We start from the raw sequence: 115,343 nt of genomic DNA on the forward strand, positions 1-115,343 counted from the left end.
ATGGAATCCTGGTTCCAGGTGGTTTCGGCGACCGTGGAGTTGAAGGGAAAATCGCGGCTACTCAATTCGCACGCGAAAACAATGTACCGTTCTTCGGTATTTGCCTCGGCATGCAGTTGGCATCTGTCGAATTCGGCCGTAACACCATGAATCTGGAAGGTGCACATTCTTCTGAATTGAACGCTAAAACACCATACCCAGTCATTGATCTATTGCCTGAGCAAAAAGACATCGAAGACTTAGGTGGAACACTTCGCCTTGGCTTGTATCCTGCGAAACTTGAAAAAGGTTCAAAAGCGCATGAGGCTTATGGAGAAGAATTGGTTTACGAAAGACATCGCCACCGTTACGAGTTCAACAATGAATACCGTGAAGCTTTCGAGAATGCCGGATTCAAATTTACAGGCACCAGCCCGGATGGCCGCCTGGTGGAAATTATTGAAGTTGCTGACCACCCGTGGTTCGTGGCATGCCAATTCCACCCAGAGTTCATTTCAAGACCGAACCGTCCGCAGCCATTGTTCCGTGAATTTGTAAAAGCATCCATTGCCAATAAATAAATGGCAAAAGCCTTCCCTGAAAATGGGAAGGCTTTTTGCATAAATTTATTCATTCAAAAGTTGGTCAATCTGCTGCTTGACGGCATAATAAATATAGAGCGCGGCCATGGCGTGCGGAACTAACCCGGGCAAGCCGTCGTCCTGTAACAGGGTGCCTTCATGGCTGCTTAGGGGAAGGAAGGCGTCAGCCAATTCACTTTCGTCTGAATGGGACGCGACAAATGCGAATGGAATGCCGGCGTCCGCTAACCTACCGGCGAGTTCATCCCCTTCATTATTCGGTGCCAGAACCCAGACGCGGTCGGTACTGGTGACGATGCTTGCCGGCGCCCACTCGGCTGCAGCGATCAACGGCGCTTCGCTATGCAGTGCTGCGGCAGCCACAGCTTTCATTTCACCAAAGGCTGCGATGAAGATGGTCCCTTCCGCAACGGCGGCCTGTGCCAAAACACCGGCAATGCTGTCAATGGCAGGCTGCTGCTTGGACAGGCGCTCAAACAATCGGGTCAATTGTGCAGTTAATGGATCCATAAAACTCACCTCGTGAAAAAAGTATAGCAGATAAAGGAGTGGTTCTTCTTGAAAACCATTTTAATTGTCGATGACCAGCCAGGAATCCGGCTGTTGCTGAAAGAAGTATTCAGCAAAGAAGGATACCACACGATTACAGCGGGCAGCGGAAAAGAAGCGCTTGAAAAAGTGCAGGAAGTTTGCCCGGATCTGGTGCTCTTGGATATGAAAATCCCCGGTATGGATGGCATTGAGATCCTTAAGCGCTTGAAGAAAAACAAGTCGGCTGTCCATGTTATCATGATGACGGCTTACGGTGAACTTGATCTCATTAAGGAATCCATGCACTGGGGAGCGGAACGTTATTTCACTAAGCCTTTTGATGTCTTCGAAGTGCGTGACGCCGTTAAGCAGTTATTGGAAGAGTAAACAACGAAGAAGTAGCGTAAGTACTGGGTTTTTGATATAGTATAAAGGATATTCGCTTTAAACATTGCTGAGGAGGAATTCTAAATGCCATTGGTTTCAATGAAAGAAATGATGATAAAAGGAAAACAAGAAGGATATGCAATCGGTCAATTCAATTTAAACAACTTGGAGTTCACACAAGCTATTCTTCAAGCCGCACAAGAAGAGAATTCTCCAGTCATTTGCGGAGTTTCTGAAGGTGCAGCCCGTTACATGGGTGGATTTACGACAGTTGTTAATATTGTCAAAGGATTGATGCATGATTATAAAATTACGGTTCCCGTGGCGATTCATTTGGATCACGGTTCAAGCTTTGAAAAATGCAAGGAAGCGATTGATGCTGGATTCACTTCAGTTATGATTGACGCCTCCCATCATCCTTTTGAAGAAAACATTGAAATCACGAAACAAGTCGTAGAATATGCACGTAAGCATAATGTTTCCGTTGAAGCGGAATTAGGAACTGTCGGTGGACAGGAAGATGACATCATTGCAGATGGCGTGATTTATGCAGATCCTCAGGAATGCAAACAGATGGTTGAACAAACCGGAATCGATTGCCTGGCACCTGCTCTAGGTTCGGTCCACGGTCCTTATAAAGGAGAACCGAATTTAGGCTTCGAAGAAATGGAAGAAATTTCTCAGCAGTGTGACGTGCCGCTTGTATTGCACGGCGGAACAGGAATTCCTCTAAAGGATATTCAACGTTCTGTTTCACTTGGTACATCGAAAATCAATGTCAACACAGAAAGCCAGATTACATCGGCTCAAGCAGTCCGCGACAAATTGAACAGCGATCCGGATGTCTATGATCCCCGCAAATACCTGGGACCAGCCCGCGACGCAATCAAAAAAACGGTAATCGGCAAAATGCGTGAATTTGGAAGTTCAGGAAAAGCATAATAAGAGACAAAAAAAGATGGGAGAGAAGTGTCCAAAAGGCGCCTTCTCTTTTTCCCGTCATACTGGAGGAAAAAAACTATGAAATTTTTCATCGACACAGCAAACTTTGACGAAATTAAAGAAGCACATGCCTGGGGTATCCTATCGGGTGTTACAACCAATCCATCACTGGTTGCAAAAGAAAAGAATGTTTCATTCCATGACCGCCTGAAAGAAATTGCTGCACTTGTTGACGGTTCAATCAGCGGCGAAGTCATCTCACTTGATGCAGAAGGCATGATTAAAGAAGGCCGTGAACTTGCAGACCTTGCTCCGAATATCACGGTTAAATTGCCGATGACTCCAGACGGTTTGAAAGCTTGCTCGGTTCTTGCTTCAGAAGGCAAAAAAGTCAATGTCACATTGATTTTCAGTGCCAACCAAGCATTGCTTGCAGCACGTGCAGGCGCGTCTTACGTGTCACCATTCCTTGGACGCCTTGACGATATCGGACATAACGGAATGGACTTGATCGCAACAATCGCAGAGATTTTCGCCATCCATGACATTTCTTCAGAAATCATCGCTGCTTCAATCCGTCACCCGCAGCACGTTACAGAAGCTGCTTTGAATGGTGCACATATTGCCACTATGCCGATTAAAGTTATGCACCAGATGTTCAAACACCCGCTGACAGATCAAGGAATCGAAGCATTCCTGGCTGACTGGGAAAAACGTTCAGTGGAAGACGGCGTAAAGTAAAGAGAGCAGTGGATTTCCCCGTTTGAAAAGCGGGATAGACTAAAATTGTGATCGGCATCTAGTCCAAAGGCCGAAGCAATGGAACTTTTCGGACGAAACGAACTGTCCGAAAAGGAGAAAAAGGAGAAATTTAATGGATGTTTATAAAATAAAGGGCGGCAAACGCCTTTCCGGAACAATTAAAGTCAATGGCGCTAAAAATAGTGCAGTAGCTTTGATTCCTGCATCGATCTTGGCGAATTCGCCAGTAACGATTGAGGGATTGCCGGGAATTTCCGACGCTTGGACACTGAAGAGCATTTTGGAAGAGATCGGCGGAGAAGTAACATTCGAAGACGGAACGATGAGTATCGATCCGACGAAAATGATCGATATGCCTTTGCCGAACGGCAATGTGAAAAAACTTCGTGCCTCCTATTACATGATGGGCGCGATGCTGGGCCGCTTCAAGCATGCAGCAATCGGCTTGCCTGGCGGCTGTTTCTTAGGCCCCCGTCCAATCGATCAGCACATCAAAGGCTTTGAAGCGTTAGGCGCAAAAGTGACGAACGAACATGGCGCCATTTATTTGCGTGCAGATGAACTTCGTGGAGCTAAAATTTACCTGGACGTTGTCAGTGTCGGCGCAACAATAAACATCATGCTGGCAGCTGTAATGGCTAAAGGGCAGACGACGATTGAAAATGCGGCAAAAGAACCGGAGATTATTGATGTAGCGACTTTATTGACCAATATGGGCGCGAAAATCAAAGGAGCCGGAACAAATGTCATCCGTATCGATGGCGTGGAAGAATTGCACGGCACCAATCATACGATCATTCCTGACCGCATCGAAGCCGGAACTTTCATGATTATGGCTGCTGCTATAGGGGATGGTGTCACGATCGATAACGTGATTCCTTTCCATATGGAAGCATTGACTGCCAAATTGCGTGAAATGGGCGTTGATGTTCAGGAAGGCGAAGAATCGATTTATATTCCGAAATCCGATGATTTGCATGCAATCGATGTAAAAACCCTGGTCTATCCAGGATTTGCGACAGATCTTCAACAGCCGTTTTCTGTGCTGATGACACAGGCCCAAGGATCTTCTATGATTACAGATACCATCTACTCGGCACGCTTCAAGCATATCGACGAACTTCGCCGGATGAATGCAAGCGGGCGTGTGGAAGGAAGAGCGGCGATTATCACCGGTCCGACTCCGCTGACATCGGCAACTGTCGTTGCATCCGACTTGCGTGCAGGAGCGGCATTGGTCATTGCAGGATTATTGGCGGAAGGCGAAACGGAAATCCGTGAAATTTATCATATTGAACGGGGCTATTCGTCCATCATCGAAAAATTGCAGGGCCTTGGCGCTGATATCCGGAGAGAGACCATCGATCCGGTGACAAGCATGAAGTCCGACCTTAGCCAAGACGCGAATTGACTCTCTTTTAGCGTAAAAATATGTGCTACAATAATGAAGACATAGCGTTATAGCTGAACGGGAGGAACTGATAGTATGGAACGAAGTCTATCGATGGAATTAGTGCGTATCACTGAAGCGGCAGCAATTGCTGCTTCAAAATGGATGGGCCGCGGCATGAAGATTGAAGCGGATGATGCAGCGACCACTGCAATGAGAACGGTATTTGATACCATTCCGATGCGTGGTGTCGTCGTCATCGGTGAAGGTGAGATGGATGAAGCTCCTATGCTGTATATCGGTGAAGAACTGGGGACTGGCAATGGTCCGGAAGTGGACGTTGCAGTAGATCCTTTAGAAGGAACAAATATTGTCGCTGCTGGCGGCTGGAATGCTTTGGCAGTTCTGGCAATTGCAGATCGCGGCAACCTTCTGAATGCTCCTGATATGTATATGGAGAAAATAGCGGTTGGGCCGGAATCAGTGGGCAAAATCGACATCAACGCACCAGTCATCGACAACCTTCGTGCAGTGGCGAAAGCCAAGAACAAGAACATCGAAGACGTCGTGGCTACCATTATGAACCGTCCTCGCCACCAGGAGATCATTGATCAGATCCGTGCAGCGGGAGCCCGCATCAAATTGATTGATGACGGCGATGTTGCCGGTGCAATCAATACTGCATTCGATCAAACTGGCGTCGACATCCTATTCGGAACTGGCGGAGCACCCGAGGGTGTAATCGCTGCAGTCGGCTTAAAATGCCTGGGCGGCGAGATCCAGGGGAAATTGGTTCCACAGAACGAAGAAGAAGCGCAGCGCTGCATCGATATGGGCCTTGACGTAAGTAAAGTCCTGATGATGGATGACCTCGTCAAAGGCGATGATGCCATTTTTGCGGCAACCGGCGTCACAGACGGCGAACTATTAAAAGGCGTCCAGCTGAAAGGCGGTTTCGCCGAAAGCCATACATTGGTCATGCGTGCGAAATCCGGAACCATCCGCTTTATCGAAGGGCGTCACAGCCTGCAGAAAAAACCGAATCTTGTAATGAACGATTAACGATCCTACTTCATAAAATGAGTCCGGCAATTTGCCGGACTTCTTCTTTAAGATCTTCTCAATCATTCACTGCTGATCCTCAAATCATATAAGTTGAATCAAACAAATATTTTTGCACATCGCTTAGCCCGTGGACGCAAAAGTTATTGCATTCATTCAACTTATCTACAAACTAAAAATAATACGAATAAGAGTGGTGTCCGATACATGGCAACGATAACAATCTCCGCATTGGAGAATATGACATTAAAAGAACTTTATAATTTAGCAAAAGAATACAAGCTGAGCAACTACAGCAAGCTGACCAAAAAGGAACTGATTTTCGCGATTTTGAAAACACGTGCGGAACAGGAAGGTTTCTTCTTTATGGAAGGTGTTTTAGAGATCATCCAATCGGAAGGTTTTGGTTTCCTGCGTCCGATCAACTATTCACCGAGTTCACAGGACATCTATATCTCAGCTTCCCAAATCCGTCGTTTTGACTTGAGAAATGGCGATAAAGTTTCGGGGAAAGTGCGTCCACCGAAAGAAAACGAACGTTATTTCGGCTTGCTTCAAGTGGAAGCGGTAAACGGTGAAGATCCGGAAGTGGCAAAAGAACGCGTCCATTTCCCAGGGTTGACGCCGCTTTACCCGGACCGCCATATCCGCCTGGAAACGACACCGGCACATTTGTCCACCCGCATTATGGATTTGGTTGCACCTGTCGGGTTTGGCCAGCGCGGTTTGATCGTGGCACCTCCGAAAGCAGGGAAAACGATGCTGCTGAAGGAAATCGCCAATTCGATTACGACCAATCATCCGGAAGCGGAATTGATTGTTCTGCTGATCGATGAGCGTCCTGAAGAAGTGACGGATATCGAGCGTTCAGTGGATGCCGATGTCGTATCGTCAACTTTCGATGAAGTGCCTGAAAATCATGTCAAAGTCGCTGAACTGGTTCTGGAACGCGCAATGCGCCTTGTTGAACATAAACGTGATGTCGTCATTTTGATGGATTCCATCACGCGTCTGGCACGAGCATATAATTTGGTGATTCCACCAAGTGGCCGTACACTATCTGGGGGGATAGACCCAGCAGCCTTCCACCGGCCGAAACGTTTTTTCGGAGCCGCCCGCAATATCGAAGAAGGCGGCAGTTTGACTATTTTAGCGACAGCTTTAGTAGAGACCGGCTCACGTATGGATGAAGTCATTTACGAGGAATTTAAAGGAACTGGCAATATGGAATTGCATCTTGACCGTTCTTTGGCCGAGCGCCGCATTTTCCCAGCACTTGATATTCGCCGTTCCGGTACACGCAAAGAGGAATTGCTGATCGAGCCGAAACAGCTTGAAAAGCTTTGGTCCATCCGGAAAACCTTCTCGGATTCACATGATTTCGGTGAACGTTTCCTGAAAAAAATGAGCCAAACGGATACCAATGAAGAATTCTTTGAGCAATTGGCTACAGAAATGAAGACCCACCGAAGCAATAAGAAGATGATTTAAGTGCTTGCAAATGGTACGGGGATTTGTTATGATTATGAGAGTGAATCAAAACAAAGCTATTGCATATACGGTCTGAAGAACCGTGTAAGGCAATAGTAAAATAGATTAAACTCTGTTCCAGATGGTTCAGGGCGAGAGGAGAAAATTACAATGAAAACAGGTATTCATCCAGATTACAAACAAGCTACAGTAACTTGCTCATGTGGGAACTCTTTCACAACTGGTTCTGTAAAAGAAAACATCAGCGTTGAGCTTTGCTCTGAATGTCATCCATTCTACACTGGACGTCAGAAATTCGCATCAGCAGATGGCCGCGTAGATCGTTTCAACAAGAAATACGGCCTAAAAGAAGAAATCAACGAGTAAATAAAAATATACCTGCCTAGCGCGAAAACGCCTGGCGGGTATTTTTTTTTCGCCTTCTATCTGAAAAAACACCTTACATATTTCAAAAAACAGCAAGCAATCGCATGATTTTTGGTATGATAAAGAAAAACTTCACCTATATAAGTTGAACTAAAGAATCATCAAAAATAAGTCACTTCGGCGCTTTGGACAAAGTTTCCGCAATAAGCCGAGAAGACCACTCGTCTCATTGCTCCGCTCGGTATTCGCCTGCTCCTGTGCCGCGCCGGCGTTAAAGAAATCTCTAGAGATATGGAGCAAAACAGCTATGCTATATCCCTATCGATAGCGTAGCTTTAAAAACCGTGCTCCTTCGTGCTGCGCACTACGTCGCAAAGACATTGTCCTCGCAAGCTACGGCTAATGTCTTCGGAGCTGTTTTGCGGAATATCGGCTACTATAGTTAGTTGAGTTCAATTTATATAATTAGGAAGGGCTTCATATTTCTATAAACATTAGTGCACGAAAAAAACAACCAAGAGTTCGAAAGGGGTCTCACCTATGTATGTCATGAAACAAACAGGATGGGTTGAATTGATCTGCGGCAGCATGTTTTCCGGGAAATCGGAAGAATTGATCCGCCGTGTCCGCCGTTCCCAATTCGCCAAACAAAAAATCGCTGTCTTTAAACCGAAAATCGATGACCGTTACAGCAAAGAAGCGGTCGTTTCGCATAATGGTGCAACTGTGATTGCCCTGCCGATTTCCCGTTCAAACGAAATGTGGGAGTACATTACCGATGAATTTGATGTCATTGCCATAGATGAAGCCCAATTTTTTGATGAAGACATCATTGAAAATGTCCAGAAGCTTGCAAACCACGGTTTCCGTGTAATCGTGGCAGGGCTCGACCAGGATTTCAGAGGCCGCCCGTTCGGCCCGATGCCGGCATTATTGGCAATCGCCGAACAAGTGACGAAACTTCAAGCTGTCTGCACCGTTTGCGGTTCTCCTGCAAGCCGCACGCAGCGCTTGATCGACGGAAGGCCTGCAGGATCGGATGACCCGACAATTCTGGTAGGTGCATCAGAAGCCTACGAACCACGCTGCCGCCATCACCATGAAGTACCGGCTGGCGTGACTGTTAAGTGAATAGATAAGTTGAACTAATGATCTTCGCCTGACGATATTCCGCAAATCAGCTCTGCTTTCGGGCCCGCAGGATACGGGCCATGCAGCTGCCAAGGGCTTGCGGAATATTAAATCAACAAAAACTATAATAAAAAAATAGAACTCGAGGTGACACCCATGTTTGATCGTTTACAATCAGTGGAAGATAGATATGACCGTTTAAATGAATTATTGAGCGATCCGGATATCATCAGTGACAACAATAAACTTCGCGAATACTCCAAAGAACAATCCGACCTTCAGGAAACAGTCGAAACTTACCGCAAATACAAAGATTTGACTTCGCAACTGACAGAAGCGAAAGCCATGTTCGATGATAAGATGGATGCGGATATGCGCGAAATGGTCAAAGAAGAAGTCAATGAATTGGAAGGGCAGATTAGTGTAGTCGAAGAGCGCCTTCACAAACTGTTGATTCCAAAAGATCCAAATGATGACAAGAACGTAATCATGGAAATTCGTGGAGCAGCAGGTGGAGATGAAGCGGCTTTATTTGCCGGTGACCTATACCGCATGTATACGCGTTTTGCCGAATCTAATGGCTGGAAAGTCCAAGTCATGGATTCAAACCCGACTGGCCTTGGCGGATTCAAGGAAATCGTCTTTATGGTTACTGGGAAAGGCGCTTACTCAAAATTGAAATATGAAAATGGCGCACATCGCGTACAACGGGTTCCGGAAACGGAATCGGGCGGCCGGATTCACACCTCTACAGCTACAGTGGCTTGTTTGCCGGAAGTTGAAGAAGTGGAAGTTGATATACATGAAAATGATATCCGTACAGATACCTATGCATCTTCCGGAGCTGGTGGACAATCTGTTAACACGACGATGTCCGCTGTCCGCTTGACGCATCTTCCCACGAATACAGTGGTAACCTGTCAGGATGAAAAATCACAGATTAAAAACAAAGCGAGTGCTATGAAAGTTTTGCGTGCACGCGTCTATGAAAAATTCCAGCAGGAAGCACAAGCTGAATACGACGCAGTCCGCAAATCCGCAGTAGGAACTGGCGACCGTTCTGAACGGATCCGGACGTATAACTTCCCTCAAAACCGTGTTACAGATCACCGCATCGGATTAACGATCCAGAAATTGGACCAGATTTTGCAGGGGAAAATGGATGAAATCATCGATGCCCTGATTGTGGAAGAGCAATCTGCACGCATGGAAAGCCTGAACAATGACCAAGCTTAAGTATGTTTATGAGGCCCTCAACAGGGCTTCTTCTTATTTACAGGATAAGGGCCGGGAAGAAGGGGCCGCACGCATTCTCCTTCAGCATGAAATGGGCCTGTCGTATTCGGGTTTGATTTCTTCGATGCGTGATGAAATCAGTGAACAGCAATTTGAAAGGTTTTGGACGAATATCGAATCGCACGCCAAAGGAATTCCAGTCCAGCATTTGACGGGAAGCGAAGAGTTCTACGGAAGAAACTTTATGGTGAATTCGGATGTATTGATTCCGCGTCCGGAAACAGAAGAGTTAATAGAAGAAACACTGCAGCTGATTGAACGCCATCTATCGAAAAAAGAATTGGCAATCGCCGATATCGGAACGGGCAGTGGGATTATCGCCATCACCCTGAAATGTGAATTGCCCGAAGCACAGGTTGTAGCGACGGATATTTCACAAAAGGCACTGGATATGGCAGCAAAAAATGCGGAACGTTTAAATGCCGACATCGATTTTCGGCTGGGGGATCTGGCCGAACCGATTGAAGGCGAAAAATGGGATGTTATTTTGTCCAATCCGCCGTACATCGCTTATGCTGAAGCCCCTGGATTGTCGGACAGTGTCCGCGATTTTGAACCGCATCATGCGTTGTTTGCAGACAATGAAGGCTTGGCTCTTTATGAAAAGATGGCGAAGCAATTTCCGAAGATGCTCAATAAACCTGGCATCATCGGTTTCGAAATAGGTTATCAACAGGGACAAGCTGTCGAAAAAATGCTGAAAGACGCTTTTCCGGATGCTTTAGTCTATAGTAAAAAAGATATCAACAAAAACGATCGAATGGTTTTTGCGTTAATAGACTAACTTATGCACAAAGTACCCACAGTTCGGCGGAGTTTATCCACTGATTGTGGATAGAAAGGTGAAAAACCTTTAAAAATAGGAGTTGTTCATGTGAAAACGGAAATTATTTTTGTGGATAATGATGTGGACGAAGAAGAAAGTTATGCACAGGCTGTGGAAATCCTGCTTTCCGGTGAAGTTGTCGCTTTTCCGACTGAAACGGTTTATGGATTGGGCGCAGATGCCACCAATGCGGAAGCTGTCGGCAGAATTTTTGAAGCAAAAGGACGGCCAGCGGATAATCCATTGATTGTCCATGTTGACTCGAAAGAGACGGCACTGGAGTATGTGCAGGAAGTTTCTGCGAAAGCGCTGCAATGTATGGATGCTTTCTGGCCAGGTGCATTAACCCTGATCATGCAGGAGAGACCGGGAGCATTCGCAAAAAATGTTACTGCCGGCCTTGAGACGGTCGGCATCCGCGTGCCGAATCATCCGGTTGCCTTAAGTTTGTTGCGCAAGCTTCAATTGCCTTTGGCTGCCCCGAGTGCCAACACCAGCGGCAAGCCCAGCCCGACTTTGGCTGAGCATGTCTATCATGATATGGAAGGCAGAATTCCGCTGATCCTGGACGGCGGCGCTACGGAAATCGGCATTGAGTCGACAGTGTTGGATACGACCTGCGAACCACCGGTCATTTTGCGTCCTGGGAAAGTCTCGAAAGAGCAGATAGAAGGAGTGATTGGAACAGTTCGAACCTCGTCCGGAAACAAAAACAATGTTCCAAAATCACCGGGAATGAAATACATGCATTATGCACCAACTGCCCCTTTATATTTAATCGAAAACGAAGAGGGATTGATTGAAAAAGCAATTGACTACATTCAGGAAAAGGGAAAAACGGTAGCTGTTCTCAGCAAAACCGAGTATCCTGCAGCTGATTTCAATTTTCCGCTGTCGATGGAAAGCCTGTATGCCAGTTTGCGGAAATGTGATTCAACGGATGCTGATTTGATTTTGGCATCGGTTGAACCCGGATTGCAGGAGAATGATGCCTTGATGAACAGACTCGAAAAAGCGGCGGACCACAAGTGGTTCAGCTGAATCGCTGAAAGGAGATGCTGTATGAGAATTCTTTTTGTCTGTACAGGCAATACATGCCGAAGTCCGATGGCTGAAGCCATCTTGTCGGCCCGGAATCTGCCGGAAATCGAAGCCCGTTCTGCCGGTATTTATGCCGGAGTCGCGCCTCTCTCTAAAAACGCCCAAGCTGTGCTGGAGCAGCAGCAAATTTCTTTTGCGCATACCTCAAAGCCGCTTGAAGTGGAAGATATGCAATGGGCCGAACTGATTTTAACTATGACTTCCTCCCATAAAGTGACGCTTATACAGGCATATCCTGAAGTGGCGACAAAGCTCTATACGCTGAAGGAATTTACGGAAGGCTCGACAGAAGATATCAGTGATCCCTATGGCGGGCCACTGGCACTTTACGAGCAGACTTTCCAGGAACTCAAGCATTTGATTGATAAATTAATCGATAAAATCAACTGAATGAAAAAGACAGGCAGGCCTCTCAAGGCTTTGCCTGTCTTTTTTGCGTAAAAATGTTAGAATTGATTAAAAGCGTAATCGAAATTCGCATAATTCGACATTGGCGCTTTTGCTGAACGATAAATTTGATTTCAAGAAAAGAGGGTATATCATGAGAGTGGCAATTTCATCAGATCACGGCGGCAATAACCTGCGTAAAGAAATCGTTAACCTAATGAACGAAATTGGTATCGAATATCAGGATTTTGGACCACATACAGACGATTCGGTCGACTATCCGGATTATGCAAAGCCGGTGGCTGATCGTGTAGCGAGTGGAGAATTTGATCGCGGTATTCTGATTTGCGGCACCGGCATCGGCATGTCCATTTCTGCGAATAAAGTCAAAGGAATCCGTTGTGCACTTGTTCATGATGTGTTCAGTGCAAAAGCGACCAGAGGGCATAACGATTCAAATATTTTAGCGATGGGTGAGCGCGTCATTGGCCCAGGGCTTGCGCGTGAAATCGCCCAAACTTGGCTGACAGAGGAATTTGAAGGCGGCAGACACGGCAAGCGGATCCAAAAAATTACGGACCTCGAAAAATAAGGAGGAGTCGGCATGCAAACTTTATGGCAATTGCAACTTGAAGAGGTTTTAAGTGAATTGGAGCAGCAGATCGAGTTCAGGAAAGGCCAAGTGTTTGTAGTCGGCTGTTCGACATCGGAGGTAGCAGGAAAAAGGATCGGAACAGGCGGCGGATTAGATATTGCCGAAAGTCTGTTTGAACCTTTGGAGAAATTTGCGTCACGCCATCACTTGTTTTTGGCATTTCAGGGTTGCGAGCATATCAACCGTGCATTGACGGTGGAGCGGCAGGCAGCCATCAAATATGGCTGGGAACCTGTTTCGGTTATTCCGGTTGCAAAAGCGGGCGGTTCGATGAGTGCCTATGCATTCAGCAATATGGCCGATCCGGTTGTAGTGGAAGAGATTCAGGCTCATGCAGGAATCGACATCGGGCAAACGATGATCGGTATGCATTTGAAAAGAGTTGCCGTTCCTCTGCGAACTTCTGTTAAACTAGTAGGTGAAGCGATTGTAGCAGCTGCAACTACACGGCCGAAATTGATCGGCGGTGAACGTGCGAGCTATGATCGTGAGCTTGTTCAATCACGGGAGGGATATACAGATGGAATTGATTAAGTCGCAAGACCCAGCAGTATATGAAGCGATGAACGCAGAAAAAGGAAGACAGGAAGCGAATATCGAATTGATCGCTTCTGAAAACTTTGTCTCACAAGCCGTTATGGATGCACAAGGATCAGTATTGACCAACAAATACGCAGAAGGCTATCCGGGGAAACGCTATTACGGAGGCTGCGAATTTGTGGACGTTGTCGAAAACATTGCCCGCGACCGCCTGAAGGAAATTTTCGGCGGCGATCATGCGAACGTTCAACCGCATTCCGGATCACAGGCCAATATGGCAGTCTATACAGCAGTTTTGGAAAAAGGCGATACGATACTTGGGATGAACCTCAATCATGGCGGCCACTTAACACATGGCAGCAAAGTGAATTTCAGTGGCATGCAGTACAATTTTGTTGAGTACGGCGTTACAGAAGAAGAACAATTGGTCGATTATGAAGCAGTTCGCCAGGCAGCATTGGAACACAAGCCGAAAATGATCGTTGCTGGAGCAAGTGCTTATTCGCGCAAATTGGATTTCGCTAAATTCCGTGAAATCGCTGATGAAGTCGGAGCATATCTGATGGTCGACATGGCACACATTGCCGGTCTGGTCGCTACTGGAGCTCACCCTAATCCTGTCCCTCATGCCCATTTTGTTACATCGACTACGCATAAAACACTTCGCGGACCACGCGGCGGGTTGATCCTCTGCAATGAGGAATTTGCGAAAAAAATCGATAAAACCATTTTCCCAGGAATTCAAGGCGGACCGCTTATGCACGTAATCGCAGCCAAAGCTGTTGCATTCGGTGAAGCGTTGCAGCCGGAATTCAAAACCTATATTGAACAAGTCGTGAAAAACGCCCATGCACTTGCTGAAGGCTTAATCGCTGAAGGTGTGGATATCGTTTCAGGCGGAACAGACAATCACTTGCTGTTGCTGGATCTTCGCTCGTTGAATCTGACAGGCAAAGTCGCAGAACATGTACTGGATGAAGTCGGTATTACGACAAACAAAAATACCATTCCTTTCGACCCGGAAAGCCCGTTCGTCACTTCCGGCGTCCGTCTTGGAACAGCTGCCGTCACATCTCGTGGCTTTAAAGAAGCGGACATGAAAGAAATTGCTTCAATCATGGCAATGCTTCTGAAAAACCCGGAAGACGAATCAGTGAAAAAAGATGCTGCAGAACGTACAGCCAAATTGACTGCTGCGCATCCTTTATATAAATAAGTTAATACAGCTGCCGGGTTAATGCTTGGCAGCTTTATTTTTTCCATAAATAAATGGGGAAGTTTGTTTGCGTATTGCCTAAATCAGGAATAATACCTATTACATACAATTATTTCAGTTAATAAGATTTTGAAAGTTCCTATCGTCCGAATTACTGGGGAAAAACGGAATTACCACTTTTAATCTATACATAGAGCTGTTTACAGGGGGGACGCGTCGTATGCACACGCATGAATTGAAGAGAGATAAAAAGGTGATCATGGAGTGGCTGCGCCGTCTGGGTGTTGAATTCCATACTTCATTTTTGATTGTGAATTCGGAAATGGAAGATCATCCTGTCGTCTATGCTAATGACGCCTTCTACAAAATGATCGGTTATAACGAAAAAGAAACTCTGGGACGCAATGGGCGTTTCCTGCATGGTGAAAAAACGTCTGAAGAAGCAAGTGAAAAAATACGTATCTGCGTGGAAACAGGCGAAAGCGGTATTGTCGAAATCGTAAACTACCGGAAAAACGGCACGCCTTTTTGGAATGAGATCACTGTTCAGCCCTTATCATTTCCGGAGAAGAATTTCAAATTCACATTGATGCTGCAACATGACATCACCGACCGCAAACGCGCAGAAGCTTTGATTAAGCTTCAAAAAGAGACCTATAATGGAATCGAAAAGGGCTATATGCTCAGCATGCTGCTGCAGAATGTCTGTACTACTGCCGAATCATTCTTTATTGATGGGGCAAAATGTACGGTGTTATTGATTGACGACACAGAACTCTATAAAATCGGTGCGGCCAGTTCCATGCCAAAGGGTTTCCAGAAAGCAATCAACGGACTGCTGGTTGAAGAAGATATCGGAACATGCGGAGCGGCTTTCCATCGGCAGGAGCCGGTGATTGTCGAGGACATGACTACGGACTATCTATGGCGAAATCATCAGCAATTGGTGGAAAACTATAACTTGGTGTCAAGCTGGTCAATTCCGATCTACAGCGTAGAAGGAATGCCGATCGGCACATTCGGCATTTACTTTCCTGTAGCACTGTCACCGCATGAAAAAGATTTGGCTTTCATGGAGGAAGTTGCTTCGATCGCTTCACTCGCGATCAAATACTCCCGCCAACATGAAGAAGTTCTTCGACTGGCCTATACCGATGAAAATACGGACTTGCCCAACCGCAATTATTTCAGAAATGAAATGATGGAAATGCTGAAGGAAGGCAAGGAAGGGTTTGTGGCATTCGTGTCCACAGACGAATATGTCAAAGTGGTCGATCAATATGGCCACAGTGCCGGAGATACCATTATGCGTGAAATTGGCAAGCGGTTGATGCTGGCGCAGAATTCCTCGAATAATTTGATTGCCCGGTTCTCAGACTCTACATTGGCGATGTACAGCATGACACCTTTCACCAAAATCCCGGATTACCTGGAACATCTTCTGCAAGGGTTGATCGAACCTGTTGCAGTCGGTGATATGGAATTGTTCCTGACCTTGAAAATGGGCGTTGCCATCGTAACGCCTCATCAGGTCGATTCGGAAGAAATAATTCGCTGCGCCGACAGTGCATTATCCCAGGCAAAGCTCCGTACTGGTGAGTCCATCTGCTATTTTGAAAGTGAATATGACGAATTCATGATGAAGGATCTGCGCGTCGCAAATGAATTAACAGCAGCGATCAGACGCAATGAGGTGGGGGTTCACCTGCAGCCGAAAGTTGATTTGAAAACCGGTGAGATTCTGAGCTTTGAAGCGCTGGCTCGGTGGACGTCGCCGGATCTCGGTACCATCCCGCCGGATGTCTTTATCCCTGCTGCTGAAAAAAATGGCAAAATCCGTTTGTTGGAACAAAGCGTTTTGAAGCAGGTGCTGCAATGGATGAAAAAAAGAGTTGAGCATGGGCTGCAGATTCGCCAAGTGGCCATCAATATATCTGCAGACCATTTCTTCCATCATTCTTTTGTTCCACATTTGATGGACATGACTGCTGAATATGGCATTGATCCACAATGGATTCAATTGGAGATTACGGAGCGCATCGGCTTTGTGGATATTGAAACGGCCAATAAAGTATTCAAGCACCTTAAACATTGCGGCTTCACGACTTCGATTGATGATTTCGGGACTGGTTACTCGTCGCTCAGCTATCTGCAGAAGCTGCCTGTCGAGGAACTGAAAATTGACCGGTCCTTCATTTCCAATATGGGGGAGCCGGGAACATTGGCCATCATCCGTACCATCATCCAGCTGGCGGAAAACTTGGATATGCGTGCAGTTGCTGAAGGTGTAGAAACGGAAAAAGATCGCCAAACCTTGTTGAGGCTCGGCTGTAAAGTGGGGCAGGGATATCTGTTCTACAAGCCTATGCCCCTCAACGAAGCTTTCTTGTTATAGAGCATCAAGTGGTTTTATGAAGTGCCGGCAACCGGCACATTGCTTGAATTGGAGCAGCTAGAAAAGAATTATAGAGATTTTACGGAAAACCGGGGCAATATTTCCCGGTTTTTTCTTATGGGTAAATAAACCATGGGTGAAAATAACTGAATAATAGCAAAGCGGGATCTGGCAACTTGAGCCAATGATTTTCTGTTATACTATTTAAGATAATGTGTGAAAAGGAGAGATAGGCCGTGGGAAAAGTATATGTTTTTGATCATCCGCTAATTCAGCATAAACTGACGTACATCCGTGATAAATCGACAGGCACGAAAGAGTTCCGTGAATTGGTCGACGAAATCGCTACATTGATGGCGTTCGAAATTACACGCGACTTGCCGTTGGAGGAAATCGAAGTGGAGACGCCGGTCCAGCTGGCGAAATCAAAAGTCCTTGCAGGAAAGAAATTAGGCGTCGTGCCGATTTTACGTGCAGGCATCGGCATGGTGGATGGAATTTTAAAATTGATTCCAGCTGCTAAAGTCGGACACATCGGTTTATATCGTGACCCGGTCACATTGCAGCCGGTTGAATACTATTTGAAATTGCCTTCCGATGTTCAGGAGCGGGATTTCATCGTTGTGGATCCAATGCTGGCGACAGGCGGATCAGCTATCGAAGCAGTCAACTCCATGAAGAAACGTGGAGCTACGAAAATTCGTTTCATGTGCATCATTGCAGCTCCAGAAGGTGTAGAAGCTCTTCAAGAAGCGCATCCTGATGTGGATATCTACATTGCGGCACTCGATGAAAAATTAAATGAAAAAGGATATATCGTCCCAGGTCTTGGAGATGCTGGTGACCGGTTATTCGGAACAAAATAAGAGAGCGGGGTATATCAGCTTGACGAAAAAATGGAAAGTAATGACGATATTTGGTACGCGGCCAGAAGCCATCAAAATGGCGCCGCTTGTTCTGGAACTTCAAAAACATCCTGACACCATCGAACCATTGGTGACAGTGACAGCGCAGCACAGGGAAATGCTGGACCAGGTGCTGGAGACATTCCAAATCACGCCTGACTTTGATTTGAACATCATGAAGGAACGCCAGACATTGACCGACGTAACGATGCGCGCCATGCAGGGTCTTGATGCAGTCATGAAAGAAGCGAAACCGGATATTGTACTGGTACATGGCGATACGACGACAACTTTCGCTGCCAGCCTTGCTGCCTTCTATAATCAGGTTGCCGTTGGACATGTTGAGGCGGGCTTGCGTACGCACAATAAATATTCGCCGTATCCGGAAGAAATGAACCGTCAGCTGACGGGTGTCATGGCCGATATTCATTTTTCACCAACTGAAAAATCAGCTCAGAACCTTCTCGATGAAAACAAGAAGGAAGAAACGATCTACATCACCGGCAATACAGCCATCGACGCACTTCAAACAACAGTGCGCGAAACTTATACGCATCCGATTCTTGAGAAAATCGGTACGGACCGCATGATCCTATTGACGGCACACCGCCGTGAGAATCTTGGCCAGCCGATGCGCAATATGTTCCGTGCCATCAAACGCCTGATTGAAGAGCATGATGATATCCAGGTGGTTTATCCGGTACATATGAACCCAGCTGTGCGTGAAGTGGCGGATGAGGTATTGGGCCGTGATCCGCGCATCCATTTGATTGAACCGCTGGAAGTTCTGGACTTCCATAACTTTGCAGCTCGCTCATTCTTTATTCTGACCGATTCGGGCGGGATTCAAGAAGAAGCGCCTTCACTCGGCAAGCCGGTACTGGTTTTGCGTGATACGACTGAACGCCCTGAAGGGATCAGTGCAGGAACCTTGAAGCTAGCTGGAACAGACGAAGAGACGATTTATGGAATGGCTAAAGAATTGCTGACGGATGAAGATGCTTATAAAGCGATGTCCCAAGCATCCAATCCATACGGAGACGGCAAAGCTTCGGCGCGGATCGTCGAAGCACTGCATGTGTATTTTTCGAAACTGTGATTGGATGAACGGTCGATTCCGCTTTTCATGTGTCCAGCTTCATCGGCCAACTCCTCGGGTCGTAAGCCGGCCTTCCTGTGCGGCAAAAAGCGCCACTTCGGAATTCCGTCTTACGCCTGTCGGAGCTGAACGGCCGATTCCGCTTTTCTGGTGTCCAGTTGCAAGCGCCTAGCTCTTCGGGTCATAAGTCAATCCGGCTGTGTGGCAAAGAGCGCCACTTCGCCGAATTGCCTTATGCCTGTCAGAGCTGAACAGGCACTTTCACTTTTCTTTACAAAGTTTGTCGACAATATGTCAGAGGAAAATCGCTTGTGAAGTTTTTCACTTCTACTAATTGACATGATTTTACCCCTATTGTATGCTTACAAAGGGTATGCATGAGAAGGTTTTCTTACATATATTATGTGGTTTTGGAAGCCTGATGCGACGGTCCTTTTTAAGGGTTTAATGTCAAATCAACGAGGTTCGAGGGGGTTATCATGCGCCCAACAAAAAGTCCCTTACAAGCGATGGCGCTTTACAGTGCCATCCTCTCACAACTTGTCGGGTCCGCGCTTTTCGGTGTGTTCACAGGTATGTGGCTCGATGAAAAGCTCGGAACCGCCCCGTTTTTCATGATCATCTGCCTAGTCATAGGCATCACTGCCGGTGTTTGGGCAATGCTTCAGACCGTCCGCAAATTCGAATCAGGAGACAAGTAAAAATGGATGGACTTAGGGAGATATATACAAGACTGAAAAAGATGATTTTTTTCATCTTGGCGTTCTACGTTATTGGTTGGGGGTTTACCTCTTATCAAGAAGTGTTCGCGGGTCTCATAATCGGAACTTTGTTCGGCATTTACAACATGTGGATTCTGGTTCGCCGGATGGAGAAATTCGACCGCGCGGTGGCTGAAGGCTCGAAAGTTCGTTCGCTTGGAACGGCATTACGGTTTGCATCAGGTGTTGCAGCTGTGGCGATCGCCATTTTATTCGCAGAGCACATTCACTTGGTCAGTACGGTAATTGGGTTGATGGTCCCTTATGCTCTGTTGTTAACAGAGCGGATTGTTTATCACGTGAAACACCATTAAGAATGTGGAAAGAGAGGTGAAACTATCGTGGAACATGGCGCTCCTATGCTCGAGGTGTTCGGGATCTGGTTCAACCTATCGAACGTTATGATGCTGCTTATAGCCGCTCTTATCGTCTTCCTTATTGCTTTTATCTCCACACGGAACCTGCAGCTTAAACCGACGGGCATGCAGAACTTCATGGAATGGATCATGGATTTCGTAAAAGGGATAATCAAAAGCAATATGGATTGGAAAGATGGTGGCCGATTCCATGTTCTTGGAATCACCCTGATTATGTTCATTTTTGTTTCGAACATGTTAGGCCTTCCATTTGCAATAGTTGTCAACGGAGATCTTTGGTGGAAATCACCAACAGCTGATCCGACGGTAACGATGACATTGGCCGCAATGGTGCTAATCTTGAGCCATTACTATGGTATCAAGTTGAAAGGGCTTAAAGGATATGCCGGAGGCTACATCAAGCCGATGAAATTCTTGTTCCCATTGAACATCATTGAGGAATTCGCAAATACGCTGACACTCGGTCTGCGTCTTTACGGTAACATCTATGCGGGGGAAATTCTGTTGACTTTGTTAGCAGGCCTCGCATCAGCAGGTGCATTTGGGTTTGCATCAGCCATCGTACCAATGATGGCATGGCAAGGCTTCTCGATCTTTATCGGGGCAATCCAAGCGTTTATTTTCGTTATGTTGACGATGGTCTACATGTCGCATAAAGTTGCCGACGATCATTGAGTATAAACTGCTCGTAGAGCAAAAAAACAACTATCCTGAGGAGGACACATTAAATGACAGGTTCATTAGGTTTATTAGCAGCAGCAATCGCAGTAGGTTTAGCAGCACTAGGTGCAGGTATCGGTAACGGTCTTATCGTTTCAAAAACAGTTGAAGGTATCGCTCGCCAGCCAGAAGCACGCGGCGTCCTACAAACAACAATGTTCATCGGTGTTGCATTGGTAGAGGCATTGCCGATCATCGCTGTAGTTATCGCGTTCATCGTTATGAACCAATAGTATTTCTATACAAAAAGTTAAATGGTGGGGATGCTTCGATATGGTTTTCGCCATTTAAACTTGTATGAAGAAATTTGCTTTTGAAAATCCATCTTACGACAGATAAAGATCTTACTATAGAAGAAATTGTATTTTAGGCTCTTGAAGGGAGTGAAACAATCGTGTTTTTTGATCACCTCGTACTCGGTGCAACCGGGGAGTTTTTGAATATTGGAGACATCCTTGCTACACTTGTTATCTTCATTTTGCTAATGTTGCTTTTGAAGAAATTCGCATGGGGTCCTTTGATGGGCGTAATGCAGCAGCGTGAAGATTTAATCAAGAGTGAAATCGAAACTGCTGAAAACAGCCGTCTGGAATCTCATAAATTGCTTGAAGAGCAGCGCAGCCTTCTTAAAGATGCGCGTACGCAAGCACAGGAAATCGTTGAAAACGCTAAAAAGCAAGGCGACGTTTCGCGTGAGGAAATCATTACGACAGCGCGTGCTGAGTCTGGCCGTATGAAAGAAGCTGCGGTTCAAGAAATTGCCAACGAAAGAGATAAAGCTATTTCAGCTGTTCGTGAAGAAGTTGTGGCATTGTCATTGCTTGCTGCTACGAAAGTGCTTGAAAAAGAAATCTCTGAGGAAGACAACCGTCAGTTGATTAACGAAACGATTGCGAAGGCAGGCGAAGTTCAGTGAGTCAAGTTGCAGAACGCTACGCTCTAGCATTGTTCGAAGTCGCTCAAAAGCATGAATCGTCATTGGATGTAGAGCAGGATTTGCGTGAAGTGAAAAAGGTCTTCGAAATGACCCCGGAACTTTACAATCTGATCGTTTCTCCAAAACTTTCTGCTGACAAAAGAACAAACCTAATCAATGAGGTATTCAAAGAAGCGAATCCGCTTGTTGTAAATACGCTTCAATTGATGGCAGAACGCAAACGTCTGGACGAAGTCGGCTCTATGGCTGACGCGTTCGTCGCTTTATCCAACAATGCACAGGGAATTGAAGATGCGAAAGTTTATTCTACACGTCCTTTGACTGAAGAAGAACGCGCATCCATCTCTTCTGTTTTCGCTAAAAAAATCGGCAAACAATCTTTACGAATTGAAAACATCATCGATCCATCGTTAATCGGCGGATTGCGTCTTCAAATCGGAAACCGCATTTACGACAGCAGTGTGAGCACGAAATTGTCACGTCTGCAGCGTCAATTGAACGGTTAATTATGAAATTATGAGAGGGTGACATACATGAGCATCAAAGCTGAAGAAATCAGCGGTCTGATCAAACAACAGATTGAAAATTATCAATCAGAGATGAAAGTTGACGACGTTGGTACAGTAATCACCATTGGTGATGGTATCGCGCGCGCTCATGGCCTCGACAACATCATGGCTGGAGAACTTGTAGAATTCTCAACTGGTGTCCTTGGTATGGCGCAAAACTTGGAAGCCAACAATGTTGGTATTATTATCCTTGGCCCTTACACAGACATCAAAGAAGGCGATGAAGTACGTCGGACTGGCCGCATCATGGAAGTACCGGTAGGACCTGAACTTATCGGACGCGTAGTAAATCCACTTGGACAGCCTGTTGACGGTCTTGGACCGATCAACACGACTAAAACCCGTCCAATTGAAAGCCCTGCACAAGGGGTTATGGCCCGTAAATCGGTTCATGAGCCACTTCAAACAGGCATCAAAGCGATCGACGCACTTGTGCCGATCGGCCGTGGGCAGCGTGAATTGATCATCGGTGACCGCCAGACAGGTAAAACTTCTGTAGCGATCGATACGATCTTAAACCAATCTGACCAAGACATGATCTGTATCTATGTTGCAATCGGACAAAAAGAATCTACTGTACGTAACGTAGTAGAAACTTTCCGTAAAAACGGAGCTCTTGATTACACGATCGTTGTAACAGCTTCTGCTTCACAGCCAGCTCCATTATTATTCCTTGCTCCTTATGCAGGTATCACAATGGCTGAGGAATTCATGTTTGAAGGCAAGCACGTGTTGATCGTCTATGATGATTTAACAAAACAAGCATCTGCTTACCGCGAACTTTCACTATTGCTTCGTCGTCCACCAGGCCGTGAAGCTTATCCAGGTGATGTCTTCTACTTGCACTCACGTTTACTTGAGCGTGCAGCGAAGTTGAACGAAACTCTTGGAGCAGGATCAATCACAGCATTGCCGTTCGTTGAAACGCAAGCTGGCGATATCTCTGCATATATTCCAACAAACGTTATCTCGATTACGGATGGCCAGATCTTCCTTCAATCGGATCTTTTCTTCTCAGGTGTACGCCCAGCGATCAACGCGGGTCTGTCTGTATCACGTGTTGGTGGTTCAGCTCAGATCAAAGCAATGAAAAAAGTTGCGGGTACATTGCGTCTTGACTTGGCTTCTTTCCGTGAACTTGAATCATTCTCTCAGTTCGGTTCAGATCTTGATGCTGCAACTGCTGCGAAAATCGAGCGCGGGAAACGTACTGTTGAAGTCTTGAAGCAAGATTTGAACAACCCGATCAAAGTTGAAAAACAAGTTGTTATCTTCTATGCGTTGACTCGTGGATTCCTTGACGACATCGCTCTCAACGACATTTCTCGCTTTGAAGCTGAATTGACAAGCTGGTTGGATACAAACCACACAGAAATTTTGGATACTATTCGTACAACTCAAGGTTTACCTGCTGATGACGCATTTGGTGCAGCGATCAACGAATTCAAACGCACATTCGCAAAATCAGAGTAAAGAGAAACTGTATTCAGTAGAGGCTTTTACCTCACTGAATGCTGGTTGATCCATTCGGACTTTTGCGGTCAGTCCATTTCCTGCGTGTCAATGCGGGAGACATACTGCCCGTTAAAGCGGAGGGATACTCGAGTCGAATATGAAGAAAAAATAATAGGGTGGTGAAATACCAGTGGCATCTTTACGCGATATAAAAACACGCATTACGTCAACCAAGAAAACGAGTCAGATCACAAGAGCCATGCAAATGGTTTCTGCATCTAAACTAAGCCGTGCGGAAGTGAACGCGAAAGCGTTCGTTCCCTACATGGACAAAATCCAGGACGTAGTGGCATCCATTGCAGCCGGGTCTACGGACACCAGCAATGCAATGATGATCGCCCGTCCTGTAAAGAAAACTGCTTATTTAGTGATCACATCGGATCGTGGCCTTGTAGGCGGATATAACAGTAATATTCTTCGTGTTGTTATGAACAAAATCCGTGAACGGCATACATCCAATGACGAGTTTGTGATCCTGAGCGTCGGCCGGAAAGGGAAAGAATTCTTTGCGAAGCAAGGAATGACCATTCTTGAAAGTGCAATTGCGCTTCCGGACCATCCGACGTTTGCGGATATTAAAGAAATAACGCGCAAAGCTGTTGGTATGTTCTCAGATGGTACATATGACGAAGTTTATATGTATTACAATCACTTTGTTTCAGCAATTCAACAAGAAGTCACAGAGAAAAAAGTCTTGCCGCTGACGGATATTCAACCGACAGGATCAACTGCCTCTTACGAGTTCGATCCTTCAGCAGAAGCGATTTTGGAAGTTCTTCTTCCGCAATACGCGGAAAGCTTGATCTTTGGGGCCCTTCTTGACGGCAAAGCGAGTGAACATGCTGCATCTATGACAGCAATGAAGAGCGCAACCGACAATGCGTCTGATTTAATCGGCGGATTGACACTTCAATACAACCGTGCCCGCCAGGCGGCAATCACTCAGGAAATCTCTGAAATCGTCGGCGGAGCAGCTGCGTTAGAATAATAACGAAAAGCGACAGCGCCCGTTAAGCTCTGAAAGGCATAAGGCGGACCGGCAGGGTGGCGTTCTTTGCCGCACAGCTGGATCGACTTATGACCCGAAGAGCTGGCCGCTGGAGTCTGGACACTAACGAAAAGCGACAGCGCCCGTTAAGCTCTGAAAGGCATAAGGTGGACCGGCAGGGTGGCGTTCTTTGCCGCACAGCTGGATCGACTTATGACCCGAAGAGCTGGGCCGCTGGAGTCTGGACACTAACGAAAAAAACATTAAAGCGAAGACGGCCGATTAGGCCGTTGAGACTTGCAATAAAGTTTTAATAAAAGTAAGACAGGAGGGAACAGCATGAACACAGGACACGTTCTTCAAGTTATGGGACCGGTTGTAGATGTCAAGTTCGCTAACGGCCAACTTCCAGCTATCTACAATGCCCTAACTGTAAATATTGATCGTCCCGGACAAGCTCAAGTCGTTTTGACGCTTGAAGTGGCTCTTCACCTTGGTGACGATTCAGTCCGTACAATTGCGATGGAATCCACTGATGGATTGCAACGCGGATCGGTTGTAACCGATTTGGGCAGCGCTATTACTGTTCCAGTTGGGGAAGCAACATTGGGCCGCGTATTCAACGTACTTGGTGAAATTATCGATTTAGGGGAAGAAATTCCTGCTACAGAGCGCCGTGATCCGATTCACCGCTTAGCGCCTACATTCGAACACCTTTCCACAGAAGTTGAAATTCTTGAAACAGGTATCAAAGTTGTCGACTTGCTTGCCCCTTACATCAAAGGTGGTAAAATCGGTCTCTTCGGTGGTGCCGGTGTAGGTAAAACAGTTCTTATCCAGGAATTGATCAACAACATCGCTCAAGAGCACGGCGGTCTTTCTGTATTCGCCGGTGTTGGTGAGCGTACACGTGAAGGAAACGACTTATTCCACGAAATGAGCGATTCCGGCGTTATCAAGAAAACTGCAATGGTCTTCGGCCAAATGAACGAGCCGCCGGGCGCACGTATGCGTGTTGCTTTGTCTGCTTTGACAATGGCTGAATATTTCCGTGACGAACAAGGCGCGGATGTACTACTATTCATCGATAATATCTATCGTTATACGCAAGCAGGTTCTGAGGTATCGGCGCTTCTTGGCCGCATGCCATCTGCCGTTGGTTACCAGCCGACACTTGCGACTGAAATGGGTCAATTACAGGAACGTATCACGACAACAAGCACAGGTTCAGTAACGTCTATCCAAGCGATCTACGTACCAGCCGATGACTATACGGATCCGGCTCCGGCTACAACTTTCGCTCACTTGGATGCGACAACTAACCTTGAGCGTAAACTTTCTGAGATGGGTATCTACCCAGCAGTAGATCCTTTGGCTTCGACTTCACGTGCCTTGTCACCTGAAATCGTTGGCGCAGAGCATTACAACATCTCACGTGAAGTTCAAGAAACGCTTCAGCGCTACAAAGAATTACAAGATATCATTGCAATCCTTGGTATGGATGAGTTAAGCGACGAAGACAAGCTGACGGTTAACCGTGCACGCCGTGTCCAAAACTTCCTTTCTCAGAACTTCCACGTTGCTGAACAGTTCACTGGCCAAAAAGGTTCTTATGTTCCTGTTCAAGAAACGATCAAAGGATTCAGAGAAATTCTTGATGGAAAATATGACCACTTGCCTGAAGATGCTTTCCGTTTGGTCGGACGCATTGAAGATGTTATTGCAAAAGCAAAAGGCATGGGCGTAGAAGTCTAAAACCAGGGACCAGGAGGGAAAAAAATGAAGACCATTACAGTCAATATTGTCACTCCCGACGGCCCGGTATACGATTCAGAAGTATCTATGGTTATTGCAGTTACAGCAACAGGTGAAATGGGCGTCTTGCCCGGCCACATTCCGACAGTCGCTCCTCTTGGAATCGGTGCAGTCCGATTGAAGAAAGAGAACTCGACAGAATTGGTTGCTGTAAACGGTGGATTTCTTGAAATCCGCCCTGAAAAAGTGACAATTCTTGCACAATCGGCTGAACTCGCTACAGAAATTGATCTGGCGCGTGCTCAGGAATCCGCTAAACGTGCAGAAGCACTTTTGCAGGCAAATAAAGATGAAATCGACTTTAAACGTGCAGAATTGGCGTTAAAGCGTGCGATGAATCGTATCAACGTTTATGAGGGTAACATTTAAAGAAAAGCGTAAGCGCCCGTGTAGATTTGACAGGCATAAGAAAAACCAGCAGTGTGGCGTACTTTGCCACGCAGCTGGGTTGGCTTATGACCCAAGAATCTGGGCGCTGAAGCTGGACAATAAGAAAAGCGTAAGCGGCCGTTCAGCTCCGACGGGCTTAAGGCAAAATGGCAAAGCGGCATTTTTTCAGCCGCAAAGCCAGGGTGACTTAAGACCCCGAGGAGTTGGCCGCTGAAGCTGGACACTAACAAAAGAAAAAGCGGGCAGAAGGGCAAGTGACTTTTGCCCGCTTTTACTATTCTTGAAAGGATGGATCAGATGGAAACGATGATTGGCCAAACCGCTTTGATTTCAATCTTCAGCCATATTTTCTTTTCGGGCGTTGCTTTTTACGCAATGCGCGCTGTAATGTTTGAAAAGTGGATTCATAAGCATCATGTGCTGCAAGCGCAAATTCTCTATATTTTTATCAGCATAGCACTCGGGACCATGGTATCTACTTTTTTCCTAAATATTTCATCTTGGTCAAGGCAATTGCCTTACCTGTTTTAAAATTGCCGTTTTGCCATGTCTCTGAAACTCATGGCTATGGCAAAACGGCAAAAATATTATTACCCGGGAAATAATATTGCGTATAAGGTTTAAGCACAAGACAGAGGGGAAAAGGTCTATTAAGACTGGTAATAAAACGTGACTTTTCTCCCTAACGGACATAAAATGGAAGTATCTTTCGAATAACTTAACGTAACGAATAATTTTGATTAAAATAACTGCGCAAAATGAGAGTAAAGTTGCTTGTTTTTTACTAAAGAAGCAGGTAATATGAGTAAGGTTTTGTTTCTAAATAATGACATTGGACTTTAAACGTATATGGGATACATATAGATGACTATTAAACACATGGAGGGCATATTAGTGGATCAAATTATTGTAAAAGGCGGCCAAAAATTAAAAGGGAAAGTACGTGTGGAGGGTGCTAAAAATGCAGTTCTTCCGGTATTAGCCGGAGCGTTATTGGCTTCAAAAGGTAAGAGCATCATCAAAGAAGTGCCAAATTTGGCGGATGTCTACACCATTCAGGAAGTCTTAAAAAGCTTGAATGTATCTGTTGAGTACTTCCCAGAAAAAAATGAAATGCTGATTGATTCTTCAGCAACATTATCAAGCGAAGCGCAATTTGAATATGTGCGTAAAATGCGCGCCTCGATTCTGGTAATGGGACCAGTTCTTGCACGTAATGGATTCGCTCGTGTAGCTTTGCCGGGTGGATGCGCTATAGGCTCACGTCCAATCGATCAACACCTTAAAGGGTTTGAAGCGATGGGCGCGAAAATCACTTTTGGCAACGGTTTTGTTGAAGCAAAAACAACAGGACGTTTACGCGGGGCTAAGATCTATTTGGATTTCCCAAGTGTCGGCGCAACTGAAAACATTATGATGGCTGCCGCTTTGGCAGAAGGTACAACATTGATCGAAAACGCTGCAAAAGAGCCTGAAATCGTCGATGTTGCAAATTACATCAATGAAATGGGTGGCCGCGTAATCGGTGCCGGTACAGATACTATGCGTATCGAAGGTGTTGAAGAACTGCATGGTGCTGAGCATTACATCATTCCGGATCGTGTCGAAGCCGGAACGTTCATGGTCGCTGCTGCAATAACTGAAGGCGACGTCATCATCGAGAACGCTGTTCCTGAACATATGGCAGCTTTGATCTCGAAGATGGGTGAAATGGGTGTTGATATTCAGGAAACGGAAGAAGGGCTGCGCATCCGTGCAAGCCGACCACTTCGTTCAATCGATATCAAAACCATGCCTCATCCGGGATTCCCGACGGATATGCAATCTCAGATGATGTCCTTGATGCTGACTGCTACAGGAAACGGCATTTTAACGGAAACTGTCTTTGAAAATCGCTTCATGCATGTAGAAGAGTTCCGCCGTATGAATGCTTCGGTCAAAATCGAAGGCCGCTCTGTAATCATGGAAGGTCCTTCAGCTCTACAAGGAGCGGAAGTGGCAGCTACAGATTTAAGAGCTGCGGCTGCATTGATTTTGGCTGGGCTGGCTGCAGACGGAATCACACGTGTTAACGAACTTTATCATTTAGATCGCGGATATGTAGATTTTCATTTGAAACTGGCAGCTCTAGGCGCTGATATCGAGCGTGTAAGTGTTGAACAGGCTGAAACGAAAGTTGAGCAATTGGTCTAATTCTTTCATAATGGGCTTGCAGCGCTAAATCTTAGCGTTGCAGGCTCTTTTTATGAACTCATGTGGATCAATGAATTTTTGTCATTGCGTTCCTTACTATGATAAAATATTCAATTAAGAGAGTCTTTTTTTAGGGATACATAGGAGTGGTGAACAACTTCAAACAGGAGGGCTACTATTCCTTCGGTTGCAGAAACGGGATAAATGGATTAGAAGGAGTGCGGGCTTGATGTTTTCAAAGGATATCGGAATCGATCTTGGAACAGCGAATGTATTGATCTACGTTAAAGGCAAGGGAATCATCCTGAACGAGCCTTCCGTAGTGGCCATGGACCAAAAAACCAATGAAGTGCTGGCGGTCGGAAAAGAAGCGCATAAAATGATGGGCAGAACGCCGAAGCATATTGTAGCGGTCCGTCCGTTGAAAGACGGCGTAATCCACGATTTTGATGTTACGGAAGCCATGCTCAAGCATTTCATTCACATCCTGAAATTGAAAGGTTTCATGATCAAGCCACGCATCCTGATTTGCTGTCCCACGAATGTCACGAGCATTGAACAGAATGCAATCCGTGAAGTGGCGGAAAAAGCAGGCGGCAAGAAAGTCTATGTGGAAGTGGAACCGAAAGTGGCGGCAATCGGTGCTGGCCTGGATATCTATCAACCGAATGCGAGCATGGTTATCGATATCGGAGGCGGAACAACAGATGTCGCGGTTTTGTCTATGGGTGATATCGTTACAAGTGAAACAATTAAAATAGCGGGAGATCGGTTTGACCAGCAGATATTGAAGTATGTCAAACAGCACCGAAAGCTGCTGATCGGTGAAAAGACCGCTGAAAAAATCAAGCAGGAAATCGGTACGGCAGTAAAGCACGCTGAAGAGAAAGAAATGGAAATCAGGGGCCGTGATATTATGACCGGCTACCCGAAAACATTGATCATCACTTCAAAAGAGATTGAGTCTGCGCTTAAGGAATCGGTGGAATCCATTGTTGAGGCTACCCGTATGGTGCTGGAGAAAACACCGCCGGAACTGGCTTCGGATATCATTGAAAGCGGAGCAATCCTGACAGGTGGAGGCGCATTGCTGGAAGGCCTCGATCAGCTGCTGGCAGAGAAATTGGGAATTCCGGTCTCCATCGCAGAAAATCCAATGGAATGCGTAGCTCTAGGCACGGGATTGATGCTAGAAGCAAAAGAAAATATCTTCCGCCAAAGAAAACAGAGCCAAATAGCAGGTGGCAAAAACAGAGTATTCTAGTATAATGACTAGAGTTTAGATAAAAGGGAAACTTCCCTCGGCAGAAGAACGTCTTCACTGAGGGAAAGCAGTACGAATGGATTTGCCCGAAATTCGGGAATTCAGTAGATGGAAAGGTTGACGGAGTGAATGGCTGAGCTGAAAAAGAACTTTTCTCTTCGGAAAAAAGCTGAAAAAGATGAGGTAAAAACTGAAGAGCCGAAAAAGACATGGTGGGTCCAAATCCGCCTGTTTCCGATTTGGCTCCGCATCATCATTGTAATTGCCCTGGTCGTTCTGGCTGCTGTTCTAGGCGCAATGGTGGGCTTTGGCGTTATTGGAGACGGCGAACCGGCCGATGCGCTGAAATGGGAAACCTGGCAGCACATATTTGATATTATGAGTGGAAAATAGGCTTTACAGATTGCTGAAGAAAAATAGAAGGAGTTGAATCGATTGTTGACAACTGAACAAATTCAAGCGATTTTACCGCATCGATATCCATTTTTGATGGTGGATCGGATAATAGAGATTGAAGCCGGAAAGAAAGCAGTCGGCTTAAAGAATGTATCTGCGAATGAAGAATTTTTTAATGGACATTTTCCAGGATACCCGGTAATGCCAGGTGTCTTGATTGTTGAAGCGCTGGCACAGATTGGCGCGGCAGCTGTACTTCAGTTGGAAGCCAATAAAGGCCGTCTGGCGTTCTTCACAGGCATCGATAACTGCCGCTTTAAACGGCAGGTTATACCAGGTGATCAATTGCGATTGGAAGTTGAGTTGACGAAACTGCGCGGTTCTATGGGCAAAGGCCATGCAATTGCTACCGTGGATGGAGAAATAGCATGCGAATGCGATATCCTCTTTGCGTTGGGACCTGTTTCTGAAGCTAAGTGAATAAGCTTTCTTGAGACAGCAAACCTTACCAGAAAAGGCTTCTCGTTTTAGAAATGGAGGTTACTTAGATGTATAAATCATTATCACCAAGTGTGAAAAGCAGTATAACAAAATCAATCTCAAAGAATTTCGAAAAATACATGGCGCAGATCGAGTGGAAAGAGGAGCGTTTTCAGTTAACGGATTTTATGGATACATGGAAAGCCTATATTGAAAATGAATCAAAGTGGTACAAGCAAGTACCACAAGAAGTAAAGGCTGCCCCTGAGTTCCACGAAAGCATTGCTGAAAAGATCAACCAGACGATCGATCGCGTTTTAAAGGAACCTCCTTCAGAAGAGCAGGTAGCCCGTATAGAAATCAGACAAGAAACTTTACATACCTCCTTTGATTACGCTTGCAGAGCAGAAGCGGACTTTGTAGAACGCAAACTCAATTCGATAAAATCAAACTAATAAGCTTTCACTAAACCATCGCTGCATGCGATGGTTTTTTCTAATTGCATAAAAATCCGAGCAGATTTACTTCATAGAAAGTAAATTTGCTCGGATTTCTTATTTGTCAGCCTGTAATTCAAGGCTGGACCGTTATGATTTTGCCTCATCTTTTCGCAGGCCTGGACGTGTGCGCATATCCGTTTCGAAGCGCTCGAGCAATTCCTGCCCTTCAAGTCCATCTTCAAGTAATTCCGACAGCAGCGTTTCTGCATACTTTCGGCGAGCCCGCTTCAAGGTGCCTTTCATAAGGACGGAAATATGATCCCCCATGACCTTTACTGCACACACCACTACTTCAAATGGGGCCGGTTCGTTTCCAGGATAGGAAATGACGACTTGGACCGCTATTGTTTCTTCAATGTTCTTTAAGTGTTCAAACGTTTTCTGGTGGGTCAAGTCGATCAGCATTTCAAGGATCCACGAGCGTTCCGTGTTCTCCTGGTTGATGATGATGCCATCATGTACCGGATAATCGGTCACTTGATCCTCTACTTCAATACCCAGTGACAGCATTTTGAATGTTTTCATGCAACAGCCTCCAATACACTAACTTTGTTTCAGTATAGCATATTGAAGATTTGGGTGGCGAACGGAAGAGGGCATGTAAAAAAGATGTGAGCTATCCCAAAAGCCATTTTTGATTTGGCAGATCCTTTAGCTGGAACTCAAGCATTTCAACTAAACAATACGTAAAGAAATTTAGAAGATCTTCCAAAAATGAGATATGGAGACGCAAAAACCCGCAAAAAATAATTTTTTCGTTTTTGCAAAGAATTCAATCTTCTTAGTATGCTTCAAGTAAGCGAAAGGAGGTGAGAAAATGAATCAAGTCGGAATTGTAGGACGTTTAACAAAAGATCCAGCCATGCGGGTCATGAATGAAGGGCGGATACATACTTCCTTCATCGTAGCGGTCTCCCGAAACTATAAAAATCAGAAAGGGGAAACGGAAACAGATTATGTCCTTTGTTCCACTTGGGGCAAGCCTGCCCACAATGTCTCGAAATACTGCGTCAAAGGATCACTGGTCGCTGTTACCGGCCGCCTGCAGTCACGCTCTTACGATAAAGAAGACGGGACGCGCATCTATGTGACGGAAGTGCTTGGCGATCAGATCCGATTCCTCGACAGAAGAAAACCACAAGAAGAAACCGCCCCTCAGCCGGAAGCATCGCAGTCAGATGAAGACTTCGATTTTCAACCACCAGGGACGGAGCAGGTAAATGCATAAGCAATTTTAAAAAAGGAGGCACTTAGCGATGCCGAAAGATGTACAGCTGCAACTGGAAGTGCATATGGAGCAATTGATCAAACTAACGGCTTTGCTCCATCAGCGATTGGCAGAGGCGGAGCGGGAACTAAGTGAACTGAAATCGATCTTCCGTTCCGTTCAAAAAGGGTGAATATTCACGTCTAAAAGGGGAATCCGGCCAGGTGGGGACCTGGCCGGATTATTTGAAATCAAATTAAGTTATGTCAGTTGAACTAAAGAATTTACCTTTTCAATTCGTCTTCGAATAACTGATCAACAGGATATGGAGAAAACCAGCTCCGCTGGTTTGCGGAATGTCCATAATTAAATCATTTCTGTTATGGAATATTTGTTCAACTTATATAGTTAAAGTGAATACGTGAACAATTCCTTCAAGTCATTATCCGATAGGTCGGTCATCCACTGACTGGATTGGATGAATTCTTCGGACATCGATTGCTTTTGCACCAGCAGGGCATCGATTTTCTCCTCGATCGTCCCGATCGTTACAAATTTATGGACATGGACAAATTGCGTCTGTCCGATGCGGTAGGCACGGTCAGTCGCCTGGTTTTCGACAGCCGGATTCCACCATCTGTCCGCATGAAGAACATGAGTTGCAGCGGTCAAATTAAGGCCGGTGCCACCTGCTTTCAAGGATAGGATGAAAATCGGGAATTTACCAGCCTGGAAAGAAGCCACAAGTGAATCACGCTGCTGCTTCGGCATGCTGCCGGTCAGGAATGGCACTTCATGGCCATACAGCTCATTTATAGCCTGTTGCAGCAAATGCCCCATTCCGATGTATTGCGTAAAGATCAAACATTGTTCCCCGCGTTCTGCAATTTCCCCGGCCAAGGTCACAATGCGCTCCAGTTTTTGAGAACGGGGCATGATTTCAGCAGCGCTCGTATACGGCTCTTTTAAGTACAGAGACGGATGATTACATAGCTGCTTCAATTTGCTCAGCATTTTCAATACCAGCCCTTTTTTCTCGAAACCTGTGAGCGTCTCCATTTTCTGCACCGTATCCTGTACCAACCCTTCGTAAAGAGCGGCCTGTTCGGGCGTCAGAGGACAATACTCCAACTGCTCCAGCTTTTCGGGCAGATTCAATTGCAGATCTGGATCTTTCTTCGTCCGACGCAAAAGGAAAGGCTGAATCCGTTGACGCAATTTTTCCTTATGTTCTTCAGAATTGTCGCGTTCGATCGGAATCATGAAGTTTTCCTGGAACTGCTTGATGCGGTACAGGTAGCCTTTATTGATAAAGTCGAAGATCGACCACAACTCAGACAGGCGGTTTTCAATCGGTGTTCCCGTCAAGGCGATATGGTGATCGCCTTTGAACTTGCGGATCGTCCGCGATTGTTTGGTGTACATATTCTTGATGTTCTGTGCTTCATCCAGCGTAATGCTCGACCAATGCAGGCTCTGCATTTCTTCGCCGTCAGAAGACGCAATGCCGTAAGTCGACAATACGACATCCGGTTTTTCTTCCGCTAAAAAGGCATTGAATTCTTCGCCTTTAGGACGGATGCTGCCGTAATGGGTGACAACCTTCAAAGCAGGCGCAAAACGTTCCAATTCCTTCTGCCAGTTGCCGAGCACAGAAGTCGGGCAGACAATCAGTGAGGGCTGATCCGGATTCTTACCGTGCACATGCAGGAGATACGTAATCAGCTGAACGGTCTTTCCAAGCCCCATATCATCAGCTAAGCAAAGACCGAAGCCTTCTTCGCGCATAAACACCAAGTAATCGAAACCGATTTTCTGGTAAGGGCGCAGTTCTGTCAACAGATTATTCGGCAACGTAGTTTCCGGCAGATCGCGTTTATCCAGCAGCTTATCCAGCAAAGTTTTCAGAGAGCGGTTCAAGTGGAATTCCACCAGTGGATCTTCTTCGTCCGCTGTTTCCTCCAACATGATTTCAGGCACGTTCTGGAACAGCATATCTTTGATCGTCCAGTCTGCATCTTCCGCTTCTTCAATCATTTTCCGCAATTGCATCAAAAGGTTTGAGTCGACACGCACCCATTCATTGCCGATGCGGATAAATTCCTTGTTTTCGGAAACGAGGCGTTGGAAATCCTGCATGCTCAATTCATGGCCATTCAGCGAAAACTGCCAGTCAAAATTGACAATCTGGTCAAGCCCAACGACCGACGCTTTCTTGATCGGTGAGTTGACGTTGGCTTTGACACGGATCTTCGACTCCTGGACAGCCTTCAACCATGAAGGAATCGACACTTCAACACCGAAGGCCTGGAGGATTTCTGCATCGTTGCGGAGAAACTCGAGAATTTCTCCATCTGTCCACTCAGCGTGGTAAAAACGGTCTTCATCAAACCGCTCAACAGAAGGACATAAACTCAACAGCAGCGCTTGGCGTTCTTTGATATCTTCAGTAAACGCGCGCCATTTCTCAGGCAAGGCTTTATCGATCGGTTCATCGGCACGGCGTTTGGAAGGGGACCAATAGACACTGCCCCGTTTCGAGCGCATCACGACTTTAAAAGACCAAAACTCATCCGCATCCGGTTCGCTCAGTTGTACGGCAACGACGTAGTCATCCGCATCCGCCATTCCCTGCCAGCCTGCTTTTTGGACAAAACCTTGAATATAAGGCAGTTGAGCAACTGATAAGCCTTTCTGGCGCAATTGATGATGGATCGTATCACTGAGGAATGTCCGGATTTCTTGATCTCCGTACTTATCACTGATGACAATGTCTCCGTCTTCAACCGAAACATGGTCCCATAAAATTGGGTCGCTTAAAGAGTCGGCGACTTTTCCAGCAAGTTTCAACCAGCCTTCATCTTCTGCACGTTGTCCGGCGAATGTCACGTAATGGTGAGGTTCGCTTTGGAATAGACGCACAAAATCAGCGGGTGTCAACACCAGGTCCAAACCATCTGTCTGAGCTGTCAAACCGAAAAAGCTGTCCTTGTCCAGAAAATACAAATACGGTTTCCAGATTTCCGGAGGAATCCGGTTGCCGGCTTCATTGGTAGCCTGAATACGGAAAAGCTCTCCACGATTAATGGTTAGATAGTAGAGGCGGCTTCCTTCAGTTTGGAATTGATTCATATAAGATTTCCTTTCTCGATCTCTTCCTGGAGTGCACGCAGACGTTTATTCTGCGTACGGATTTCATTGATGTATGCAGTCCAGAACTCCATTTGACCGCTTTTCTTGCAGGCGGCTTTCATCTTTTTCCAGATGCGGACCGCTTGTTTATAGCTCGGGCGATTGCGTTCTTCAAGGTGAGCCAGCGCATACCGGTGGAACAGCGGGAGCACATAATCCGGTGCTGCCGTCTGGACTTCCTTGAGTCCGCATTCCTCTGCAAAATACAAAGGCGAATTATGGAGGTGATGCAATTCTGCCCATTGTTTGTATAATTGTTTTTCGACTAAGTAAGCAGAGTAGGCGGGCAGCCCGTAATGGCCGAATTGCTTGAACAGATCCTCCCAGTCGTACTCGCTCAATTCGATTTGTGAAAATAAGCGGCTGAGCGTACGCACGTATTGATGGCGATATTGTGTATAAAGCCCTTCAAAAAGGAAAGTCTTCACATGCGGTTTGATCGCCAGCAAAATAGTCGTCAATGCCTGTGGATGATTTTCCCCTTCGGCAAGAACCGCCAGTTCTACCCAATCATGCGTTTCGTTCGGTGATATTTTTTTGATATCCAAATCTTTCTTTAAAATAACAGCGAAAAACGCCTTCAATCGTTCATCCGGATTTTTCAATGCGGCCAGTTCTTCTTCACGAAGTCTGCTGGTGGTGAACAGATTGGTCCAAAACAGCTGGTAAAGTGAGAAACGCTGTGAAAACGAACTGTCTTTCACTTCCATAAATTCACGAATCAAGGTTTTCAAGTATTCAAAAAAAGCATCCGCTTCAAATGTTCGGTGTTGAACACGCAATTGAGCGAGCAAATCACGTAATTCATGCAGTTCATCGTCAAACCATGTTTTGAAGAATGAGTGATGGACTTCCTGAGTGCCGGCGATGAAGGTAGCCCACACTTCCGTCAAGGAAATAAAATGCGCATAGGCGCGGTACAGCACTTTCCACTCCCGCTCCAAAGGCACATAGGATAAGGCGTTTTTCAGACGTCCATCGTACATCTGTTCAAAATAGAAGTAATTCCGGGTGGTGTAATCTGGAATCGCATCACGCCAGATGCTGCGGATCAGCTTTGTCCATTGTTCAGGAGAGCGTTTTTCAGACAACAAAGCCAATTGTTTGCTTTCAGGCTCGCGCCACGACGCTACCCATTCGGAAAGAGAACCGATTTTTTGATATAGCGCAAAAATGACCGCCAATCGGTGACGGCACATCGTCTCCTGCGGACAAGCGCATATTGCCGTGAGCTTATCGAAATTGAGAATGACTTTAACTGCATGTGCATCTTTGACAATTGCCTCGAGTAAAAGCCGTTCCTCATTGAACGACTGAATCTGTACGCCGTCATGGCGCACTAAAAAGACTGCTTTTCGAACCATTTCTTCATCCGAAGCACGCGTCGGTAGAAGTGATTTGTCGATAGCAGCCATATAATTGTGAATCGTATCTTCGAATCTTTTCGCCAGGGATTGAACCGTAGCCATATGCATCGCCCCAAAATAAAACTTTCCTTCTATTATACGTCTTTCTGACTGCTCCGTAAACGATGAAGAATACTTTGCTCTTCCCTCTCCCGGAAAGCCACTGGTTTATTTTTCGGTAGTCCTTGTTTTATGTAAAGTAAATGGTACTATAGTAGTAATAAAGTTCTAAATAATTTAATGGAGATAGGAGAATGATAGTTGCTCAATTCGTTTGTTTTGGAAATCCCCGACTTGCGTTCTGTGTTGCATCCAAAGGACGTTGTGGCTTGGGAAGTAATCTATGCGAAAGCTGAATTGGTATTTGGTAAGATCAGCTGGCAAATTTCGTCAGATGGTGATTGTTACAGTATCCAAAACCCGCGGCTGTTTCCGGATTACCTGGAACAGATACAGGTCGATTTCAAAATGAACCGAATCATTTTTTACAAACGGCAAATGTCAGATGAAGAGTTCCATAGCCTGGTGACTTATATTATGGATAAAGTTTCGATTTACATCAATCCGGATGAAATGCATTTCATGGTCAGTCCTCCGCGGCATCGCCACCAGCGGACCCGCAGCAAGAAATAAGGAAGCTCTATATGAAAAGCCTGTACGCTAATCCGAGTTTTGGGATGGTGGACAGGCTTTTTCTGTTGGGGTAGTTTTAGAACGGTTTTATAAATCGCTTCGTCCTTTAGAGAGGATTAGGTTTGAGTAATTCTGTAAGTGGTTGGAGTGGCATTCTTTGCGGGTTCTGTAAATCGCTTCGGCGCTTTGGAGAGGACTCCCGCCATAAGCCAGGCACCGCTCCGCTTGCCAGTCTTATGGCTCCGTCCCCTCCGGTGGCGCGCCTCAGCTGAGTGTGGAGTTTATAAGCAATCATCATCCTTTTTTTGTGGGGGTAAGGAGAGTGAGGTTCTGAAAACACTCGGCAGCGGTGGTGCACGCGCCTTCGCTTGGAGTGGCAGTATTCTTTGCGGGTTCTGTAAATCGCTTCGGCGCTTTGGAGAGGACTCCCGCCATAAGCCGGGCAGCGCTCCACTTGCCAGTCTTATGGCTCCGTCCCCTCCGGTGGCGCGCCTTCGCTTGGTGTATTTTAATACGCAGCCAGCGTTTTTTGGGTGGGGGTAAGGAGAGTGAGGTTTTGAAAACACTCGGCAGCGGTGGTGCACGCGCCTTCGCTTGGAGTGGCAGTATTCTTTACGGGTTCTGTAAATCGCTTCGGCGCTTTGGAGAGGACTCCCGCCATAAGCCAGGCACCGCTTTGCTTGCCAGTCTTATGGCTCCGTCCCCTCCGGTGGCGCGCCTTCGCTTGGGAATGGTGGCATTTTTTTCTGGTTCTTCTAAAAAGGTTTGAAGAAGACGCAATAATTTTGTCTCGTATTTATTAAAAATTGCTAATATTATGTCAAATTTGTAACGAAATCGTAGTCTGATACGTCTATTGTATAAGACTGTTCTTATGCAATTCTATGTTCGAAAAGGGGTTTTTATGGTATGATATATGTAATCAGAATATTACAAAAAAGATGGGGGTGAGTCAGATGTTGCATGTGAAGCTCATGAAGCCGTTCTATACTAAGAAAGAAGGGCATTTGGTGAAGTTCGTGTTTGCTTATCAGTACTTCTCTATCATGAAAGACGACGAGCTGTTCCATTTCATTCCTGTGGAAGGCAAAGAGATCATCGTCAACCTCAATACATTCCAGGTTGAAAATCTCTCGGAAGTCTTCGTCTTCCAGAAAGGCAATCGCTTTATTCGCTTACCTCTATACCAATTGTTGCTCGTGTCGGATATTCACAGACATCTTCAAGCGATCCTGCAGGAAGAGCGAGCCGAATTGATCGAGGTCAACGAACAGTCGAGAAAAGAAGCGGCGGACGCCATTTATTTTCTGGAGCAGGAAAATTACAGCCGTATGATTGATGAAGCATTGAGTGCAGGAGACCGGGCGATGTTCGATGAATTATTGGCCCAACAGCGTGAATCACAACAACTACATGGAGGTTTGTAAAGTGAAATCAGCAGCCTATGGATAAAGAACGCCTTTCCGGATCATCAGGGGGAGGCGTTTTTGAATGCGGTAAAGAGAAGCTTCAATCAAGGGGTTCTTCATCCCCCACGTTGATCCAATCGGACTTTTACGGTCAGTGGATTTCCCGTTTTAACGGGAGTCCTACTGCCCATTAAAGCGGGATAAAATGGAACAGCAAAAGCCCTTTTCCGCTTGAATGGGAAAAGAGCTTCTAGGTTTCTGCGTTATTCATAGGTCACCCCTTACATCAAAGTATAAAAATTGATAAATAACATGACGGCTGTCGAGCCAGCCACTCCGATTGCAAGATCTCCCCAGCCGAGCTCAAGTACTTTGTCGAAATTCATCGCGATCCGCTCCTTTTCGATTGGGTTTTGTTGATGGAAGATCTTACAGGTAAGTTACCGTATTCGCTAACTTGTTTTTTAGTATAAATAAATGATTCATAATAAACATCATACAAATTAACTAAAAATTCTAAAAAATAAAACAGAATTTTTTATATTGTCCCGATTTTGAAGTGGTAAGCGGCACGAGCTGGATTGAACTATGGAGCAGGTATTGGTACATTGAATCATATGGACCGTGACGACGATACAGAAGGGGGACTATTCCTAGTGAAATTCTATTTATCGATGGATATGGAAGGTGTTACAGCTTTGCCGGATTATACATATGTGGATTCAAAAGAAAATAATTACGAGCGGGGACGCCGCCTGATGACGGAAGATGCCAATGCCATCATCCGCGGCTCATTCGATGCAGGAGCCGAAGAGTTTCTGGTCAACGACAGCCATTCGAAAATGAATAACCTGATTGCGGAAGAGCTGCATGAAGACGTGGACTTGATTTCCGGAGGGGTAAAGGTGTTTTCGATGGTCGAGGGCTTGGACAGCAGTTACACGGGTGCTTTTTTTGCCGGCTACCATGCACGGGCAGGCCAAAAGGGGGTTATGGCCCATTCCATGATTTTTGCGGTCCGGACCATGTGGATCAATGACGTGGAAGTAGGGGAACTTGGCTTTAATGCATATGTTGCCGGCTATCACGGGGTACCGGTTCTAATGGTGGCTGGAGACGATTGTGCATGCCGGGAAGCGGAAGCCTTGATCCCGAATATCACGACAGCAGCAGTTAAACAATCGCTGACGCGTTCAGCCGTTAGAACCCTGCATCCGAAAAAAGCGCAGAAGCTTTTGCGTGAACAAACCATCCGCGCCATTGAAAACCGGGCAAATGTCCATCCGCTCGTGCCACCCGAGAAACCGCTGTTGAAAATCGAGTTCACGAATTACGGAGAAGCAGAACTTGCCGCCATGATGCCGGGTTGTGAGTTGGAGGAAGGCACGACCATCGTGCATTTTCAGGCGAAAGATATTCTGGAAGCTTACCGGGCCATGCTGGTGATGAGTGAACTTGCCATGCAGGCAAAGTTCTGCTGAATCGCGGGTTGATTAACTAAAGCGAATTCCAGGTTATAATGAAAAAAGCCTGAAATACAGAAAAAGAGGAGTAGATCATTTTGCGGAAATTGCCGAAACGACTGAAAAAAGGGGACACCGTCGGCATCATTGCGCCTTCGAGTCCGCCCAATCAAGAAAACCTGCAGAAAGCATTGCCGTTTCTGGAAGAACTGGGTTTAAAAATCAAGCTTGGCAAATCGGTTGATGCTGCCCATGGCTATTTAGCGGGAACAGATGAAGAACGTCTGGCCGATCTTCATGCCATGTTCGAAGACCCAGAAGTGTCCGGCATCATTTGCGCGGGCGGTGGATATGGTGCTGCGCGTTATGCAGACAAGATCGATTACGCCATGATCATGGAAAACCCGAAAGTATTCTGGGGCTATTCAGACATCACCTTTTTACATACAGCGATCGGCGAATACGCCGAGATGGTGACATTCCACGGACCGATGCTGGCATCTGATGTCGGCAAGCCGGAATTCCATGAACGCAGCGGCCGCATGTTCGGCCAATTGTTCGAACCATTTGAGCTGCATTATACAGAAGAAGTCGCACCGCTCGATACACTGGTCGGTGGAGTCGCGCAAGGTGAACTGGTCGGCGGAAACCTGTCGCTGATCCGCAGCGCAATCGGCACCAAGTTCGACCTGGATGTCAAAGGCAAGATTTTATTGATTGAAGACATAGATGAAGAGCCTTACGAAGTGGACGAGATGCTCAACCAATTACGGATGGCGCGCAAATTCGATGAAGCGGCAGGCATTGTCATCGGTGACTTCAAAAATGCCAGCCCGAAAAAACGCAAGCCTTCACTGACGTTGGACCATGTATTCAACGATTACTTCAGCGACTTGAAGATTCCAGTCGTCAACGGCTTTAAAATCGGCCATTGCGAACCGCATTTCTCGGTACCGCTCGGGGCGCTTGCACGGCTGGATGGAGACGCGAAAACTTTGACCATCCTTCCGGGAGTCGAATAAAGAGAAACTTCAATCCGTGGGAGGTTCTAAATCCCCAGCCCATTAAAGCGAGATAATCCGAAAAAGAAATGGAGTGGAGAATTTGCTGCAGACAGAATCTACGGCGTGGGTATGTAGTGTGCCGGTCGCAACCGTTTGGACAGCGCCGGAAAAAGCGCGTCCAGTCGATGCAGAAGGCATTTCAGAAAATCCGAACATCAATAAATGGCTGCAGGAAATGAGCCGTACGGACAATAAAGACCTGACGGACAGTGGCCGCATCCAGACGCAGCTCCTCTACGGAGAGCCTGTATTGATCGAGGAAGTGGTGGATGGCTGGGCGAAAATCATTGCGCTTTGGCAGCCATGCCACAAAGACGAGCGGGGCTACCCGGGATGGGTGCCGAAGGATCAATTGAAGGAAGTCGAAGCCCTGACTGAGCTCGGCTACGCTCGTGTAACGGTCAACAAAGCCCAACTCTGGACAGAAGAATTCAAGCCTTTAAAAGCTGTATCCTTCAATACTTTATTGCCGGTCAAGGAACTTGGCGATTTCGTCCGCCTGCAGACACCGGATGGCGATGCGTTGGCCATGGCGGATACTGTGGAAATAGTTGCCGCTTATAACCAAAGTCCGCGGGGGAGCGGCCTGGACATCGCCAAACTGGGAGCCGGGTTCTTGGATCTGCCTTATCTATGGGGCGGCATGTCGAGCTATGGCTATGATTGTTCCGGATTCACTTATAATTTAATGAAAGCAAACGGCATCATCATTTCACGCGATGCTGTTGATCAAGCGATGGAAGGCAGCGAAATCGATCAGCATGACCAGGATTCCTGGCATATCGGTGATTTGCTGTTCTTTGCCTATGAAGAAGGAAAAGGCAATCTTCATCATGTAGGGGTCTATTATGGCAACGGCTTGATGCTGCATTCCCCGACTCCTGGAAAGTCAGTGGAAATCATTGAACTGGCCGGCACTAAACACGAAACGGAGTTATGCGCCGTTCGCCGTTTTGTGGAAACCGAAGAACAGGACTAAAGGGGATACTTCCTCTCTGTATTTTCCAAACAGCCCGCTATCACCAGCTTTGTGAATAAAATCATTTAGCTGGAGCGTTTGCTTAGAGATGAAATGGGCAACGAAATGTGTTATAATAAACAGATAGTGTTTAAAAAGAGAGGCGTGGTAATGATGGCATTCCAACCCCATGAAAAAGAAGTATCAGAATTCGTAGCAGCGCGCTACATCGGTGAATGGATTTCCTTCACTCGCAACGGCGTCGATGTGAACGGCACCATCTTTAAAATTATGGACAACTCGGTAATTGTTGAGATTTCACCAGAAGACGCAAAAGAAATCGGTGCGCCATCCAACATGACCGTAATTTCACATAAGAAATATCGCATCGTCGAAGCATAATCCCATTAGAAAGAAGGCTGTCTGCCAAGGACAGCCTTCTTTTTTTGTGCTGTTTTATTAAGAAGCTTCTTGGTTTGTGGTAATAGTTTGAGCTGGGTTCTACAAGTCGCTTCGGCGCTTTGGAGAGGACTCCCGCCATAAGCCAGGCAGCGCTCCGCTTGCCAGTCTTATGGCTCCGTCCCCTCCTGTGCCGCGCCTTAGCTTGGTGTGGGGTATATACGCAGCCATCCTTCTTTTTTTGTGGATGGTAGGTGATGTAGGGTTCTGAAAATGCTCGGCAGCGGTGGTGCACGCGCCTTCGCTTGGATAGGGTTGAGAAGCTTTTAGCTAGCAGTAATAGTTTGAGCTGGGTTCTGCAAGCCGCTTCGGCGCTTTGGAGAGGACTCCCGCCATAAGCCAGGCAGCGCTCCGCTTGCCAGTCTTATGTCTCCGTCCCCTCTGGCGGCGCGTCTAAGCTTGGTGTGGAATTTGTAGGGAGAAGTTCTGTTTGCGTGCAGTAGTAGGTGGAAAGTGGATCTGGAAATGCTCGGCAGCGGTGGTGCACGCGCCTTCGCTTGGATAGGGTTGAGAAGCTTTAGCTAGTAGTAATAGTTTGAGCTGGGTTCTACAAGTCGCTTCGGCGCTTTGGAGAGGACTCCCGCCATAAGCCAGGCAGCGCTCCGCTTGCCAGTCTTATGGCTCCGTCCCCTCCGGTGCCGCGCCTTAGCTTGGTGTGGGGTAAATACGCAGCCATCCTTCTTTTTTGTGGGTGGTAGGTGATGTGGAAGTTTGGAAACGCTCGGCAGCGGTGATGCACGCGTCTTCGCTTGTAGTGTTGAACGGATGACATGTTCTACATGAAGTTTTCGAGTGGCTAGCTGAGAGTTTCCTGGTTGTACTGGAACAAACGGCATCTCTACATGAAACTTCGGGATTCCTACATGAATCCCGTGAAAATGTGCTGACAAATCATATGTTGAGTGGGGTAATCCATCACTGAGTGTGAGCTAAGTCAGGGTAGAGTGTGTCGCTTCCTATGATGGGCAGTTCGCCGTGCGAACAGCTTCCATTTAGGGGTTTGAACTTGTTGGAATAGGTGGAATTCAGGTAAGGATGGGAAATGTGCAGATAAAGGAGTAACAGGTTCATGTATAGAGGTGAAGCGGTCATGTAGCCGTTCAAAAAAGTCATGTAGAACCACAAAAAGTTCATGTAGAAGCATTCAACTACTTGCTCACTACCACCCGCAAACCTAAAATCAAAAGCGATCCGCTTCGCTCCTCCAGCATGCCCGCTTTTCGCAAGCGAAAAGCATAAGAACAAATCACTTCTTTTCTCTCTTCAAATGAAGGCAACAGAGATGCTTACAATTTCACTCTATATTAATTAGAAGAAACCTAGAAGAAAGAGCGGAAGGAGGCGAAGGGCAAAGATGTGCTCCTGCATCGCTACGCTAGCTTCGTCGCAAAGGCATTGCCCGAATTACCTTCGGCCAATACCTTTCCTGGGGAGCAGCGAAGCGACGAAGTGCCGAAATCCACTCGGGCCATAGCCCGAGTTAGTTCGGCGCAAGCCCCTTGGCAGCTGGCCCCGCGACGTCCTGTCGCGCCAGCTGCATGACCCGCATACTGCGGGCCCGAAAGCGTCCTCCTGGAGCGATTTCTCCAGCCTTCTCAATCTCTCCTCAACCATTCTTCTAAGCCTTTTGGCTCAAACCTTTTAAATATTGGAAAATGTGGCAGCTAATGCGTTCCAAAGGGGGAGCTTTTTTGGTAAAGTAAAGTGAAGCAGAACGTCAATTGCCTTGAAAGGACATACGCGCATGATATCAGACTTCAGATTCTGGCACTTCTTCCCAAGACAAGGGCAACTTATACATAATATCCAAAATACCGAAATGCGCAACGTCAATAAACGCATTGCCTGCATCATCGCCATCGGCTTGCTGGTCTTTGCCATCAGTGAAATCTGGGGCATGAACACCGATTCCCTGACGCCGCTATTAGCAGCGGGCATGTGGGACGCTTATACATTGGCGCGTTGGACGTCGCTTGCCGGAACACTTCTATGGGCAGGCTTCTATTTGGCTTTCCATCTTTATGGCGCCGCTTTTCTATTCAGCAAAATTCTCAGAATGCCATGGCGGGCAGCGATTATTATGCAGACCTACGTCACTGCATTGCTGGTCATTGAAAAGGGCTTGGTTTTTGTATTGTTTTCTGTGACTGGCTTTACGATGCCCGTATCAATCTTTTCGTTTGGACCGATTGCTGCGACATTCCTGGATAACCATTTCCTGATTTATTTCTTTAATCAACTGACTTTATTCACTTCGTTGATCATTGCGGTGCAGTACCGATTTATCCGCAGCTTTACAAAAATCAACCCGAAGCTGATTTTACTCGGCTTGATCATGCTTCATATTTTCGCCGCCCTGATCGTGGCGTCATTCGGTCTGATTCCAGTGGATGATATGCTGAGCGGTTTCATGGAAGGGGGCAATCCGTTTGAATAGATTCTTTTTTGTGGGCTTATCTGTTGCAGTTATCGCCTTTTTGACGGCCAACACCCTTTTGATGTTTGGCGAGAAAAGCATCCTGTCGAAAAGTGTCTATGTCAGCGACTATGAGCAGGCCTATACGCGTACATACGAGACCCATATGTTCAAGGAAGCATTGACGGCACCGCAGGGGACTGTGGAAATCTATGTGCAGGACCACGAAGCGCTTCAGCAATGGATGGTGGGTGAAGGCGACAGTGTCACAGCCGGATCCGAACTTGCCACCTTGAACGAAGCTGAAACCGAAGAACAGCGTGCGGTTTGGGAAACGCAGAAAACTGCTTTGGAAGGGCAGCGGACAGAAGTGAGAAGTTCGCTTGCCACGCTTCAGCAGGCGAGAGCTGCTCAAGGCGGACCGGTATCGCAGGATGCGACCGATAATTCCGAAATCACCAATGACGAGGATGAGACCATTCAGTTTGATGTCAATGTTTCGGTCGGGGTAGCAGTTCCGCAGGATGGTTCCTACGCCGCAGGCATTGCGCAGGCCGAACAGCAGCTGGCTTCGATTGAATCGCAATTGGCAGTGCTCGAAGCGCAATTATCGCAAAGCCTGTCGAATCCATCGGTCATCAGCCCAGTGGACGGAACAGTCGCTAAGATCAACCGGGACACAGAACCGTTGAGCATCGAACTATATTCAAATGAAAAAGTTTTCCTCAGCTATGTGCTGGAGGATGAATGGCCGCTGGTTGAAGTGGCGGATCTGGTTAAAATTGAAGGTGAAGGCATAGACGGCATTGCGACTGGAACAGTCCAAAGTGTTTCCGAGATGCCGGCTGAAGAATCCAAATGGCTGGAAGCCTATCATCAGTTAGATCCAAAAGAACAGAACAACCCGCTCGCCTATTACGAAGTGCGGATTGTTGCGGATACGCCGATTGAAAACACCATGCCTTATGGCAGCAACGTCAATACATCGATTACCTTGGAAACCGCAGAAGACGCGGTAGCTCTTCCGACCGCCTGGCTTTTCAACTATGACGGTACGGAAGGCAAAACCCATACCTTGAACATCAATGGCCGGCCGAAGACTCTGGCAGTGGCAACCAATTTTGAAGACGGTGCGAGAGCCGTGTTGTCTGAGGGCCCTGAAGCTGGAACGGTTATCATCCATGAGGAAAAACTGGAGAACTTCGTTTCGCCTCCAAAGGTCTTCATGCCGTTCCCAAGCTACCAGCCTGATTTCGAATACGCCAAAAATACGTATTGGCGTGCCTATGTCGAATACCTGCTGGCCCGTTAACCATTCACAGACCGACCCGTAAGCAACAGCTTTCGGGTTTTTGATTGTTCAAAAGAGCGTGGGGGTTAATCTGCAGGGTGCAATAGTGTACGATGGATTGAGATAAAACTGCTCAGTGGAGATCTTGAACCACTGCTGACATGAAATGAAAATAGCGATTGAACGGAGTGAATAGAAATGGAAGAAACAGATTGGCGGTTTAAGATAGCACACCGGGAAGCACGGATTGGCGTGGGCTTGGCGCTGTTCAACTTTGTCTGGTGGTTTGGATTTGCATATGGCATGGGTTCACGGCCGGTAGAGGAATACAGCTATGTCTTCGGTTTGCCGGACTGGTTTTTCTATAGCTGCGTCGTCGGCTTTTTGGTGATTGCGGTGTTGGTGATCGTCATCGTGAAATTCTTCTTTGTAGAAGTCCCATTTGAGGAAGAGGAGGATTCACAATGAATTACGCTGTATTAGTACCGATGATCGTCTTTTTGTTGATCATCTTCTTTATCGGCTATTGGGCAAGCCGTAAATTATCGGCGTCCTCCAATTTCATCAGCGATTATTTTCTAGGCGGCCGTGAACTCGGCGGATTTGTATTGGCTATGACCATGGTGGCAACCTACGGCAGTGCGTCGAGTTTCTTGGGCGGACCCGGAACTGCCTATACGATGGGCTTCGGTTGGGTATTGCTTGCGATGTCGCAAGTGGTCACCGGCTATTTCGTCCTGATGATCCTCGGCAAGAAATACGCCATCATGGCACGCCGCTACAAAGCGGTCACCATGATCGATTTCCTGAAATCGCGCTATGACAGTACAGCCGTTGTGCTGTTGTCGGCACTCAGTATCATCATCTTCCTTTTCTCTGCCATGGCGGCGCAGTGGATCGGCGGCGCTCGCCTCGTGGAATCACTGACGGGCTTGTCGTATAATTCGGCTTTATTTCTATTTGCTGCCAGTGTCCTCGTTTACGTCACCATCGGCGGGTTCCGTGCGGTTGCACTGACCGATGCCGTACAGGGTGCAGTTATGTTGGTCGGAACATTGGTCCTGCTGATCGCGGTCATCATCGCGGGAGGAGGCATTCCGAACATCGTCAATGATCTCGTCAATGAAAACCCGAATCTGGTCACGCCATACGGAGCAAGCGGTGATTTAAGTGCCGCTTACGTGTCGTCATTCTGGATCCTGGTCGGTGTCGGCGTCGTCGGCCTGCCGCAGATTGCCGTGCGGGCGATGTCCTACAAGAATTCACGTTCAATGCACAGAGCTTTGATCATCGGGACGATCGTCACCGGCTTCATCATGCTCAATATGCATTTGATCGGCGTTTTCGCACGTCCTGTACTTCCGGGAATTGAAATCGGCGACAAAGTCATCCCGCTCATTGCGTTGGAAACCTTGCCGCCGTGGGTAGCGGGCATCGTGCTTGCCGCTCCGATGGCTGCCATCATGTCGACTGTCGATTCCTTATTGCTGTTGGTCAGCTCGTCGATCGTCAAAGATGTCTACTTGAATTACATAAAACCGGACGCCACTATCAAAACCATCAAGCGCGTATCGTTCGGTGTCACCGGAATCTTGGGAATCATCGTCTTTTTGCTCGCCTTGGATCCGCCCGACTTGCTGATTTTCCTCAACCTGTTTGCCTTCGGTGGCTTGGAAGCAGCTTTCATCTGGCCGATTGTTTTGGGGCTGTATTGGAAATGGGGCAATAAATACGGCGCAATCGCTTCGATGGCGACCGGGATCCTCAGCTATATCGGACTGCATTTCTACAACCTGGAAAACGGCAACCTGTTCGGTGTCCATACCGTGACGCTGCCGGTGCTTTTGTCGCTCGTCGCTTTCATCGCTTTTAGTCTGTTGATCGGCAGGAAGGCTTATAATTATAATGTGCGTTGATGGGATAGGGGTTTTATGAAATCTCGTCCTGTGTTGCACCGGTGCTGGAGAGCTCTCAAAGATATGGAGCAAAACAGCGCGAGCCCTTGGCAGTTGGCACCGCGACGTCCTGTCGCGCCAACTGCATGACCCGCATCCTGCGGGCCCGAAAGCGAAGCTGTTTTGCGGAATATCGGTTATTAAAAATTATTAGTTCAACTTATCTAGTTCCATTTAGTTAATTACAAACTCAACCCACAAGTGATTTTTAGACGTTTACAGATGCCAAAAACAGGCGTAAAATGAATGCTTATATTCGGAAAGTGAAAGAAGGTCTTTGCAATTGACTCAGTGGAAAATTTACGGCATCCTGACAGCAGTGATGATTGTCTGGGGCTTTAACTTAGCCTCTGTTAAATACATGGTGGCATTTGTGGACCCGGTGACATTGACAGCATTCCGAATTTTATTGGCGGGATTGTCGGTGATCGGAATTCTGGCTGCCTTCAGAATGCTGCGTTGGCCGGCTAAAAGCGACTGGAAGTTCATCTTTCTCGGTTCGCTGCTCAATGTCGTCGCGCACCATTATTTCCTGTCGAATGGCCTGTCCTTGACCACCGGCTCGAATGCCGGATTGATCCTTGGTACAGGACCGATGTTGACGGCGGTATTGGTATCGCTCATTATGCGCAATTTCCCGTCCAAACTGCAATGGCTCGGGGTAGTGGTCGGCTTTGCAGGCGTCGCTGCTACAGTATTGGTGGGTAACGGCGCGGCCACAGGATTGAACGTCGGCGACATTTTCGTCTTCATCTCGATTCTTGCGCAGGTGTTGAGCTATATCGTCATCGCCAATGCCGCGCGCTCACTGGATCCGCGTCTATTGACGGGCTATATGTTCGTGGTGGGCGCAACTGTTCTATTCATCATTTCACTCATACAGGAGCCGGGAGAAATCCGGGCTTTCGCCACGGTGCCTACATCGTTCTGGATCGCTTTCCTGTTCTCGGCGATGCTGGGGACAGCGGTCGGCCATATGCTCTATAATTATTCGATCGGGCAGGCAGGACCGACAAAAGCCGCCATCTTCATGAACCTGAACACCTTATTTTCCCTTGTGGGTGCAAGCGTCATTTTGAATGAAAAGATCACACCCGGCCATATCTACGGCTTGGTGCTCATTGTCATCGGCGTGCTGTTCGGTTCCGGAGCAGCCGAAGATCTCTTGAAGAAACGAAAAAAGCGGCTCTCGCATTGAGCTGTTTTTTATTGCTTGAAAAGCCGATATAGTAATACAGAGCGGCTTCTATGCTTTTTTTTGCGGCCTCTTTTTATTTGCAGGGAAGTTCACTATAATAGAAGAAAGTTAGACAGCCAAGAACAATCAGAGGAGTGAAAAGCCATGGCCACATTATGGGGAACGCCAGAGAAATTAGAACAATTATTGTGTGAACTGGTCGGTTGGAAGAGCCTGACATTGACCGATGGAGAAGTGGAGTTTGCCTTTAAGTTGAAAGACAAACTGATGGAGCTTCCCTATTTTCAGGAACATCCGGAATATATCGGATTGGGTGAAGTGAACTGGGAGCGGCAAAATGTGACGGCTCTTTATAAACACCCGGAAGCGGTCGACACTGTTGTCCTGCTCAGCCACTTCGACACGGTTCACACAGGAGAATATGGAGATCTGGAACCTTTGGCATGCAGTCCCTATAAATTGGCGGAGGCCTTCAAGCTGATCCGTGATGAATTCGACGCGGACACGTTAAGCGACCTCGACTCAGGCGAATACCTCTTTGGACGCGGGACGATGGATATGAAAGCTGGCCTTGCCCTGCATATGGCATTGATTGAAAAAGCCTCCATCGAAGAATGGCCGATCAATCTGCTGCTGATGACGGTGCCGGACGAAGAAGTCAACTCAGCAGGGATGCGCTATGGCGTAGCCAAGCTGCTCGATCTCGAGCGCGAACATGGGCTTGAATTCATTCTGTTCCTTAACGGAGAACCCGTTTTTGCAATGAAACCTGGCGATACGGCTCATTATCTGTATACTGGCTCAATCGGGAAAATCATGCCATCGGCGTTGTTCTACGGCAAAGAGACCCATGTCGGCGAACCGCTGTCAGGCATCACATCAAGCTATATTTCGACCTATTTGACCCATCGGATGGAATGGAATCCAAGCTTCAAGGAAGTCGTCTACGGGGAGACGACGCCGCTGCCGGTCACTCTGATGCAGCGGGATATGAAGTTGTCCTATTCGGCACAGACTCCGTACCGCACGTCCGCCATGTACAATGTCTTCATGATGGAACGCAACGCGGAGGAAGTCTTCCAGATTTTTGAAAACGTCGCGAAAGAAGCGGCTGCCCATTGCGAACGCGATTACCGTGCCATGTGCGAACGCGAAAACATCGAACCGTTCGGCAGCATCAATGTCATGCGCTATGAAAAACTGATGGAATACGCGCTCAATAAATTCGGCCATGACTATATCACTGATCTGTTGCGCGACACGCTGATGCATCCGGAATGGGACGTCCGCGAAAAGTCCATGCATGTCACAGACATCCTGCTCATCAATTGCCAGGAGCTGACTCCTGCCATGGTCCTGATGTACGCACCGCCTTATTATCCGCCCGTCAATTCATCAGAAAACGAGCTGATCAAATTATGCGTCGAACAAGTCACAACCAATGCCAAAGAAAAGTTCAACCTGGACATCGAACAAGTCCATTATTTCAACGGCATCTCTGACCTGAGCTACGTCAATTACACGGACCAAAACGGCGGCTGGATCACCTATGAAAACAACACCCCCGTCTACGGCGATCCCTACAGCATCCCGTTCGAAGCCATGAAACAATTGACCGCTCCTGTTTTGAACGTTGGACCCTACGGCAAAGACGCCCACAAACGCACCGAGCGTCTGCACATCAAAAACACATTCGAAGAAATGCCCATCCTATTAGAAGAAATGATCCTATCCATACCCGTGAAAAGCCGCCATTGAGGTGGCTTTTTTTGGTTTGTGTTGTGTATAGGCTGAGGTAGCGAACAGGATACTTAGTTGGTTCAGTTCAAGGTCGGTTTTGTGGCTTTTCGCTTGCGAAAAGCGTGTCTGGGGTTGGGCATCTGAGTGTTTTGGGGGAGAGATAGTTTGGGATCCGGTGGATTTAGGTAGAGGTGGTGAATATTCAGGTAGGAGTGAAGTCGGTTGATGTATGGAGAGGGAGAGTTCATGTAGAGGGCGGGAAATGTGAGATAGACGGCATTGATTCATATAGAAGCTTGAAAACTTGAGGTAGGAGCGTAGTTTAGTGATATATGGAGATGAAAGATTCTTGTAAAAGTCCGAATACGTAAGATAGAAAGAAACACTGTATACAGAGAAGAAGAATTGTCAGGTAGAAAACTGAGACTTTCACGTAAAACTCGCAAATTATCACATAAACTTATACTCAAAAATCATTTTTGAAAGCTATAGTAGGTTCAAAAATTAGATTTGGATATAAATGGTAAATCCCTATTTTATCTGTTAAACTAATGAGAAAAAGGAGAGATTTTATGATCATTAAACATCGCGAAAAGCCGAAAAAAATTGCGGGGTATGAAGCTTTATTAAAAAGGCTGCCGCCGACTCATCCAAAACGGATGGCTGTGAAAAATAGTTTAAATAATGCCAACGCGGGCTACGGAGGGGAAGAACGCTTGGATGAAGCGCTGGAATTTTTTGACCCGCCTTATCCTCACCTGATTATCCAGGATTTTTCATTGGGAGAGTCGTTTAAAGTTCAAGTGGATACGGTGGTGCTCACCCAGAGCTGTGTGTTTTTACTGGAAATAAAAAATATCGCGGGAAAGCTTCAATTCAAGCAAAATCCGAGTGCGCTGCATTCGATATTGACAAATGGAGAGATTAAAAGCTATAAGAGTCCCATCACGCAAATGAATGAAACTGCTATACGCATGAACAAATTTTTGAAAACCCTCGGTTGTCCACTGTCGGTGGCGACTATTATTGTCATCGCGCATCCTTCGCAAATTGTTGAAGACGCGCCGCCTAATGCTCTTATTTTAGCTTCGGGCGAGCTCAATTTTCACTTATCGAAAATGAAATTGCTGAAACCGATTATTTCTATAGAAGAACTTCATCAGCTTGGGCAAAGTTTAGTGGATATTCATCGGGATTATCACCCTTTCCCTCTGGCTCCTAAATTTCAAATCGAACAGTCTGAAATCGAAGCTGGAGTCTTTTGTCCACGCTGCGTATTTGGAAAGATGGCAAGAACAAAGCGTATCTGGGAATGTGAAACGTGCCGACTGACCAGCCAAGATGCCCCTGTTGATGCGTTGCTGGACTGGTTCATGCTAATAAAACCTACAATCAATACAGCTGAATGCCTCGATTTTATCGGTCTAGAAAAACTCGATACAGCCAAGCGATTTCTGGTCCGAAACGGTTGCCAACCAATCGGCGGCCGGCGATACCGCGAATATACCCGTCCGTTGAAGGGAAAATAAACAAACTTTCACCGGAAATATAATAGAACTCTTGTAAAGTCATGTAGAGAACCGGATGCTTCATGTAGAGAACGCAATTGATCATGTAGAAAACAAAAATTTTCACGTAGGAATCAAGAAGTCATGTAAAGAGTTAGATACTTCATGTAGAGAACTCAACTATTCATGTAGCCGACAAAAAGCTTCACGTAGGAATCAGGAATTCATGTAGAGAGTTAGATACTTCATGTAGAGACCGCAATTGATCATGTAGAAAACAAAAATTTTCATGTAAGAATCAGAAAGTCATGTAAAGAGTCGAAAACTTCATGTAGAGACCTCAATTGTTCATGTAGAAAACAAAAAGCTTCACGTAGGAATCAGGAATTCATGTAGAGAGTTAGATACTTCATGTAGAGACCGCAATTGATCATGTAGAAAACAAAAATTTTCATGTAAGAATCAGAAAGTCATGTAAAGAGTCGAAAACTTCATGTAGAGAACTCAACTATTCATGTAGAAAACAAAAAGCTTCACGTAGGAATCAAGAAGTCATGTAAAGAGTTGGATACTTCATGTAGAGACCTCAATTGTTCATGTAGAAAACAAAAATTTTCACGTAGGAATCAAGAAGTCATGTAAAGAGTTAGATACTTCATGTAGAGATCGCAATTGATCATGTAGAAAACAAAAAGCTTCACGTAGGAATCAAGAAGTCATGTAAAGAGTTAGATACTTCATGTAGAGATCGCAATTGATCATGTAGAAAACAAAAATTTTCACGTAAGAATCAGAAAGCCATGTAGAGAGTTAGATACTTCATGTAGAGAACTCAACTATTCATGTAGAAAACAAAAAGCTTCACGTAGGAATCAAGAAGTCATGTAAAGAGTTAGATACTTCATGTAGAGATCGCAATTGATCATGTAGAAAACAAAAAGCTTCATCTTAAAACCCCACACCCAAACTATTTCTTCACAAATCCTCCCGTTCCTCGTGTACAATCAAACTATTAAAGTGAATTTCTCATACAAAGGAGACAACTGCATGGATATCGAACAGCAAATACGTGAATACTTCAATCATTTCCATACGCATCCTGAAGTCAGCTGGAAAGAGGTGGAGACCACCAAGAAACTGGCAGCGATCATGACTGAGCTGGGAGTTGAATATCATACGTTTCCGGATGTCACCGGGTTGATTGCTGAAATCGGCAACGGGCCGGAAGTGGTGGCGATTCGAGCGGATATTGACGCGCTTTGGCAGGAAGTGGACGGCAAACTCCAGGCCAATCATTCCTGCGGACACGATGCCAATATGGCGATGGTGCTTGGGGCACTTCTGCACTTGAAAGATGAAACCTTGACGAAGCGGGTCCGTTTTATTTTTCAGCCAGCGGAAGAACTCGGAAATGGTTCGCTGTCGATGATCGAGCGGGGAGCAATCGACGGGGTCTCACATTTATACGGCGTACATTTGCGGCCGATCGAGGAATTGCCGTTTGGCCAAGTGGCGCCTGCGCTTCATCATGGATCCGGCATCTTCTTGAGAGGGAAAATCACGGGCGTGGATGCACACGGCGCTCGTCCACATCAAGGCAAGAATGCCATCGATGTCCTTGCAGCGATTCATCAATTTGTGAAATCGATTTATTTTTCACCGTTTGAATCGTACTCGGCGAAACTCACGCATATCCAGACGGGCGGCGACAGTTTGAACATCATTCCGGGAAGCGCTCATTTTGCCATGGATGTCCGCTCCCAATCGAATGGGCTCATGAAAGAACTTCAGCAAAAAATCGCTGACGGTTTGGAGGCGATCGCTAAGCTGCACGATGTCGGGATTTCCTATGAGTGGACAGATTACACGCCAGCTGCGGAAGTTTCCGGAACAGCGATGCAGATTGCAGACGCTGCCATTCGGCAGACTTTGGGGGACGAAGCGACAGCACCACCGGTCCATACGACAGGTGCTGACGATTTTCATTTCTACACCATCAAAAAGCCGGAACTGCATGCAGCCATGATCGGCATCGGAGCGGATCTCACACCTGGGCTCCATCATCCGGATATGCGCTTTAACCATGAAGCCCTGGCGATTGGCGCACGAGTTCTGGCAAATATAGTAAGGCAATAAACGAACGTAAAACAAAAGTAGGAGTTTTTTTAAAAAAAGGATAGAAAAGGGGTGAAAAAGGGTATAGGTAAAAATATAGCGAAAAAACGTATTTGAGGGGTCTCAAATAGGAAGGAGGGCATATGAAAAAGCCGATTATTTCTGCACTTATGGTTTTATTATTTTTATTTTCGACATCACCGGTTCAAGCCCATCATTTCCCGGACTTATCTAAATACCATTTTGCCTATTACTCGATCCATAACTTATCCAAGGCTGGAATTTTAAACGGTTACAGCAATGGCAAATTTGGTCCTAATGATAATGTAACAAGAGCGCAGGCAGCCTTGATCCTCGCGAAAACGCTGAAACTGGATTTGGATACCGCATTCAAGCCGAAGTTCACGGATGTTCCAACCAACCACTATGCTTATAAGGAAATTGCGGCCTTAACTGAGAAAGGTGTATTCGCGGACGTCAAAAAGTTCAATCCGGCGAGTCCTTTGCCAAGATCGCAGATGGCAAAAATCATCATCGAAGGTTTCGATATTGTCGTAGACAATAACCATGAAATCAATTTCAAGGATGTCCCTTCAACTTATTGGGCACATTCCTATATCGTGACGATGGCCGAAGTCAATATTACAAGAGGCGTGACGACCTCTACTTTTCAGCCGGAGACATTGGTGACGCGTGCTCAGCTGGCAGCATTTATCGAACGTTCCATGCAATTTGCAGAACGGGTAAAAACAAAAACTGTCACATATGACAGTGGCAGTAAAATCTATTCGGGAGTAACTTCAGTAGCCTATGACACCATCGCCTTAGTCAACGAAAAAAGACAGGCGGCAGGTGTAGGAAAAGTTCTGGAAGATCCTGAACTGTCGAAAATTGCACAGTTGAAGGCGGAAGATATGGCTCGAAATAATTATTTTGACCATACCTCACCTACGTATGGGCTTCCATGGGAAATGGCTGTCGATTTAGGTTATCCGACAAACCAGGTAGGGGAAAACCTAGCGAGCGGGTATATAACCGCGGACGAAACAGTTATGGCCTGGATGGAATCCCCAGGACATAAAGACAACCTATTGTTGAAATCGTATACGGTGATCGGCGTTGGTTATATGGAAGATTCAGATGGATTTCCTTATTGGGTGCATATGTACGCCATTCGATAACCAAAGAAATGCATGTTTCCAAAGAATTTCCCGGGAAATAACTTAAAATACTAACAATTCTACTATAGGCCAAACACATGCTATCATTAAGTTGAGCCGATATCCGAGACCCTCTTTTACTAGAGGGTCTCATTTTTATATGGCTTGAACGGCCAATAGAGGTTGCGCTTACCTAAGCGGAAAATCGACCGCCTGCAACTGCACGTTTAGACTGGGCAGGCAGGATACCGGATACATAGGCGCTTTTTACCTATGTTCTGCCTTTTCTCAGTGGAATATCCCGCTGAGCGAAGCTTTTCTTTATATCCATTGAAAAGAACGTTTCTTTCCAATGGATACAGGGTATTGTAGATAAGTTTACTAAAAAGGGGAGAAATTGAATGGATGCTTTTTTAGATGGGGTTACGTGGTTCGTCGATAACGTCAACACGTTGCTCTGGACATACATATTAATTGCACTTTTGATGGGCCTTGGCCTGTACTTTACTATTCGCACCAAATTCGTCCAAGTTCGCTTGTTCGGCGAAATGTTCCGCGTCATCACGGAGAAGAAGGACGGCGATAGCGGCGTGTCCGCTTTCCAGGCCTTCACGATTTCAACCGCATCACGTGTCGGAACCGGCAATATCACAGGTGTCGCATTAGCAATTGCCATCGGTGGTCCGGGAGCGGTTTTCTGGATGTGGATGGTGGCTATCATCGGGATGGCTACCGCTTTCATTGAAAGTACATTGGCGCAGGTCTATAAAGTCCGTGACGGCGAGCAATTCCGAGGCGGCCCGGCATACTACATGGAAAAAGCGCTCGGCAACCGTAAACTTGGTATTGTCTTCGCGATTCTATTGACACTGGCGTTCGGGTTTATCTTCAACTCTGTCCAATCAAATACCATTGCGCAGTCATTTGAAGATGTTTTCAATATTCCTGATTGGTCAGTTGGTTTGGGACTTGTGCTCTTGACGGCTGTGATCATATTCGGCGGCGTTAAGCGGATTGCACGCGTTACACAAGTGGTTGTGCCGATCATGGCAACAATTTACATATTCGTCGCATTGTATATCGTAATCATGAACTTCACTGAAATTCCTGCAGTATTCACTTTGATCATCCAAAGTGCATTTGGCTTGGAGGAAGCGGTAGGCGGCGGTATCGGTGCTGCCATTATGCAGGGCGTACGCCGTGGCTTATTCTCCAACGAAGCCGGTATGGGTTCTGTACCGAACGCAGCAGCTTCCGCCAACGTTTCGCATCCAGCGAAGCAGGGGCTTGTGCAAAGTTTGGGCGTTTTCTTTGACACCATTGTCATCTGTTCGGCAACTGCTTTCATCATTATCCTGGCAGACCTGTATTCAAACGGCGAACAGGAAGGGATCCTGCTGACGCAGGCATCATTGAATGTCCATCTGGGCAGCTGGGCGCCTTACTTCCTGGCGATTGCCATCCTGTTCTTTGCGTTCAGTTCGATCATCGGTAACTATTACTACGGTGAAACGAACATCGAATTCATCAATGCCCACAGCGGTTGGCTGACTGCTTACCGTTTCGGCGTATTGGCGATGGTGATGTTCGGTGCATTGGCACAAGTTCAATTGGTCTGGAACATGGCCGATCTGTTCATGGGCTTCATGGCTGTACTCAACCTCGTAGTCATCGCCTTGCTCGGCAAAATCGCCTTCAAGGTGCTGGATGATTACACAGGCCAGCGCAAAGCCGGAAAGAATCCGGAGTTCTTTGCAAAAAATATCCCTGGCCTGAAGAACACTGAATGCTGGGGCGACGAAGAAAGCCGCCACGAATAAGGTATCCACCCCCTTTTGCTTATCGGCAAAAGGGGTTTTTTTATGTAAATTTCTTGAGTCGCATCAATTTCCAAAAAAATGAAGGCTCTATTCTCCAAGAGTATTACTTCATAAGTTAGAGAAGATGAGAATGATTAAGCTTGAGAGTTATTTCTTTCATTCAATAGGAAAAAAATAGATGAACTATTCAGCACAGAAATACATTGTAAGAATAATGCGTTTTTTGTGTAAATTGTATGGAAGGACCAGGTTTAATTTGGTAAAGTAAAGGAGCAATGAGAAACATAATCCTTAAGGAGGAAAGAGCACATGACAAATGTCCTGCAAAACAAGAAATTCATCGCTTCGGCAATCGCTGTAACTATGGTGGCTTCCGCGGTTTCAACCGTATCTGCTGATGCGGCGAAATTTGAAGATGTTTCCGACCGTTACGTGAAAGCGGTTAATTTTTTGGTTGAAAACGGCATTACGAATGGTATTTCTGAAACACATTACGGTACGGCTGACAACATTAAAAGACAGGATGCAGCTGTGATGATTGCCCGCGCAATAGGATTCAATTCAAGCCAGGATTTTAAAGATTCAGGATTCACTGATGTTCCGGCTTCCGCTAAATGGGCTGTAGATGCTTTGGTACAGGCTGGAATTGTCCACGGCAAGACGGAGAAACGTTTCGGTGCAACTGATTTACTGACACGGAACGAACTTTCCAAGCTTTTGGCAAGTGCGGCCAAATATGATATAGACGACAAAGTGACAAAAACACAGTTTACAGATGTGAATGCGAAATTCGCAAAATATGTAGACGCGTTGCTTAAAAATGGCATTACAGTCGGGAAGACGGAAACACAATTTGGTGCCGAACAAAACCTGACACGTGGAGAAATGGCCTTATTCATTTTCCGTGCTAAAGACGATTTGAAGAATGAGTTGTTCTCGATGTCATTGATGCATACAAATGATACGCATGCGCGCCTGGATTCAGCTCCTAAAAGAGTGACGGCAGTAAAAGAGTTCCGTGAAAAAAATCCGGATGCTTTATTGCTGGATGCAGGTGATGTATTCTCGGGAACATTGTATTTCAACGAATTTACTGGAGAACCAGACGTGAAAATGATGAATTTGATGAAGTACGATGCGATGACCTTCGGAAATCACGAATTTGATCTGGGTTCTTCTGAAGAAGGGCATCAGGCGCTGAAAGAATTTGTCGAAGCGGCAGAATTCCCGTTTGTAGCTGCAAACGTTGATTTCTCAAACGATCCGCTATTTGACGGGTTGTTCCAGGCGAAGATTCCGGCAGAGGCTGCCTCAGGCAATATCTACTCAGGAATCGTGAAGGAAATCGACGGCGAGAAAGTCGGGATTTTCGGACTTACGACGAAGGATACTGCAGACATTTCCAGTCCTGGAGAAATCACGTTCTCTGATTATATTGCAGAAGCGAAGCAAATGGTCGCTGAATTTGAAGGAATGGGAATCGATAAAGTCATAGCTCTTACCCATATCGGCTTTGATGATAATGCTGCAATCGATAATGACCAGGAATTGGCGAAAGCGGTTGAAGGCATCGACGTTATCGTGGGTGGCCACACGCATACAGAACTTTCTGATCCAGTTTTGGTAAATGAATTTGACGCACCGACCATCATTGTCCAAACAGGACAGTATGGCGATAACCTGGGAACATTGAATGTGGAATTCGATGACCAAGGGGAAGTCTATGCATACGCGGGTGAGCTGGTCGAAATTGATGCGCAAGCCGAAGATGCAGAAGCTGTAGAAATTCTTGAGCCTTATGCAACAAGAGTGAAGGAAATTGAAGAAGAAGAGACGACAGCTGTTGCTGTGGAGCCGCTTTTAAATCCGCGTACAGGTGATACAGGCAATACAACTGGAGTGAGTGTTCGTAAAAATGAAACGCCATTAGGCAATATCATCACAGATGGCATGCTTGCAAAAGCAAGAGACTATAGCCCGGAAACAGTGATGGCTTTCCAAAATGGCGGCGGAATCCGTTCAGCTATTGATGCGGGACCAATCACAGTGGGAGAAATCATTGCTGTCTTGCCATTCGGCAACACATTGGCGACTATGGACTTGACTGGTACTGAAATCAAACAGGCATTTGAAATCAGTGTCGGCCAATATCCAAACGAAAATGGTGGTTTCCTGCACGTCGCTGGAGCTGAAATTCAATTTGACGCCACAAAACCTGCAGGCTCGCGAATTGTCTCCATTACATTTGTAGATGAAGCTGGAACTGAAACACCTCTAGTAGAATCAGAGACATATAAAGTGGCAACAAATGCCTTTACCGCTAAAGGCGGAGACGGTTATGATGTTCTGGCTCAGGCATACGCTGAAGGCCGTGCCATTGATTTGGGAATTTCGGATTGGATCAATTTCCAGGAAGAACTGGAGCGGATCGGCCAAGTGACACCAGAAGTTGAAGGGCGCATCGTTGAAGTGAACACCCCTCAATAACTTCACAGCTCCATAAAATTAAAAAAGCTCCGCCCTCAAAAGAGGGCGGAGCTTTTTTGCGTGGGTCTTTGTGTGGAGAAAGAAAACGTGGATTCTTATAGAACAAGCTCTTATTGCTGTAGAGATGGGGTGTTTAGCAGGGTGCGTTTTTCCTTAAAATATAAGCGAAATACCTAGTTTTTACATTAATTTGTAAAGAAAAAATCTATGAAAAAATATTAACAAAATCTAAAACACTAACGTATAGTGAAGAAAAAACGAAAGACTTTATACTCACTTATGAAGAGAAATCTGATTCTAAATAATCACAAATAGGTTAAAAGTTACATAGAATTTCCTGAAGGTATGGTTTAAAGTATGGATTAACAATAATATTTAGGAGGCAAATAAGTTTGAAAAAGTGGATAATTTTACTATGTATAGCATTGATTTCTTCGGTGATAGTTCCTATGAGCCATGTGAGTGCAAATACCAATTTTAAGGATGTCGGTGCCAGTCACCGAGCCGCAGCGGAAATTTCTTATCTAGTAAACAAGAATATCATCAATGGGGTTACGCCCACCGAGTTTGTTCCTGATAGAGAAGTGACAAGAGGAGAAGCTGCTGCAATGCTGGGCAGATCATTGGGGTTGAATGGTCAAAAACGCGCAACCAGCTTCAAAGATGTTGCAGCTGGAAATATGGCTTCAGGCTATATAGTAGAACTTGTCAATAAGAAAGTCATCAGCGGATACGGAGACGGTACGTTCCGCCCTAACGCAAAACTAGATCGTGGCGAAATGGCCATTTTGATCAACCGTGCTTATACCTTAGGGGGGACGAATTCTTCAGACTCTGCTAAAATCCTGATGGATAAAGGTATTGCACAAGGGATGGCAGATGGAAGCTTCGGAGGAAATGTAACGATTATCCGTTCTGATTTCGCCGTATTCCTGGCAAGAACCATCAATGCTGATTTCCGTGTCAAAACCGGCGATACGTCCATTTTTAAAACAACACAATATGTAAGCGTAGGTTCAAGTACATTGAACATCCGCTCAAAACCGCAAGTCGTCAATTCGCCTTCTAACGTCATCGGCAAGCTTAGCCACGGCCAAATGGTCAGTGTTGCAAGCTACACGGGCAACTGGGCATACATTAAAGCCGGAAACTTGATCGGCTATGTCGATAAATCCTATTTGAAATCTGCAAAACCGGCGGCAGTACTGCCAGCTCCACCTCCAGCTGCCGGAAAAGATCTTACAATCATCATTGATCCAGGGCATGGCGGAACGGATCCCGGAGCCAGTGGTTTTGGGTTCCTTGAAAAAAATGTCGCCTTGAATGTCAGTAACCACATGAAATCTTATTTTGATAAAACGCCGATTCAAGTCGTAATGACGCGTACTGGAGACACATATCCCAGCTTGACGCAACGTGCGGAATTTGCGAAAAAATATGGCGGTGACATGTTTGTCAGCATCCATACAAATGCTTTCAATAATTCAGTGAATGGACAAGAGTCATTCTATTATGGTTCAACTTCTGCAACAAACCCTTATGTAACTCAATCAAAAGTGTTATCCATCTATATGCAAGCACGCATGCAGGAAGCTTGGCCACTTGTTAATCGTGGAGTGAAACAAGGAAACCTGGCAGTTCTTCGCCAAAACACTGTACCTGCAACGCTTATTGAAATGGGCTTTATCGACAGTGATGTCGATATTAAGTACATCCGTTCTGATGCGCATCGCAAGAATATGGGAAGAGCCCTTTACCTGGCAAGTCTTGACTTCTACTATCATTACCACGGCCGCACTGATTTGGGCCAGTATTACAGCATAGCCGGTTCTTCGCCAAGTAAACGACTGCATTAATCGTCCAGATCCATCCGTGCAGCTCGATCTTTCTTTGCCAAAAACTCCACTGCCCAATGCGGCGCGGTGGAGTTTTTGTTTTCAAAGTAAAACAAAACCTGAACAGAAAAAAGGTATTTCAAAAAATTTACTGCAAAATAATTAGTAAGATGGAGTTCTAAAGGAACTTATATATCCTCTTTTTGGTATAAATAAACAAAAAAATGAAACTTGTTACACAAATGTAATGCAAATGTAACAATAACTGTTAGAATTGTCTGCTAGAATCAAAAATAGATTAAGAAGACAAAAAAATTGATTCAGTGCCTGATCAGCATTTTGGGTCCAAAAAACAATAAGAGGTGACAAATTGAAGAATCGCATATTGCTCATAATGATGATGGTACTATTATTCTCAGTAATCAGTCCTTTTACAGCCACTGAAACTAAGGCCGCAGCACCAGATGACATTGCCAGTTATGCTCTTAAATTTAAAGGCACACCTTACAAATTTGGTGGAACCACTACAGCAGGATTTGATTGTTCAGGCTATATCCTACACGTATTTAAGAACTTCGATATTTCATTGCCAAGAACGTCAGCCGAACAATTCAATGTCGGGACCAGCGTTTCGAAAAGCAATCTTCAAAAAGGTGATTTAGTATTCTTTGCCAATACATATAAGCCAGGAATTTCCCATACAGGAATTTACTTGGGGGACGGCGATGTGATTTCAGCGGAAAGTAAAGGTGTGGCAATTTCAAACATCAACACCAATCCTTACTGGGGCCCGAAATACGCAGGAGCTAAACGGTTAAGCGGAGTGAAAAGTGTTACTGCACCAATTCAAGCTTCATTGCCTCCAGTCACAAACGGCAACTTTGTAGATGTGGCTTCATCACATCCAGCATATGAAGCGATTAAATCTTTGAATGTTTCAGGAATCATCAATGGTTTCGAAAAACAGGATTTCCGTCCAAACGAATCCATCACTCGCGGACAAGCGGCTGCAATGGTCAACCGCGTACTGGAGCTGCAACCATCAGGTGCTGTCAACTTCAGTGATGTATCCACATCACACCGATTCGCTAAAGACATAGCGGCGATGAATGAATCCGGTATTATTCTCGGATACACAAACGGTGCATACGGAGTAGACGATACATTAACAAAAACACAATTAGCTGTCATTCTCGAGCGGGCATTTAAAATGTCTGAGTCGACTCAAGCGCAAGCTAAAACTTCATCTGTTAAATACCTGGATATTCCATCAACATTCTGGGCGCACAAGCACATCGTTACGTTAAAGGCGATTGATCAGACAACAGTCTTCCAAACATCAAGATATTACGAAACGAAAAATGCAAATCGTTCAGAATTTGCAGCAGCTTTATACAGCTCCATGATGGTTAAATAAACATCAAGAAGAACGGGGCCTTCCAATAGCATATGGAAGGTTCTTTTTTGTATGTATTTATAGGTATAAAGTCGTGGTTTAAAAGTCTAATTTTAAATCAAGTGAAATGGAATTAGGCACAAGGAGCTTATTTTAAAGTATTCCCATATTTACCTTCTTTAAAACATATTTTTACTATAAACTATATATAAAAGAGTATTTTATTGGTAACTAATGAACTTTTAGGCTGATAGAGAGAAGAAAGAATACCTATATTGCACAAGCCAATCATTCAGAACTTACAGGGGGCCCACATGAAGACAATCAATCGGTTAGCAGTTATCATTTTATTAATTTCCGGAGTTTTTGGTTTTGCAACAACCAGCCAGGCGACCGACATCGTACCCGGCAGCGCGTTGGAAAAAGAAATGAAAGAAATGGTGGAAAGAGGGATTTTATCGGGTTACAAGGATGGCTCGTATAAACCCACAGCCAGTGTGACACGCGAGCAATTCGCTGCATTCATCAACCGTGCATTGAATCTGCCAGCGGGTATCCATCCGTTTAAGGATGTACCAAAAAACTCCAGCCTTTCAAATGAAATCGGTGCTGCATACAGTGCCGGACTAATGGTCGGAGTTACAGAAAGCACATTCCGTCCGACTGCCAATATCACACGTGAGCAAATGGCCCAAACGTTGAAAAATGTGTTGGCGTACCAAGAGATGGAATTAGTGGAAGAGCGCATCGAGTTTTCGGATGCTGATGACTTTGTTTCTTCTGGTGGAATTCGTGCCGTATTCAATATTGTCCATTACGGCATTACGGAAGGGATTCCGGATGGCAAGGGTGGATTGAAATACGGACCGAAAGACATCGCCAGCCGTGAACAGGCAGCGGCTTTCATCTATCGCTTCCTTCTGGCTCATGAAGAAGCCAGTGCACCACCGATCCTCCCGGATGTACCGAATGACGGATCGGCGTATTACCTTGGCTATGTCGACAATGGCGTATTGGTGAAACAGCAATACGGCCACAAGGAGTATCAGTTGGCTGCAGAATCATTCAAGAATGTACCGACTGCCCAAGCGATCTTTAAAGGGGATGAAATTATCCGGATCAAGAGCGGACTCGCTTATGGAAATCGTGTCTCAGGAAGTGGCGTTAAAGAAGTAACGACCATCTATTATGATTCCCAGTTCACCAAACAAGCCACATACATCGAGCATGGCAGAGAGCTCCGCTATATCGATGCCAATGCGGAATTCGTCAAAGTACAAGTGGGCGGAACAATCGGCTTTGCGAAACACAGCGAAGTGGATTTTGTCCCTGCTGAATTGATCACTAGCCGTGATTATTACTTGAAAAATCAGTGGGGCACTTTAGAGCATCATCAATACAATTACGTCACAAAATCCCGTGCCAGCCACTCGATCGGGCCTGCACCGTCAGAAATGGTGGCGGGAGTGAAATACTATAGTAAAGATGGCGTCCATTTCGCAAACGAAGCGGGAGTCACCCAGTTTGTCCATTACCCTTATTTCCAGTATCAATCGGTCCGCACCAAAACGAATTACACGGCTGCACAACTGGATCAATTCGTCATGAACAGATTAAAAGGGGTGACCACCTCATCCGGGACATACAAAGATGCTGTAACGAGATCAAAACTGATCGGCAAAGGCAAATACTTCATCGAAATGCAGAACAAGTATAATATCAATGCCCTGTTCATGTTAGCGGCGGCAATGCACGAAAGTGCTTATGGCATGAGCGCCAATGCACAAACCAAAAATAACCTTTTTGGAATCCGTGTCTTTGATGGATCGCCTCACGAAGGCACCGTCTATTCGCAGCCTGAAGGCAGCATTGATGCTTTCGCCCGTGAATACATGAACCGCAATTATGCGAATCCACTTGGCGGATACGCAAATGGCGCTAGTCCAGGCAACAAGACCACTGGATTCAACGTCAGCTATGCATCAGATCCGACATGGGGCGCTAAAGTAGCCGGGCACATGTTCCGCGCTGACTTGGAGTTAGGCAAAAAAGACATCGGCCAGCATAAATTGGGAATCACCAATACCGCTTCCACCAATGTCAGAAACGCACCAAACGGCCCAACCGTGCTGTATCAATTCAAACGCTCGGAACTTGGCGTCAACAACGCCTTCGGTTACCCGATCGTCATCCTAGGCTCTCAACAAGCAAGCGACGGCTACATCTGGTACCAGGTCATCTCCGACTTGAACCCGGACACCGACACCAATAACGGCGTAGGCTGGATCCGTTCAGATCTGGTTGATGAAATCAATTAATAACCAATAGCAAGAAAACAAAAGACGTTTCGGGGCTTATCCGAAGCGTCTTTTTTTAGTTTGTTTAGATATAGAAGGGGTGAAGAAATCGCTTCAGACGGGGGCTTTCCTGCGGGCTAAGTTAGTAACTTGTGTTTCTATCTTCAAATTTCGAGTTCTTAACTTAACAAGTGATGCGGCTACCTGAACTTTTCAAATCCCTACCTGAAATTTCTCGATTTCTACCTGCATCCACAGTTTTCTCAAAGTTCAACTACCCGATTGGAAGCGGTTCGCAGGCGAACCGCCACAGATCAAACACGGCACGTTTTTCCTGAATATTGCTCTCAGAAATGAGGTGAACTCTATTTGAGTGAAGCATCCATACACGTGATATAAATCCGAAGAGAATTTACACAAAGAAAAAGAAGGGCTCACGTAGAAACGTGAACCCTTCTGCTTAAAACTTTAATTACTTTATATAGAAGCATTTCATGATTATCAAGCGAAGGCGCGTGCCCCACCGCTGCCGAGCGTTTCCAGAACCCCACTCCACCTACGACTAAACAAAAAAGTAGATTGCTGCATATGAAGAAGCACCCAGCGCCGGCGCGTCACAGGAGGGGACGGAGCGATAAGACTGGCAAGCAGAGCGCTGCCTGGCTTATTGCGGGAGTCCTCTCCCGAGCGTCCGAAGCGGCTGATAGAACCCACAAAAAAACCCGCCACTCACAGAATCATTCAGATCTATTCCATTCACCAAGCGAAGGCGCGTGCCCCACCGCTGCCGAGCGTTTCCAGAACCCACTCAACCTAGCACCTACAAAAAAGGAAGCTGGCTGAGTATCCCGCAAAACCAAGCGCCGGCGCGTCACAGGAGGGGACGGAGCGATAAGACTGGCAAGCGAAGCGCTAGCCCGGCTTATCGCGGGAGTCCCCTCCCGAGCGTCCGAAGCGGCTGATAGAACCCACAAAAAATACCACCACTCACAGAATCATTCAGATCTATTCCATTCACCAAGCGAAGGCGCGTGCACCACCGCTGCCGAGCGTCTCCAGAACTCCACTCCACCTACCACCAAACAAAAAGTAAGTTGCTACGTATGAAAAAACACCAAGCGCCGGCGCGTCACAGGAGGGGACGGAGCGATAAGACTGGCAAGCGGAGCGATGCCCGGCTTATGGCGGGAGTCCCCTCCCGAGCGTCCGAAGCGGCTGATAGAACCCACAAAAATACCACCACTCACAGATTCACTCAGATCTATTCCACTCACCAAGCGAAGGCGCGTGCCCCACCGCTGCCGAGCGTTTCCAGAACCACTCACTCAAATCCCACCTACAAGTAGTAGGTTCGCTGCGTATTAAGAAACACCCAGCACCGGCGCGTCACAGGAGGGGACGGAGCGATAAGACTGGCAAGCACAGCGCTGCCCGGCTTATCGCGGGAGTCCCCTCCCGAGCGTCCGAAGCGACTGATAGAACCCGCAAAAAATACCACCACTCACTAAAACAACCATAAAACCTACTCCATCAAACTAGTAACCTTCTCGATCAGCTCAATATCTTCATTCTCCAAATACCCAAGCTTCGACTCGATCATTTCATCAAAATAAACATTCCGTTCCATGCCAAGCTCCTCCAGCAGCAACTGCGTCTCCAGCAGATCCAACAACGTCAGCTGAGGATAATCGTCACCGCTGAATGTCCCATCAGGGCGCGCCTGGTACCACAAGTCTCCAGTTTCCCGGATCCAGCCGCCTTCTTCCTGATTAAACTCTTCAATGCCCACAGTCACTTGCTCAGCTGCCTCCAGATACTCACTATCCCCAGTATCGCCGTAAGCCTGAAGCAAAATCTTCAGCCCGCCAAGCTCATGGTTCAAAGAAGCGTGGGTCAGCGGCGTATCGTCATCTTCATCGAAATAATCAACGATCAAATAACCGTTAGCTGTTGGAAGGATTTGATCCGCTTCTACCTGGCTCAATAAATAATCAGCATAAGTTTCCACAGCCAGCCCGTCCTGTTCGATTTCGTCATCATAAAGCCGGGCAGTTTCATCCAGGTAAAAAGCGACATATTCGTTATAACGTGTATCGACATAAGGTGCAGTCACTTCATAAGCGTTTTTCAGCCAGGTGCTGGTGTATTCGGTAGGCCAACGGGAACCGTCAAACTCAGCCAGGTAATACAGCAGGTTGACGCGTGAATTCAAAATCATCGTTTCGTGAAAAGTGGAAGGATCTTTCTCGTTCCAGCGCATAGCCTCGTCATCTTCAAAGCGGCCGATGGCACGGCCATACCCCATTTTCGTGCTGGGTTCGATCGAGAAAGGCAGCTTCGTATATGGGCCGTCCGTCGTCAACCAATTCAATTGGACGGTTTGATTGTGCAGGGAATGATCGATCCATTCTTCTTCCGATTCCGTTGAAGAAAACAGCGGGCTTTCCGAAATCATCGCCCATGATTCGGCAAGGTGGACCGGGCGCAGCCAAAACTCCTTTACAATAGAGTTTTCTGTAACCTCCAGGTCGGTCACTTCCTTGGAAAGTTCCCGGAGGTGGCTGCTTGTGCCATCCTCATAGTTAGCTTGCATTTTCTTTGAAAGGTAGACATTGCTTTGAAGAAGCTCAACATCTGCGCCTTTCAAGGTGCCGAATGGATTGACCGTGGCGTCGACGCCGAATACGTCGTGGTACTCGTGCTCCACCACAGTCGGATTCCAGCTGGTGAATTCGTGGTCTTCTAGCCCGGCCATGGTCACAGTAGCAGGGAAGAACAGCCAGCTGCTATTTTCCAATCGTTCGAAAAGGAATTTAGAGCCATTGCCCAAAGTCCGTTCGGTTATTTCAATAAAGCCGATTTCCAAACCGAATAATTCGATGTCAGCACGCTGGCTGACGTCCTGGGTGTTTTCCAGGGTCCGTTCGGTTTGCTCAGGAGCAGTGACGGTGAATAATGCCGGCAATTCGACGAACACATCAAATTCGTCGCCCTGGTAGATCATATAGTCTTCTTTAATAAAAATAAAAGCGGTAAACAGCAGCAGAGCGGCCAGCAAGAAAATGCCGACTCCCCAAATGACTTTCTTTAACACATCATCACCCTTTCTTTTTGCGTTTGATCAATCCGATAAAGCGCCGGAATCCGGCTGGGTGCATAAATCGCAGCAATACACCGTAAACAATAATTCCAACTGGGACAAGTACGGCAAGTTGGACAAGTGCGGGCCATTCCGTAGCTGAAAAGGCCGTTTTCACTCCCCAAACCGCAAATCCCATCGCGGCAGCAGGAATGATGACGCGAACTGCCATCGATAAAAAGCGTTTGAATTCCTGCATGCCCAAATCCTTGTAAACCACAATCATCGATAAGGTGAAATAGTAGACGGAAACGACAGATGCAGCAAAGGCTAAAGCCAAGTAGCCGTAATCATCCACCAGGAACCAGTTCAACAGGAAGTTCAGCGCGATGGTCGTGACAGAGATGCGGAAAACGATAGCTGTTTTTCCGCGGGCGTACATCGATTTCGACAGCATCAGCTGCATACCTTGGAAAATGACGATCGGCAAGTAGAACAGCAAGGCCATATAAGTATAATCTGCATCCTGGGCGGTAAAAGCGCCGCCTTCATAGATGAAGGAAATGATGGCATCTCCAACGACCAGCAAGCCGACGGAAATCGGAACGAGCGTCACGAACGAAATCTCCATGCCCAAAAACAAGGTATCCTTGAATTTCGCTTGATCCGTTGCCTGTTCCGACATCAATGTGAAGATAATCGCAGCTAAAGTAGCGGCATAGATGGCGTTGGGAATGCTGATGATCAGTGAAGCATTATTCAAATAAGTGACAGCGGCTTCGATGGTTCCCGTTGCAAAAGCCTTGTTGACGAATAAATTCACTTGCCCCACCACAGAGTTCAGGAGGGAAGGGATGATCAGGATGACAAAGGCTTTCCGGAAATCAGATTCCATCTTCAATGTCGGTTCCCATTTGTAGTTTGATTTCACTAGATAATACAGTTGGATAATTGCACCGATAATGGTCCCCACGACAAACCCGTAGGCAAGTGCATAGATGCCCCAAATATCGCTGAACAGCAGAGCGAACACAGCGGACATGAACGTCGCGAGCAATTTGGAAACAAGTGTAGGCACGAAAACGCGGCGTGATTGCAGATAGGATTCCAGCAGCCCCGCAAGTGCGATAAAGGTCATGAAGATGAAGAAAACCTCTGTCATCTCGATGGCGATCACTTCAGTTGCCGGCAGCATATCGCCGTAGATGAACGGCACATACCAGCTTGCGGTGGACCATCCTACGACCGAAACACCGATGAACAGCAGCATCGTCCAATTTAAAAGGGCATTGGCGTTGCGGTCGGTGAGGTCCATCTTGTTCTGGCGTCTCTTGATATAGAGTGGCAGGAAGACATTATTGAAGCCGGTGGCGATCATAGCCACCACTAGGGTGATAAAAGAAAAAGCCAGGAAATAACCGTCTGTTTCAGCGGAAGCCCCAAATTCACGGGCGACAATCGATTCGCGCAGCAAACCCGATAACTTTAGTAAGAGGGCCAGACCCGTGGTCCAGATGGCTGCTTTTTTAAGACTGGACATGAATTCACTTCTTTCTCAACAAAAAGCGGCTGGCTCAAAATAGAGAGCCGGCCACTTTTTCTTTGGATACTCAGTTTTTTGTCAGCGCTTCTTGGTAAATCTTTTCGTATTTTTCGGCAGCTGCAAAATGTGAATACTGCTCGATGATTTTTGTGCGTGCCGCTTTGGCCAGCTTTGCACCTTCTTCAGGGTTTGCCAATAAACGGATCATGGCATCTGACAGCTGTTCGACATTTTTTTCTTCAACCAGCAGGCCGTCTATGTTGTGGTCGACGATTTCCTTCAGTCCGCCTACTGCACAAGCAATCAGCGGAATGCCTGATCCCATAGCTTCCAGAGCGGAAATGGATGTCGCTTCTTCAACGCCGGCAGAATAGATGGAAGGAACAAGTGCAATGTCGCTTAATGCGTAATACTGGATCATGTCCTTGTGATCCACGGCTCCAAGCATAGTGACATTCTTGTCGATGCCCAGCTCTTTTGCTTTTGCCTTCATCTGATCCATCATTTCACCGGTTCCCGCAAAGACCAGTCGGGCATTCGGGTATTTCTCCAGTACAGGAGGGAAAGACAGAATCGGATAGATGACGCCGTTTTTCTTCGTCAATCGACGGGGGATGAAGAAGATCAATTCGTCTTGTGCGATGCCGTATTTATTGCGGAATTCTTCGCGGCGCTCGAGTTCCGGTTTGAAATCTTCCACATCGATGAAGTTTTTGATCATCGACGCTTCGACGCCGGCTTCGCGCTTGATGTATTCTTTGATACGCGTATCGACTGTAATGACGGCGCGCGTTTTTTTGTACATGCTGTTTTCCACATCCAGCAGTTTCTGTGCATGCTTGCTGCCTTCAGCTACGGAGCCTTTTGAAATGCCTTCGTAAGTCAAATAGCCGTGGGTCGTCGTGACTGTCGGCAAACCGACATTAAGAGAAGCGCGTGTCGCGAATACATCCTGGCCATTGATGATGTCGAAGGATTTATATTTGTCGTCCTTCAAAATCTGTTCCAGGAATTCCTGTCGGCGATTCAAGGTCCAGACATAGCCGGCTCCAAGCGAAGCTTTATTTAATAGGAAAGAAGGGCCGCGGGCTATAAAGTCACGGCGCCATTTCGGCACGTCGGAAAAAGAAAGGGTTTCGACCGTGTGCCCTAGGTTTTCAAGGCCCGTCTTCAACGTTGTCATATGTGTAGAAAGTCCACCGAGATGGGGATAATCGTAAGTTGTCGCCAATAGAATTTTCATTTTACAGTTCCTTCCTGAAAAGCTTATTTCACAAAATTTTCCTGCAGCAATTCGATGTTGCGCATCGCTTCAGCGTGAAGCTTGGCTACGTTCGGTTCCATGACCTGCTGCGCTTGTGCTTTGTTGTCCAATAGGTATAACGCATTGTCCAATAGTTTAGTTTCATCGATCTCCCCTAATCGGAAAGAATAATCCCACATGCCCGAACGTTTCAGGAAGCTTTCCACTTTCTTGTCATAGCTGAACCCGAGATGCGGCACATTCGACAAGGCCGAGAAAATCAGCGCGTGAAGACGCAAGCCAACTGTCAATTCTGCATGGCGAATGAAATTCAAGAACTCGTTCGGCGTGAAATCAGAACCCAGCAAATGGGTTTTGTCTGCATGCTTCATCTTGGACATGACGTCTTTTGAAGCAGGAACGTCATATTTTCCTTCCATTGGAACGAAGACAGGGGTAACGCCGCGCTGTTCGATCAATTGATCCAGCAGATGAGCGGTCTTTTCAATATAATCCGGATGGCTGAACCATGGACGGACCGTAACGGCGACAATCTTCTCGTCCCCAGTCAACGGCAGGGATTCATAAGCGCGATCTTCTTCGTCCGCTTTAAAAGCGAAAACGATGTCCGCGGTCACGACTGTTTCTGGACGGGTTACGCCGAGTTTCTTCAAGTAATCTTTCGAGTACTGATCGCGTACGGTGATGAAATCTGCGCGGTTCGCAAACAGCTTCATGAGGATCTTGCCCCATGTCGATGTTACAGGGCCGATTCCCTGGGAAAAGAACATCACTTTTGTGCCGCACATTTTAGCCAGCATGACAATCAGTAAATAATAAGGAAGGGGACCGAATAAGAATTTTGTTGGGTATGTATCCTGCAGCAAGCCGCCGCCTCCGGAAATCATCAAATCCGCATCCCGCAAAGCTTTCACTTTTTCTTTGTTTTCACGTCTCCATGCCCGGTACACCGATTTGACACCATATTCTTTCGCTGTCTGGTCGGGCGATAAAGAAAATACAGTAATATCTGGGTCGGTCAATTCTGCTCTCAAATTATCAATAATCGCTTTCAGGATGGCTTCATCGCCTGTATTGCCCAATCCATAAAAGCCGGATAGTACTATTTTCACACTGTTTCCTCCTCAAACTAAAGCTCGCAAGCCTTGTCCTTGCTAAATTCTATCACTTGTTAAACAGCCTATGCAACTACTGTTGGAATCTGCTATACTAATAAAATTGAAAGCTAGTGAATAGAGGGTTCGAATGATGAAAGAAAGCTATTTAGGGGTGAATGTTTCACCTCTCTCATATGAAGGTATAATAGAAGATTTAAGAAAAAGAATTTCGAATGGCGACCAGTCCACCATCATAGCGGTGAATCCGGAAAAAGTCATCGCCGCTGAACGTGATCCGAAAGTCAAAGAGCTGATCAACTCATCGACGTACCAGATCGCTGACGGCATCGGAATCCTGCTCGCTGCAAAAATAAAAGGCGGTCAGATCACTTCACGCGTTACAGGTGTGGACATGATGGCGAAGCTTTTGGAATTTGCCACAGAGGAAGGACACCCTGTGTATTTTTACGGTGCAAAAGAAGAAGTCGTCACAAAAGCAATCAGCAGCATCCAGCAGACCCATCCGAAAATTATCATTGCGGGCTATACCAACGGCTATGAAAAAGATGAAGATGCTTTGGTTGAACGCATCAACGACAGTGGAGCAAAAGTTATTTTTGTGGCACTCGGCAGCCCCAAGCAGGAATTGTGGATTCAACGCAACATGGGACGCCTCAAAAACGTCCAAGTATTCCAGGGAGTCGGCGGAAGCTTTGATGTCTTCTCAGGAACCGTCAAGCGGGCGCCTGCACTTTTCCGCAAACTCGGAATCGAGTGGCTGTACCGGCTGATTTCCAGCCCATCCCGCATCAAACGGCAGATGAACTTGCCGATCTTTTTAATGAAAGTATTGCGATCACGCTAAAGGAGCTAATGTAAAAATGAAGAAGTCTATCTGTGTTGTCGGTCTGGGCTATATCGGTTTGCCGACAGCGGTTATGTTTGCCAATCATGGACATCAGGTCCATGGTGTGGATATCAATGAAAAAGCAGTCCGAATGATTGGAAATAAAGAACTTCATATAGAAGAGAACGGATTATTGGAACGGCTGGAAACAGCAATCGACAAAGGCGCAATGACAGTCAGCACCAAGCCGGTGGCGGCGGATGTCTTCATCATTGCCGTCCCATCTCCGATCAATCCGGATAAAACAGCGGAGCTTGAATATGTCCGCCAAGCGACAGCTTCAGTTGTTCCGTTTTTGAAAAAAGGCGATCTGGTTGTACTCGAATCGACAGTACCGCCAAAAACGGTTGAAAATGTCATGCTTCCAGAATTGATCCAATCCGGACTGGAAATTGGAACGGAACTATTCGTTTCCCATTCACCAGAACGCGTCATTCCAGGCAAAGTCTTCACGGAACTGGTATCCAATGACCGCATCATCGGCGGCATCAACGAAGAATCAGCCCGTGTCACATCGGATCTGTACCGCTCGTTCGTAGAAGGCGCTATGCATGAAACCGACACGACCACTGCGGAACTTGTAAAAGTGATGGAGAACACATACAGAGATGTCAACATCGCTTTCGCCAACGAATTGGCGATGATTGCACAGAACATCGGCGTGAACATTTGGGAAGCCATCAAATTGGCCAACTTCCACCCGCGCGTCAATATCCATACGCCAGGCCCGGGAGTCGGCGGACATTGCATCGCCGTCGATCCATGGTTCCTTGTTGAACTGGATCCCGAGAAATCAAAAATCATCCACCTGGCCCGCAAGACAAATGATGGCATGCCATCGTATACGGCTCAGTTGACTGCTAGTATCCTTGAAGCCAAAGGCATTACTAATTCGAAAATCGCCATTTTTGGCCTTGCCTTCAAAGGCAATATCGATGACATGCGCGAAAGCCCGTCACTGGAAGTGGTCGAGCAGTTCACTCACCGGAACTTTAATGTAACGGCGTACGACCCGCATATCAAAGTCAATAACATCGCCGAACAGACGCAAAATGCTGAAGAAGCTTTAAAAGACGCATCCGCGTTGGTCATTTTGACAGAACACCAAGTGTTCAAGGATCTAGACCCAACGACGTTGACATCGATGAAAAACAAAATCGTTGTCGATACCAAAAACTGTGTAGACCGCGCGAAGTGGGAAGCAGCCGGTTTTGACGTATACGTACTTGGAGATTCGAAGAACTGAGATAGAGGATGGAAGAAATCGCTCTAGGCGGACAAGACATTGGCCGAAGGGAGTTCGGACAGTGTCTTTGCGATGAAGCAGCGAAGCGATGCAGGAGCAGAGCTACTGCAAGATGCCCCTTTCGCAGGAGCCGCCGATTTTCCGCCGCCTTCCGCTCTTTCTTCTTAGAGTCATACCAAATAAATAAAAAAGTTTTAATATTTAACTGCCATTAAGATATGGATCAAAACAATGGAGACTCCAGCGGGAGCAGCGCAGCGACATCGGAGAAATCCACTCGGGCATCTGGCCCGAGTTAGTTCGGCGCAAGCCCGCAGGAAAGCGGAATTGTTTTGCGGAATATCGACTATAAAACTAAAAACTTCAACTAAACTAGGAGGCAAGCCTATGAAAAAGGTAAGGAAAGCGATTATTCCCGCTGCTGGATTAGGTACACGGTTTCTCCCTGCAACGAAAGCGATGCCAAAAGAAATGCTGCCGATCCTCGACAAGCCGACCATTCAATACATCGTGGAAGAAGCGGTCGCTTCCGGAATCGAAGACATCATCATCGTCACCGGGAAAGACAAGCGAGCGATTGAAGACCATTTTGATTCTGCCCATTTGCTTGAATCCCGTCTTGCAGAATCCGAAAAGTTTGAGTTGTTGAATGCAGTTCAGTTATCGAGTAAAGTGGATATTCATTATATTCGCCAAAAATCTCCACTCGGTCTGGGCCATGCGGTATGGACGGCGCGGAAATTCATCGGTGATGAGCCGTTTGCTGTTTTGCTGGGCGACGATATCATTCAATCGGAAGTGCCAGGCCTCGAGCAGTTGATGGACCAATACGATAAAACACAATCATCCATCATCGGTGTCATGGAAGTGCCGGAAGAAGAAGCCTATAGATATGGCATCATGGACCCATCTACAAAAGATGGCCGGCTTTATAAAGCCAATAAATTCGTTGAAAAGCCAAGAGCGGGAACAGCTCCCTCAAATTTGGCGATTATCGGCCGTTACATCTTCACGCCGGAAATCTTCGGGTTTTTGGATAATATGAAAGTCGGTGCAAATGGAGAAATCCAATTGACCGATGCCATTGAAGAGTTGAATGCTGTGCAAAGCGTTTACGGGTATGCTTTCGAAGGAAAACGTTATGATGTAGGCGAAAAGCGTGGATTTGTGGAGACAACTTTGGATTTTGCCTTGGCGCGTCCGGAGCTCCGTGAAGACTTGTTGGATTTTATGAGGTTAAAATTAGAAGAATACAAGTAAAGTTCGAAAGGAAGGCATGTCTTTGAAAATTTTGCTCGTATCGAATATGTACCCTTCAGAGCAATTTCCAAGCTTCGGTGTTTTTGTGAAAAACACCGAAGCCATTTTAACAGCTGAAGGTTTCACTGTAGATAAAGCTGTCGTTCAGAAAACAGTCAGCAAGTCAAAAAAATTATCTGCTTATATGGGCCATTATGCCAATGTGGTCCGGAAAGGCATGACGGGCAAGTATGATGCCATCTATGTGCACTATGCTGCCCATAATGCGTTTCCACTCCTGCTCCTGAAAAAGCTGAAGCCTTCTGTCCGGATTGTCACCAATGTCCATGGCAGTGACGTGGTTCCCGAAGTGGCATCCCAGGAGAAGTTCCAGCCCTATGTCAAAAAGCTATTGCAGCAATCCACTTTGATCATCACTCCTTCAAATTATTATAAACAGCTTGTCCATGAAAAATACGGAGTCACGACACCGATTGAAATCTTTCCTTCAGGTGGGGTGAACTCGTCTGTATTTTATCCGAATCCCGAGGAGCGGGAACTTCAGCTGGAACAACTCGGCTTGAATTCCGATATGCGCTATTTTGGGTATGTTGGACGGATGGATGTCGGAAAAGGGTGGGATCATCTATTAAAAGGTTTTTCCGCTTTTCTTGAACGAAATCCCGCTGAAAAAGACAAAACGCATTTAATCATGGTCGGCTCTGGAAAAGACGATGCCGCATTTTTTAAAATGAAGTCCGATCTTGGACTCGATGACGTTGTCCATCACTTTCCATTAATGAAACATCAAGACTTAGCGGCCATCTACAACATCATTGAACTTTTCATATTCCCGACCACCCGAAAAGGCGAAAGCCTTGGATTGGTGGGCCTTGAAGCAATGGCTTGCGGAACTCCGATTTTGGCGAGCCGCATCGGCGGCATCTTGGATTATGTCCAAGACGGCACCAATAGTTGGTTGTTTGAGGCTGGTGAATGGGAAGATTTGGTTAAGCAGTTGGAACTGTATAACCGATTAACAATGGAAGAAAAGCAACAAATCGCTGAAGCTGCTTATGAAACTGCACAAAATTATGATCAGGGAAAGATTCAATCGAAACTTTCTGCTATATTTCATGAACTTGAGCTAATTAAATGAAAGAGGATTTTACTATGGACTCTAAAAAAATTCTAATACTTTTCATCGCGTTTATTGCCATTCAGCCGATTATTGACGTCCTGACGACGGCTTCCATCTTCATGGTGGAAACCAGTTTGACGGTGGGTGTCCTTTTACGGACAGCTTATATGGCATTGGCACTGGTATTTTTGCTATGGATGGCGAGGACCAGCAAAAACAGTCGGATTTTCACTGTTTACTTGATCGGTCTGGCATTGCTGATCGGCATCAATATTGTCAGCAATCTGCAGATCAAAGATCCGTATTACCTGTTCCAAGAGCTTAAGTTCTTCAATAAAGCGATCTATTTCCATATTGTGTTGTTCGGTTTCCTGGTGGTTTATCGCCAGCTGAAAGACAAGAACTACAATATTGCCAGCCAAACGACAAAATACTTATGGATTTCAGGTTTATTCATCGGAATTATTTTTATCATTGCCCAGTTGACGGGAACGAGCCTTTCCAATTACTCGCATACGAAAGTCGGTTTTACAGGCTGGTTTTATGCTGGTAACGAAGTCGGGGCGATTATGGCGATCGTTTTGCCGATTATGGCTCTCTATGCCATTGAAAAAACCGATTCCTGGAAAAAATCCTGGTCATGGATTCCGTTCATCCTGCTGTCGATCGGCATGCTCGCACTGGGCACGAAAGTCGGCTATGGCGGAATCATCATCGTTCTATTATCGGTATTATTCGGCAGTTTAATCATGCTGCTAATGAAAAAACGGTCAGCGACGATCAAAATCAATTTGCTGATTTCCACATTTTTGACAGTTGTACTGATTGCGATCACACCTGTAACGCCAGTATTCGGCAATATGTTTGCGCACATCGATTCGCTTGGCATCAACTTTGGGGATGCCGTCGAACGTCCTGGAGATGAAGTGTTAGTCGAAGGGGACGAAGGCTTCGAGGAGCAGCAGCAAGAAGAAGAGGATTCCGGAATCACGAGTGCACAAGTGCAGAACCTGGTGTTCAGCTCACGCGAAACCTACGCGCAGTTCATGAAAGAGGACTTTCAGAACTCGCCGATCCTTCAGCAATTATTCGGAATGGGATTTGCGGGGAATTATGAAATTCCCGAACCTGGCAAGTCACCAACGATGATCGAAATGGACTTTCACGATTGGTTCTATTCGTTCGGATGGATTACATTCCTTTATATGATGTTTCCATTTATTTGGTTCACCGGTAAATTCCTGATTCACTTTGTCGTCAATATCAAGACTCATTTTACGTACTTCTATATTTTATATGGCGTTGCTTTCCTTTTAGGGATCGGAATTGCCTATACAGCAGGCCACGTCTTGACCGCTCCAGCCGTTTCCATCTATGTGGCAGCTATCCTCGCGATGCTGACGGTGAACGAAGATCTGCTCAAATCAAAATAAAATAGAATCCAGTAAATCTAACCCTGAAAGACAGCGTTGCAATTCTGCTGCCTTTCGGGGTTTTTTTCTGTTTGGGAAGATTGAGGTCCCGTGCATTCTAAAAATGGGTGAAAATAATCAGTTGACTCGGCTATTGCTGGAGAAGAAAAAGTAGATTATAGGAAGCGAATTAAGAGTTCAGAGATAGGGGACTAAAGACTAACGGTTTATCAAAAACTATTTATTTAAACAAATAAAGAAAAAGTAGTATAAGTAAATTGACATGATTTTGCTGACTTGAAAGCTCAATATTTTTGGTTAAAAATATTAATAAAATAAAAAAATGATATTCTTGCTAATGGTTGAAGAAAATAAATTACTATAAAATGTAAAAAAACTTCATTTCCCGTGAAAGAGGGGAAAAAAGGAAATAAAATATAGGGATAATATACCATAAGATGTTCGAAAAAATCAGAAATCGGTATTAAATGTAATGCTTCTGCATTATTTTTGTAAGTATTAGTAAATTTTTTGATATATTATTACATTAGTGGTTGATTTAACGTAATTCTTTGGTAAACTAAGTAAGAGTTTAGTTATCTGATAAAATCTTTCGTTCGACCTATAACAAGTGGGACTCTAGTATCGTTCATAAGACGTACTTAATCTACATAAGGTGGAAACGATTAGGGAGAAGCGGGTAACTGAATTGAGTTATATGACTCAATATATTTATAGCACCACCAAACCAAGGAGGAATTATATTAATGGCTTACCAACCAAAAAATTACAAAAAATTCGTAGCAACTGCAGCAACGGCTACTTTAGTAGCATCAGCAATCGCTCCAGCGGCATTCGCAGACCAAGCTTCAACTTCAGCATTCACTGATGTGGGTGATCGTTATACAGACGCAGTTGATTACGTAGTAACTAACGGAATTGCAATCGGTATCAACGAAACACAATTCGGTGTAGGCGCTTCAATCACTCGTGGTGACGCAGCGATCATGATCGCTACTGCTGCTGGTTTAATGGACGAAACAGCTCCAGCTTCAGGTTTCTCTGACGTTCCTAAACGTGGTGCTGTTGCAGTCAACTCTCTTAAAGAAGCAGGAATCATTAACGGCGTTTCAGATACTAAGTTCGGCTGGGATCAGTCAATCACTCGTGGCCAGGCAGCATTCATGCTTGCACAGGCTTATGAGTTGGAAGACGGCGACGTTTCTAAACTTAAATTCACTGATGTCGGTTCTAAACACCGTTTCGCAACAGAAGTTGCATCATTAGTTGAAAACAAAATCACTGATGGAGAAACGCCAACTAAATTTGGAATCGAATCTTCTATCAAACGTGGAGATTTCGCAATCTTCCTTCATAGATTATATGAATTGACTCAAGTTAAAGATGAAGCAACTGTTTCATCTGTTACTGGCCTTAACGCTAACCAGGTTCAAGTCAACTTCAACACAACTTTGAATGCTGATACAGATGTACTTAAAGATGCAACAGAAGTTGCTAACTACAAATTAGGCACAGCAACTCCAGCTAAAGCTGAATTGTCAGCTGACAAGCGCTCAGTCGTCTTGACTTTTGCTACATCAGTTGAAGGAAAAGATCAAGTTCTTGTAGTTGAACCGATTGCTACTAATGCAAAAGATAAAGATGGCAACTGGGTAAACACTGAGAAGGCTTCTAAAGTATTTACTTATGCTGATACTGTTAAACCAGTAATCACTAACACTTCATACGACAACGGCAAAATCACACTTACTTTCTCTGAAGATTTAGGGACAGCTCCTACTGTAATCCGTGTAAACGGTGAGCCAGTTACTGCTTTCACACAAACAGGCAACAAAGTAGTAATCGACAAATCATTGAACGCTAGCCAAACTGCTTCGCTTTACATTGCAGGAGCTACAGACAAGTCTGCAGCTAAAAACGAAATGGTCATCTACAATGGTTCTGTAACTGCTCCATCAGCAGATATGGAAAAACCGCGTGTGACTAGTGTACAAGTAGTCAACCAAAGCACTGCTAAAGTTACATTGAGCGAAGATATTGTTGAAGACAGCGTATCTGTTAAATTGCAACAGGGTGGAACGCAAACTACTGCTAATCTAGTTCGCGATACTACTGACACAACTGGCAAAACTTACTTGTTGAATGTAGGAGAATTATTCCCAGCAGGTTCTACAGCAACTTCACAAACTTTCACTTTGTACGCTGAAGCTAAAGTTATGACAGATCTTGCTGGAAACAAAAACGAATTCTACAGCACTTCAGTAACTTTCGTTAAAGACGTAACTGCACCAACACTTTCTTCTACACGTGTTTCTGCTGGAAACGAGAAATTGGAATTCACTTTCAATGAAAAACTTGTAGTTGCAGGATCTGATAGCGAAATCACTATCCGTAACTCACAAGGCGTTAATTTCTCAGCAGTTGATGCAGAATCTATGTTGAAAACTGATGACGCTTCTACTTACTTAGTAGATTTCAAAACAACTACAGCAGCATTGGATGCTGGAACGTACACAGTTACTTTCCCAGCTGGATTCTTCACTGATGCATACGGCAACAAATCTGCTGCAGTATCATCAACAATCACTGTTCCTGGAACTCCAGCAGCAGTTGATAACGTGAAACCAACAGCTTCAGTAGTTACTACTAACACAAACGAATTCACTGTTTCATACAGCGAAGAAGTTGCTGCTAACGGAATCAGCCTTTCAAGCTACCGTCTAGACGGACAAGCTTTACCTGCTGGAACTGACATCTACTTCACAGATGCTGACAAAGATACAGTAGTTATCAAATTGCCTGCAGGATCAGTTAACATCGGTAACCAAACAACTGGTACTCCAGCTGTATTGACAGTATTGAACACTACTGACAAAGCAGGAAACGTAATTGCTACTGCTAACTCAGAAGTAACTATCAAAGACAACACATCTGCAAAAATCACTTCAGTGCAAGTTGCTGGTGACGTTGTAGTTGTAACATTCGACGAAGTTATCTCAATTCCTAACGTTGATGCTAACAATGTATTCGATGTTAAAGTTGGCGGAACTACAGCAAATGCTGGTAACTTGGTAGTTGTTGACGGTAACGAAACTCAAGTACGCTTCACACTTGATACAGCTCCAACTGGTTCAGTGACTACTACAGTTAAAGCTGGCCAAAATGAATTAGTCGACAGAAACGGCTACCTTGTAAAATAATTGAACGTTTCTTGAGTACCTTGTACTCATAAATTTAAAAGCGATGCCGGGATTGTTCCCGGTATCGCTTTTTTGATATTTGGTGCCTGGCACCCACACAATTCATTTTGTTCAGAAGGAGTGGCAGCATGCATAAAAAGAAACGTGGCACAGCTACAATCATCATCGGATTCCTTACGATTATCCTGTTCTTTTCGATTATACAGCCCAGTCTGGCCGCGGATTTGACTGATGTTGATGAGAACCACTGGGCTTATGGGGATATCGAGTCGTTGATGAAGAAAAACATCTTAAATGGCTATTCGAACGGAATGTTTAAGCCGGATGAATACGTGACCCGTGCCCAGGCAGCGAAAATTATTTCGCTGGCTGCGGATATTAAGCCGGTGAAACCGGAGGCGGCGAGTTATCCTGATGTTGCGCCGGATTATTGGGCGTTCGGGTATATTGAAACTTTGAAAAAAGCTGGCGTTATTCATGGAAAAGGGAATGGCATGTATGGTCCCGAAGAGGTGTTGACGCGCGGGCAGATGGCGAAGATCCTGGCGGAAAGTTTTGACCTTATTGGGCGTTCGACTAATTATTTCGCGGATGTAAAACCGGAAGATTGGATGTTCACCTATGTTTTAGCGCTGCGTGATAGTGGCATCACAGTGGGATATTCACAGGATAATACTTACCGGCCGGATGGGATTGTCACCAGAGCTCAAATGGCTGCATTTGCCAACCGGGCAATGGAGTGGAAAGGTGGACAGGTGCCTTCGGGTGAAATCATTGCGTTTGGTGATAGCAACACTTCGGGTTCTTATTTGCCGAAAGAGTTTCCAGCGTACCCGGACCATAACTGGCCGAAACTAGCAGGAATCACGAATGCGGGCGTTAGCGGCAATACCACAGCGAGCGCCTTGAAACGCTTTGAACGCGATGTGTTGGACCGAAACCCCTCTGCTGTCGTGATGATGTTCGGGGTGAACGATGCTTTGATCCGTCCGGATACGAAAGAACCACAAGTCAGCAAAGCCCAGTTTGAAAAGAATATTTCATATATGTCCGCGCAGTTGAAGGCAAAGGATATCGAAGTCGTATTGATGACCAATCTGCCGGTCATCGAAAGCATTTATTACCAATCACAAGCGGCGCAAAATCCGGATATTCAAAAGCTGTATGCGGATAAAGGTGGTCTTCGGGCATGGGAAGACAGCTATAACGAGATAATCCGCAAAGTCGCGAAGCAACAAAATGTCGGGCTGATCGATAATTATGCGAATGCTGTACAAAAAGCAGGAAGCGCGACAGACGCAGACCTTAAGAAGAGCGGTTTGGTCGATTCGCTTCTCGGCTTCCATTGGACTCCTAGAGGCCATATGATGGTGGAGTATTCGGTAAGCCGGTATTTGGAATAGTGTGGGTGCCAGGCACCTGCTCAATTTCCGCACAATTCAAAACCCTCATGAACCAATAAGAATCGCGTCCATGTGTAAAATACAATTGAATTTATTCAAATAAATGAATGCTAAAAAGACCGCTTTTGAAATCAAGGGATTTCAAAAGCGGTCTTTTTGTTTTCATGATCACGACTTAAAATCTTTACGATAACTTGTCTGACGATGGGGAAAATTGGAATATAAATTTTTTAGGAATTTATTTGTAATGATGGTATTATTAGATTTAGTGGATTTTTTTGTTCGCTAGATTTAACAAATAATAACTAAGGGGAATACTTAAAATGTCTATTCAATCGCATCTTTATCACAAACTGCTTGCTCCAACGGTATTGGCGGCACTTATTTCGTCAACTATAGTACCAGGAGTTTCAGCAAATGATGAGACTTCTACTTTCACAGATGTTTCAAAAAGATACTCGGAATCAGTGGATTATCTTGTATCTAACAAGCTTTCACTTGGGCTTACTGAAACGAAATTTGGAATTGATAACCAGATTAAACGTGGGGATGCTGCCGTCATTTTGGCAAATGCATTAGGATTGGCAAATGCAGATGCACCTGATTCAGGCTTCACGGATGTTCCACTACGTGCAGATTCTGCTATTAAAGCACTAAAAAATGCAGGTATCATTTCGGGGAAAAGTGCAACGAAATTCGGATTCAATGATCTGCTTAAACGTGGAGAAATTGCTTTGATGCTAACGAAAGCTTCCGCATATGACCTTAAGGGAAACACGGGAAATGTTAAATTTACCGATGTTAATTTACGTTACCGGGAAGCAATAGCTGGTTTGGTTGATAACGAAGTTACACAGGGGAAGACTACAACAAGTTTTGGAACCGACGATAATATAAAACGCGGAGATTATGCCATCTTCATACATAGAGCTGAATTGATTAAGAATGAAAGATTGTCTGATAAGAAAGCACCTGAACTTAATATGAATGGAGAAACGGAAGTCACTGTTAATTTTGATGGAGAGTTCGTACTTCCGGATGTAACTGCAACTGATGATAAAGATGAATTTGTAGCGGTTACGCATGTCATTACGCTTGAAAACAAGGAACAAACTGAAGTGGATACTTCTGTACCGGGAGTTTATACAATTACTTTCAGTGCAAAAGACAAAGCTGGCAATAAGGCTGAAGATCTTACTATTAAAGTGACTGTTGAAAAAGAGGACATATTGACACCTGCTATTAAAGCAGCGGAACTAGCAATATCTGAACTTCCTTCTATTGAAGCTATAAAAATATCGGATTCAAGTGATATTCAAGAAGCACGACAATTAGTAACCAAAGCCCTTGAGATCGATAATGAAGCTGAAGTTAAAGGGTTAGAAGCACTTATTGCTGCTGAAGAACAGGTTGAGGTATTGATTGCACAAGAAGAGTTGGCAAATGCCATCGAAACTGCAGAAAATGCAATAAAAGCAATACCTGAGCTAGATCAGCTAACGCTTGAAAATGATATAGACGTCACGAAGGCGAGAGAATTTGTGAGCTCAGTTCTTACATTGGATAACCAAGCTATTATCAGCGGCATTGAAAAGTTGAATGAGGCTGAAGCGGTAATAGAGGAGCTTAAAATAGAGAAAGAAATTGAAGCGGCGATCATAAAAGCCGAAGCCTCTATAAAAGCATTACCGGCTATTGAAAACTTAACAAACGAAGAAGCTCAAACAGTGAAGACTGCCAGAAATTACGTAAATGCTGCCTATGCTCTTAATCCCGAAGCAGTAATCAGTGGAATAGAGAAGTTGGAAGCCGCAGAAGCTAAAATGATAGAAATATACAAACCTGAAATATATTTAAATACATATGCATCGGTTACAATTAATAATCGAATTGATGCATTAAGCACTTCTTTTCAAAATCTTAGTTCGGATACATTAACTGTGAAAAACGTAGAGATAATTAGTGGGACAAGCTCTAGAGGTTCTTATAGTGAGGAACAGTTGGCTTCTAGTGGAATCAATACAACTATACAATCTTACGGAAGATTTCAAATATCTATTACTTTTGGAATCGGCATATGGAAAACAGATAATAACTATGTGAAGTACACATTAAATGATGGCAAGAAAGATTATGAGTATATATCACAAGTGAATTAATGTACTAGTAAAGTGTGGGTGCCAGGCACCCACACAACTTAACAAACCAAGCTGCCAAAAGATCAAATGACGCTCGAGAAATTACAGACGCTTGCAGCAGAGCTAAACTAATCAAAGTGTGATACCAGAATCGTTCCTGGTATCACATTTTTATTATTTGGTGCCTGGCACCCACACAATGATGGAGTATTCGGTAGGCCGGTATTTACACTAGTGTGGGCACCAGCCTCTGAAAGACACCGCAATGTTTGTAACCTTTCCCACTTCATCCAGTCTAATCCACTAACAGGAGGCGGATGAGGATGAGAAAAAGAAAAGTTCTAATTTTATCGGCCGGGCTTATGTTAACTGCTGCAGCTTGTGGTACTGGTGAAACCAATCAGGGACTTGAAATTTCAGGTGATGTTGAATTCGGTGAAAGCGACTATGAAAAAATCGTCTCTGCCAACAATCAGCTGGGAATGGAGTTAATGGGTCAAATCGAGCCTGATGGTGAAGGCAACACCTTCATCTCTCCGCTGAGTTTGTTCATGGCGTTATCGATGGCCTATAACGGTGCGGATGGTGAGACGAAAGAAGAAATTGCGCGTGTCTTGCAAAAAGAAGGCGTTGAAGTTGAAGAGCTGAATAAAGCGAATGCGTCGATGATGACGAAGCTTCACAATGAAGCGGAAGAAATTCAGCTGAGCGTTGGAAATTCGATTTGGCTAAATGAAGACTTTACTTTCCAGGAGGAATTTGCCCAACATACCGAAGATTATTTTAATGCGGAAATTCAGGAAATCGATGTGGAGGATGATGGTTCAGTTGACATGATCAATAATTGGGTATCGGATGCGACAAATGAGAAAATAGAGGAAATCGTCGAGGCTCCTCTGCATCCATTGACGGTGGCAATCTTGATCAACGCCCTCTATTTCAAAGGGGATTGGCAATATCCATTCAAAGAAGACAATACAGAGAGCGGATTGTTCCAATTGCAGGACGGCACGGAAGAAGAAGTGCAATTGATGGCTATGACCGAGAACTTTCCTTATATGGAAAACAGCAGCTTCCAAGCCGTTTCATTGCCTTACGGTGAAGGGGAAATGAGTATGAACGTCTTTTTACCATCCGAAAGCTCCTCTCTCGAAGAATTCTCTTCATCGCTGACTGCGGAGAAATTGGAAGAGTGGATAGCAGAACTCAGTGAACAGCAAATTTCGCTCAAGCTACCCACTTTCCAATTAGAGTATGAAAGCGAGTTGAAGGAGTCGTTGGAGTTACTTGGCATGGAATCCGCATTTTATGACGGGGCAAATTTTTCCAAGCTGATTCAAGAAGATAATCCCGTGAAAATTAGTTCAGTTCTGCAGAAAACCTTCATTGATGTAAACGAGGAAGGAACAGAGGCAGCTGCGGCAACGTCTGTGACATTTGTGGAAACATCCGGTCCCGCTGAACCGATCCTCATGGAAGTCGACCGGCCGTTTTTCTTTACGATTACCGAAGAAGAGTCGGGAACAGTTCTCTTTATGGGATCAATCGCGCATCCGCAGGAAGGAGACTGACTAGTAGAATTGTGCGGGTGCCAGGCACCCGCACAATTCCCGCACAATTCAAAACCCCCATGAACCGGAGACCCGGTTCATGGGGGTTTGTGTTTTTGTTTACTTTTGCTTCCCGAACAACTTCTCCAGCGAATACTGTTCTCCGAAGAGCAGATCGTATTGGATCAGTTCGTATTCGCGCTTGGTTGGTTCGACTTCGTCCGGCGTGACTTTATAGAGTTCACCGTCTGCATCGATTTTCACGTCGTTCGTGTAGCCAGGCATTTCGGCTTGGAATTTTTCCAGCACGGAATGGTACAAAGGCTGCTCGATTCCTGCCAGGTCAAAGACGGTCGGTGCAAGGAACGAAGGGCTGATGGTTCCGAGATCCGGAACTTCAGTGCCGTAGTTATTCCAGATGGCCAGTGGCGTAGCGTGCATTTTCAACTGATCCTCGAGGCTCCAGTTGATGTCTCCGGCTCCGCGCGGCACGTATTCAGCCTGCTTATAGAATTTATAATCGTTGCCGAGGCCCGGCAAATGGTCTCCGAAAAAGACGACGATGGTCGGCTCATCGGATGTTTCGTAGTAATCGATGAGACTCTTGAACGCTGCGTCGGCATCCGCAATTCCTTGTGTGTAGGACCGCAGCAATAAGTTGAAGACCGGATCCACTCCAGGCGGCGTTTGCGTTTCGACACTGAATTCAGGGTATTTATCGACATTATAGCTGGTATGGTTCTGCATGGTGATGGCATAGATGAACGTCGGATCTTCATTCGCTTCCGTCTGTTCGATGATCGTATCAGTCACCTGCTGGTCCGAAACATAGGGCCCTTTATAAGCCGGGTCGGTGAATCCGTCGATATCGATGAACTTTTCGAATCCGACATGCTGATAGACTTCTTCTCTGTTCCAGAACCATTTCGGATATGGGTGGATCGCAGTGGTCTGATATCCCTGGTCCGCCAAATAATTAGGCATTGCCGGAATTTCATTTTTTATATACTGCTGGTACGGCACAGAACCGGGTGGCAGGAACATATTGGTGAAGCCGGTCAATGCCTCGAATTCCACATTGCTGGTACCTCCGCCGAAAGTAGGTGCCAAAATCTGGCCGTTCTGCTGTTCTCTGACGGTCGGCATCGGATCTTCGTTATACGATGTGCCTTCTACAGAAGTCGGATCCCAGAACGATTCGCTCATGATGAAGATGATATTCGGATCTTTTGGCGCAGTCGAGTTGGATTGCGGTTCAACTTTGTTCAACCCATCAACGATATCCAGAATGTTTTCTTCATTATAGCCACTCGGCTGCAGCACGATGGCGCTTTGCATATTCAATAGGAACGTCAGCAGGAAGCCGTTGGTTTTGTAATTACGGCTCTGGTCAAAAACTAAATTGGTGACTCCCGCATCTTCCAACGTCGATTCCACATCCGGGATTGACCGGTAAAAGATGAAGATGCTCAAATACGCAGCACCCGCAACGACGAAGAACAAGCGCACCCAAGGATTGAGGCGGATCCAGCGCTTCGGCTTCTTGATGAATAAAAAAGCGGAGAACGCAGAAAGGACCGCAATGATCAATCCGAAAATGACAATGACTTGCGTTAAATTGACGGTTTCATACAGGTTCGGCAATAAATTCAGCACATTATTATAAAGCATCAAATCCCAAGGATATAAAAATTCCCCTAAAAAGCTGAATTTATAAAAGCTGAAAACCGCCAGTATCACTACAATCGCGTTGGTGAGGATAAAACTGATAAAATAGCGGTTGAAAATCCCTAAAAAGACAATGAACAAACTCAAGACAATCATGTAATTGAAGAAAAAGGCCTCTTTGTTTTCCCCGCGCCAGATAGAACGTTCCGAATAGCTTCCATTTAAATATGTTTCAATTCCGTTTATAAGCAAAAAGAAGTAAAACATGGTGGCTAGCATAACCAAAACAGGTTTGTAGCTCCATTTGACTTTCATTAAAAATCACCTCAAAAAGATTTATCACATCAGGCGCATCGATCGCCAGAAAGAGACGGAAAATGTGGACTACCCTTAAGTATAGAGGAATCATGAGACGCAAGCAAATGCAGATATTTGGAAATTGAACGGGTATCAGGATCTACATGCGCCTCCACTCGCCAAGTGAAGACCTATGGATGCTGCTGATAAGGAGCGGTACTTTCTATCGAAGCATGACTCATAGTCAGCGATGGATCTTACCCATTGAGCACATAATTTCGTATCAACTTCACATGGAATTCATGTAAGAGCGCAGAAACTTCATGTAGAAAAGCAAGACGGTTAGATACTATCTGTACTTTCTCTTGTAGAAACTTAAAACGGTGAGGTAGAGGCGTCAATTCTTCCTATAGAGCTCAAAAATCCATATGCAACCATTCGACTTCACGCCAAGCGAAGGCGCGTGCACCACCGCTGCCGAGCGTTTCCAGAACCACTCACTACTTTTCCCCCACACCCATCATGTTTGCTGCATATTCCACAACACCCAAGCGCCGGCGCGTCCCCGGAGTGGGTGGAGCAATAAGACGGGCAGCGTACTCCAGCTGCCTGGCTTATTGTGGGAACCCACTCCAGAGCGTCCGAAGCGACTTTTAGAACCATATTAAAACTATTCCCACAACCTCACACCAAGCGAAGGCGCGTGCACCACCGCTGCCGAGTGTTTCCGTAACCACTCATTAACTTCCCGCCAAACAAACCAGCAAGTTCGCTGCGTATCCCAAATCACCCAAGTGGCAGGTGCGCCAACGGAGTGGACGGAGCGATAAGACTGGCAAGCGGAGCGCTGCCCGGCTTATCGCGGGAGTCCCCTCCAGAGCACCAGAGCGGTTTATAGAACCCGACTCAAGATGCCACTCCAGAGCGTAGCGACTCAAAGAACCATATTAAAACTATTCCCACAACCTCACACCAAGCGAAGGCGCGTGCACCACCGCTGCCGAGCATTTCCGGAACCACTCACTAACTTCCCACCACACAAACCAGCAAGTTCGCTGCGTATCCCAAATCACCCAAGCGGCAGGTGCGCCAACGGAGTGGACGGAGCGATAAGACTGGCAAGCGGAGCGCTGCCCGGCTTATCGCGGGAGTCCCCTCCAGAGCACCAGAGCGGTTTATAGAACCCGACTCAAGATGCCACTCCAGAGCTTAGCGACTCAAAGAACCACATTAAAACTATTCCTGCAACCTCACACCAAGCGAAGGCGCGTGCACCACCGCTGCTGAGCGTTTCCAGAACCACTCGCTACTTTCCCCCACACCCATCATGTTCGCTGCATATTCCACAACACCCAAGCGGCAGGTGCGCCAACGGAGTGGACGGAGCGATAAGACTGGCAAGCGGAGCGCTGCCCGGCTTATCGCGGGAGTCCGCTCCAGAGCACCAGAGCGATGGATAGAACCCAACTCAAGATGCCACTCCAAAACACCAGAGCGACATATAGAACCCTCGAAAACTCATCCAACTAAAACCTAAAAAAAGGAAAAAAGTAGAGCCCGCTAAAACCCGAAATACCTAACAAATTCGAAAAAAACTAACAAATAAGATAGCTTTGGAACCATAGACTTTTGGTAGCTGAACTGGAAAAATGAAGTTGACTTAATTATTTGATTATTTAGACAAGGATTTCAGAAAGAGGAGGAAAATACATGAAGAAAGTATTAGCAATACTCGCAATTCTACTATTAACCATCAGCAGTCTGGGTGGTTTCAACAGCCCAGAGGTTCAGGCCGCGCCTGATCCAGAAGTGAAATTGGCGAAAACCCTGCTGAAGCCGGAATCGCCGAAAGAGAAAGTCCGTGTCATCATCGAGCTGCTGGAGGAGCCGACGATTGAAACGGCGAGCAAGCAAGGCGTTCTCTATAAGGAATTGCCCGATAGCCAGAAAGAACGCATCGAAAAGGCAGCGATAGCCAAGCAGGAAACTGCCCAGACGGCGATTGCCGATATCGCGCCGAATATCGATTACTTGCAAACCTTCACAGCCGTCTTCAATGGCTTCTCAGCGGAAGTCGAGGCAGGACAGGTAGCGGAAATCGCTGAGTTGCCGAACGTCAAGGCAGTCTACGAAGCGACGGAATACAAGCGTCCCGAAGTGGAACCGACGATGACCTATTCCAAAGAGCTGGTCCAGGCGCAGCAGGCTTGGCGCGATTACGGCTTTAAAGGGGAAGGCATGGTTGTCGGCGTCATCGATACGGGCATCGACCCGGGCCACCAGGACATGGTGCTGACGAATAACACGACAGCTGCGCTGACGCAGGCAGAAGTCGAAGCGTTCGTCGCCGACAGCTCGATCGAAAAAGGCGAGTATTTTACGCCGAAAGTGCCATTCGGCTATAACTACATGGATGCCAATACGGAAATCCGGGATATCGCCCCAGGCGCGTCGATGCACGGTATGCACGTGGCTGGAACCGTCGGCGCCAACGGTAATGAAGAAAATGGCGGCATCAAAGGTGTTGCCCCCGAAACACAGTTGCTCGCACTGAAAGTATTCGGCAACGATGCCTATTACGCATCGACTTTCGGGGATATCTACATCAAGGCGATCGATGACTCCATTAAATTGGGGGCGGACGTCATCAATATGTCGCTCGGCGCAACAGCAGGGTTTGTGGATACATCAAGCCCTGAACAGCAAGCCGTGGAACGCGCGACGAACAACGGCATTTTAGTCGCCATTTCAGCGGGGAATTCGGACTTGCGTGGTTCCGGCTTCCTGGCACCGTTTGCGGAAAACCAGGATTACGGTCTGATCGGTTCGCCTGGACTGGCAATTGATTCACTCGGTGTGGCCTCTTTTGAAAACAGCATGATCACCACGGACAGTTTCGTCTATCAGGTAAACGGGGCCCAGGCAGGACGCGCACTTTACCTGTTGGCGAATGATGTGAAGCCGGAAAGTCTGCCTGCCGATTCCTATGAAGTGGTGGAAGTCGGACTCGGACTGCCGGCGGATTTTGAAGGGAAAGATGTAACCGGAAAATTCGCCTTGATTGCACGCGGTGAGATTCCGTTCACTGAAAAAGCCTTTGCAGCACAAGCGGCGGGAGCGGCTGGTGTGATCATCTATAACAACACCACCGGACCAGTCAATATGGAATCCGATCCATTCATCACCATTCCGTTCCTGTCGACGCTTCAGGCGGACGGACTGGCGATGAAAGCGGCACTCGATGCAGGAAGCCAGGTGACGGTCGTCTTTGACGGAGAGAAACTGGAGACGCCGAATCCGAACGCCGGCAAGATGAGTGATTTCACCTCTTGGGGACCGACGCCGAACCTGGACTTCAAGCCGGAAATCACGGCACCGGGCGGCAATATCTTCTCGACATTGAATGATGATGAGTACGGCTTGATGAGCGGAACGTCGATGGCAGCACCGCATGTGGCAGGCGGTACGGCTTTGGTGTTCCAGCGGATCGAAGAACTTGGCCTAGAGGGCCGGGATCGCGTGGAATTCGCGAAAAACCTGATGATGAACACGGCCAACCCGGTTGAATTGGTGGCGGGCCAATATGTTTCGCCTCGCCGACAAGGGGCAGGCCTGATGCAATTGCATGACGCGCTGTCGACGGATGTTATGCTGACGGATCAGAACAGCGGCGATGCCAAAGTAACCTTGAAGGAAATCGATAATTACCAGATGACCATGACGCTTACGGCTGAGAACTTCTCAGATGCGGCCGCGACCTACGCGGTGGGCGTCAATGTCCAAACCGACTACATCACTAAGGATCCGAATCGGAAGATCGACATCACTGATCCGAATCGTGCCGGATCCAATGTCGTGACGGATCTCGTCAACATCACTGCACCCGACACAGTGACGGTGCCGGCGAATGGGACGGCGGAAATCCAAGTGACGATTGATGCTTCAACTTTGCAGGGACGTCCGGAATTTGCGGCGTTCACCAACGGCTATTTCATTGACGGGTTTATTACCTTGACCGACAGCAATGAAGAAGTGACTGGCAACACGCCGCTTGCCGTGCCGTATTTCGGCTTTAACGGCGAATGGGACGATGCACCGATTTTTGATGATGTGGCATGGGATCCCGGCACTGTTTTCGCTTCGACATTCCTGACCGATGATTTCGGAATGATCATCAACGGCGGCAGCCACCAGCAAGGCTTTGTTCCGGAGCGCTTCGCCTTTTCACCGAACGGCGATGGTGCACGGGAATCGATCATTCCGGTATTCTCGCTGCTGCGGAACGCCAAGCAGCTGGAAGTGAATGTGCTGGATGCAGCGGGCAAAAAATTGCGGACCTTGCAGACCGCAGAAAATCTGGTGAAGAATTTCTCCACCCAGTTTTCCTATTATTACAATCCGCTGAATGAGTGGAACGGGGAAGTGCTCGGCGAAACGGTCGAAGACGGCCAGTACCAGATTCAGATGCGCGCGGTCATTGATTATCCCGATGCCGAGTGGCAGTCACTGACTATGCCGATTCTGGTCGATACAGTATCACCGACGGCAAGAGCTGCCTTAAATGCGGAAACTCAGACCGTAACGGTGACGAATTTTGAAGATAACACAGGAGGCGGCGGTGCAGACCGCTGGGAAGTATTCCTCAACAACGTGGAGCTGACCGAGAATCAGGAGACTTTTGAAGACGAGTCGCTGGCACCGAGCACCACCAGCTACGTCGTGCCTGTCGACATCAAAGCGGGCGACGTGCTGAAAGCGGTATTCCACGACACGGCTGGCAATAAAACCGAAGTTCCGTTGACCGGTGCAGTGGAAGACACGGAGAAACCAGCCGTTTCCATCATCGCACCGGGGCTGTTTGAAGTATTGAGCACCAAACGGGTGGATGTATTCGGTACGGTAGAAGACAAATCACGCATCGTCTCTGTGACGGTCAATGGCGAAAAAGCGGATCGCTTTGACGGCGCCTTCTTCCAGCATAGATTGACATTGGAAGATGGCCGAAACGATATTTTCGCCAAAGCCATCGACGAAGCCGGCAATGAGCTCGAAGTGCGCAGCCAAGTGCTGATCGACACCCAACCGGCTGTCCTTGAACTGCTGGATGTGCCGGAGACGGTGGAAGCCGGCCAGGATAGCGCCGAAGTGACGTTCAATGTCACAGACAATATGGACGCCATCAAAGTCTACTTGACCGACAGTGAAGTCTACAGCAACGACATGAGCGAGCCATACGGGGAAGGTGACTTCAACGAAGACATCACCATCACGGTCCCTGTCGCCAATCCAGGCGAAAACGAATTCACCTTGAAAGTCGTCGACGCTGCTGGACAGATCACAGAAGAAAGTTTCGTCATCACAAAAGAACAGTAAAGCATGGAAAAAAGCCGGGAGCGGGTGCTCCCGGCTTTTTTTGTTTGGGAATTGTGTGGGAATTGTTTGCGTGCCTGGCACCCAAACAACTCCCACACAATTCAAAAAAATATTTTGAAGCTGAATAGACAGGTTGTTCAATGGCTTTCATGATGAAAAATCATTTTTGAGCTTCTGCGCGCCGGCAAATGTACGTTATCCTCTTTTTGAAACAATTGACGGAACTCCACCTTCTTTCTACGATAGAAAGAAAGTTCTTAGAAGAAGAGAGTGAGCGGGATGGGGAGAAACCGGCGCATCTGGAATCCGGATGCCTATGAACATGTGGTGATGAGGGGGAATAACAGGCAGCCGATTTTTCGGGAGGAATCGGATATCGATGCTTTTATCAGGGTGTTGGCGTATGCCCATGAAAAATATCCATTCACGATTCTGGCTTATTGTTTGATGACCAATCATTACCATTTATTGATCCGGTCACCTGAAGTGCCACTAGGGAAATTGATGGCCCTCATCAATAAGCGCTACAGTGATTACGCCAAAAAGAAATACAACTACAGCGGTTATTACTACGAAAGCCGGTATTATGCCGGCAAAGCGATCACCCACAAAAGCATCCTCGCAGTCAGCCGCTATATCCACAGAAATCCGATCAACACCCTGAATCCGATGGTGGCGGAGATGAAAGAGTATCCGCACAGCTCTTACCGTTTCTATGCAGATGCTTCCTGTCCGCCTTATGAATTTCTCGACTTGAGTTATATGCCGACGATCTTGCCGAGACCCTATTCCAAGTGTATAGCGGGGTATCTGATGTACTGCGAAGAGCCGGATCATCCGGAACTTGAGCGCATCGGAGCGAATTGAGCGAGAATTGTGCGGGTGCCAGGCACGAAACAAGAAAAAATTTGCATTATTTACGAAATTTTAATAAAACGCTTACAATTTTCTTGTATACTTATTTCGTAACTCATAATATTTTAGGGGAGTGGAGCTTTTGACGAGAAACACGTTCATGAAGATCTTATTGAGCTTGGTACTGGCTTTATCCGCGATGCTGCCATATTTGGCGACGCCGGCAAACGCCGCAGAACCGATTACGGTTGCTGACGCGATCGCGAACAACACAGGTGCAGCCACAGTGAAAGGCTTTATCGTGGGAACTGCCAGTAGCGGCACCAGTTACGACCAGGAAGCACCTTTTACAATGGCAACAAATCTGGGTCTTGCCGATTCTCCGGATGAAACGGATCCGGCGAAAATCCTTCCGGTGCAATTGCCGACAGGAGCTACGCGAGCAGGCTTGAATCTGGTCGACAACCCGGCCAACTTTAAAGCGGAAGTCACCATTACGGGAACTTTAGGCGCTTATTTTACAGTGCCTGGCCTACGCTCAGCGTCTGCCTACACCATCATTTCTGAAGGCGAAGCACCACCTGAACCGACTGCCGTCGAAACATTGGCGGAAGCACGTACCATGCCCGGCGAACTGATTCAGGTTGATGCAATTGTCACAACTGAAACAGGCTTCTGGGGCGGCAATGCATTCTACGTCCAGGATGATACAGCCGGAATTTACGTTTACACATCGAGCGCAACTGTTGCACCGGGCGATCTGGTCCGTTTGACGGGAACCGTTTCCGAATACAGCGGCGAACTGCAGCTGCAGCCCAATACCATAGAAATTCTTTCTTCCGGCAATGAGTTGCCGGCAGTGCAGACCGTTACGCCAGCCGGTGTCGCTGAAGACACACAAAGCGAGCGCATCGAACTGCAGAACGTTACCATCACAGGATTAAAAGCCGTAAACGAGTACGGTACATTCGAATTTTCAGCTGTTGCTGAAAACGGAGAAGCGGTCATCATCCGCAACGATAACCGCAATGGACTGACTTTTGAACAATTTACGCAACAATATAAAGAAGGCGATTTGATCCATGTAACTGGAATCGCTTCGAAATACAATGACACCTACCAGGTGAAGACCCTTGGCTTTGAAAGCTTTGACCTAGTCAATAAACCAGCGGTCTACACTGATGTTTTCCCAGGTGTCGTTTCTGAAGGCACTGAAATCACATTGGCTTCAGGCTGGGAAAATGCAACTATTTATTACACGCTTGACGGCTCAGCTCCAACTGCCGACAGCACCGAATACACAGCACCAATCGTCTTGACAGAAGACGCAGCGATCAAAGCCATTGCGATTGCTGACGAAACGTCTGAGGTATTTACATTCGAATACACGGTCCTGAAAACAACGGACCTGAAAATCCGCGACATCCAAAGCGGCAGCCACTACTCCGACTATGAAGATGTAGTGGTGAATGAAATCACAGGCGTCATCACACATTTCTACAATGGAGCGAACTTTGTCATCCAAGATCCGAACGGAGACGATGACTGGACGACTTCAGAAGCAATCATGGTCAACAAAGCAAGCGCCAGCAGCTCTTTCCAAGTTGGGGATGTTGTTACAGTAGCCGGAACGGTTGAAGAACATTTCTATAAAGGCTATTCCGACATGAGAGATAACGACCTTCCGGTTACACGCATCCGTTCAACGGACGTTGTAAAGGACGGAACAGCTGAACTTCCTGAAGCTTTGATTATCGGTGAAGATGTCTACCCACCGACACAGAACATCGACGATGACGGCTTGACTCAATTCAATCCGAAAGAAGACGGCATCGACTTCTGGGAATCGCTTGAACTTATGCGTGTCAGTGTAGCTGACGCACAAATCGTCGGTCCGCAGGATTACGGCGAAGTGTTTGTCGTATCGAAAAATGCCACCAATAACGAGTTCCACAAACAAGGCGGGATCTTGCTTGCGGAAGACGATTACAACCCTGAACGCATCACCGTTACCACAGGTGAAAACATCGTTGCCAAAGCAGGCGACACATTTGCAGAAAATCCAGTTGGTGTTCTAGGCTACGGCTTCGGCAACTACCAGATCTGGACGGAGGAAAGCGAGCTTCCAGCAATCGTGGACGGCGGCACCACTCCGGAGGAAACATGGATTGAAAACAAAGAAGATGAACTGACCGTAGCGGCTTATAATGTAGAGAACTTCTCTGCAGATCCAAGCCATACATCTGATGCAAAAGCACAGCGCATCGCAGAGTCGTTCGTGAATGACCTGAACTCGCCGGACGTCATCGTCATGGTGGAAGTACAGGACAGTGACGGCCCGATTGCATCAAACAACAGTGATGCAACAGCAAGTTACGAACGTTTGATTAATGATATCGAAACAGCGGGCGGCCCGACTTATGCCTGGACAGACATCGCACCTGAATACAACCAGGACGGCGGACAGCCGGGCGGGAATATCCGCGTCGGCTACCTGTACAATCCTGAACGCGTTACACTTTCTGAAGGAACAAAAGGCACGGCAACGGAAGACAACTCATGGGTGGACGGCGAACTTGCCTTGAACCCTGGACGCGTCCAGCCGATCCCGATGCCGAATACACGTAAACCGATCGCTGCACAATTCGAATTCCAAGGTGAGCAAGTCGTGGTCATCGGCGCCCACTTGAACTCAAAAGGCGGAGACCAGCCGTTATTCGGCCAGAACCAGCCGCCATTCCTTGGCTCTGTAGAAGAGCGCATCGAACTCGCAACAGCCATCAACGGCTTTATCCAGGAAGGTCTGGAGCAAGATCCGGAATTGAACGTCATCGTTGCAGGCGATATGAACGATTTTGAGTTCACACCGGCAATGGACGCATTGAAAGGCGATATTCTGACGAATAAAGTCGAGGATGTGCCGCTTGAAGATCGATTCTCTTATTACTACCAGGGCAATTCACAGGTCCTGGATCACCTATTGGTCACCAATAATTTGGCAGACCGCACTGAATTGGACATGGTCCACATCAACGCCATGTTCATGGAAGAGCACGGCCGCGCATCGGATCACGATCCATTGCTGGCACAGATTGCATTTGAAGAAGAAGCAGCACCAGTACCAGGTGAGCAACAGGCAGATCCTGATTTATCCGGAGACCAGGCAGTCATCACAGCCGGCGAACCGGATGAAAACGGTGAACTTGCCATCACGTTCTCTGAAGGCACGGTAGCTGAATTGCTGGAAAGCGGAAAAGACCTGCTGATCGATATGCCGACAGCGGACTTGACGCTATCAGCCGAAAACCTTCAGCAACTTGCGGCAGCGGCGGGCGAAGGATTTGTATTGGAAGTGGCAGTTGACGACGCAGAACAAGTCGACAAACGCCCAACTTTGACCGATCAGATCGACCTGACCCTGACTGACGCAGCAGGCAACGAGCTGCCATTGAAATTCACCTCGCCGGTCACACTGGCATTCGACACAACGAACGACATCAAAGTCCAGTTCGGCGCGCGTGAAGACGCTAAAGGCAAGTGGAAAATCATCCAAGGCCAACTCGGCGACAATGTATTCACCCTCAGCATCAACGAACTGGGGAACTACACGGCCGTGACGAATAAAGGCCAAGCGAAGAAAAACTAATCTATGCTGAAGCAGCCAAACCTGAGCGATCGGGTTTGGCTGTTTTTTTGTGTGGTGGTGATTTAGTCGGTTCTATAAATCGCTCTGGTGCTCTGGAGAAGACTCCCACGATAAGCCGGGCCACGCTTCGCTTGCCAGTCTTATCGCTCCGTCCACTCCGGTGGCGCACCTACCGCTTGGGTGTTGGGGGATACGCAGCAAACTTATTTTGTGTGTGGGGCGGGAAGGGAGTGTGTGGTTCTGGAATCGCTCGGCAGCGGTGGTGCACGCGCCTTCACTCGGAGTGAAGTTATGGGAATATCTTTAGTAGGATTCTACAAGTCGCTTCGGACGCTTTGGAGTGGGTTCCCACAATAAGCCGGGCAGCTGGAGAACGCTGCCAGTCGTATTGCTCCACTCACTCCGGGGACGCGCCTCAGCTGGGTGTTGGGGGATACTGAGCAAACTTATTTTGTGTGTGGGGAGGGAAGGGCGTGTGTGGTTCTGGAATCGCTCGGCAGCGGTGGTGCACGCGCCTTCGCTGGGAAGGGTTAAATTGTTTGGGAATTGTTTGGGTGCCTGGCACGCACACAATTTCTTTTTGCCGACAAGACCTTTTCGACACAAGTTGTTATAATGAACACAAATCAACTGCGAAGAAAAAAACAGGAGTGGGTGAAACAGATGAACAGACGTGACAACGATGGAAAGCAAAGCTTCTACAAAGGGATCATGCAGATGCTGCTTGTTATTGCCGTACTGCTTTTTGGAGTGGGTGCCTGCCAGTCCACGGGTTCAGACGACCCGCCTGCAGAAGAGGAAATCGAGCCCACTGCGGAAGACAACAAAACAGGTGCGGTGGAGGATGAACAAAGCCAGGCATCGATGATCGCCAACGCCAAAACCCATGTCTACACCCTGTATACCGACCTCGAGCAAGGTTCAGGCTTTCTGATCAACACTGAAGGCGACATCCTGACCAATGCCCACGTTGTGCTGGATGCGTCCTATATCACTGTTAAAAACAGCGACGGCCAGGAATTCAACGGCAATATCATCGGCATGTCCGAAACCCAGGATCTGGCCATCGTCCGTGTCGACGAGCTGGCCGGCAAAGAGCCCTTGGAAATTGAAATGGAACCGGTGGACATTGGTACACCCGTTGTCGCCATCGGCAGCCCCAATGACGAAAGCAACACAGCGACCACCGGTGAAATCACCGCAACCGATCTCGACTTTCTGGACCAATATGAATACACCGGCCTCTACGAGATGACCGCAGAAATCGCGCAGGGCTCAAGCGGCGGCCCGCTGATCGCGGCTGACACCGGAAAAATCCTTGGCATCAACTCGATCATCCTTGAGGAAAAACAGGGTACCGGCTACACCATCCCGCTCTACTCCGTCTGGGATCAGCTGACCGAATGGGTCGAAAACCCGATTCTTCCTGAGGAAGAGGAAATCGTGCTGCAGGATGTCAAAGACGCCTATTTTGCTGATGAACTGTTGGAAGACTTTATTGCCGCTTATTATGAACTGATTCCGTATTCGCTGAATGATGCCGAATCTTCCTACTACCTGTCCTATATCCTGCCAGACAGCGAAGCGGAACAGGAAGCGACAGAGCTGGTTGAGGAGTTTGCCGAATCGGGTCGTATTTATGATACCGTCCAGCCGACTATCACCAGCATTGATATCAATGAAGACAATGCCATCGTGGAGGCCGAAGCCGACTTCACCTACCACGAAATAGAGAGCGGCGAATCGTCGACTGTGTCCCACGAAGGCGTCTATTCGGTGGTGATCGACGAGTACGGCGATTACCAGATCGAGGATATTGTGAATGAATAAAGAGTAGACTCAGATGTGAGTCTGCTTTTTTATGTGATGATTTTTCTGGGTTCTTTAAGTCGCTCTAGTGCTCTGGAATGGACTCCCGCGCTAAGCCAAGCAGCTGAAGTGCGCTGCTCGTCTTAGCGCTCCGTCCACTCCTGGACGCACCTGCCGCTGGGTGTCGGAGAATACGGAGCAAACTTATTGATGTGTGGGGGTGGAAAGTTAGCGTGTGGTTCTGGAATCACTCGGCAGCGTTGGTGCACGCGCCTTCGCTGAGTGTGAGATTACGGGAATAGTTTTTAAAAGGTTCTACAAGTCGCTTCGGACGCTTTGGAGTGGGTTCCCACAATAAGCCAGGCAGCTGGTAGTGCGCTGCCAGGCTTATTGCTCCACCCACTCCGGGGACGCGCCTCAGCTGGGTGTAGGAATGGAATCCTATCTTCTGGTTCTTGTTGAGAAGGTAGATGGGGAGTGGTTCTGAAATCACTCGGCAGCGGTGGTGCACGCGCCTTCGCTTTGAAAATCACCTTTTCAGGAGTTCTACAAGACCTATCGAGGTTTCTACCTCACCAGTATGCTTCTCTACATGAAATTTTCAACTCCTTACACAATTTTCACAAGAAAGATCACATCTTGTGTGTGAAGGAAGCCATATCAAAAAAGTCACTCCCTATTTTCGGCTGTACGCGACGCGAACAGCTTCCATTCAGTGGCTTGAACTTTGTAAAAAAACTTCGAATTGAGGTAAGGATGAAGAGTGTTCAGGTAAAGGAGCAAAAAGTTTAGGTATAGATATGAAAATTTCATGTAGCTGCTTCAATCATTCATGTAGAAGCCTTAAACATTCAGCTAGGACTCAAGCCGACTCCCCAAGCTTCATTCCCACAACTAGCTACCATAAAACCCATACCTCAGTTTAAACCACAAAATGATGCAGAAACAAACGTTTCTGCGAAAGCCCTCTATAGTCAGTCCGTTGCTTATACTTTTCACACTCCTCCGATAAAGAGTGACGCTAATTCCTTATCTCTCAAAAAATAGAAGAAAGAGCGGAAGGTGGCGAAGGGCAAAGATGTGCTCCTGCATCGCTGCGCTAGCTTCGTCGCAAAGGTATTGACCAAACTACCTTCGGCCAATACCTTTCCTGGGGGAAGCAGCGAAGCGACGAAGTGCCGAAATCCACTCGGGCGTTAAGCCCGAGTGGATTTCGGCGCAAGCCCCCCGGAAAGCGTCCACCTGAAGCGACTTCTTCCCCACTGAAACTACTGCAATGTTTACATTCCTCTACAGCCTTCACTAGCATCATCTTCGGCACCTGGTCCGAAAGCGTCCACCTGGAGCGACTTCTTCCCCACTGAAACTACTGCACTGTTCACATTCCTCTACTGCCTTTACTAGCATCATCCTCGGCACCTGGCCCGAAAGCGTCCACCTGGAGCGACTTCTTCTAGCCTGGGCATCCTGCATTGGTATTACTCCAGCAACATTAAAGATTCCCAAATTAAAAAGGGGACCGGCGAAGGCCTGCTATTAGCAGGTCTTCGGGTCACCCTTTGGAAATACCTATTTGATTAGAAGCGCTTGTAGCTATGGAATTTCTTGCCCCAGTATGGGTCATTCATGCTCTTGACTTCTGCTTTCGCTCCGCCAGAATGGATGAACTGGTTGTTGCCGATGTAAATCCCAACGTGTGAGATCCCAGCGCGGTACGTGTTAGCAAAGAATACCAAATCGCCTGGTTGCGGGCTGCTGACTGCATAAGTCTCAGCGTATTGTGAAAGTGTCGTGCGTGATACGTTTTTGCCTGCTTTTTTGTAAGCGTATTGAACAAATCCACTGCAATCGAATCCAGAAGGTGTCGTGCCGCCAAATTTGTAAGGGATGCCTTTAAGTGACAATGCTGCTGAAACGACTGATGAAGATGAAGTTGAAACGGAAGCTTTCTTGACAGTAGTGGAAGAAAGCAATGTGCTCAATACCCATCCTGATTTACCGTTGACTTTCACTTTGTACCAAGTCGATTTGCCGACTTTCTTTTGGTGAGTAGCTGTAGCGATTGACCCTTTTTTAGCGACTGTAACCACTTTGTATTTTGTTCCTGCATCTGCGCGAACATTTGTGTTGTATTTCATTTTGAATGTACCTGATTTAGCAGTTGCTTTGCTTGCGGCAACTTGCTCCACTGTAGATTCAGAAGTTTCATATGATGAAGTAGCGACATTTTGTGTAGTTGTTGCTGCTTGTACGTCCGTGGTTGAGTTAGCAAATAGCAATGATCCAGCTGCGAGTAAAGTAAAGACTAGTTTTTTCATGTTAGGTGGTTCCTCCAATAAGTTTTTTTATTATCCAAGAATATGAATTAATAATATTTTGCTCTGCCATTTACTATATAGAGAGAACAACGTAAAAACAACGTCAATTCAATTGCAGTTATATTACAGTTGTATAACAAAAAGAATTCGGCCTTCAAAACCCTTTGAGGGAAGGCTTTTGGAGGTCAATAAAATACGGAGAAAAGGTTTATTTCTTTAGAAAACGGGTTTCAAATCTTTAAAATAGTGTATTTGTTACAAATAATCTCCTAATAAATACAAAATTAAAAATCCTGCCAGCTGTATTTTAGCTATGCAAAGTGAAAAAATGACAAATTGATGATAGACTGCTTCTTGAAAAAATGTATAAGGTAAACACACTCATTTTTTTATTAAAAAAATAATATACTATCTAAATTATGTGAAAACTTTGATTGCAATAACATCTGTTCGTCCAATTTTGACAGAAAACCGTAAACTTCTTACAATTAAATAAATTAGAAAATTCCGAAAAGAGGGGAAGCTGATGAAAAAAATCCTATCCATCGACGGTGGAGGTGTCCGCGGCATCATCCCGGCAATGGTGTTGGCAGAAATCGAAGACCAGACCGGAAAACCGATTGCGGAGCTGTTTGACTTGGTGGTCGGCGCGTCGACCGGAGGGATTTTGGCGCTGGGGCTGGTTGCCCCAGACAGATTGGCTCCGGCACAGCCGCGCTATTCGGCGGATCAATTCCTCGGATTTTATTTAGAGGAATCCCATGCCATTTTCGATAAATCGCTGTTCTACAAAATCACCCGGGGTATTTTTGCCAGGCGCTATCATGCCCGGGCGCTTGAAAAGGCATTGAAGAAATACTTCGGTCCGACCATGCTTTCCGAAGCCATAACAGCTGTCGTAGTGCCCAGCTATGAAATCCATGGGCGCTTTACGGCCTTTTTCAAGAGCCGTGACGTAACCGAAAAGAAAATCGAAAGAGATGTATTGATGAGGGATGTTGCACGCGCCGGCTCGGCAGCGCCGACGTATTTTGTGCCGAAGAAGATCAAAGCCTATCCGGATGCAATTTTCATCGACGGCGGCGTCTTCGCCAACAACCCGGCCATGTGCGCCTACGCGGAAGCAAAGGAAATCTTTCCGGACGACGAGGATTTGCTGATCGTTTCGCTCGGTACAGGGAATCCGCAGCTGACCATCGAATTCGGCAACTTCCGAAACTGGGGCTTGCTCGGCTGGGCGCGTCCGCTCTGGTATATCCTGATGGACGGCAGCTCTGATGTGGTGCATCACCAGCTGAATTACGTCCTGCCGGAAAGGGAAGAAGCGAAACGCTATTACCGTTTCCAAATCGAGTTGGAGGAGCCAGGTACGGAGAAACTGGACGACGGCTCGGAAGAAAACCTCAACGCCTTGGTCGAGCTCGGCCAGGAACTGCTCGATACGAACCGCGAAGACATCCGCAAATTATGCCGGCAGTTAATGGAATAAAACCTTTGTCATACAGATGTAATCAATTCGTAGTGGTTCAAATCGGTGGGACAGGCTAAAATGATAGAGGGATTTAATGTAATGATGTTTAAAAGCGGAGTGGGGAAGAAGTCGCTCCAGGCGGACAAGACATTGGCCGAACTCTCTTCGGCCAATGTCTTTGCGACTCGTATACTTAGAACATCTGCCACCCTCCACTCTTTCTTCTATAACAATAATTATTCATCTTCAACAAAACATCATACATATATATAGAAGGAGTTGCCCACATGGCCAGAAGATATGACTATATGGATTGGCTGCGGGTCTTGTCGATTTTCGTAGTCGTCGGCATTCATGTAGTTTCAAAAATCATCAACAGCACCACCACGGACGACTGGATCTGGCATTTCGCCAATGTTTTCGATGCCGGTCTGCGCTGGTGTGTGCCGATTTTCTTCATGCTCAGCGGTGCCTTGCTGCTGACGCGTGATAAAGAGGAAAGCGTCTGGCAATTTCTGCAGAAGCGGCTGTCGAAAGTCGTCATTCCGCTGATTTTCTGGAGCTTCGTCTACACGCTGTACAATATTTACGAGCTGGGCGAGTCCTATACCGCTTATGAAATCCTTGTGCAGTTCCTGACTGATGACATCTATTACCACTTGTGGTTTCTCTACACCATCACCGGCCTCTACATCATGGCGCCTTTTCTGAAGCTGCTGGTAGCTTACATGGACAAGAAAACCTTCCAGGCTTTTCTGGTGTTCTGGATCGTCTTTGCCAGCTTCCTGCCGTTTCTGCCGAAGTTCCTCGGCTTCGAAATTGCCTTGGATGCCGGATTGTTCCAACCGTATATCGGCTATTTCCTGCTCGGCGCCTATCTCGTGCTCTACCCGATTCCGAAAAAATACCTGATGCCACTGGGTGTACTCGCGGCCATCAGCTATTTTGCGACGCTTTGGGGTACTTATTACTTGAACATCGGCTTGCCGGCGGGCGAGTTCGATGAGTTCTTCTACGAGCATTACCGACCGAACAACTTGCTGATTACGCTGTTCATCTTTGTCGGATTCCAGCACATGGCGAACAAGATCAAGCCGAATGCCCTGATCACACGGATCAGCACCGCCACTTTCGGCATCTACGTCATCCATCCGCTCATCCAGATTTATATGAATAAATTCTTCGGGCTCAACGAAACCACCTTCAACCCGATCATCAGCGTCCCGCTCGTCTGGATTCTCATATTCACTCTCTCATTCGCCATCATCCTGGCCATGCAGAAACTGCCGGTGATCAACCGATTGGTACCATAGAAAATGGACAGTCTTCTTATAGAGAAGGCTGTTTTTATTTGGGTATACAGATCGCTCTAGTGCCGGGCAGCGCTGGTTTGAATTGTGCGAGAATTGTGCGGGTGCCTGGCACCCGAACAATTCCCGCACAATTTTGGGTTTCTATAAGTCACTCTGGTGCTCTGTGCTCTGGAATGGACTCCCGGGATAAGTCGAGCAGTGCTTTGCTGGGCGTACTTAGTTTGAGCGGTTTCTAAAAGTCGCTTCCGACGCTTTGGAGTGGGTTCCCACAATAAGACGGGCAGCTGGAGAACGCTGCCCGTCTTATTGCTCCACCCACTCCGGGGACGCGCCTCAGCTGGGGGTGGGGGAATACACAGCAAGCCATGTTGGATGTGGTGGGGAAAGTGGGCGTGTGGTTCTGCAATCGCTCGACGAGGTGGTGCACGCGCTCTCGCTTGGAGAGAAAAACTGGATGGAGGGAGGTTGCCGGAGTGATCCTCCAAATAGCTAGGAATAAAGAGATGAATCAGTATTTTTTTGCGGCTTTCTGGAAGTCGCTTCGGACGCTTTGGAGTGGGTTCCCACAATAAGCCGGGCAGCTGAAGAACGCTGCCCGTCTTATTGCTCCACCCACTCCGGGGACGCGCCGGCGCTTGGCTGTTAAAGGATATGCGGCAAGCCATGTTGGATGTAGTGGGGAAAGTGGGCGAGTGGTTCTGGAAACGCTCGGCGTGATGGTGCACACACCTTCGCTTGAATTGTTTGGGTGCCTGGCACCCAAACAATTATAATTACTAACAAAGTGGAAACTACTGGAAACGTATCTCTTTATTCAACGTCTAATGAAACAAAGGAGGGAATTTCTTGGAAAGCCGTTTTCTTACATTCATCATACTCATTCTCATGCTTTTAGTTGCTGGTTGTGATTCAAGTCAGAAGAAAACAGAACCTCAAAAATTTGAAGATCTTTATCCTGGAGAGCTTGCAGAAGTAACTCAGATTCAACTATTGAATGGCAGTGATGGATCTCGCGTAACTGTGACCGATCAGGAAGCCATCCACTCTTTTATTGAAAAGATAAAAGAGGCTACGTTTATTCCGGATGAAAATCAGGAGGAAAGGGAAGGTTACAGGTATGCCATAACCTTAATGGAAGAAGATGTGGAGCCTTTTACGTTTGGGGTGCGAAGTGTTGGAGATACTTACTATTACACGGAGCCAGATATCCTTCCGTATGTTGATGAACTCTTCCTGAAGTTTGATGAAGAACCGAGTGAGTAGAAAAAGAAATTGTGTGGGTGCCAGGCACCCACACAATTCTCGCACAATTAGTAGAGAAAGCACAAAAAGCCTTCCGTCGCAGAAGGCTTTAGCTGGTCAAACTTCAATATCGGGTTAGTAGTGAAAATCTCTTGGAGCTTAGAAGTAATAAAAGTTGATGAACAGTGCGAAGGCGATGATGGCCACTAATAAAACCGTCGAGGCCACAATCCATTTCTCGCTTTTTTTATTAATTCCATAAACGATGCCAGCAATTGCCACGAGTGCAAGAAGAATACTTAGAATCATGCCAAGCCCTCCTTAATATGTGTACAACTTTAAATTTAGTATACCATCGAAAGCCGGAACTTCTTTAGATTGGTAGAATAGTTTCAGAGAGTTCAATAACTCGCTTTGGTGCTCCGTCCACTCCTGGACGCACCTACCGCTGGATGTCAGTGAGGTTGCGGGAATATCTTTAATAGGATTCTATAAGTCGCTTCGAACGCTTTGGAGTGGGTTCCCACAATAAGACGGGCAGCTGGAGAACGCTGCCCGTCTTATTGCTCCACCCACTCCGGGGACGCGCCGGCGCTTGGCTGTTAAAGGATATGCGGCAAGCCATGTTGGATGTGGTGGGGAAAGTGGGCGTGTGGTTCTGCAATCGCTCGGCGTGATGATGCACACGCTCTCGCTTGGAGTGAGGTTGCGGGAATACCTTTAATAGGATTCTATAAATCGCTTCGGACGCTTTGGAGCGGGTTCCCACAATAAGCCAGGCAGCTGGAGAACGCTGCCAGTCTTATTGCTCCACCCACTCCGGGGACGCGCCTCAGCTGGGTGTGGGGATGACATCCCATCTTCTGGTTCTTGTCGAGAAGATAGATGGAGAGTGGTTCTGAAATCGCTCGGCAGCGATGGTGCACGCACCTTCGCTTGATGTGGGTGAAGTCTATAAATAGATTTGTGTTTTTAGAGGAAGAGTAGGGATCTCTACCTAACAATTATAAGTTTCTACTATAAGAAGGTGAGGATGCTATCTCACTTTTTAACTTCTCTATATGAAAGATTTCCTTACCTACACGAATTTCATGAGGGAAATTACATTCTGTATATGGACAATACCTGATCAGAAAATGTCACTCCCTATCCCCGGCTGTTCGCCACGCGAACAGCTTCCATTCAGGTGCTTGAACTTTGTAAAAAACATCGAATTGAGGTAAAGATGAAGATTGTTTATGTAAAGGAGCAAAATTTCAGTTATAGATATGAAAATTTCAGGTAGCCGCTCCAATTGTTCATGTAGAAGCCCCGAACATTCAGGTAGAACCCCAAGTAGCCACCAGTAAAGAAATCTCAAGTTCAACACACAAAATGATGCAGAAACAAACGTTTCTGCGCAAGTCCCACACCTGTTCGTGATCAGCTCGATGCCTATGCTTTCCGCATTCCTCCGATAAAGAGTGACGCCTCACTCCTTATCTCCCAAAAAACTAGAAGAAAGAGCGGAAGGTGGCGAAGGGCAAAGATATGCTCCTGCATCGCTGCGCTAGCTTCGTCGCAAAGGTATTGACCGAACTACCTTCGGCCAATACCTTTCCTGGGGAACCAGTGAAGTGCCGAAATCCACTCGGGCGCTAAGCCCGAGTTAGTTCGGCGCGAGCCCCCCCGGAAAGCGTCCACCTGGAGCGACTTCTTCCCCCTGAATCCATTGCACTCTACTGTTCTCATCCTTGTCTTGCTTTTCAAACTCGCTGCGCTGTCCTGCTTAAGCTTTTGTCCAGCCTTCACTGTTATGGCCATCCCCCAGATATTAGTATAAATTACTCTTTTCTAGTATAAATTTAAGCGAAAGCCCTTTTCATCTCAACTGGAAGTGAGTACAATACAAGTAATCAAACAATGGACACAATTGGCTTTGACGCTTCTTTCTACATCTTATATACTGATATTGGTAATAGAACTTATATGTCTGTTAAATATTTCTTATATTTTTGGAAAATTCTACTAAAATAATTCGGAATAGCAAAGGGGTTTTTTTTATTGAAAATACTGTATAGCACGTTGAGCGCTTTACTTCTGGTTACGGGTTTGGGGCAATTAACGGCTTCAGCGGATGACAATCAGGAAAAACGGATGATTATCGTCTATGAGGAAGAGCAAAAGAGCTTTTCAATCGCTGAAAAGACCGAAGATTTCGGCGGTTCTGAGGTAGAGGCCTATGAGGAAGTATCGATTGTATCTGCGGAAATGACGGAAGCGGAAGCTGAGAAGCTTTTGGCCGATCCTTCCGTCAAAGCGATTGAAGAAGATATCGTATTTTCTCTTAGTGCTCAATCGGAAGGCTGGGGAATCCCGCAGATCAAGGCAGCTGCGGCTTGGAATTCCGGATTTACAGGAAAAGGCGTGAAAGTCGCCGTCATCGATTCGGGGATCACCAGACATGAAGATTTGGTCATCGCCGGTGGCTATTCCGCTATAGATGGCATGACTTCCTATGCGGATGATCAAGGGCATGGAACGCATGTCGCCGGAATCATCGGCGCCAAAAATAACAGCATCGGCTTAAAAGGTGTGGCACACGAAGCGAGCCTGTACGCCGTCAAAGCATTTGACAGCAAAGGCGATGCCTATTTATCCGATTTGATTGAAAGCGTCAACTGGGCCATCACTAATAATATGGACATCATCAACTTGAGTGGCGGTTCGCCGGAAGATTCCACCGTCTTCAAGGAAGTTTTCGACAAAGCTTATGCCAGAGGGATTTTGATCGTAGCAGCAGCCGGCAATGTCGGCACCAATACCGGGACAGGCGATAATGTCGAGTATCCGGCACGCTATCCATCCGTCATTGCGGTGGGTGCATTAGGGCAAAACTTGCTTCGCGCACCATTTTCATCGACAGGACCTGCGGTTGAAGTGGTGGCGCCTGGGCTGAACATCTACAGCACATTGCCAAGTAACCGCTACAGCCTGATGTCCGGTACCTCTATGGCGACGCCGTACGTGGCTGGCCAATTGGCTTTGATGAAGCAGGCGTACCCAAAATTGACGAACAAGGAATTGCGGGCTGTGATGGCACAGGAAGCGAAAGACTTGGGCAAAGCTGGCAGAGATCCCCTCTACGGCCATGGATTGATTCAGATTTCTTCCTATAAAGCACCGCGGATTTCCGAAGTGGGCAATCCACTTCTGACACTGGCTTTCGATAAGGCGTCGATCACCAGCGCAGTCGGCAAATCGGTTCAACTGGCTGTGACGGCGAGCTATACGAACGGCGAAGCCATCGATGCGGCCCAAACCGCACAATGGGTTTCATCAAATCCGGCAGTAGCCACCGTCTCTAAAGGAAAAGTGACGATGAAAGCAGTTGGGAGCACCACCGTCACTGCAACTTTAGGAAATAAAACCGCTTCATTGAAAATAATCGTTCCACAAACTGCCGATCTTTTCACAGACGTATCGGCTGCCTATTTTCCTTCAGTCGACTACCTGGTGAAAAGAGGGGTCACCAATGGTGAAAGCTCCACACGGTTTGGCGTTCAAAACGACATCCTTCGTGTGGACGCCGCCATCTGGCTGGCAAAAGAACTTGGTTTGAACCTGGCGACAGCACCAGCGTCCGGATTCACCGATGTTCCGGCCCGTGCCGTGCCGTCAGTGAACGCATTAAAACACGCCGGCTATATCAGCGGCAAGACGAAAACGACCTTCGGGGCAACCCAAAAGCTGACGCGGGGCGAAATCGCCTTGATTCTCAAAAACGGCTATAAGCTTCAGCCAAACGGTGAGAAATTGCCGTTTACCGACGTATCATCCCGCTACGAAGAAGCCGTCAATGCGCTGGCCGCCAATAAAATCACCAACGGCATCAGCGCTACACAATTCGGCGTCGTCAACAATGTAAAACGCGGCGAATTGGCCATCTTCATCTATCGACTGGCTTCGATGTAAGCATTGACTGTAATCATTTTCATTTCAATAAAACTGCATACCCCTTCCAAAACCCGTCTGCCCTTGGCATGACGGGTTTTTTCATCGATTCAATATGTATCATTTTGTAATAAATGTAACATAAATGTAATGTTATTTTGACGAGCGTTTGGTCGCATGACCCGTGAATTATGGTAAATTTAAACTGTCTTTTAGTTTGAAAATTCCATTATTTTGACGAGGGGGAGAAAGATTGGGGAAGATACGTTCAATTTTATTGATGGCATTGGTGTTTCTGGTAGCTTTTGGAACAGTTTCAGCAGGCTTGCCAGGCGTTTCAGCTGCGCCGAATAAAGCAGCTGGGGCTGGCCAGGAGCTGCAGCTGAAAAAGCCGACAGTGAAGATTCCGGAAACGCTTGAAAATCCGAAAGATCCGAACAAACAAGTGCGGATCATCGTGGAACTCGAAAGCGAACCGGCAATCGAAAACGCGACACGCAAAGGCGTGCTCTACAAAAATCTGCCAGCGTCCCAGAAAGAAACCTTGGAAGCGGCAGTCAGTTCTGAACAAAATTCAGTTCAGTCATCCATCTCGAAACTGGCACCCGGCATTACATATCTAGAAAATTTCACGACGGTCTTCAATGGCTTCTCGGCTGAAGTGGAAGCCGGAAAAGTCAAAGACATCGCTTCTCAAAGCGGCGTCAAAGCTGTCTACGAATCAACCGAATACCAACGTCCGGAAATCAAACCGGAAATGAAATACTCCAAAGAACTTGTCCAGGCGCAACAAGTCTGGAACGATTACGACTATAAAGGCGAAGGCATGGTTGTCGGCGTCATCGATACCGGCATCGACCCGAGCCACAAAGACATGGTCTTGAGCGATGACGTTTCAGGTGACATCACCAAAGCCGATGTCGGCGCGCTATTGGGCGATGGCTCAGTGGAAAATGGCCAGTATTTCACGCCTAAAGTGCCGTTCGGCTACAATTACATGGACGGCAACAATGAAATCCTGGACCTCGGACCGGAAGCTTCGATGCACGGCATGCACGTTGCCGGCACAGTGGGAGCCAACGGCAATGAAGAAAACGGCGGCATCAAGGGGGTGGCTCCGGAAGCGCAATTGCTTGCGCTGAAAGTGTTCGGCAATGATCCCTTGTATCCATCGACTTACGGCGATATCTACATTAAAGCCATCGATGATTCCATCAAATTGGGAGCGGATGTCATCAATATGTCATTGGGCTCGGTTTCCGGATTTGTGGATTCCGCGAATCCTGAACAGCAGGCGGTTGAACGCGCGACAAACAGCGGCATCCTGGTATCCATTTCAGCCGGAAACTCGGATATGCTGGGATCGGGTTATTTCTATCCCTATGCTGAAAACCAGGATTACGGCTTGACCGGCTCGCCAAGTGTTTCATTCGACTCGTTTGGTGTAGCATCTTTTGAAAACGACATGATCACGGCGATGAGCTTTGCGTACCTGGCCGACGGGGAAGAAGCCGGACGTGCCATGTACCTATTGGCGAACGACAAAGATCCGCGCGATTTGCCGGAAGCTTCCTATGAAGTGGCGGATGCGGGACTTGGTACGGCCGCTGACTTTGCAGGAAAAGATTTCACCGGTAAATTCGCCTTGATTTCACGCGGCGGCAATCCGTTCGTGGAAAAAGCGGTCAACGCACAAACTGCAGGAGCGGCCGGTGTCATCATCTACAACAATACGTCAGGCACCATCAATATGGCGTCCGATCCATCCATCACGATTCCTTATATGTCAGCCCTCCAGGCGGACGGTGTGGCCATGAAAGCGTTGATCGACGCCGGCCAGAAGGTGACGGTTCTATTTGATGGACAGTACTTGGAAACCCAAAGTCCGACAGCTGGACAGATGAGTGATTTCACTTCATGGGGACCAACGCCGAACCTGGATTTCAAACCTGAAATCACAGCACCGGGCGGCAATATCTTCTCGACATTGAACAACGATGAATACGGCTTGATGAGCGGAACGTCGATGGCAGCACCGCATGTTTCAGGCGGTACGGCTTTGATTTTCCAACGCATTGAGGAATTGGGGCTCGACGGCAAGGAACGTGTTCAATTTGCCAAGAACCTGATGATGAATACAGCGAATCCCGTAGAATTGATCGCCGGGGAATTCGTTTCACCGCGCCGCCAGGGAGCAGGCTTAATGCAATTGCACGATGCCTTGTCGACTGACGTGACGGTGACAGAAAAAGCGACAGGCGAAGGGAAAGTGGCATTAAAAGAAATCAAAGACAATAAATTCACTTTCACGGTGACAGCACAGAACTTCTCGGATGAAGCGGCAAACTATAACGTAGCTGTGAATGTCCAGACGGATAAAGCCTTAACGGCGAGCGGCGTCCAGGTGACGGCACCGAACATCGCAGGATCGAATGTCGTCACGGAACAAGTGGCGATCGATGCTCCGAAAACAGTGACAGTACCGGCTAACGGCAGCCAGGACATTACCGTTGCAGTTGATGTGTCGGCACTGGAAAACGATGTGGCTTATCAGGCATTCACCAATGGCTTTTTCGTAGACGGCTTCCTGACCTTGACGGATACCAACGAAGAAGTGACGGGCAATACGGAATTGGTGGTTCCATACTTCGGCTTTAACGGCGGATGGGATGATGCGAATATCTTCGATTACTTCGCATGGGATCCAGCCACTTATTACGGAATGACATTCCTGGTGGATGAAAAAGGCGAGACCGTCACAGGCGGAACGCATCAGCCGGACTTTGTTCCGGAACGATTCGCGTTTTCCCCGAATGGGGATGGTGTGAAAGACCAGGTGATTCCAGTGTATTCATTGCTGCGGAACGCCAAGGACTTTGAAGTGAACGTGCTGGATGCAGCGGACAAAACCTTGCGGACCATCCGGACAGAAGACGAATTGGTGAAGAACTATTCAGCCGATGAGTCGTATAACTTCAATCCGGCCAATGGCTGGGATGGAAAAGTACTTGAAAAAGCCGTAGCGGACGGCGATTACCAAATTCAATTGCGCGCAGTGATCGATTATGAAAATGCGGAATGGCAGACAATTGAATTCCCGGTGAAAGTCGACACCGTAGCACCCGTTGCAGCAGCAAGCTTCAACGCAGCGGCTAAACTGGTGGAAGTGGCAAGCTTCAACGACAATCCGGAAGGCTCTGG

86 protein-coding genes (2 of these 86 running past the window's edge) are annotated in these 115,343 nt (G+C 46.7%); 75 read left to right on the plus strand and 11 right to left on the minus strand.

Going from position 1 to position 115,343, the window contains the following annotated elements; genetic code table 11:
- Window positions 1-560, plus strand: the final stretch of a protein-coding gene (locus Q0785_RS01710; RefSeq protein WP_223640274.1) for a CTP synthase. Its footprint begins 1,039 nt before the window's first position; 560 of the gene's 1,599 nt are visible here — the last part of the coding sequence; its start codon lies off the left edge, out of view; it ends in the stop codon at window positions 558-560.
- Between the two features lie 45 nt (window positions 561-605).
- Here the strand turns inward: Q0785_RS01710 and Q0785_RS01715 are convergent, their stop codons facing one another.
- On the minus strand, window positions 606-1,091 hold the full coding sequence (locus Q0785_RS01715; RefSeq protein ID WP_298824359.1) for a DUF2529 family protein: 486 nt from the start codon (window positions 1,089-1,091) through the stop codon (window positions 606-608).
- Window positions 1,092-1,139: 48 nt separating this feature from the next.
- Between Q0785_RS01715 and Q0785_RS01720 the strand changes: the two genes are divergently transcribed.
- From Q0785_RS01720 to Q0785_RS01885, 34 genes are all read left to right on the plus strand, one after another.
- Window positions 1,140-1,499 carry a response regulator gene (locus tag Q0785_RS01720; protein ID WP_298824362.1) on the plus strand — a complete coding sequence of 120 codons (360 nt, stop codon included), beginning with the start codon at window positions 1,140-1,142 and terminating at the stop codon, window positions 1,497-1,499.
- Window positions 1,500-1,583: 84 nt separating this feature from the next.
- On the plus strand, window positions 1,584-2,441 hold the full coding sequence (locus Q0785_RS01725) for a class II fructose-bisphosphate aldolase (RefSeq protein WP_223640284.1): 858 nt from the start codon (window positions 1,584-1,586) through the stop codon (window positions 2,439-2,441).
- A gap of 78 nt (window positions 2,442-2,519) precedes the next feature.
- Window positions 2,520-3,182 (plus strand): fructose-6-phosphate aldolase, encoded by a 663-nt coding sequence (gene fsa / locus Q0785_RS01730; protein ID WP_223640287.1) that lies wholly within the window; start codon window positions 2,520-2,522, stop codon window positions 3,180-3,182.
- 133 nt (window positions 3,183-3,315) lie between these two features.
- A complete protein-coding gene (locus tag Q0785_RS01735) occupies window positions 3,316-4,614 on the plus strand; it encodes a UDP-N-acetylglucosamine 1-carboxyvinyltransferase (RefSeq protein WP_298824367.1) in 1,299 nt (432 codons plus the stop codon).
- 75 nt (window positions 4,615-4,689) lie between these two features.
- Window positions 4,690-5,655 carry a class II fructose-bisphosphatase gene (gene glpX / locus Q0785_RS01740; protein WP_223640293.1) on the plus strand — a complete coding sequence of 322 codons (966 nt, stop codon included), beginning with the start codon at window positions 4,690-4,692 and terminating at the stop codon, window positions 5,653-5,655.
- Window positions 5,656-5,862: 207 nt separating this feature from the next.
- Entirely contained in the window at window positions 5,863-7,146 is a 1,284-nt protein-coding gene (rho, locus tag Q0785_RS01745) for a transcription termination factor Rho (RefSeq protein WP_298824372.1), read from the plus strand.
- Between the two features lie 150 nt (window positions 7,147-7,296).
- On the plus strand, window positions 7,297-7,512 hold the full coding sequence (gene rpmE, locus Q0785_RS01750; protein ID WP_006829249.1) for a 50S ribosomal protein L31: 216 nt from the start codon (window positions 7,297-7,299) through the stop codon (window positions 7,510-7,512).
- Window positions 7,513-8,052: 540 nt separating this feature from the next.
- A complete protein-coding gene (locus Q0785_RS01755) occupies window positions 8,053-8,643 on the plus strand; it encodes a thymidine kinase (protein ID WP_298824385.1) in 591 nt (196 codons plus the stop codon).
- 156 nt (window positions 8,644-8,799) lie between these two features.
- The gene (prfA, locus tag Q0785_RS01760) at window positions 8,800-9,879 is read left to right on the plus strand and encodes a peptide chain release factor 1 (protein WP_298824388.1); all 1,080 of its coding nucleotides are present in this window, start codon (window positions 8,800-8,802) and stop codon (window positions 9,877-9,879) included.
- A complete protein-coding gene (gene prmC / locus Q0785_RS01765; protein ID WP_298824391.1) occupies window positions 9,866-10,723 on the plus strand; it encodes a peptide chain release factor N(5)-glutamine methyltransferase in 858 nt (285 codons plus the stop codon). Before prfA ends, prmC begins: the two co-directional genes overlap by 14 nt.
- Window positions 10,724-10,813: 90 nt before the next feature.
- On the plus strand, window positions 10,814-11,806 hold the full coding sequence (locus tag Q0785_RS01770) for an L-threonylcarbamoyladenylate synthase (RefSeq protein WP_298824394.1): 993 nt from the start codon (window positions 10,814-10,816) through the stop codon (window positions 11,804-11,806).
- Between the two features lie 21 nt (window positions 11,807-11,827).
- Window positions 11,828-12,256: a low molecular weight protein arginine phosphatase gene (locus Q0785_RS01775; RefSeq protein ID WP_298824396.1), complete on the plus strand. Its 429-nt coding sequence runs from the start codon at window positions 11,828-11,830 to the stop codon at window positions 12,254-12,256.
- Between the two features lie 151 nt (window positions 12,257-12,407).
- Complete coding sequence (rpiB, locus tag Q0785_RS01780) at window positions 12,408-12,845, plus strand: ribose 5-phosphate isomerase B (RefSeq protein ID WP_191713552.1); 438 nt, start codon at window positions 12,408-12,410, stop codon at window positions 12,843-12,845.
- A gap of 12 nt (window positions 12,846-12,857) precedes the next feature.
- Entirely contained in the window at window positions 12,858-13,442 is a 585-nt protein-coding gene (locus tag Q0785_RS01785) for a TIGR01440 family protein (protein WP_223640312.1), read from the plus strand.
- On the plus strand, window positions 13,429-14,664 hold the full coding sequence (glyA, locus tag Q0785_RS01790) for a serine hydroxymethyltransferase (protein WP_223640315.1): 1,236 nt from the start codon (window positions 13,429-13,431) through the stop codon (window positions 14,662-14,664). Before Q0785_RS01785 ends, glyA begins: the two co-directional genes overlap by 14 nt.
- A gap of 220 nt (window positions 14,665-14,884) precedes the next feature.
- The gene (locus Q0785_RS01795) at window positions 14,885-17,059 is read left to right on the plus strand and encodes an EAL domain-containing protein (protein WP_298824418.1); all 2,175 of its coding nucleotides are present in this window, start codon (window positions 14,885-14,887) and stop codon (window positions 17,057-17,059) included.
- 236 nt (window positions 17,060-17,295) lie between these two features.
- Window positions 17,296-17,925, plus strand: coding sequence for a uracil phosphoribosyltransferase (upp, locus tag Q0785_RS01800; RefSeq protein WP_223640321.1), 630 nt, complete (start codon window positions 17,296-17,298; stop codon window positions 17,923-17,925).
- 19 nt (window positions 17,926-17,944) lie between these two features.
- Window positions 17,945-19,063 carry a UDP-N-acetylglucosamine 2-epimerase (non-hydrolyzing) gene (gene wecB, locus Q0785_RS01805; protein WP_298824424.1) on the plus strand — a complete coding sequence of 373 codons (1,119 nt, stop codon included), beginning with the start codon at window positions 17,945-17,947 and terminating at the stop codon, window positions 19,061-19,063.
- Window positions 19,064-19,542: 479 nt separating this feature from the next.
- Entirely contained in the window at window positions 19,543-19,764 is a 222-nt protein-coding gene (locus Q0785_RS01810; protein ID WP_223640325.1) for an AtpZ/AtpI family protein, read from the plus strand.
- 2 nt (window positions 19,765-19,766) lie between these two features.
- Window positions 19,767-20,138, plus strand: a complete 372-nt coding sequence (locus Q0785_RS01815) for an ATP synthase subunit I (RefSeq protein ID WP_006829236.1) — start codon at window positions 19,767-19,769, stop codon at window positions 20,136-20,138.
- Between the two features lie 27 nt (window positions 20,139-20,165).
- Window positions 20,166-20,876 carry a F0F1 ATP synthase subunit A gene (gene atpB, locus Q0785_RS01820; protein WP_223640330.1) on the plus strand — a complete coding sequence of 237 codons (711 nt, stop codon included), beginning with the start codon at window positions 20,166-20,168 and terminating at the stop codon, window positions 20,874-20,876.
- 53 nt (window positions 20,877-20,929) lie between these two features.
- Window positions 20,930-21,154: a F0F1 ATP synthase subunit C gene (atpE, locus tag Q0785_RS01825; RefSeq protein WP_006829234.1), complete on the plus strand. Its 225-nt coding sequence runs from the start codon at window positions 20,930-20,932 to the stop codon at window positions 21,152-21,154.
- Between the two features lie 161 nt (window positions 21,155-21,315).
- Window positions 21,316-21,837, plus strand: coding sequence for a F0F1 ATP synthase subunit B (atpF, locus tag Q0785_RS01830; RefSeq protein ID WP_298824476.1), 522 nt, complete (start codon window positions 21,316-21,318; stop codon window positions 21,835-21,837).
- On the plus strand, window positions 21,834-22,364 hold the full coding sequence (locus Q0785_RS01835) for a F0F1 ATP synthase subunit delta (protein ID WP_298824478.1): 531 nt from the start codon (window positions 21,834-21,836) through the stop codon (window positions 22,362-22,364). The genes atpF and Q0785_RS01835 overlap by 4 nt, the downstream gene beginning before the upstream one ends.
- Window positions 22,365-22,391: 27 nt before the next feature.
- A complete protein-coding gene (gene atpA, locus Q0785_RS01840; protein ID WP_223640339.1) occupies window positions 22,392-23,900 on the plus strand; it encodes a F0F1 ATP synthase subunit alpha in 1,509 nt (502 codons plus the stop codon).
- Between the two features lie 172 nt (window positions 23,901-24,072).
- A complete protein-coding gene (atpG, locus tag Q0785_RS01845; RefSeq protein ID WP_223640342.1) occupies window positions 24,073-24,930 on the plus strand; it encodes an ATP synthase F1 subunit gamma in 858 nt (285 codons plus the stop codon).
- A 339-nt stretch (window positions 24,931-25,269) separates the two neighbouring features.
- Complete coding sequence (gene atpD / locus Q0785_RS01850) at window positions 25,270-26,685, plus strand: F0F1 ATP synthase subunit beta (RefSeq protein WP_223634832.1); 1,416 nt, start codon at window positions 25,270-25,272, stop codon at window positions 26,683-26,685.
- Between the two features lie 24 nt (window positions 26,686-26,709).
- Window positions 26,710-27,114 carry a F0F1 ATP synthase subunit epsilon gene (locus Q0785_RS01855; RefSeq protein WP_223634829.1) on the plus strand — a complete coding sequence of 135 codons (405 nt, stop codon included), beginning with the start codon at window positions 26,710-26,712 and terminating at the stop codon, window positions 27,112-27,114.
- A 318-nt stretch (window positions 27,115-27,432) separates the two neighbouring features.
- Window positions 27,433-27,666, plus strand: a complete 234-nt coding sequence (locus Q0785_RS01860; protein WP_223634826.1) for a DUF1146 family protein — start codon at window positions 27,433-27,435, stop codon at window positions 27,664-27,666.
- 363 nt (window positions 27,667-28,029) lie between these two features.
- Window positions 28,030-29,328, plus strand: coding sequence for a UDP-N-acetylglucosamine 1-carboxyvinyltransferase (gene murA / locus Q0785_RS01865; protein WP_298824805.1), 1,299 nt, complete (start codon window positions 28,030-28,032; stop codon window positions 29,326-29,328).
- A 229-nt stretch (window positions 29,329-29,557) separates the two neighbouring features.
- Entirely contained in the window at window positions 29,558-30,592 is a 1,035-nt protein-coding gene (mreB, locus tag Q0785_RS01870; protein WP_298824502.1) for a rod shape-determining protein MreB, read from the plus strand.
- 129 nt (window positions 30,593-30,721) lie between these two features.
- The gene (locus Q0785_RS01875) at window positions 30,722-30,985 is read left to right on the plus strand and encodes a DNA-directed RNA polymerase subunit beta (RefSeq protein WP_298824507.1); all 264 of its coding nucleotides are present in this window, start codon (window positions 30,722-30,724) and stop codon (window positions 30,983-30,985) included.
- Between the two features lie 42 nt (window positions 30,986-31,027).
- A complete protein-coding gene (gene fabZ, locus Q0785_RS01880; RefSeq protein ID WP_298824510.1) occupies window positions 31,028-31,468 on the plus strand; it encodes a 3-hydroxyacyl-ACP dehydratase FabZ in 441 nt (146 codons plus the stop codon).
- 68 nt (window positions 31,469-31,536) lie between these two features.
- Complete coding sequence (locus Q0785_RS01885; protein ID WP_298824513.1) at window positions 31,537-31,923, plus strand: hypothetical protein; 387 nt, start codon at window positions 31,537-31,539, stop codon at window positions 31,921-31,923.
- 132 nt (window positions 31,924-32,055) lie between these two features.
- On the opposite strand, the gene Q0785_RS01890 is transcribed toward Q0785_RS01885, so the two are convergent.
- The gene (locus Q0785_RS01890; protein ID WP_298824516.1) at window positions 32,056-32,493 is read right to left on the minus strand and encodes a YwpF family protein; all 438 of its coding nucleotides are present in this window, start codon (window positions 32,491-32,493) and stop codon (window positions 32,056-32,058) included.
- A 292-nt stretch (window positions 32,494-32,785) separates the two neighbouring features.
- Between Q0785_RS01890 and ssb the strand changes: the two genes are divergently transcribed.
- Window positions 32,786-33,196, plus strand: coding sequence for a single-stranded DNA-binding protein (gene ssb, locus Q0785_RS01895; RefSeq protein WP_223634812.1), 411 nt, complete (start codon window positions 32,786-32,788; stop codon window positions 33,194-33,196).
- Window positions 33,197-33,224: 28 nt separating this feature from the next.
- A complete protein-coding gene (locus Q0785_RS01900; protein WP_169314366.1) occupies window positions 33,225-33,368 on the plus strand; it encodes a hypothetical protein in 144 nt (47 codons plus the stop codon).
- 215 nt (window positions 33,369-33,583) lie between these two features.
- On the opposite strand, the gene Q0785_RS01905 is transcribed toward Q0785_RS01900, so the two are convergent.
- Both Q0785_RS01905 and Q0785_RS01910 read right to left on the minus strand, forming a co-directional pair.
- On the minus strand, window positions 33,584-36,307 hold the full coding sequence (locus Q0785_RS01905; RefSeq protein ID WP_298824525.1) for a DEAD/DEAH box helicase: 2,724 nt from the start codon (window positions 36,305-36,307) through the stop codon (window positions 33,584-33,586).
- Window positions 36,304-37,836 carry a hypothetical protein gene (locus tag Q0785_RS01910; RefSeq protein ID WP_223634808.1) on the minus strand — a complete coding sequence of 511 codons (1,533 nt, stop codon included), beginning with the start codon at window positions 37,834-37,836 and terminating at the stop codon, window positions 36,304-36,306. Before Q0785_RS01910 ends, Q0785_RS01905 begins: the two co-directional genes overlap by 4 nt.
- Window positions 37,837-38,034: 198 nt before the next feature.
- On the opposite strand from Q0785_RS01910, the gene Q0785_RS01915 reads away from it, so the two are divergent.
- The 20 genes from Q0785_RS01915 to Q0785_RS02010 all read left to right on the plus strand — a co-directional run bounded on the left by Q0785_RS01915 (window position 38,035) and on the right by Q0785_RS02010 (window position 66,998).
- Window positions 38,035-38,406 carry a hypothetical protein gene (locus Q0785_RS01915; RefSeq protein ID WP_223634805.1) on the plus strand — a complete coding sequence of 124 codons (372 nt, stop codon included), beginning with the start codon at window positions 38,035-38,037 and terminating at the stop codon, window positions 38,404-38,406.
- A 956-nt stretch (window positions 38,407-39,362) separates the two neighbouring features.
- Window positions 39,363-39,833, plus strand: a complete 471-nt coding sequence (locus tag Q0785_RS01920; RefSeq protein ID WP_223634802.1) for a transcriptional regulator — start codon at window positions 39,363-39,365, stop codon at window positions 39,831-39,833.
- Between the two features lie 638 nt (window positions 39,834-40,471).
- On the plus strand, window positions 40,472-41,296 hold the full coding sequence (locus Q0785_RS01925) for a M55 family metallopeptidase (protein WP_298824807.1): 825 nt from the start codon (window positions 40,472-40,474) through the stop codon (window positions 41,294-41,296).
- 80 nt (window positions 41,297-41,376) lie between these two features.
- Window positions 41,377-42,300, plus strand: a complete 924-nt coding sequence (locus tag Q0785_RS01930; protein WP_298824529.1) for an LD-carboxypeptidase — start codon at window positions 41,377-41,379, stop codon at window positions 42,298-42,300.
- Between the two features lie 82 nt (window positions 42,301-42,382).
- Entirely contained in the window at window positions 42,383-43,321 is a 939-nt protein-coding gene (locus Q0785_RS01935) for a C40 family peptidase (protein WP_298824531.1), read from the plus strand.
- 153 nt (window positions 43,322-43,474) lie between these two features.
- A complete protein-coding gene (locus Q0785_RS01940) occupies window positions 43,475-43,702 on the plus strand; it encodes a DUF2187 family protein (protein WP_317851904.1) in 228 nt (75 codons plus the stop codon).
- A gap of 1,801 nt (window positions 43,703-45,503) precedes the next feature.
- The gene (locus tag Q0785_RS01945; protein ID WP_298824537.1) at window positions 45,504-46,196 is read left to right on the plus strand and encodes a hypothetical protein; all 693 of its coding nucleotides are present in this window, start codon (window positions 45,504-45,506) and stop codon (window positions 46,194-46,196) included.
- Window positions 46,189-47,487, plus strand: coding sequence for an efflux RND transporter periplasmic adaptor subunit (locus Q0785_RS01950; RefSeq protein ID WP_298824539.1), 1,299 nt, complete (start codon window positions 46,189-46,191; stop codon window positions 47,485-47,487). Before Q0785_RS01945 ends, Q0785_RS01950 begins: the two co-directional genes overlap by 8 nt.
- Before the next feature lie 177 nt (window positions 47,488-47,664).
- Window positions 47,665-47,934, plus strand: coding sequence for a YhdT family protein (locus Q0785_RS01955; protein ID WP_223634782.1), 270 nt, complete (start codon window positions 47,665-47,667; stop codon window positions 47,932-47,934).
- On the plus strand, window positions 47,931-49,382 hold the full coding sequence (gene panF, locus Q0785_RS01960; protein ID WP_298824541.1) for a sodium/pantothenate symporter: 1,452 nt from the start codon (window positions 47,931-47,933) through the stop codon (window positions 49,380-49,382). Before Q0785_RS01955 ends, panF begins: the two co-directional genes overlap by 4 nt.
- A 322-nt stretch (window positions 49,383-49,704) precedes the next feature.
- Window positions 49,705-50,619 carry a DMT family transporter gene (locus Q0785_RS01965; RefSeq protein WP_298824544.1) on the plus strand — a complete coding sequence of 305 codons (915 nt, stop codon included), beginning with the start codon at window positions 49,705-49,707 and terminating at the stop codon, window positions 50,617-50,619.
- 144 nt (window positions 50,620-50,763) lie between these two features.
- Window positions 50,764-52,377, plus strand: a complete 1,614-nt coding sequence (locus Q0785_RS01970) for a M20/M25/M40 family metallo-hydrolase (protein WP_298824546.1) — start codon at window positions 50,764-50,766, stop codon at window positions 52,375-52,377.
- A 554-nt stretch (window positions 52,378-52,931) separates the two neighbouring features.
- Complete coding sequence (locus tag Q0785_RS01975; RefSeq protein ID WP_298824549.1) at window positions 52,932-53,888, plus strand: nuclease-related domain-containing protein; 957 nt, start codon at window positions 52,932-52,934, stop codon at window positions 53,886-53,888.
- Window positions 53,889-54,914: 1,026 nt separating this feature from the next.
- Entirely contained in the window at window positions 54,915-56,003 is a 1,089-nt protein-coding gene (locus Q0785_RS01980) for an amidohydrolase (protein ID WP_298824552.1), read from the plus strand.
- A 122-nt stretch (window positions 56,004-56,125) separates the two neighbouring features.
- Window positions 56,126-57,163 carry an S-layer homology domain-containing protein gene (locus Q0785_RS01985; protein ID WP_298824554.1) on the plus strand — a complete coding sequence of 346 codons (1,038 nt, stop codon included), beginning with the start codon at window positions 56,126-56,128 and terminating at the stop codon, window positions 57,161-57,163.
- A gap of 380 nt (window positions 57,164-57,543) precedes the next feature.
- A complete protein-coding gene (locus tag Q0785_RS01990) occupies window positions 57,544-58,962 on the plus strand; it encodes an alanine/glycine:cation symporter family protein (protein ID WP_298824557.1) in 1,419 nt (472 codons plus the stop codon).
- 309 nt (window positions 58,963-59,271) lie between these two features.
- A complete protein-coding gene (locus tag Q0785_RS01995; protein ID WP_298824559.1) occupies window positions 59,272-61,449 on the plus strand; it encodes a 5'-nucleotidase C-terminal domain-containing protein in 2,178 nt (725 codons plus the stop codon).
- A gap of 392 nt (window positions 61,450-61,841) precedes the next feature.
- Window positions 61,842-63,305, plus strand: coding sequence for an N-acetylmuramoyl-L-alanine amidase (locus Q0785_RS02000; RefSeq protein ID WP_298824562.1), 1,464 nt, complete (start codon window positions 61,842-61,844; stop codon window positions 63,303-63,305).
- Between the two features lie 349 nt (window positions 63,306-63,654).
- Entirely contained in the window at window positions 63,655-64,701 is a 1,047-nt protein-coding gene (locus Q0785_RS02005; protein ID WP_298824567.1) for a C40 family peptidase, read from the plus strand.
- 293 nt (window positions 64,702-64,994) lie between these two features.
- Window positions 64,995-66,998 carry an S-layer homology domain-containing protein gene (locus Q0785_RS02010; RefSeq protein WP_298824570.1) on the plus strand — a complete coding sequence of 668 codons (2,004 nt, stop codon included), beginning with the start codon at window positions 64,995-64,997 and terminating at the stop codon, window positions 66,996-66,998.
- Between the two features lie 1,501 nt (window positions 66,999-68,499).
- Here Q0785_RS02010 and Q0785_RS02015 read toward each other — a convergent pair.
- From Q0785_RS02015 to csaB, 4 genes are all read right to left on the minus strand, one after another.
- Window positions 68,500-70,071 carry a hypothetical protein gene (locus Q0785_RS02015; protein ID WP_298824572.1) on the minus strand — a complete coding sequence of 524 codons (1,572 nt, stop codon included), beginning with the start codon at window positions 70,069-70,071 and terminating at the stop codon, window positions 68,500-68,502.
- Between the two features lie 4 nt (window positions 70,072-70,075).
- Window positions 70,076-71,596 (minus strand): lipid II flippase MurJ, encoded by a 1,521-nt coding sequence (locus Q0785_RS02020; protein WP_298824575.1) that lies wholly within the window; start codon window positions 71,594-71,596, stop codon window positions 70,076-70,078.
- 70 nt (window positions 71,597-71,666) lie between these two features.
- Window positions 71,667-72,842 carry a glycosyltransferase family 4 protein gene (locus Q0785_RS02025; protein WP_298824578.1) on the minus strand — a complete coding sequence of 392 codons (1,176 nt, stop codon included), beginning with the start codon at window positions 72,840-72,842 and terminating at the stop codon, window positions 71,667-71,669.
- Window positions 72,843-72,865: 23 nt separating this feature from the next.
- A complete protein-coding gene (gene csaB, locus Q0785_RS02030; protein WP_298824581.1) occupies window positions 72,866-73,975 on the minus strand; it encodes a polysaccharide pyruvyl transferase CsaB in 1,110 nt (369 codons plus the stop codon).
- A gap of 133 nt (window positions 73,976-74,108) precedes the next feature.
- Between csaB and Q0785_RS02035 the strand changes: the two genes are divergently transcribed.
- The 9 genes from Q0785_RS02035 to Q0785_RS02075 all read left to right on the plus strand — a co-directional run bounded on the left by Q0785_RS02035 (window position 74,109) and on the right by Q0785_RS02075 (window position 88,238).
- Entirely contained in the window at window positions 74,109-74,825 is a 717-nt protein-coding gene (locus tag Q0785_RS02035; protein WP_298824584.1) for a WecB/TagA/CpsF family glycosyltransferase, read from the plus strand.
- A 16-nt stretch (window positions 74,826-74,841) separates the two neighbouring features.
- Window positions 74,842-76,113 (plus strand): nucleotide sugar dehydrogenase, encoded by a 1,272-nt coding sequence (locus tag Q0785_RS02040; RefSeq protein ID WP_298824587.1) that lies wholly within the window; start codon window positions 74,842-74,844, stop codon window positions 76,111-76,113.
- A 387-nt stretch (window positions 76,114-76,500) separates the two neighbouring features.
- Complete coding sequence (gene galU / locus Q0785_RS02045) at window positions 76,501-77,373, plus strand: UTP--glucose-1-phosphate uridylyltransferase GalU (RefSeq protein WP_298824590.1); 873 nt, start codon at window positions 76,501-76,503, stop codon at window positions 77,371-77,373.
- 22 nt (window positions 77,374-77,395) lie between these two features.
- Complete coding sequence (locus tag Q0785_RS02050; RefSeq protein ID WP_298824593.1) at window positions 77,396-78,511, plus strand: glycosyltransferase family 4 protein; 1,116 nt, start codon at window positions 77,396-77,398, stop codon at window positions 78,509-78,511.
- Window positions 78,512-78,525: 14 nt separating this feature from the next.
- Window positions 78,526-79,926, plus strand: a complete 1,401-nt coding sequence (locus Q0785_RS02055; protein ID WP_298824596.1) for an O-antigen ligase family protein — start codon at window positions 78,526-78,528, stop codon at window positions 79,924-79,926.
- 746 nt (window positions 79,927-80,672) lie between these two features.
- Entirely contained in the window at window positions 80,673-83,126 is a 2,454-nt protein-coding gene (locus Q0785_RS02060; RefSeq protein WP_298824599.1) for an S-layer homology domain-containing protein, read from the plus strand.
- A gap of 128 nt (window positions 83,127-83,254) precedes the next feature.
- Window positions 83,255-84,529 carry an S-layer homology domain-containing protein gene (locus tag Q0785_RS02065; protein WP_298824602.1) on the plus strand — a complete coding sequence of 425 codons (1,275 nt, stop codon included), beginning with the start codon at window positions 83,255-83,257 and terminating at the stop codon, window positions 84,527-84,529.
- Between the two features lie 323 nt (window positions 84,530-84,852).
- Window positions 84,853-86,688 (plus strand): S-layer homology domain-containing protein, encoded by a 1,836-nt coding sequence (locus Q0785_RS02070; protein WP_298824605.1) that lies wholly within the window; start codon window positions 84,853-84,855, stop codon window positions 86,686-86,688.
- Window positions 86,689-86,990: 302 nt separating this feature from the next.
- Complete coding sequence (locus Q0785_RS02075; protein ID WP_298824608.1) at window positions 86,991-88,238, plus strand: serpin family protein; 1,248 nt, start codon at window positions 86,991-86,993, stop codon at window positions 88,236-88,238.
- Between the two features lie 99 nt (window positions 88,239-88,337).
- Here the strand turns inward: Q0785_RS02075 and Q0785_RS02080 are convergent, their stop codons facing one another.
- On the minus strand, window positions 88,338-90,200 hold the full coding sequence (locus Q0785_RS02080; protein WP_298824611.1) for an LTA synthase family protein: 1,863 nt from the start codon (window positions 90,198-90,200) through the stop codon (window positions 88,338-88,340).
- A gap of 1,692 nt (window positions 90,201-91,892) precedes the next feature.
- On the opposite strand from Q0785_RS02080, the gene Q0785_RS02085 reads away from it, so the two are divergent.
- The 4 genes from Q0785_RS02085 (at window position 91,893) to Q0785_RS02100 (ending at window position 101,886) form a co-directional block, all read left to right on the plus strand.
- Window positions 91,893-95,555: a S8 family serine peptidase gene (locus Q0785_RS02085; RefSeq protein ID WP_298824615.1), complete on the plus strand. Its 3,663-nt coding sequence runs from the start codon at window positions 91,893-91,895 to the stop codon at window positions 95,553-95,555.
- A gap of 279 nt (window positions 95,556-95,834) precedes the next feature.
- Window positions 95,835-96,422, plus strand: coding sequence for a transposase (locus Q0785_RS02090; protein ID WP_298824619.1), 588 nt, complete (start codon window positions 95,835-95,837; stop codon window positions 96,420-96,422).
- A 121-nt stretch (window positions 96,423-96,543) separates the two neighbouring features.
- A complete protein-coding gene (locus Q0785_RS02095; protein ID WP_298824621.1) occupies window positions 96,544-100,056 on the plus strand; it encodes a DUF6359 domain-containing protein in 3,513 nt (1,170 codons plus the stop codon).
- A gap of 663 nt (window positions 100,057-100,719) precedes the next feature.
- Window positions 100,720-101,886, plus strand: a complete 1,167-nt coding sequence (locus Q0785_RS02100; RefSeq protein ID WP_298824623.1) for a trypsin-like peptidase domain-containing protein — start codon at window positions 100,720-100,722, stop codon at window positions 101,884-101,886.
- Between the two features lie 1,556 nt (window positions 101,887-103,442).
- Here Q0785_RS02100 and Q0785_RS02105 read toward each other — a convergent pair.
- On the minus strand, window positions 103,443-104,183 hold the full coding sequence (locus Q0785_RS02105; protein WP_223634719.1) for a C40 family peptidase: 741 nt from the start codon (window positions 104,181-104,183) through the stop codon (window positions 103,443-103,445).
- 526 nt (window positions 104,184-104,709) lie between these two features.
- Between Q0785_RS02105 and Q0785_RS02110 the strand changes: the two genes are divergently transcribed.
- From Q0785_RS02110 to Q0785_RS02120, 3 genes are all read left to right on the plus strand, one after another.
- Window positions 104,710-105,672, plus strand: coding sequence for a patatin-like phospholipase family protein (locus Q0785_RS02110; protein WP_298824626.1), 963 nt, complete (start codon window positions 104,710-104,712; stop codon window positions 105,670-105,672).
- Window positions 105,673-105,941: 269 nt separating this feature from the next.
- Window positions 105,942-106,967: an acyltransferase family protein gene (locus Q0785_RS02115; protein WP_298824628.1), complete on the plus strand. Its 1,026-nt coding sequence runs from the start codon at window positions 105,942-105,944 to the stop codon at window positions 106,965-106,967.
- Window positions 106,968-107,813: 846 nt separating this feature from the next.
- Window positions 107,814-108,230: a hypothetical protein gene (locus Q0785_RS02120; RefSeq protein ID WP_298824629.1), complete on the plus strand. Its 417-nt coding sequence runs from the start codon at window positions 107,814-107,816 to the stop codon at window positions 108,228-108,230.
- Window positions 108,231-108,368: 138 nt separating this feature from the next.
- Here the strand turns inward: Q0785_RS02120 and Q0785_RS02125 are convergent, their stop codons facing one another.
- Window positions 108,369-108,518 (minus strand): hypothetical protein, encoded by a 150-nt coding sequence (locus Q0785_RS02125; RefSeq protein ID WP_298824632.1) that lies wholly within the window; start codon window positions 108,516-108,518, stop codon window positions 108,369-108,371.
- Window positions 108,519-110,252: 1,734 nt separating this feature from the next.
- Between Q0785_RS02125 and Q0785_RS02130 the strand changes: the two genes are divergently transcribed.
- Both Q0785_RS02130 and Q0785_RS02135 read left to right on the plus strand, forming a co-directional pair.
- Complete coding sequence (locus Q0785_RS02130) at window positions 110,253-112,163, plus strand: S8 family serine peptidase (RefSeq protein ID WP_298824634.1); 1,911 nt, start codon at window positions 110,253-110,255, stop codon at window positions 112,161-112,163.
- Window positions 112,164-112,395: 232 nt separating this feature from the next.
- Window positions 112,396-115,343 carry the 5' portion of a S8 family serine peptidase gene (locus tag Q0785_RS02135; protein ID WP_298824636.1) on the plus strand. Its footprint extends 859 nt past the window's final position, so only the first 2,948 of its 3,807 coding nucleotides appear in the window; its start codon is at window positions 112,396-112,398; its stop codon lies off the right edge, out of view.

The organism is uncultured Planococcus sp. (genome assembly GCF_947501725.1).
GTDB classification, from domain to species: Bacteria; Bacillota; Bacilli; order Bacillales_A; family Planococcaceae; genus Planococcus; species Planococcus donghaensis_C.

Coding starts and splice junctions, on each gene's coding strand:
- Q0785_RS01715 (WP_298824359.1), bottom strand. CDS start 1,091: ATGGATCCATTAACTGCACAATTGACCCGATTGTTTGAGCGCCTGTCC.
- Q0785_RS01725 (WP_223640284.1), top strand. CDS start 1,584: ATGCCATTGGTTTCAATGAAAGAAATGATGATAAAAGGAAAACAAGAA.
- fsa (WP_223640287.1), top strand. CDS start 2,520: ATGAAATTTTTCATCGACACAGCAAACTTTGACGAAATTAAAGAAGCA.
- Q0785_RS01735 (WP_298824367.1), top strand. CDS start 3,316: ATGGATGTTTATAAAATAAAGGGCGGCAAACGCCTTTCCGGAACAATT.
- glpX (WP_223640293.1), top strand. CDS start 4,690: ATGGAACGAAGTCTATCGATGGAATTAGTGCGTATCACTGAAGCGGCA.
- rho (WP_298824372.1), top strand. CDS start 5,863: ATGGCAACGATAACAATCTCCGCATTGGAGAATATGACATTAAAAGAA.
- rpmE (WP_006829249.1), top strand. CDS start 7,297: ATGAAAACAGGTATTCATCCAGATTACAAACAAGCTACAGTAACTTGC.
- Q0785_RS01755 (WP_298824385.1), top strand. CDS start 8,053: ATGTATGTCATGAAACAAACAGGATGGGTTGAATTGATCTGCGGCAGC.
- prfA (WP_298824388.1), top strand. CDS start 8,800: ATGTTTGATCGTTTACAATCAGTGGAAGATAGATATGACCGTTTAAAT.
- prmC (WP_298824391.1), top strand. CDS start 9,866: ATGACCAAGCTTAAGTATGTTTATGAGGCCCTCAACAGGGCTTCTTCT.
- Q0785_RS01775 (WP_298824396.1), top strand. CDS start 11,828: ATGAGAATTCTTTTTGTCTGTACAGGCAATACATGCCGAAGTCCGATG.
- rpiB (WP_191713552.1), top strand. CDS start 12,408: ATGAGAGTGGCAATTTCATCAGATCACGGCGGCAATAACCTGCGTAAA.
- Q0785_RS01785 (WP_223640312.1), top strand. CDS start 12,858: ATGCAAACTTTATGGCAATTGCAACTTGAAGAGGTTTTAAGTGAATTG.
- glyA (WP_223640315.1), top strand. CDS start 13,429: ATGGAATTGATTAAGTCGCAAGACCCAGCAGTATATGAAGCGATGAAC.
- Q0785_RS01795 (WP_298824418.1), top strand. CDS start 14,885: ATGCACACGCATGAATTGAAGAGAGATAAAAAGGTGATCATGGAGTGG.
- Q0785_RS01810 (WP_223640325.1), top strand. CDS start 19,543: ATGCGCCCAACAAAAAGTCCCTTACAAGCGATGGCGCTTTACAGTGCC.
- Q0785_RS01815 (WP_006829236.1), top strand. CDS start 19,767: ATGGATGGACTTAGGGAGATATATACAAGACTGAAAAAGATGATTTTT.
- atpE (WP_006829234.1), top strand. CDS start 20,930: ATGACAGGTTCATTAGGTTTATTAGCAGCAGCAATCGCAGTAGGTTTA.
- atpA (WP_223640339.1), top strand. CDS start 22,392: ATGAGCATCAAAGCTGAAGAAATCAGCGGTCTGATCAAACAACAGATT.
- atpD (WP_223634832.1), top strand. CDS start 25,270: ATGAACACAGGACACGTTCTTCAAGTTATGGGACCGGTTGTAGATGTC.
- Q0785_RS01855 (WP_223634829.1), top strand. CDS start 26,710: ATGAAGACCATTACAGTCAATATTGTCACTCCCGACGGCCCGGTATAC.
- Q0785_RS01860 (WP_223634826.1), top strand. CDS start 27,433: ATGGAAACGATGATTGGCCAAACCGCTTTGATTTCAATCTTCAGCCAT.
- mreB (WP_298824502.1), top strand. CDS start 29,558: ATGTTTTCAAAGGATATCGGAATCGATCTTGGAACAGCGAATGTATTG.
- Q0785_RS01875 (WP_298824507.1), top strand. CDS start 30,722: ATGGCTGAGCTGAAAAAGAACTTTTCTCTTCGGAAAAAAGCTGAAAAA.
- Q0785_RS01885 (WP_298824513.1), top strand. CDS start 31,537: ATGTATAAATCATTATCACCAAGTGTGAAAAGCAGTATAACAAAATCA.
- Q0785_RS01890 (WP_298824516.1), bottom strand. CDS start 32,493: ATGAAAACATTCAAAATGCTGTCACTGGGTATTGAAGTAGAGGATCAA.
- ssb (WP_223634812.1), top strand. CDS start 32,786: ATGAATCAAGTCGGAATTGTAGGACGTTTAACAAAAGATCCAGCCATG.
- Q0785_RS01900 (WP_169314366.1), top strand. CDS start 33,225: ATGCCGAAAGATGTACAGCTGCAACTGGAAGTGCATATGGAGCAATTG.
- Q0785_RS01905 (WP_298824525.1), bottom strand. CDS start 36,307: ATGAATCAATTCCAAACTGAAGGAAGCCGCCTCTACTATCTAACCATT.
- Q0785_RS01910 (WP_223634808.1), bottom strand. CDS start 37,836: ATGGCTACGGTTCAATCCCTGGCGAAAAGATTCGAAGATACGATTCAC.
- Q0785_RS01920 (WP_223634802.1), top strand. CDS start 39,363: ATGTTGCATGTGAAGCTCATGAAGCCGTTCTATACTAAGAAAGAAGGG.
- Q0785_RS01940 (WP_317851904.1), top strand. CDS start 43,475: ATGGCATTCCAACCCCATGAAAAAGAAGTATCAGAATTCGTAGCAGCG.
- Q0785_RS01945 (WP_298824537.1), top strand. CDS start 45,504: ATGATATCAGACTTCAGATTCTGGCACTTCTTCCCAAGACAAGGGCAA.
- Q0785_RS01955 (WP_223634782.1), top strand. CDS start 47,665: ATGGAAGAAACAGATTGGCGGTTTAAGATAGCACACCGGGAAGCACGG.
- panF (WP_298824541.1), top strand. CDS start 47,931: ATGAATTACGCTGTATTAGTACCGATGATCGTCTTTTTGTTGATCATC.
- Q0785_RS01970 (WP_298824546.1), top strand. CDS start 50,764: ATGGCCACATTATGGGGAACGCCAGAGAAATTAGAACAATTATTGTGT.
- Q0785_RS01975 (WP_298824549.1), top strand. CDS start 52,932: ATGATCATTAAACATCGCGAAAAGCCGAAAAAAATTGCGGGGTATGAA.
- Q0785_RS01980 (WP_298824552.1), top strand. CDS start 54,915: ATGGATATCGAACAGCAAATACGTGAATACTTCAATCATTTCCATACG.
- Q0785_RS01985 (WP_298824554.1), top strand. CDS start 56,126: ATGAAAAAGCCGATTATTTCTGCACTTATGGTTTTATTATTTTTATTT.
- Q0785_RS01990 (WP_298824557.1), top strand. CDS start 57,544: ATGGATGCTTTTTTAGATGGGGTTACGTGGTTCGTCGATAACGTCAAC.
- Q0785_RS01995 (WP_298824559.1), top strand. CDS start 59,272: ATGACAAATGTCCTGCAAAACAAGAAATTCATCGCTTCGGCAATCGCT.
- Q0785_RS02010 (WP_298824570.1), top strand. CDS start 64,995: ATGAAGACAATCAATCGGTTAGCAGTTATCATTTTATTAATTTCCGGA.
- Q0785_RS02020 (WP_298824575.1), bottom strand. CDS start 71,596: ATGTCCAGTCTTAAAAAAGCAGCCATCTGGACCACGGGTCTGGCCCTC.
- Q0785_RS02025 (WP_298824578.1), bottom strand. CDS start 72,842: ATGAAAATTCTATTGGCGACAACTTACGATTATCCCCATCTCGGTGGA.
- Q0785_RS02035 (WP_298824584.1), top strand. CDS start 74,109: ATGATGAAAGAAAGCTATTTAGGGGTGAATGTTTCACCTCTCTCATAT.
- Q0785_RS02040 (WP_298824587.1), top strand. CDS start 74,842: ATGAAGAAGTCTATCTGTGTTGTCGGTCTGGGCTATATCGGTTTGCCG.
- galU (WP_298824590.1), top strand. CDS start 76,501: ATGAAAAAGGTAAGGAAAGCGATTATTCCCGCTGCTGGATTAGGTACA.
- Q0785_RS02055 (WP_298824596.1), top strand. CDS start 78,526: ATGGACTCTAAAAAAATTCTAATACTTTTCATCGCGTTTATTGCCATT.
- Q0785_RS02060 (WP_298824599.1), top strand. CDS start 80,673: ATGGCTTACCAACCAAAAAATTACAAAAAATTCGTAGCAACTGCAGCA.
- Q0785_RS02065 (WP_298824602.1), top strand. CDS start 83,255: ATGCATAAAAAGAAACGTGGCACAGCTACAATCATCATCGGATTCCTT.
- Q0785_RS02070 (WP_298824605.1), top strand. CDS start 84,853: ATGTCTATTCAATCGCATCTTTATCACAAACTGCTTGCTCCAACGGTA.
- Q0785_RS02075 (WP_298824608.1), top strand. CDS start 86,991: ATGAGAAAAAGAAAAGTTCTAATTTTATCGGCCGGGCTTATGTTAACT.
- Q0785_RS02080 (WP_298824611.1), bottom strand. CDS start 90,200: ATGAAAGTCAAATGGAGCTACAAACCTGTTTTGGTTATGCTAGCCACC.
- Q0785_RS02085 (WP_298824615.1), top strand. CDS start 91,893: ATGAAGAAAGTATTAGCAATACTCGCAATTCTACTATTAACCATCAGC.
- Q0785_RS02090 (WP_298824619.1), top strand. CDS start 95,835: ATGGGGAGAAACCGGCGCATCTGGAATCCGGATGCCTATGAACATGTG.
- Q0785_RS02100 (WP_298824623.1), top strand. CDS start 100,720: ATGAACAGACGTGACAACGATGGAAAGCAAAGCTTCTACAAAGGGATC.
- Q0785_RS02105 (WP_223634719.1), bottom strand. CDS start 104,183: ATGAAAAAACTAGTCTTTACTTTACTCGCAGCTGGATCATTGCTATTT.
- Q0785_RS02110 (WP_298824626.1), top strand. CDS start 104,710: ATGAAAAAAATCCTATCCATCGACGGTGGAGGTGTCCGCGGCATCATC.
- Q0785_RS02115 (WP_298824628.1), top strand. CDS start 105,942: ATGGCCAGAAGATATGACTATATGGATTGGCTGCGGGTCTTGTCGATT.
- Q0785_RS02125 (WP_298824632.1), bottom strand. CDS start 108,518: ATGATTCTAAGTATTCTTCTTGCACTCGTGGCAATTGCTGGCATCGTT.